112 protein-coding genes (2 of these 112 running past the window's edge) are annotated in these 115,343 nt (G+C 52.8%); 76 read left to right on the forward strand and 36 right to left on the reverse strand.

The window, feature by feature from the left end:
• Positions 1-2,095, reverse strand: partial view of a YhdP family protein gene (locus CHB59_RS02755; RefSeq protein ID WP_089374712.1) — the 5' portion only. The gene continues 1,748 nt to the left of window position 1, outside the view; the window shows 2,095 of its 3,843 coding nt (coding positions 1-2,095); its start codon is at positions 2,093-2,095; its stop codon lies beyond the left edge, outside the window.
• Between the two features lie 213 nt (positions 2,096-2,308).
• On the opposite strand from CHB59_RS02755, the gene CHB59_RS02760 reads away from it, so the two are divergent.
• Positions 2,309-4,210: an ATP-binding cassette domain-containing protein gene (locus CHB59_RS02760; protein WP_089374713.1), complete on the forward strand. Its 1,902-nt coding sequence runs from the start codon at positions 2,309-2,311 to the stop codon at positions 4,208-4,210.
• Between the two features lie 34 nt (positions 4,211-4,244).
• Positions 4,245-4,811: a hypothetical protein gene (locus CHB59_RS02765; RefSeq protein ID WP_089374714.1), complete on the forward strand. Its 567-nt coding sequence runs from the start codon at positions 4,245-4,247 to the stop codon at positions 4,809-4,811.
• Positions 4,812-4,965: 154 nt separating this feature from the next.
• Here the strand turns inward: CHB59_RS02765 and CHB59_RS02770 are convergent, their stop codons facing one another.
• The 3 genes from CHB59_RS02770 to CHB59_RS02780 all read right to left on the reverse strand — a co-directional run bounded on the left by CHB59_RS02770 (position 4,966) and on the right by CHB59_RS02780 (position 7,809).
• Positions 4,966-5,361, reverse strand: a complete 396-nt coding sequence (locus CHB59_RS02770) for a YchJ family protein (RefSeq protein ID WP_089374715.1) — start codon at positions 5,359-5,361, stop codon at positions 4,966-4,968.
• A 6-nt stretch (positions 5,362-5,367) separates the two neighbouring features.
• Positions 5,368-6,942 carry a peptide chain release factor 3 gene (locus CHB59_RS02775; protein WP_089374716.1) on the reverse strand — a complete coding sequence of 525 codons (1,575 nt, stop codon included), beginning with the start codon at positions 6,940-6,942 and terminating at the stop codon, positions 5,368-5,370.
• Positions 6,943-7,113: 171 nt separating this feature from the next.
• Positions 7,114-7,809, reverse strand: a complete 696-nt coding sequence (locus CHB59_RS02780; RefSeq protein WP_089374890.1) for an MBL fold metallo-hydrolase — start codon at positions 7,807-7,809, stop codon at positions 7,114-7,116.
• Between the two features lie 310 nt (positions 7,810-8,119).
• On the opposite strand from CHB59_RS02780, the gene mtlD reads away from it, so the two are divergent.
• Positions 8,120-10,306 carry a bifunctional mannitol-1-phosphate dehydrogenase/phosphatase gene (gene mtlD / locus CHB59_RS02785; protein WP_089374717.1) on the forward strand — a complete coding sequence of 729 codons (2,187 nt, stop codon included), beginning with the start codon at positions 8,120-8,122 and terminating at the stop codon, positions 10,304-10,306.
• A 54-nt stretch (positions 10,307-10,360) separates the two neighbouring features.
• Positions 10,361-10,711 carry a protein tyrosine phosphatase family protein gene (locus CHB59_RS02790; RefSeq protein WP_089374718.1) on the forward strand — a complete coding sequence of 117 codons (351 nt, stop codon included), beginning with the start codon at positions 10,361-10,363 and terminating at the stop codon, positions 10,709-10,711.
• A 75-nt stretch (positions 10,712-10,786) separates the two neighbouring features.
• On the opposite strand, the gene acs is transcribed toward CHB59_RS02790, so the two are convergent.
• Positions 10,787-12,751, reverse strand: coding sequence for an acetate--CoA ligase (gene acs / locus CHB59_RS02795; RefSeq protein WP_089374719.1), 1,965 nt, complete (start codon positions 12,749-12,751; stop codon positions 10,787-10,789).
• A gap of 116 nt (positions 12,752-12,867) precedes the next feature.
• On the opposite strand from acs, the gene glnE reads away from it, so the two are divergent.
• Positions 12,868-15,597: a bifunctional [glutamate--ammonia ligase]-adenylyl-L-tyrosine phosphorylase/[glutamate--ammonia-ligase] adenylyltransferase gene (gene glnE / locus CHB59_RS02800; protein WP_089374891.1), complete on the forward strand. Its 2,730-nt coding sequence runs from the start codon at positions 12,868-12,870 to the stop codon at positions 15,595-15,597.
• Positions 15,598-15,666: 69 nt separating this feature from the next.
• Here glnE and CHB59_RS02805 read toward each other — a convergent pair whose 3' ends face one another.
• Positions 15,667-16,212 carry a DUF3828 domain-containing protein gene (locus CHB59_RS02805; RefSeq protein ID WP_179212050.1) on the reverse strand — a complete coding sequence of 182 codons (546 nt, stop codon included), beginning with the start codon at positions 16,210-16,212 and terminating at the stop codon, positions 15,667-15,669.
• A 124-nt stretch (positions 16,213-16,336) separates the two neighbouring features.
• Complete coding sequence (locus tag CHB59_RS02810; protein WP_089374721.1) at positions 16,337-17,650, reverse strand: PQQ-dependent sugar dehydrogenase; 1,314 nt, start codon at positions 17,648-17,650, stop codon at positions 16,337-16,339.
• A 141-nt stretch (positions 17,651-17,791) separates the two neighbouring features.
• Between CHB59_RS02810 and CHB59_RS02815 the strand changes: the two genes are divergently transcribed.
• Positions 17,792-18,898, forward strand: coding sequence for a 50S ribosomal protein L11 methyltransferase (locus CHB59_RS02815; protein ID WP_089374722.1), 1,107 nt, complete (start codon positions 17,792-17,794; stop codon positions 18,896-18,898).
• Positions 18,899-18,912: 14 nt separating this feature from the next.
• Here the strand turns inward: CHB59_RS02815 and CHB59_RS02820 are convergent, their stop codons facing one another.
• From CHB59_RS02820 to CHB59_RS02830, 3 genes are all read right to left on the reverse strand, one after another.
• Positions 18,913-20,550 carry a Na/Pi cotransporter family protein gene (locus tag CHB59_RS02820; protein ID WP_089374723.1) on the reverse strand — a complete coding sequence of 546 codons (1,638 nt, stop codon included), beginning with the start codon at positions 20,548-20,550 and terminating at the stop codon, positions 18,913-18,915.
• A 170-nt stretch (positions 20,551-20,720) separates the two neighbouring features.
• Entirely contained in the window at positions 20,721-21,530 is an 810-nt protein-coding gene (locus CHB59_RS02825; protein WP_089374724.1) for a hypothetical protein, read from the reverse strand.
• A 62-nt stretch (positions 21,531-21,592) separates the two neighbouring features.
• Positions 21,593-22,102, reverse strand: coding sequence for a tetratricopeptide repeat protein (locus CHB59_RS02830; protein ID WP_218816194.1), 510 nt, complete (start codon positions 22,100-22,102; stop codon positions 21,593-21,595).
• A gap of 346 nt (positions 22,103-22,448) precedes the next feature.
• On the opposite strand from CHB59_RS02830, the gene CHB59_RS02835 reads away from it, so the two are divergent.
• Positions 22,449-24,314, forward strand: coding sequence for a methanol/ethanol family PQQ-dependent dehydrogenase (locus CHB59_RS02835; protein ID WP_089374726.1), 1,866 nt, complete (start codon positions 22,449-22,451; stop codon positions 24,312-24,314).
• A 68-nt stretch (positions 24,315-24,382) separates the two neighbouring features.
• Here CHB59_RS02835 and CHB59_RS02840 read toward each other — a convergent pair whose 3' ends face one another.
• The 7 genes from CHB59_RS02840 to CHB59_RS02870 form a co-directional block, all read right to left on the reverse strand.
• Positions 24,383-24,994 carry a DUF2238 domain-containing protein gene (locus CHB59_RS02840; protein ID WP_089374727.1) on the reverse strand — a complete coding sequence of 204 codons (612 nt, stop codon included), beginning with the start codon at positions 24,992-24,994 and terminating at the stop codon, positions 24,383-24,385.
• A 200-nt stretch (positions 24,995-25,194) separates the two neighbouring features.
• Positions 25,195-25,806 carry a TM2 domain-containing protein gene (locus tag CHB59_RS11775; RefSeq protein ID WP_218816195.1) on the reverse strand — a complete coding sequence of 204 codons (612 nt, stop codon included), beginning with the start codon at positions 25,804-25,806 and terminating at the stop codon, positions 25,195-25,197.
• Positions 25,807-25,811: 5 nt separating this feature from the next.
• A complete protein-coding gene (locus CHB59_RS02850; protein WP_089374728.1) occupies positions 25,812-26,171 on the reverse strand; it encodes a TM2 domain-containing protein in 360 nt (119 codons plus the stop codon).
• A 180-nt stretch (positions 26,172-26,351) separates the two neighbouring features.
• Positions 26,352-27,146 carry a class I SAM-dependent methyltransferase gene (locus CHB59_RS02855; RefSeq protein WP_089374729.1) on the reverse strand — a complete coding sequence of 265 codons (795 nt, stop codon included), beginning with the start codon at positions 27,144-27,146 and terminating at the stop codon, positions 26,352-26,354.
• Between the two features lie 69 nt (positions 27,147-27,215).
• Complete coding sequence (locus tag CHB59_RS02860) at positions 27,216-27,602, reverse strand: hypothetical protein (RefSeq protein WP_089374730.1); 387 nt, start codon at positions 27,600-27,602, stop codon at positions 27,216-27,218.
• A 79-nt stretch (positions 27,603-27,681) separates the two neighbouring features.
• Positions 27,682-28,224 (reverse strand): STM3941 family protein, encoded by a 543-nt coding sequence (locus tag CHB59_RS02865; RefSeq protein WP_089374731.1) that lies wholly within the window; start codon positions 28,222-28,224, stop codon positions 27,682-27,684.
• 248 nt (positions 28,225-28,472) lie between these two features.
• Complete coding sequence (locus CHB59_RS02870; protein ID WP_089374732.1) at positions 28,473-28,700, reverse strand: hypothetical protein; 228 nt, start codon at positions 28,698-28,700, stop codon at positions 28,473-28,475.
• Between the two features lie 172 nt (positions 28,701-28,872).
• On the opposite strand from CHB59_RS02870, the gene CHB59_RS02875 reads away from it, so the two are divergent.
• On the forward strand, positions 28,873-30,594 hold the full coding sequence (locus CHB59_RS02875; protein WP_089374733.1) for a PAS domain S-box protein: 1,722 nt from the start codon (positions 28,873-28,875) through the stop codon (positions 30,592-30,594).
• Entirely contained in the window at positions 30,591-31,232 is a 642-nt protein-coding gene (locus CHB59_RS02880) for a response regulator (RefSeq protein ID WP_179212051.1), read from the forward strand. The genes CHB59_RS02875 and CHB59_RS02880 overlap by 4 nt, the downstream gene beginning before the upstream one ends.
• Here the strand turns inward: CHB59_RS02880 and CHB59_RS02885 are convergent, their stop codons facing one another.
• Positions 31,233-32,090 carry a DMT family transporter gene (locus CHB59_RS02885; RefSeq protein WP_281252005.1) on the reverse strand — a complete coding sequence of 286 codons (858 nt, stop codon included), beginning with the start codon at positions 32,088-32,090 and terminating at the stop codon, positions 31,233-31,235.
• 71 nt (positions 32,091-32,161) lie between these two features.
• The gene (locus tag CHB59_RS02890) at positions 32,162-33,286 is read right to left on the reverse strand and encodes an aromatic ring-hydroxylating oxygenase subunit alpha (protein ID WP_089374736.1); all 1,125 of its coding nucleotides are present in this window, start codon (positions 33,284-33,286) and stop codon (positions 32,162-32,164) included.
• Positions 33,287-33,732: 446 nt separating this feature from the next.
• Between CHB59_RS02890 and CHB59_RS02895 the strand changes: the two genes are divergently transcribed.
• The 24 genes from CHB59_RS02895 (at position 33,733) to CHB59_RS03010 (ending at position 57,180) form a co-directional block, all read left to right on the forward strand.
• Positions 33,733-34,911 carry an aspartate aminotransferase family protein gene (locus tag CHB59_RS02895; protein ID WP_089374737.1) on the forward strand — a complete coding sequence of 393 codons (1,179 nt, stop codon included), beginning with the start codon at positions 33,733-33,735 and terminating at the stop codon, positions 34,909-34,911.
• Positions 34,912-34,930: 19 nt separating this feature from the next.
• On the forward strand, positions 34,931-35,851 hold the full coding sequence (gene argF, locus CHB59_RS02900; protein WP_089374738.1) for an ornithine carbamoyltransferase: 921 nt from the start codon (positions 34,931-34,933) through the stop codon (positions 35,849-35,851).
• Positions 35,852-35,889: 38 nt separating this feature from the next.
• Positions 35,890-37,110 carry an argininosuccinate synthase gene (locus CHB59_RS02905; protein WP_089374739.1) on the forward strand — a complete coding sequence of 407 codons (1,221 nt, stop codon included), beginning with the start codon at positions 35,890-35,892 and terminating at the stop codon, positions 37,108-37,110.
• Positions 37,111-37,129: 19 nt separating this feature from the next.
• A complete protein-coding gene (gene ppnP, locus CHB59_RS02910; RefSeq protein ID WP_089374740.1) occupies positions 37,130-37,441 on the forward strand; it encodes a pyrimidine/purine nucleoside phosphorylase in 312 nt (103 codons plus the stop codon).
• Positions 37,442-37,560: 119 nt separating this feature from the next.
• Positions 37,561-38,055, forward strand: coding sequence for a YajQ family cyclic di-GMP-binding protein (locus CHB59_RS02915; protein WP_089374741.1), 495 nt, complete (start codon positions 37,561-37,563; stop codon positions 38,053-38,055).
• A gap of 60 nt (positions 38,056-38,115) precedes the next feature.
• Positions 38,116-39,522: a 3-isopropylmalate dehydratase large subunit gene (leuC, locus tag CHB59_RS02920; protein ID WP_089374742.1), complete on the forward strand. Its 1,407-nt coding sequence runs from the start codon at positions 38,116-38,118 to the stop codon at positions 39,520-39,522.
• Positions 39,523-39,575: 53 nt separating this feature from the next.
• Positions 39,576-39,662: an entericidin A/B family lipoprotein gene (locus CHB59_RS02925; RefSeq protein WP_425435861.1), complete on the forward strand. Its 87-nt coding sequence runs from the start codon at positions 39,576-39,578 to the stop codon at positions 39,660-39,662.
• A 10-nt stretch (positions 39,663-39,672) separates the two neighbouring features.
• Positions 39,673-40,311 (forward strand): 3-isopropylmalate dehydratase small subunit, encoded by a 639-nt coding sequence (gene leuD / locus CHB59_RS02930; protein ID WP_089374744.1) that lies wholly within the window; start codon positions 39,673-39,675, stop codon positions 40,309-40,311.
• 80 nt (positions 40,312-40,391) lie between these two features.
• Positions 40,392-41,447 carry a 3-isopropylmalate dehydrogenase gene (gene leuB / locus CHB59_RS02935; protein ID WP_089374745.1) on the forward strand — a complete coding sequence of 352 codons (1,056 nt, stop codon included), beginning with the start codon at positions 40,392-40,394 and terminating at the stop codon, positions 41,445-41,447.
• Between the two features lie 56 nt (positions 41,448-41,503).
• Positions 41,504-42,616, forward strand: a complete 1,113-nt coding sequence (gene asd / locus CHB59_RS02940; RefSeq protein ID WP_089374746.1) for an aspartate-semialdehyde dehydrogenase — start codon at positions 41,504-41,506, stop codon at positions 42,614-42,616.
• A 158-nt stretch (positions 42,617-42,774) separates the two neighbouring features.
• Positions 42,775-44,886: a motility hub landmark protein FimV gene (locus tag CHB59_RS02945; RefSeq protein WP_179212052.1), complete on the forward strand. Its 2,112-nt coding sequence runs from the start codon at positions 42,775-42,777 to the stop codon at positions 44,884-44,886.
• 271 nt (positions 44,887-45,157) lie between these two features.
• On the forward strand, positions 45,158-46,414 hold the full coding sequence (locus tag CHB59_RS02950; RefSeq protein ID WP_089374748.1) for an acyl-CoA dehydrogenase family protein: 1,257 nt from the start codon (positions 45,158-45,160) through the stop codon (positions 46,412-46,414).
• Positions 46,415-46,589: 175 nt separating this feature from the next.
• Positions 46,590-47,375: a tRNA pseudouridine(38-40) synthase TruA gene (gene truA / locus CHB59_RS02955; RefSeq protein WP_089374893.1), complete on the forward strand. Its 786-nt coding sequence runs from the start codon at positions 46,590-46,592 to the stop codon at positions 47,373-47,375.
• Positions 47,376-47,459: 84 nt separating this feature from the next.
• Positions 47,460-48,083 carry a phosphoribosylanthranilate isomerase gene (locus CHB59_RS02960; protein ID WP_089374749.1) on the forward strand — a complete coding sequence of 208 codons (624 nt, stop codon included), beginning with the start codon at positions 47,460-47,462 and terminating at the stop codon, positions 48,081-48,083.
• Positions 48,070-49,272, forward strand: a complete 1,203-nt coding sequence (gene trpB, locus CHB59_RS02965) for a tryptophan synthase subunit beta (protein WP_089374750.1) — start codon at positions 48,070-48,072, stop codon at positions 49,270-49,272. Before CHB59_RS02960 ends, trpB begins: the two co-directional genes overlap by 14 nt.
• A gap of 15 nt (positions 49,273-49,287) precedes the next feature.
• Positions 49,288-50,085 (forward strand): tryptophan synthase subunit alpha, encoded by a 798-nt coding sequence (gene trpA, locus CHB59_RS02970; protein ID WP_089374751.1) that lies wholly within the window; start codon positions 49,288-49,290, stop codon positions 50,083-50,085.
• Between the two features lie 99 nt (positions 50,086-50,184).
• Positions 50,185-51,054: an acetyl-CoA carboxylase, carboxyltransferase subunit beta gene (gene accD / locus CHB59_RS02975; protein WP_089374752.1), complete on the forward strand. Its 870-nt coding sequence runs from the start codon at positions 50,185-50,187 to the stop codon at positions 51,052-51,054.
• An 18-nt stretch (positions 51,055-51,072) separates the two neighbouring features.
• The gene (folC, locus tag CHB59_RS02980; protein WP_089374753.1) at positions 51,073-52,374 is read left to right on the forward strand and encodes a bifunctional tetrahydrofolate synthase/dihydrofolate synthase; all 1,302 of its coding nucleotides are present in this window, start codon (positions 51,073-51,075) and stop codon (positions 52,372-52,374) included.
• A 26-nt stretch (positions 52,375-52,400) separates the two neighbouring features.
• On the forward strand, positions 52,401-53,075 hold the full coding sequence (locus CHB59_RS02985) for an SPOR domain-containing protein (protein ID WP_089374754.1): 675 nt from the start codon (positions 52,401-52,403) through the stop codon (positions 53,073-53,075).
• A gap of 1 nt (position 53,076) precedes the next feature.
• Positions 53,077-53,568: a CvpA family protein gene (locus tag CHB59_RS02990; RefSeq protein ID WP_089374755.1), complete on the forward strand. Its 492-nt coding sequence runs from the start codon at positions 53,077-53,079 to the stop codon at positions 53,566-53,568.
• 61 nt (positions 53,569-53,629) lie between these two features.
• Positions 53,630-55,165 (forward strand): amidophosphoribosyltransferase, encoded by a 1,536-nt coding sequence (purF, locus tag CHB59_RS02995; RefSeq protein WP_089374756.1) that lies wholly within the window; start codon positions 53,630-53,632, stop codon positions 55,163-55,165.
• 202 nt (positions 55,166-55,367) lie between these two features.
• On the forward strand, positions 55,368-56,546 hold the full coding sequence (locus CHB59_RS03000) for an O-succinylhomoserine sulfhydrylase (protein WP_089374757.1): 1,179 nt from the start codon (positions 55,368-55,370) through the stop codon (positions 56,544-56,546).
• 67 nt (positions 56,547-56,613) lie between these two features.
• Positions 56,614-56,904, forward strand: a complete 291-nt coding sequence (locus tag CHB59_RS03005) for a sll1863 family stress response protein (RefSeq protein WP_089374758.1) — start codon at positions 56,614-56,616, stop codon at positions 56,902-56,904.
• A gap of 54 nt (positions 56,905-56,958) precedes the next feature.
• Positions 56,959-57,180, forward strand: coding sequence for a hypothetical protein (locus CHB59_RS03010; protein WP_089374759.1), 222 nt, complete (start codon positions 56,959-56,961; stop codon positions 57,178-57,180).
• 66 nt (positions 57,181-57,246) lie between these two features.
• On the opposite strand, the gene CHB59_RS03015 is transcribed toward CHB59_RS03010, so the two are convergent.
• Positions 57,247-57,849: a peroxiredoxin gene (locus tag CHB59_RS03015; protein ID WP_089374760.1), complete on the reverse strand. Its 603-nt coding sequence runs from the start codon at positions 57,847-57,849 to the stop codon at positions 57,247-57,249.
• Between the two features lie 226 nt (positions 57,850-58,075).
• Between CHB59_RS03015 and gyrA the strand changes: the two genes are divergently transcribed.
• From gyrA to pqqE, 10 genes are all read left to right on the forward strand, one after another.
• Complete coding sequence (gene gyrA / locus CHB59_RS03020; protein WP_089374761.1) at positions 58,076-60,646, forward strand: DNA gyrase subunit A; 2,571 nt, start codon at positions 58,076-58,078, stop codon at positions 60,644-60,646.
• A gap of 21 nt (positions 60,647-60,667) precedes the next feature.
• The gene (serC, locus tag CHB59_RS03025) at positions 60,668-61,750 is read left to right on the forward strand and encodes a 3-phosphoserine/phosphohydroxythreonine transaminase (RefSeq protein WP_089374762.1); all 1,083 of its coding nucleotides are present in this window, start codon (positions 60,668-60,670) and stop codon (positions 61,748-61,750) included.
• A gap of 12 nt (positions 61,751-61,762) precedes the next feature.
• A complete protein-coding gene (pheA, locus tag CHB59_RS03030) occupies positions 61,763-62,830 on the forward strand; it encodes a prephenate dehydratase (protein ID WP_089374763.1) in 1,068 nt (355 codons plus the stop codon).
• Positions 62,831-62,943: 113 nt separating this feature from the next.
• Positions 62,944-64,104 (forward strand): GGDEF domain-containing protein, encoded by a 1,161-nt coding sequence (locus CHB59_RS03035; RefSeq protein WP_089374764.1) that lies wholly within the window; start codon positions 62,944-62,946, stop codon positions 64,102-64,104.
• A gap of 30 nt (positions 64,105-64,134) precedes the next feature.
• Positions 64,135-65,250, forward strand: coding sequence for a histidinol-phosphate transaminase (gene hisC, locus CHB59_RS03040; protein ID WP_089374765.1), 1,116 nt, complete (start codon positions 64,135-64,137; stop codon positions 65,248-65,250).
• A 206-nt stretch (positions 65,251-65,456) separates the two neighbouring features.
• Positions 65,457-65,528, forward strand: a complete 72-nt coding sequence (pqqA, locus tag CHB59_RS03045; RefSeq protein WP_081774944.1) for a pyrroloquinoline quinone precursor peptide PqqA — start codon at positions 65,457-65,459, stop codon at positions 65,526-65,528.
• Positions 65,529-65,596: 68 nt separating this feature from the next.
• On the forward strand, positions 65,597-66,514 hold the full coding sequence (pqqB, locus tag CHB59_RS03050) for a pyrroloquinoline quinone biosynthesis protein PqqB (RefSeq protein WP_089374766.1): 918 nt from the start codon (positions 65,597-65,599) through the stop codon (positions 66,512-66,514).
• A gap of 9 nt (positions 66,515-66,523) precedes the next feature.
• A complete protein-coding gene (gene pqqC, locus CHB59_RS03055) occupies positions 66,524-67,276 on the forward strand; it encodes a pyrroloquinoline-quinone synthase PqqC (protein ID WP_089374767.1) in 753 nt (250 codons plus the stop codon).
• Entirely contained in the window at positions 67,248-67,556 is a 309-nt protein-coding gene (gene pqqD, locus CHB59_RS03060) for a pyrroloquinoline quinone biosynthesis peptide chaperone PqqD (protein ID WP_089374768.1), read from the forward strand. Before pqqC ends, pqqD begins: the two co-directional genes overlap by 29 nt.
• A 38-nt stretch (positions 67,557-67,594) precedes the next feature.
• Entirely contained in the window at positions 67,595-68,788 is a 1,194-nt protein-coding gene (pqqE, locus tag CHB59_RS03065) for a pyrroloquinoline quinone biosynthesis protein PqqE (RefSeq protein WP_089374769.1), read from the forward strand.
• Positions 68,789-68,859: 71 nt separating this feature from the next.
• Here pqqE and CHB59_RS03070 read toward each other — a convergent pair whose 3' ends face one another.
• Positions 68,860-69,480, reverse strand: coding sequence for a phosphoadenosine phosphosulfate reductase domain-containing protein (locus CHB59_RS03070; protein WP_089374770.1), 621 nt, complete (start codon positions 69,478-69,480; stop codon positions 68,860-68,862).
• A gap of 168 nt (positions 69,481-69,648) precedes the next feature.
• On the opposite strand from CHB59_RS03070, the gene CHB59_RS03075 reads away from it, so the two are divergent.
• The 3 genes from CHB59_RS03075 (at position 69,649) to fabV (ending at position 73,393) form a co-directional block, all read left to right on the forward strand.
• Positions 69,649-70,845: a class I SAM-dependent methyltransferase gene (locus CHB59_RS03075; RefSeq protein ID WP_089374771.1), complete on the forward strand. Its 1,197-nt coding sequence runs from the start codon at positions 69,649-69,651 to the stop codon at positions 70,843-70,845.
• A 59-nt stretch (positions 70,846-70,904) separates the two neighbouring features.
• Complete coding sequence (locus CHB59_RS03080; RefSeq protein WP_089374772.1) at positions 70,905-72,089, forward strand: multidrug effflux MFS transporter; 1,185 nt, start codon at positions 70,905-70,907, stop codon at positions 72,087-72,089.
• Positions 72,090-72,199: 110 nt separating this feature from the next.
• Positions 72,200-73,393 carry an enoyl-ACP reductase FabV gene (fabV, locus tag CHB59_RS03085; RefSeq protein WP_089374773.1) on the forward strand — a complete coding sequence of 398 codons (1,194 nt, stop codon included), beginning with the start codon at positions 72,200-72,202 and terminating at the stop codon, positions 73,391-73,393.
• 72 nt (positions 73,394-73,465) lie between these two features.
• On the opposite strand, the gene fdxA is transcribed toward fabV, so the two are convergent.
• The 6 genes from fdxA to CHB59_RS03115 form a co-directional block, all read right to left on the reverse strand.
• On the reverse strand, positions 73,466-73,789 hold the full coding sequence (gene fdxA, locus CHB59_RS03090; RefSeq protein WP_089374774.1) for a ferredoxin FdxA: 324 nt from the start codon (positions 73,787-73,789) through the stop codon (positions 73,466-73,468).
• Between the two features lie 115 nt (positions 73,790-73,904).
• Positions 73,905-75,206: a sulfate adenylyltransferase subunit CysN gene (gene cysN / locus CHB59_RS03095; protein ID WP_143738679.1), complete on the reverse strand. Its 1,302-nt coding sequence runs from the start codon at positions 75,204-75,206 to the stop codon at positions 73,905-73,907.
• An 89-nt stretch (positions 75,207-75,295) separates the two neighbouring features.
• A complete protein-coding gene (gene cysD, locus CHB59_RS03100) occupies positions 75,296-76,231 on the reverse strand; it encodes a sulfate adenylyltransferase subunit CysD (protein ID WP_089374775.1) in 936 nt (311 codons plus the stop codon).
• Positions 76,232-76,359: 128 nt separating this feature from the next.
• A complete protein-coding gene (locus CHB59_RS03105; protein WP_089374776.1) occupies positions 76,360-76,986 on the reverse strand; it encodes a DUF934 domain-containing protein in 627 nt (208 codons plus the stop codon).
• Entirely contained in the window at positions 76,979-78,655 is a 1,677-nt protein-coding gene (locus tag CHB59_RS03110) for a nitrite/sulfite reductase (RefSeq protein ID WP_089374777.1), read from the reverse strand. The genes CHB59_RS03105 and CHB59_RS03110 overlap by 8 nt, the downstream gene beginning before the upstream one ends.
• Before the next feature lie 10 nt (positions 78,656-78,665).
• A complete protein-coding gene (locus tag CHB59_RS03115) occupies positions 78,666-79,463 on the reverse strand; it encodes a sulfite exporter TauE/SafE family protein (protein WP_089374778.1) in 798 nt (265 codons plus the stop codon).
• Positions 79,464-79,631: 168 nt separating this feature from the next.
• Between CHB59_RS03115 and CHB59_RS03120 the strand changes: the two genes are divergently transcribed.
• The 4 genes from CHB59_RS03120 (at position 79,632) to CHB59_RS03135 (ending at position 83,121) form a co-directional block, all read left to right on the forward strand.
• Complete coding sequence (locus CHB59_RS03120) at positions 79,632-80,564, forward strand: CysB family HTH-type transcriptional regulator (RefSeq protein WP_089374779.1); 933 nt, start codon at positions 79,632-79,634, stop codon at positions 80,562-80,564.
• A gap of 59 nt (positions 80,565-80,623) precedes the next feature.
• Entirely contained in the window at positions 80,624-82,114 is a 1,491-nt protein-coding gene (locus tag CHB59_RS03125; protein ID WP_089374780.1) for a helicase HerA-like domain-containing protein, read from the forward strand.
• A 27-nt stretch (positions 82,115-82,141) separates the two neighbouring features.
• Positions 82,142-82,702, forward strand: coding sequence for an IMPACT family protein (locus CHB59_RS03130; RefSeq protein ID WP_089374781.1), 561 nt, complete (start codon positions 82,142-82,144; stop codon positions 82,700-82,702).
• Positions 82,703-82,872: 170 nt separating this feature from the next.
• Positions 82,873-83,121 carry a hypothetical protein gene (locus CHB59_RS03135; RefSeq protein ID WP_089374782.1) on the forward strand — a complete coding sequence of 83 codons (249 nt, stop codon included), beginning with the start codon at positions 82,873-82,875 and terminating at the stop codon, positions 83,119-83,121.
• A 226-nt stretch (positions 83,122-83,347) separates the two neighbouring features.
• Here CHB59_RS03135 and CHB59_RS03140 read toward each other — a convergent pair whose 3' ends face one another.
• The 5 genes from CHB59_RS03140 to CHB59_RS03160 form a co-directional block, all read right to left on the reverse strand.
• Positions 83,348-84,007, reverse strand: coding sequence for a YiaD family glycine zipper/OmpA-like lipoprotein (locus CHB59_RS03140; RefSeq protein WP_089374783.1), 660 nt, complete (start codon positions 84,005-84,007; stop codon positions 83,348-83,350).
• A gap of 162 nt (positions 84,008-84,169) precedes the next feature.
• Entirely contained in the window at positions 84,170-84,976 is an 807-nt protein-coding gene (locus tag CHB59_RS03145) for a formylmethanofuran dehydrogenase subunit C (RefSeq protein ID WP_089374784.1), read from the reverse strand.
• Positions 84,973-85,881 (reverse strand): formylmethanofuran--tetrahydromethanopterin N-formyltransferase, encoded by a 909-nt coding sequence (fhcD, locus tag CHB59_RS03150; RefSeq protein WP_089374785.1) that lies wholly within the window; start codon positions 85,879-85,881, stop codon positions 84,973-84,975. The genes CHB59_RS03145 and fhcD overlap by 4 nt, the downstream gene beginning before the upstream one ends.
• On the reverse strand, positions 85,881-87,557 hold the full coding sequence (locus tag CHB59_RS03155; protein ID WP_089374786.1) for a formylmethanofuran dehydrogenase subunit A: 1,677 nt from the start codon (positions 87,555-87,557) through the stop codon (positions 85,881-85,883). The genes fhcD and CHB59_RS03155 overlap by 1 nt, the downstream gene beginning before the upstream one ends.
• 23 nt (positions 87,558-87,580) lie before the next feature.
• Positions 87,581-88,876, reverse strand: a complete 1,296-nt coding sequence (locus CHB59_RS03160; RefSeq protein WP_245835017.1) for a formylmethanofuran dehydrogenase subunit B — start codon at positions 88,874-88,876, stop codon at positions 87,581-87,583.
• 324 nt (positions 88,877-89,200) lie between these two features.
• Here CHB59_RS03160 and CHB59_RS03165 point away from each other — a divergent pair, with 324 nt between their 5' ends.
• The 10 genes from CHB59_RS03165 (at position 89,201) to fae (ending at position 98,424) form a co-directional block, all read left to right on the forward strand.
• On the forward strand, positions 89,201-90,178 hold the full coding sequence (locus CHB59_RS03165) for a beta-ribofuranosylaminobenzene 5'-phosphate synthase family protein (RefSeq protein ID WP_342743063.1): 978 nt from the start codon (positions 89,201-89,203) through the stop codon (positions 90,176-90,178).
• Positions 90,179-90,213: 35 nt separating this feature from the next.
• The gene (locus CHB59_RS03170) at positions 90,214-91,113 is read left to right on the forward strand and encodes an NAD(P)-dependent methylenetetrahydromethanopterin dehydrogenase (protein WP_089374789.1); all 900 of its coding nucleotides are present in this window, start codon (positions 90,214-90,216) and stop codon (positions 91,111-91,113) included.
• A 4-nt stretch (positions 91,114-91,117) separates the two neighbouring features.
• Entirely contained in the window at positions 91,118-92,218 is a 1,101-nt protein-coding gene (locus CHB59_RS03175) for an ATP-grasp domain-containing protein (protein WP_089374790.1), read from the forward strand.
• Positions 92,219-92,273: 55 nt separating this feature from the next.
• Positions 92,274-93,257 carry a methenyltetrahydromethanopterin cyclohydrolase gene (mch, locus tag CHB59_RS03180; protein ID WP_089374791.1) on the forward strand — a complete coding sequence of 328 codons (984 nt, stop codon included), beginning with the start codon at positions 92,274-92,276 and terminating at the stop codon, positions 93,255-93,257.
• Between the two features lie 4 nt (positions 93,258-93,261).
• Positions 93,262-94,185 carry an ATP-grasp domain-containing protein gene (locus tag CHB59_RS03185; RefSeq protein ID WP_089374792.1) on the forward strand — a complete coding sequence of 308 codons (924 nt, stop codon included), beginning with the start codon at positions 93,262-93,264 and terminating at the stop codon, positions 94,183-94,185.
• Positions 94,182-95,012 (forward strand): triphosphoribosyl-dephospho-CoA synthase, encoded by an 831-nt coding sequence (locus tag CHB59_RS03190; protein WP_089374793.1) that lies wholly within the window; start codon positions 94,182-94,184, stop codon positions 95,010-95,012. The genes CHB59_RS03185 and CHB59_RS03190 overlap by 4 nt, the downstream gene beginning before the upstream one ends.
• A 150-nt stretch (positions 95,013-95,162) precedes the next feature.
• A complete protein-coding gene (gene tal / locus CHB59_RS03195) occupies positions 95,163-96,113 on the forward strand; it encodes a transaldolase (RefSeq protein WP_089374794.1) in 951 nt (316 codons plus the stop codon).
• A 137-nt stretch (positions 96,114-96,250) separates the two neighbouring features.
• Positions 96,251-96,880, forward strand: a complete 630-nt coding sequence (gene hxlA / locus CHB59_RS03200) for a 3-hexulose-6-phosphate synthase (RefSeq protein ID WP_089374795.1) — start codon at positions 96,251-96,253, stop codon at positions 96,878-96,880.
• A 112-nt stretch (positions 96,881-96,992) separates the two neighbouring features.
• Positions 96,993-97,538 carry a 6-phospho-3-hexuloisomerase gene (gene hxlB / locus CHB59_RS03205; protein WP_089374796.1) on the forward strand — a complete coding sequence of 182 codons (546 nt, stop codon included), beginning with the start codon at positions 96,993-96,995 and terminating at the stop codon, positions 97,536-97,538.
• Between the two features lie 349 nt (positions 97,539-97,887).
• Positions 97,888-98,424 (forward strand): formaldehyde-activating enzyme, encoded by a 537-nt coding sequence (gene fae, locus CHB59_RS03210; protein WP_089374797.1) that lies wholly within the window; start codon positions 97,888-97,890, stop codon positions 98,422-98,424.
• Positions 98,425-98,547: 123 nt separating this feature from the next.
• On the opposite strand, the gene CHB59_RS03215 is transcribed toward fae, so the two are convergent.
• On the reverse strand, positions 98,548-99,252 hold the full coding sequence (locus CHB59_RS03215) for a HisA/HisF-related TIM barrel protein (protein WP_089374895.1): 705 nt from the start codon (positions 99,250-99,252) through the stop codon (positions 98,548-98,550).
• On the opposite strand from CHB59_RS03215, the gene CHB59_RS03220 reads away from it, so the two are divergent.
• From CHB59_RS03220 to CHB59_RS03240, 5 genes are read left to right on the forward strand one after another with little or no spacing between them, the layout of a single operon-like run.
• Complete coding sequence (locus CHB59_RS03220; RefSeq protein ID WP_089374798.1) at positions 99,242-100,273, forward strand: ATP-grasp domain-containing protein; 1,032 nt, start codon at positions 99,242-99,244, stop codon at positions 100,271-100,273. The two genes, CHB59_RS03215 and CHB59_RS03220, sit on opposite strands and share 11 nt — an antisense overlap.
• Positions 100,266-101,339 (forward strand): hydantoinase/oxoprolinase family protein, encoded by a 1,074-nt coding sequence (locus CHB59_RS03225; protein WP_089374799.1) that lies wholly within the window; start codon positions 100,266-100,268, stop codon positions 101,337-101,339. The genes CHB59_RS03220 and CHB59_RS03225 overlap by 8 nt, the downstream gene beginning before the upstream one ends.
• Positions 101,333-102,718 carry an aminodeoxychorismate synthase component I gene (gene pabB / locus CHB59_RS03230; RefSeq protein ID WP_089374800.1) on the forward strand — a complete coding sequence of 462 codons (1,386 nt, stop codon included), beginning with the start codon at positions 101,333-101,335 and terminating at the stop codon, positions 102,716-102,718. Before CHB59_RS03225 ends, pabB begins: the two co-directional genes overlap by 7 nt.
• Positions 102,705-103,334, forward strand: coding sequence for an amino acid kinase family protein (locus tag CHB59_RS03235; protein WP_089374801.1), 630 nt, complete (start codon positions 102,705-102,707; stop codon positions 103,332-103,334). The genes pabB and CHB59_RS03235 overlap by 14 nt, the downstream gene beginning before the upstream one ends.
• A gap of 13 nt (positions 103,335-103,347) precedes the next feature.
• Positions 103,348-103,728, forward strand: coding sequence for a 4a-hydroxytetrahydrobiopterin dehydratase (locus tag CHB59_RS03240; protein WP_089374802.1), 381 nt, complete (start codon positions 103,348-103,350; stop codon positions 103,726-103,728).
• Positions 103,729-103,825: 97 nt separating this feature from the next.
• On the opposite strand, the gene CHB59_RS11685 is transcribed toward CHB59_RS03240, so the two are convergent.
• From CHB59_RS11685 to CHB59_RS03250, 3 genes are all read right to left on the reverse strand, one after another.
• Positions 103,826-103,966 (reverse strand): hypothetical protein, encoded by a 141-nt coding sequence (locus tag CHB59_RS11685; RefSeq protein WP_179212053.1) that lies wholly within the window; start codon positions 103,964-103,966, stop codon positions 103,826-103,828.
• Positions 103,967-104,071: 105 nt separating this feature from the next.
• Positions 104,072-105,040, reverse strand: a complete 969-nt coding sequence (locus CHB59_RS03245) for a nucleotidyl transferase AbiEii/AbiGii toxin family protein (RefSeq protein WP_218816196.1) — start codon at positions 105,038-105,040, stop codon at positions 104,072-104,074.
• Positions 105,033-105,629, reverse strand: a complete 597-nt coding sequence (locus CHB59_RS03250) for a DUF6088 family protein (RefSeq protein WP_089374803.1) — start codon at positions 105,627-105,629, stop codon at positions 105,033-105,035. The genes CHB59_RS03245 and CHB59_RS03250 overlap by 8 nt, the downstream gene beginning before the upstream one ends.
• A gap of 651 nt (positions 105,630-106,280) precedes the next feature.
• Here CHB59_RS03250 and CHB59_RS03255 point away from each other — a divergent pair.
• The 11 genes in view from CHB59_RS03255 to CHB59_RS03305 are tightly spaced (at most 60 nt apart) and all read left to right on the forward strand, a layout consistent with a single transcriptional unit that may run on beyond the window.
• Entirely contained in the window at positions 106,281-106,463 is a 183-nt protein-coding gene (locus tag CHB59_RS03255; RefSeq protein ID WP_089374804.1) for a Flp family type IVb pilin, read from the forward strand.
• A 19-nt stretch (positions 106,464-106,482) separates the two neighbouring features.
• The gene (locus tag CHB59_RS03260) at positions 106,483-106,992 is read left to right on the forward strand and encodes a prepilin peptidase (protein WP_089374805.1); all 510 of its coding nucleotides are present in this window, start codon (positions 106,483-106,485) and stop codon (positions 106,990-106,992) included.
• Complete coding sequence (locus CHB59_RS03265; RefSeq protein ID WP_089374806.1) at positions 106,977-107,459, forward strand: TadE/TadG family type IV pilus assembly protein; 483 nt, start codon at positions 106,977-106,979, stop codon at positions 107,457-107,459. Before CHB59_RS03260 ends, CHB59_RS03265 begins: the two co-directional genes overlap by 16 nt.
• A 60-nt stretch (positions 107,460-107,519) precedes the next feature.
• Complete coding sequence (gene cpaB / locus CHB59_RS03270) at positions 107,520-108,470, forward strand: Flp pilus assembly protein CpaB (protein ID WP_089374807.1); 951 nt, start codon at positions 107,520-107,522, stop codon at positions 108,468-108,470.
• A 1-nt stretch (position 108,471) separates the two neighbouring features.
• Entirely contained in the window at positions 108,472-109,833 is a 1,362-nt protein-coding gene (locus CHB59_RS03275) for a type II and III secretion system protein family protein (RefSeq protein WP_089374808.1), read from the forward strand.
• Positions 109,833-111,080, forward strand: a complete 1,248-nt coding sequence (locus CHB59_RS03280) for a CpaE/TadZ family protein (RefSeq protein WP_089374809.1) — start codon at positions 109,833-109,835, stop codon at positions 111,078-111,080. The genes CHB59_RS03275 and CHB59_RS03280 overlap by 1 nt, the downstream gene beginning before the upstream one ends.
• An 8-nt stretch (positions 111,081-111,088) precedes the next feature.
• Positions 111,089-112,345 carry a TadA family conjugal transfer-associated ATPase gene (locus tag CHB59_RS03285; protein ID WP_089374810.1) on the forward strand — a complete coding sequence of 419 codons (1,257 nt, stop codon included), beginning with the start codon at positions 111,089-111,091 and terminating at the stop codon, positions 112,343-112,345.
• An 11-nt stretch (positions 112,346-112,356) separates the two neighbouring features.
• Positions 112,357-113,265, forward strand: a complete 909-nt coding sequence (locus CHB59_RS03290) for a type II secretion system F family protein (RefSeq protein ID WP_089374811.1) — start codon at positions 112,357-112,359, stop codon at positions 113,263-113,265.
• Positions 113,266-114,159: a type II secretion system F family protein gene (locus CHB59_RS03295; protein ID WP_089374812.1), complete on the forward strand. Its 894-nt coding sequence runs from the start codon at positions 113,266-113,268 to the stop codon at positions 114,157-114,159.
• A gap of 14 nt (positions 114,160-114,173) precedes the next feature.
• Positions 114,174-115,166, forward strand: coding sequence for a tetratricopeptide repeat protein (locus CHB59_RS03300; protein WP_143738680.1), 993 nt, complete (start codon positions 114,174-114,176; stop codon positions 115,164-115,166).
• Positions 115,163-115,343 carry the 5' portion of a DUF3613 domain-containing protein gene (locus tag CHB59_RS03305; RefSeq protein WP_089374814.1) on the forward strand. 134 nt of this gene lie beyond the right edge of the window, so the window shows 181 of its 315 coding nt (coding positions 1-181); its start codon is at positions 115,163-115,165; its stop codon lies beyond the right edge, outside the window. Before CHB59_RS03300 ends, CHB59_RS03305 begins: the two co-directional genes overlap by 4 nt.

Below are 115,343 nucleotides of genomic sequence, written 5' to 3' on the forward strand. Positions count from 1 at the left end.
CTTTGACCTTTGTGGCGTTGACATCATGCAGCGGGATCTGCAGATCCAGTGACAGCTTGCCATCGCCACTGGTTTTCAGGCCATGGGTGAAGCCGCCTGTTATCTCGGCCAGCGGGCTGGAGTTGAGATATTGGATTCCATTGCTGACAGGCCCCTGGCCTTCACTGACTACAGTCAGTACTGGCTGGTGCGCGGCAAGGTCGGGAATCGTGACCTTGCTTTTCACTACCTGGGTACCCAGCGTGGTGCCCTTGTTGGCGTTGAGCTCCATGCGGTTGCCTTCAAACAGCATGTCCAGCGCGATATTCTCGATATCCGGCCATTCGGAGGCAAACTTGAGTGAGCCATCATGAATTTTGGCCTTGACCTGGAACAGCCCGTTTTTGTTACCTGCAAACGGGAAGTCATGCATATTGCCCTTGATGATGACACTGACATCCTCACTCTTGCCTGCGAGAATTGCATCGTCCAGCCATGCTGTCGTATGCTCACCCAATATGTGCGGGTAGTAGAAGCGGGCATACTTGCCATCCACACGATTGAATTTTGCAATCAGCTCCAGCATCCCGCCTTTTGAGTCCTGGTGCTGGAAGCTGGCGTTGACGGCGCCAGCGAGATGCGCATTGGAAATGTTGAGGTTATTGACCCGGATTTCCGGCTTGCCATCGTTGGTTTTCCATTTGACCTGTCCTGTCAGCTTGGTCACGGGGATCGGCCAGCGCAATATATCCTTGAAATTCAGTTCCGCGTGATGCGTATTCAGGTTGAGAATACCGCTGGTTTCATCGGCATTGACACTGCCGCTCAATTGCTTGAATCCGGGAATTTTCTGGTAGGCACGCATGCCCAGATCGTTGAACTGAGTCTGCACATGATATTTCTCTGGGAAGCCACCACGGCTGGTCCACGATAAGTTGAGTTTCTGCAGGTCGCCTTCGGGGTTGATCTGGTCCAGAGCTTCTCTGGCTTGCTCGGGTAGAGGGATGTGGGAAGCCAGGATATGGGCTGAAGCCAGTGAAATTTCATCCAGCGCCACACTGCCGCTGAGGATGGATTGCGTGCCTGATATCTGTGTACGGACTGCGATATTGCCGCGTTGCATATCCAGGCCTTCTGGCGTGGCGAGTTTCAGGTGCTTGGCGGTAAATTCCTGCCCATCCTTGTGCCGGATCCAGCCCAACCTGCCGGAAAGCGCATCAAGTTTGACTGCGGGCTGGTCCTGCATGATCTGGCTGGTGACATGATAAAGAATGACATCGCTGGTTACTTTTCCTGGTGCGCCATCCGCGAACTCCAGCCACACTCTTGCAGCACCATGTCCGCGGCTGATCTCCATGAACTGCGATGGCAACCATTGCTGCCAGGCAGCAACATCAATGCCGTCCGCATGGGCGTAGAGGGTACCGCGCCACTCCTGCAGCTTGCTGACATCCTTGCCATACAGGTTGCCACGAATATCGATGGGGCCGGAAGCGGCAAGGGAAGGTACGGCCTGCAGGCCAAAGCGATGTTGTCCGATCAGGCCGGTCAGGGCAGGGTTTTCCAGGTGCAGATTGAGATTGTCCAGTATCAGGGGCGGCGCCTGTCTCAGGTTGTCGTGCCAGCTGATAGTGGCATTGCGCACATCAATCGCGGTCTGGCGCAACAACCAGTTGGCAAATTCCGGTCTTGCCGGGCCATTGGTGGCAACGCCGGCGATATACACGATGCCATCTGGTTCACGGCGTATGCTCAATTCCGGATCATGGATGATAAAGGAGCTGAGGCGTGGTTCAAGCAATGGGATGCTGAGCCAGGAAATACTGGCTTCGATATGCTTGAATGACAGGGCGACGCGCTGTTCTTGGTCATAGATGTCAATGTCACGCAGAACCAGCCTGGGGTTCAGACCATCCCAGCTGGCATACAGGTGCTTGATCGTGACGGGTTGCCCCAGCACAGTGCTGACCTTGGCGGCGATACGCTCGCGATAGTCATCGATGCTGGGCAACACCAGGTAGCGCAGGCTGAGTACAATGATGGAGAACGCAATGATGATGAACCACAGGGCGGCAAGAGTGGCGCGATAACACCAGAGCAAGGACTTTTTGACCATATTATTCTGTTGCGTTGTTTAAACTGCATGAAGTCCTGTCAAACAGGCTCCAATGTATTGGAAGGTGTCTCAGACCAGAGTATTTCATTGGTATGGGGCTTGGTCAACGCCTGATGGACGAAAATTGCCACGATTGGCTTACAATAGCGGTGCCTTGCATATTATTTTCCCGCGGAATTTATCTTTTCCTTGAACATCGTTGAGTAGAGTTTCTTGATTCAGTTAAAAAACATTAAGTTATATCGTGGCGTGAAATGCCTGGTTGAAGAGGCAAGTTTCCAGCTCCACCCCGGTCATAAGGTCGGTCTCACAGGCGCCAACGGCGCCGGAAAATCCAGCGTGTTTGCCATGTTGCGTGGTGAATTACACCCGGAATCCGGCGACCTGGACATCCCTCAGCACTGGAGTATTGCCCATGTCGCGCAGGAAACCCCGGCGCTGGCGGACGCCGCGATTGAATTCACCCTGGATGGTGATGCCGAGCTGCGTCAGATCGAGGCAGACTTACGCGCAGCGGAAGCGGCAGGTGAGGGCGAACGCGTCGGCGAACTCTATGCCAGGCTGGGGGAGATAGAAGGCTATTCCGCGCGCGCCAGGGCGGCAGAGCTGTTACATGGCCTGGGCTTCTCCAGCGCTGATCTTGCGCGGCCCGTGTCCGATTTCTCCGGTGGCTGGCGTGTGCGGCTTAACCTGGCGCAGGCATTGATGTGCCGTTCCGACTTGTTGCTGCTCGATGAACCCACCAACCACCTCGATCTCGATGCGGTGATCTGGCTGGAAAACTGGCTCAAGGATTATCGTGGCACCTTGCTGCTGATATCGCACGACCGGGATTTCCTCGACGCCATCGTCAACCATATTGCCCATATCGAGCAGCAGAGGCTGACTTTATATAAGGGCGGTTATTCGGATTTCGAGCGCCAGCGTGCCGAACGCCTGGCGCAGCAGCAGGCGAACTATGAGCGCCAGCAGCGCGAAGTGGCGCACCTGCAGAAATACATCGACCGTTTCCGAGCCCAGGCTACCAAGGCCAGGCAGGCACAAAGCCGTATAAAGACGCTGGAACGCATGGAGCTTATCAACGCTGCGCATGTGGATAGTCCGTTCAGTTTCAGTTTCCGCGAGCCGCTGGCTGCGCCTGACCCATTGCTGGTGCTGGATGAAGCTGATGCTGGATATCAGGACACGATCATTTTGCAACGCATTATGCTGACTCTGCGCCCAGGCGAGCGCGTCGGCCTGCTCGGGCGCAACGGCGCGGGTAAATCCACCCTGATCAAGCTGCTGGCGGATACCATGCAGCCATTGCAGGGCAAGCGGGTGGAAGGCAAGGATCTGCGCCTGGGCTACTTCGCCCAGCACCAGCTTGAGCAATTGCGCGCGGACGAATCGCCGTTGCAGCACATGTTGCGGCTCGACTCTGTCACGCGCGAGCAGGAGCACCGCAACTATCTTGGCGGATTCGATTTTCGTGGCGACATGGCGACCAGTGCTGTTGGCGCATTTTCCGGCGGCGAGAAGTCGCGCCTGGCATTGGCCCTGTTGATCTGGCAGCGCCCGAACCTATTGCTGCTGGACGAGCCCACCAACCACCTCGACCTGGAAATGCGCCATGCCCTGACCATGGCCTTGCAGGATTATCAGGGCGGCATGGTGCTGGTCTCGCACGACCGTTCCCTGTTGCGTGCCACCTGTGACCGTTTCCTGCTGGTGACGGATGGCAAGGTACAAGAGTTCGACGGCGACCTTGAGGATTACCGCAACTGGCTCAACGAGCAGCGCCTGCGTGACAAGGCCGAGGAAGAAAAAAACAAGCCTGAAGCAACGCCCAATGCGCGAGCACAGAGCAAGGCAGAGCGCCATGCCCGCCTGCAGGAACGCAGGCCATTGCTCAAGGAGCTGGAACAACTGGAAAAGAAGATGGCCACCTGGCAGCCGGAGAAAGACCAGCTTGAACAAGCCCTGGCCGCACCCGAGCTATACCAGGAAACAGACAAGACCCGCCTGCAAACCCTGCAGAAACGCCAGGCCGAGCTGGAGCAACAATTGACGACAGCCGAGGAGCGTTGGCTAGCGTTGCACGAGCAGCTCGATGCCTTGCCTGAAATCAACTAAATATCGTCATCAAGCGCATGACTGAAGGAAAACCATGGAAACCAGCTACTCCCAAAGACTCATCCTGACCTACGCCCTCTGCCTCAATGAAGCACGCACTGATGCCAGCGAGCCGCCCAGTACCAACCTCGAGGATTATGACGCACTGGAGGCCGCAACTTATCTGGCCTGCTACATCACCTTCCGCGCCATTAAAGATACTGGTCGCTCTCCTGCGGATGAACGCGTCGAAAATTTCGACATGCTCGCGGTCTATCAGGCCTATGCCATGCTGGCCTATACCTACCTGACCCTGCCGTTGGGCGAGGAAGGCATTGAGCCGGATTATCAAGCTGCCGCCGTCACCATCGCCCGCTCCCTATTTGCAGAACTGGAAAACGAGGAACTGGCCGAAATCATCGAATCCGGTAATCACAAATACCAGCTGATCGGCGATGCCGAAGTCGAGCACTGGATGAACTACCGCCAGGACATCGAAAAAGTGCTCATGGCCTTCGTGATTGCCGCAACGGATGAAGAAGCGCCATTTGATAAGGAAGAACTAGTGCCTATGCTGGGGGCGTTGTTGAGTATGTTGTGTGAAGCGTTTGCGAGTGAGTAAGGGCAGTTCTGCTTTGATGAATGGTGAGATGCTAACTGATTGAAACGGGTGGGTTATTCACCATCCGGAGAATTCTAGGCATGCTGGGCATATGGCAAGCCGGTATATCATTGCCGATTGTCTGTGTCATCCCGGCCTGCATTCAGCTTGGGGTTCAAGCGTCAGTAAAATCGCCATCCACATAAAACCATCTGCCATTTTCCTGTACAAAGCGGCTGGTTTCATGCAGTTTCTCCGCCTTGCCGTTGACCTTGTAGCGGGCAATGAATTCGACGATAGCTTGTTCTGGTGTGACGTTTTCGGTGCGCAGGATACGCAGGCCCAGCCATTTAACAGGTGGCTCTGTGGCCAGTCCCAGTATGCCGGGGCGGGTAGAGGAATGCCAGCTTGTCAGCAGGTAGTCCTTCAGTCCCAGTGCATAAGCCGCGTAGCGTGAGCGCATGAGCGCTTCAGCCGTGGGCGCAGATGTTCCCTGATGCCAGCGCGCGCAACATTGTGCATAGTCAGAGCCGCTCTGGCATGGGCAGGGAGTGGGATGCGTTGCCACCATCTCCGGTCAGAAAATCTCGCGGGTTTCGAGGAACTCGATGTCTGGATAGCGTTCCTGTGCCATTTGCAGATTGACACGGTTGGGAGCGAGATAGACGTATTCCTCGTTGCCATCCAGGGCGACGTTGAAGCCGTACTTGTCGGCAATTGCCTTGAGGTCTGAATCCGACCCGCGCAGCCAGCGTGCAGTGGCGCAATCGTAGCTTTCGAATGCGACATCCACGCCATATTCATGTTCCAGGCGGTGCGCCACAACGTCGAACTGCAACAGGCCGATGCCACCGAGGATCAAGTCATTGGAAAGCAAGGGGCGGAACAGCTGCGAAGCGCCTTCCTCGGCCAGCTGCTTGAGGCCGATCTGCAATTGTTTCATTTTCATCGGGTTCTTGATGCGCGCGCGGCGGAAGTATTCCGGCGCGAACGATGGGATGCCGATGAACTTGAGGTTCTCGCCCTCGGTGAAGGTATCGCCGAGCTTGACCGTGCCGTGATTGGGGATGCCGATGATGTCACCGGAATAGGCTTCGTCCATGGTGGTGCGGTCCTGCGCCATGAAGGTGATGGCGTTGTTCACCGATAAGGTCTTGCCACTGGCGACTTGCTTGATTTTCATGCCGCGTTCAAAGCGACCGGAACAGATGCGCAGGAAGGCGATACGGTCGCGATGCTTGGGGTCCATATTGGCCTGGATCTTGAACACGAAACCGGAGAATTTTTCTTCCATTGGTGAAACGCTTCGAGTGGATGTATTGCGTGCCAATGGCGCGGGAGACAGGTCCAGCACGGCATCCAGCAGTGATTGCACACCGAAGTTGTTGATGGCGGAACCGAAAAACACTGGGGTTTGCTTGCCATCGAGATAAGCCTGTTTATCGAACGTATTGGAAGCGCCGCGTACCAGTTCCACATCCAGGCGTAAGTCATCGGCCTGGGAGCCTATCAGTTCGTCCAGGCGTGGGTTGTTCAGACCTTCGATGATTTCCGCCGTGCCTTTTTCTGCATGTGGGTCAAAAAATGCGATGGTATCGTTATAGAGGTGGTAAACGCCACGGAAGCTCTTGCCCATGCCGATAGGCCAGGTGACAGGCGCGCATTGCATGCCCAGTGTGGATTCAATTTCATCCAACAGTTCAATGGGCGCGCGCGATTCACGATCCAGCTTGTTGATGAAGGTAATGATGGGGGTATCACGCATGCGGCAGACATTGAGCAGCTTGATCGTCTGTGCTTCCACCCCATTGACCGAGTCGATCACCATCACGGCAGAGTCCACTGCGGTCAGGGTGCGGTAGGTATCTTCAGAGAAGTCATCGTGGCCTGGGGTATCCAGCAGGTTGACCATATGCTCACGATAGGGAAACTGCATGACGGAAGAGGTCACGGAGATACCGCGCTGCTTTTCCAGCTCCATCCAGTCGGATGTGGCATGGCGAGCTGCCTTGCGGCCACGGACTTCACCAGCAACCTGGATGGCACCGCCGAACCAGAGCAGCTTTTCGGTCAGGGTGGTTTTACCTGCATCGGGGTGGGAAATAATCGCAAACGTACGGCGGCGCTGGATTTCTGAACTGAAACTGGACATAACGGAATAGGGGATACGGGCAAAAGCGCTATTTTACCTGCTTTGTGTCCCGATTCCGCTGTGATTTATGCGTAATACTACATTTTTTATGGCAAATGGCCTGCCAGGGTATGTTGGCTCCAGCGCATGATCAGGTATCCGGGCGGATTTCCTGTGGCAGGGCCAGGCCATTCAACCATGAGGCAAAGCCTCAATGCCCAGGCTACGGTTGGCAGGTACTGCGGTATCCAGCATGCCGGGTTTGGGCAGGTCCAGCGTTTGCATGATAGTGATGAATGCTGCGCGCGAGATGCCGGCCAGGCGTGGGTTGATGGCTTTTTCCTGCCCGATGCAGCTGACACGATAGCCCTTGTAATCGTGGCCGGGATAAACCAGGGTCTCATCCGGCAGGGTAAACAGCTTCTGCGTGATGCTGTCATAGAGAGTGCCTGCATCCCCGCTTTGAAAGTCTGTGCGGCCACATCCGTTGATCAGTAATGAATCACCGGTAAACACCTTGTCCTCCAGCAGGTAACTGACACTGCCCGCCGTATGTCCGGGTGTTGCCAGTACCTGGATGAAGTAGGGTCCCAGGCTGAGCTGGTCGCCATGTTGCAGCTGCAGGTCTGCGGCCAGCGCATCGCAGCGGCTGCCTATCCCTGTCAGTGTGTTGGTCTTCTCCCGCAACAAGCCGCTGGCCGTGATGTGGTCGGCATGCACATGGGTTTCCAGGGAGTATTTCAATACCAGATTATATTGTTCCAGCAATTGCAGGTAATGCTGCAGACCTGAGTTGACCGGATCGATCAGCAAGGCTTCGTGGCTTTCCGGATCAGCGATGAGATAAGTCAGGGTGCAAGAAGCTTCATCAAATAATTGCCTGAATATCATGAGTGTCCTTTCCCTTTTTTCTTTGTTTCATGACATGGGACTTCAATCAAGTGACCATCTTCGCAGCAGGGATGTTCCCCGGAAGTGTGTGGTCGTGTCCAGGGGATAATGTCGCGCTACAGCTGTCTTTCAGGAAACTCGATGCCATGGTTGAGCAGGAAGATTCCAATTGAGGATGTTGCATCATTTTGAATTTAAAGACCAATTTTACCTGGGTGGCCGGGAAAATATGTTATGGTAAAAAAGTCATCATTCATTTCACTATCGAGGTGAACCCCAAAATTATCCCATTAGCGTTAGGATTTTTATGATTTTCAAGGAAAGACTCATCCATGCCGCCATATTCGATATGGATGGCACCATGTTCGATACCGAACGCCTCAGATTCACCACCATCAAACAAGCCTCTGCTGAATTGTTCGGCGAAAGCATCAGCGATGAAATCCTGATGGGCTCCCTAGGCCTGAGTGCCAAAAAAGCTGAAGAACTGGCCAAGAGCCGTTATGGCAATGATTATCCCTATGCTGCTATCCGCGCCCGTGCTGATGAGCTGGAGCTGGCACATGTGCGCAAGCATGGTGTTCCTGTCAAACCCGGACTGTATGAAGTCCTGGAGCGCCTCAAGCGCAATGGCCTGCTGATGGCCGTGGCCACATCCAGCCGTCGGGTGATTGCTGAAGAGTACCTGATCAATGCGAATGTCATGAAGTATTTTGATATCACGGTATGTGGTGATGAGGTCAAGCAGGGCAAGCCACATCCGGAGATTTTCAGGACAGCCGCAGCTGAACTCAACTGCCTGCCTGAACACTGCCTGATGTTCGAGGATTCTGAGAACGGTCTGCTGTCCGCTTCGCGCGCGGGAGGGCTGCCTATCCTGGTCAGGGATATCAAGGAGCCGCGTCCGGAAATTAAGGCGCTGGCGTACCAGGCGTATGACAGCATGCCGGATTTTCTCGGGGAACTGGTCAAGTTCACTCCGGACCTGCCCAAACCGAAATTAACCGACGCCTTCCCGCAAACCATCAATAACGTGCGTGCCGGCATTCATGGTTTTGGCGCCATGGGAGGTGGGTATCTTGCCCAGATATTCTCGCATTGGGATGGTTATACGCGGCCTTACGAAATCATAGGCGCGAGCAACAATGCCACTTTGCGTAGCCTGGTTAATGCTTTTGGTAAATATGACGTGCATTATGGCAACGTGGCTTTCCACCAGACCATAGACCGCATCCGGCTGATTGATATGGCAGATGAAGCGGCGGTGTGCGATATGTACGTGATCTCGGAGATCATTGGTCTGTGCCTGCCTGAATCAGCGATCAAGCAGCAGGCTGGCATGATCGCCAAGGGTTTGATGGCGCGTTTCCAGAATGGCGCCAGGCCACTGGAGGTGCTGGTCATCTTGAATAAAGTCGGTGGTGCTGCCTTTGTCCGGCGCCAGGTGAAGGAAGCCATGCTGCGCATGCTGGATGCCCAGCAGGTCGAGCAGATCATGGCGATGGCGTGCTTCACTGAAACCGTAGTGAATCGCATGGTGTCAAAAATATCGAAAGAAATTCTGCTGAAACAGGTCAGGATTAATTTCGCTAGCTTTGAAAAGCAGACCCACAACAAATTGCTGGCACCCATGGGTAATGTGGCGCCCCTGCATCAGGAGGCAGCGCTGCTGGCAGAACCCGGGCTCAACAGGATTGTCGGTCAGTTACGTCATGCCTCCCAGTTGAATCGTGCGCTGGATCAGTTGAGTGTCACATTGTTCGAAAGCGGCCCGGACATGGTGCTGTATGCGCGTAAGGGTGGGAAAATCCTTGAGCGACTGCGGCAGATCCAGCCGGTCGATAATATTGCCGAGATTCAGGCCATCAAGAACCGGCTCCTGAATGGCACACATGCCATTATCGCCTGGTACGCCAGTCTGCTTGGTTATCAGACGATTGGGCAGGGTATGGGGGATGAACGGGTGGTGATGCTGGTCAAGCGGCTGATCAACCAAGAAATCAAGCCCGCCATGCTGCAGGAGAATCCTGCGCTTGCCGAGTATATTAATGCATCATTCGTGAACAGTTTCATTGCCCGTTGCAAGGCATCATTTCGGGATCCATGCCGGCGCATAGGGCGCGATCCATTGCGTAAATTGCAGCGCAAGGAACGTATCATGGGAAGCATAGAGCTGGCGGCTCGGCATGGTATTACCACACCCATGCTGGAGTTCGGCGCAGCGCTGGGGATACTGTATGCCTTGCGCATGGTGACGCCAGAGGACAAGGAATGTCAGCGCATCAAGGCCTTGTTTGAAACCAGTGAATCCGTAGCCGATGTGCTGGCCTTTGATGGCGATTATCATGGAAAACCTTATCAGGGATTGAATAGGGAGGCAGATGCCGCCTTGATCGAGCGTATTGCCGAGCATTTGCGCCAGCTGGTCAATCCTGTATCTGCACACTGGCAATGGCCGCTGAACTACAATGATGCAGAGGAGATGGCTTCCTGATATGCCGGAATACATGGGCTGGCATGGTATATTGGCACTCTTGAAGGAGAAAACATGACGATCAGTATCAAGACCATCAGCGATCAGTTCAGCAGCTGTCCGCAATTGACTGTAGAGCAAGTGCCCGAGGCAGCGGCTGCCGGGTTCAGGACTATCATCAATAACCGGCCTGACGGTGAAGGCGGCGCTGAGCAGCCGTCCAGTGAGACGCTGCGCCAGGCGGCCGAAGCCAATGGCCTGCAATATGTGCATATTCCTGTGGTTCCCGGTCAGCTGACCCAGGCACAGGTCGATGAGCTGGCAGCTCTGCTGCCTGGGCTACCGACACCTATCCTGGGATTCTGCAAGGGAGGCATGCGTGCCACCAATATCTACCAGCATGCATTGGCAAAAATCGAGCAGTAATGGCTTGATGCAGAGAAAAGAAAACGGCACCCAGGGGTGCCGTTTTTATGCTTCCGGATATCGGACAGCGGACGACTAGCTGGCGGATTGCTTGAGCTGCTCAAGAATGGCAGGGTTATCCAGTGTGGAAATATCCGAAGTGATTTCCTCGCCTTTGGCCAGCGAGCGCAGCAAGCGCCGCATGATCTTGCCGGAGCGGGTCTTGGGCAGGTTCTCGCCAAAACGGATTTCGTCAGGCTTGGCAATCGGGCCTATCTCCTTGCCCACCCAGTCACGCAACTGGGCTGCAATAGCCTTGGCGGATTCGCCTTCTGGGCGCGCTCCCTTGAGGACGACATAGGCCACGATTGATTCGCCCTTGATGTCATGCGGCCTGCCGACAATGGCGGCTTCCGCCACCAGAGGGTTGGCAACCAGGGCCGATTCGATTTCCATGGTACCCAGGCGGTGACCAGATACATTGAGCACATCATCAATCCGGCCCATGATCCAGAAATAGCCATCTGAATCACGATGCGCAGAATCACCAGCCAGGTAGAGTCCCTTGAGCTCTTCCGGGAAGTAGGATTTCTTGAATCGTTCCGGGTTGTTCCAGATATTGCGGATCATGGACGGCCAGGGTTTCTTCACGACCAGCAGGCCGCCGCCTGTGCCTTCAATGGGGGTGCCGTTTTCCTCGACAATATCCATGATGATGCCAGGCAGTGGACGTGTGCATGAGCCAGGCTTGAGGTCTATGGCGCCGGGCAGGGGGGCAATCATGTGCGCGCCGGTTTCAGTCTGCCACCAGGTATCGGCGATCGGACAACGCTCCTGTCCGACAACCGTGTGGTACCACATCCAGGCTTCCGGGTTGATGGGCTCACCTACGGTGCCCAGCAGGCGCAGGCTGGAAAGATCGTATTGCGTGGGCAAGTCGCCACCGAGCTTGATCAGGGAGCGGATCGCGGTAGGAGCTGTATAGAAAATGCTGACCTTGTGGCGCTCTATCATCTGCCAGAAGCGGCCAGCATCCGGATAGGTCGGGATACCTTCAAATACAACCTGGGTGCTGCCGATCGCCAGCGGGCCGTAGGCCACATAGCTATGCCCGGTAATCCAGCCTACGTCTGCCGTACACCAGAAGATATCGCTATCCTGGTGGTCAAACACCCACTTCATGCTCATGATGGCGCCGAGCAGATAGCCGCCTGTCGAGTGCTGCACGCCTTTTGGGGTGCCGGTGGAGCCGGATGTGTAGAGAATGAAGAGCGGATGTTCCGCATCCACCCAGACTGGCTCACAGGTATCGCTTTCAGCCGCCTCGATTTCATGCCACCAGAGGTCACGGTCTTTATTCCATGTGATATCGATGCCGGTGCGCTGGTAAACAATGACTTTTTCCACTGCTTCGCAGCCACCCTGGTTGAGCGCTTCATCGACAGCGGTCTTGAGCGTGACAGCTTTGCCGCCACGCATGCCAGCGTCAGCGGTAATCACCAGCCTGGCACCTACATCGACGATACGTTCATGCAGGCTCTTGGCGGAGAAGCCGCCGAACACCACAGAATGAATGGCACCAATACGGGCACATGCCTGCATGGCCACAATGGCTTCAATCCCCATGGGCAGGTAGATAATGACGCGGTCGCCCAGGCCGATACCCTGTGTTTTCAGGGCATTGGCAAAACGGCATACGCGTTGGTGCAGCTTCCGGTAGGTGATGTTGGTGACTGTGCGGTCATCCGCTTCAAAAATCAGCGCAATTTTCTCTGCATGGGTTGCCAGGTGTCGATCAAGACAGTTATAGGAAGCATTGAGCCTGCCATCGGCAAACCAGCGGTAGAATGGGGCGTTGGATTCGTCCAGTATTTCGGTGAAAGGAGTCTGCCAGTCGATTTCCTGCCGGGCGAGGTCGGCCCAGAAGCCGGCGTAATCCTGTTCAGCGGCATTGCATAAGGCTTCATAACCCTCAATCCCGGAAACGGTGGCAGCCTGGCGGAATGCATCACGCGGTGCAAAAATGCGTGTTTCCGTCAGCACGGACTCAATGGACGACATAATTACTCCTTCACAACTCTATAATTGAGGTTACGATTCAAGAAAATGGCTGCCAGGATGTGGGCATGCCATTACTTTCAGAAACAAATAATAACATTTCATTTACAAGTTTAACGATGCGCACACTATCACAGATTTTGCAGCCGGATATAGACCTGTCCCGAGAAGAACAATATTTATTGCACGCTGTTCAATGCAGCCCATTCATTGCCAGGCTGGTGAATAGTGATGCGGTATTACTGCCGGAACTGGTGGAGAACCTGTATCAACCATGGACAGCGTCCGAGATGCAGGAGTGGCTGTGCCAGCAGGATGTGACGGATGATGCCAGTCTCAAGCGGGCGTTACGTCAGTTGCGCCAGCGCGCTATGCTGCGCTTGATCGTGCGGGACTTGAATGGGCTAGGTAACCTCGGTGAAGTCATGCAGGTGACGAGTGCGCTGGCAGAAGTAACCCTACAGCATGCCTTGTCATACCTGACGCCCTGGGTAGAAGCGCAATATGGCATCCCCATGGGGGAGGAAAGCAATGAGCGCCAGCAGCTCATTGTGGTCGGCATGGGCAAGCTGGGCGGGTATGAGCTGAATGTTTCGTCTGATATTGACCTGATTTTTGCGTTTGCCGAAGATGGAGAAACCGTCGGCGCGAAATCCGTCAGCAATATGGAGTTCTTCACGCGTCTTGCCAAGCGCCTGATTGCGGCCATTGATGAGATTACCGAGGATGGTTTTGTCTTCCGTGTCGATATGCGCTTGCGGCCCTATGGCTCAGAAGGGCCGCTGGCCTGCAGTTTTGCCATGCTGGAGGAGTATTACCAGAATCAGGGGCGCGAATGGGAGCGTTATGCCTGGATCAAGGGACGAGTGGTGGCTGGGCCTGACCAGGGGCTGAGCCAGCTATTGCGGCCATTCGTGTTCCGCAAGTACCTGGATTTTGGCGCTTTTGCCTCCATGCGTGATCTCAAGCTGCAGATACAGCGGGATGTCAACCGCCGTGATATGCATGACAACATCAAGCTGGGGCGTGGCGGCATCCGCGAGGTTGAATTCATTGCCCAGGTGTTCCAGCTGATCCGTGGCGGGCGTGATGCCAGCCTGCAGATCAGGCCTACGCTTGCAGTGCTGGACTTGCTTGAGGAGAAAGGCCTGTTGACCGGAAAGATTGTGCATGAGCTGAAAGAAGCTTATGTATTCCTGCGCAATCTGGAACATCGTCTGCAATATCTTGAGGATACGCAGACCCAGGACTTGCCGGCCAATGAAGAGAGCCGCAGCCGGATTGCGCTGGGGATGGGTTTTGCGCACTGGGATGTATTCCTGACCGCGCTGGAGCAGCACCGGACCCTGGTGCAGCACCATTTTGAGGAGGTATTCAGCGACCCAGCGGAAGAACGCACACAAGAAGATGTGCAGCAGCAGGAGGTTGCGCTGTGGAAGCGGGCGATTGAAGGGGAAGAGGCAGTCAATGCAATGGCGCAACTGGGCTATGCCGAACCGGCAGAAACCTTGCGCAAGCTGTTGAGCCTGCACGATAGTCCACGCTACAAACAATTGCCGGAAATCAGCCGGCAGCGTTTTGATACCCTGATGCCGCTGGCCATTGCCGGGGCGGCACATGAACCGGAGCCGGACACGGTGGTGACCCGAGTCGCTGACCTGCTGGACAGCATATGCAGGCGCGCGAGTTACCTGGCCCTGTTGGCCGAATACCCGTCGGCGCTTACCCTGGTCATGCGTATCGTCGGGGCCAGTCCCTGGCTTGCGCAATACCTGACCCAGCATCCCATCCTGCTGGATGAATTGCTGGATACCCGTAATCTTTATGCTGCACCTGATTTTTCTGCCATGCATGCTGATATTGGGCGCCGGGTCGCGGCCCAGGCTGGGGATGTTGAAAGGCAAATGGATGAAATGCGGCAGTTCAAGCATGCAGCCGTATTTCGCTTTGCGGCTACGGATGTGGCGGGAGAACTGGCACTGGAAACCCTGTCGGATTATCTCAGCGCATTGGCGGACATGATTCTGGAAGTCACGCTCAAGGCCATTTGGCCCAATCTGCGCCAGCATCATCGTGAGGAACCGCAGTTCGCCATCATCGGTTACGGAAAACTTGGCGGCAAGGAGTTGGGATATGCTTCAGATCTCGATATCATCTTTCTATATGATGACGAAGCGCCGGAGGCGGGAGAGGTGTACGCCAAGTTCGGCCAGCGTATCAATACCTGGCTGAGCAGCATGACATCAGCAGGGATTCTGTATGAAACGGATATGCAGCTGCGGCCTGATGGCGCCAGTGGTTTGCTGGTCAGCTCCGTGCAGGCATTCAGGACGTATCAGCAGGAAAAGGCCTGGGTGTGGGAACACCAGGCATTGACTAGGGCACGTTTCTGTGCCGGGAATCAGGCCATTGGCGCTGCTTTTGAGCGTATCCGCGAAGAAGTGTTGTGCCAATCCAGGGATAAGCAGGCGCTCAAGGCAGAAGTGGCTGCGATGCGGCAGAAAATGCAGCAGGCACATCCCAACCATGGAGAGTTGTTTGACCTCAAGCATGATAGCGGCGGTATCGTCGACGTGGAGTTCATCGTGCAGTATCTGGTTCTGGCGCATGCGCACCAATATCCGCAATTGACGCGCAACCTTGGCAATATTGCGCTATTGGATATCCTAGGGGGGCTTGGCCTGGTAGATGCCACCCTGGCAAACCGGGTGGCGCAGGTTTATCGCGATTACCGACGGCGCCAGCATGCCCTGCGCTTGCAAGGAGATAGCAAAGCGCGTGTTCCCTTGTCCCGGGTCGAGAGCGAGGTATCCGCAGTACGCGCCTTGTGGCAGCAGGTATTTGCCTAACGTATAGCGCGCGTGGATATGTGTCGGAGTGTCAGCCGGTGATATGGGTTTGGTCGAAGCATGACCGGATCAGCAGGCAGGATTCTTGTCGATTACAGACTGCAGGCTTTTCCCCATCTTGTTAGTGGCAAATAGCGCGTGGTATTCGATATCGTAAATCATCCACTCGCCGTTTTCTTTGCGCAGAATGACTTCATCATCCCATTGCTGGATCTTGCCGTCTTTTTCCAGGGTGAAATGCACGGTCGACTGGCGCCCATATTGATTGGTAATGCTGGGATCAATCGTGAAGCTGGTGAAGCCGTCATTATTGGATGTGAACAGATCGCCACTGGACCAGGGTGTGGGTTTTTCGCGGGAGCGGCAGCGATGTTGCTCTCGCAGTGAAATGTAGAAAATACGATGCAGTTTCGGGATGAAATGGTGTGAGATGGCATCAAGTTGCTGCATGTTGGGCAAGCCCACCACTTCGCTGGTCTTTTTCAGTGCAGCATAGTCTTCAAAGAAATGCACTGCAGCCTCCCTGGCTTGATCCTTCTCAGGTTTTGCAGCCTGCGTTGGGGATACTACCAACAGGCTGAGACAGAGGGCGATGGGGAAAAAGGGCTTGGCCATGTGCATGATTCCAGGTTAGATGCGGCAACTGAGGGATGCCGCATTAGAGCATGCTGGAAAAAGCATGGGCAAGCCCTTTACCGGGCTGTTTGCCAGATCGGGAAGAATTCCGTATCTGTGTTCATTAATTTGCTGACGCTGCGGTGACACGCCAGATAGTGTTGCCTACATCATCGGCGACCATCAATGCCCCTTTCTGGTCAACCAGCACGCCGACCGGACGTCCCTGGGCTTTACCCTGTTTGTTGAGAAAGCCTGTCAGCACATCCAGCGGTGCTCCGGATGGCTTGCCGTCCGCAAACGGTACGAACAACACCTTGTAGCCACTGCTCGGGTTGCGATTCCATGAGCCATGCTGCCCGATGAACATGCCATTGGCAAATTGCGCTGGCAGGGTATTGCCCCTGGCTGCCGCAAGACCAAGGGATGCTGTGTGTGGCCCGACAGCATAATCCGGCGCGATTGCCTTGGCGACCAGGTCCGGCTGTTCTGGTTGCACACGGACATCGACATGGTTGCCATAATAACTATAGGGCCAACCGTAAAAACCGCCATCCTGCACTGATGTAATGTAGTCGGGAACCAGGTCGCTGCCGATTTCATCACGCTCGTTGACTGCGGTCCATAATGCGCCGCTGTCAGGCTCCCAGGCCAGCCCATTGGGGTTACGCAGGCCAGAGGCAAAAATGCGGTGTGCGCCGGTCTGGGAGTCCACTTCCCAAATGGCAGCACGGCCTTCTTCTATCTGCATGCCATTTTCGCCAATATTACTGTTGGAGCCGACAGTGACGTATAGTTTGTGCCCATCCTTGCTGGCAATCAGGTTTTTTGTCCAGTGGTGGTTCAGTGGCAGGCCTGGCAAGTCGATGAACTTGATCGGTGCCGCAGTGATGCTGGTGTCGCCCTCGTGATAAGGAAAGGTAACAATGCTGTCGGCGTTGGCAACAAAGAATGTGCTGCCTATGAGTGCCATGCCGAAAGGTGAATGCAAGTCCTTGAGAAACACAGAGCGTTGATCGGCAATGCCGTCACCATCGGTATCCCGCAGCAGGGTGATGCGGTTTGCGCTGGGCGTGCCGGCGCCGGCGCGCTTCATGTACTTCTCTGCAATCCAGCTACGCAAGGTGGATTTGCCCGCCTCTTTTGGTGGACTATTGGTCTCGGCAACGAGAATATCGCCATTAGGCAATTGATATAGCCAGCGCGGGTGATCCAGGTCCCTGGCAAATGCATTGACTTGAGTGCCTGCAGCTGGCTGGGGTGTGGCATCATCGGACCAGCCGATGGCCTTGGCAATATTCACGGTGGGAATCATGCTGCTGCGTGGTTCCGGTAACTCCGGCTTTGGCCCCATGCCAGCAGCGATTGGTAGTTTTGCCACATCACCACAGGCGGTAAGGGTAAGCGAAATCAGGGCTGGTAGCAGGATTTTATACATGGTGATCCTTTATGGTATTCGTGGGAGCAGGTCTGACCATACTCTATAATGACAGGCTTTATTTATCCCGCAGTCTACTGACGCATCATATGCAAGGAAAGTTCTGATTTGAACACAATATCAGCATCACCCCCTGATTCCATGGTTGTCTGGCAAGAAGATGCACAAGAGCATCGTGCCTTGTGGCGCTCAGGTAATCACAGTAAGGCACCGGTACGTGTGCAGGTGGTGGACGATACTATCAGGGCTGATCAGGCCTATCGTCTTGCATGTGAAGGGACTGCCTTGCTGTGGCGTGGCGATTTCCAGAATGCGCGTCAATTGTTACAGGCCATGACGCGCCGCATGGAGCGCAAGCCGGCAAAGACCTCAACACAAGCTGCCGAGGCATTTCACCTGCACAGACAGGCGCAGGCGCAGCGCGCGCGCGTGCTTGGCATGCTGCTGGTAGAGCTGGAAGCAGATTACAGCATTGCCTTGCGGCGTGCGCCTGACGCACGTGAGGCATGCCAGCAGGTGTATGGTGATGCCGGGCAATCCTCTCTGATCTCCTTGCGCGAGTTGCAGGGCCTGATTGGCGCCTGCGAGTGGCGCAAGAAAGGTGTGGAAGTCCCCGCGCTCAATGCGCGCATTCACCCGTACTACGGTGTTTTTTCCCCGGTGCGTGGAGAATACGTAGATCTGGTAGCCCAGGCTCCCTTGCCGGATGACACACTTGCGTTCGACATAGGTACTGGCAGTGGTGTGCTGGCGGCAGTGCTTGCCCGACGTGGGGTGAAGAAAGTGCTGGCAACAGACCAGGATGACAGGGCGCTGGCCTGCGCGCGGGAGAATATGCAGCGGCTTGGCCTGGCACAGCAGGTTGAGTTGCTTGCGTGCAATTTGTTCCCGGAAGGCCGAGCGCCGTTGATCGTGTGTAATCCGCCCTGGATACCTGCCAGGCCCAATGCGGCGATTGAATATGCCATTTATGATCCGGATAGCGCCATGCTCAAGGGCTTTCTGAATGGTGTGGTAGCACATCTGGCACCTGGCGGCGAAGCCTGGCTCATCCTGTCGGATATTGCCGAACATCTTGGCCTGCGCTCACGCCAGCAGCTGTTGGACATGATCGCCAATGCAGGACTCAATGTGCGGGACAGGCTGGATATTAAACCGCGCCATTCCCGGGCGCATGATGCTTCAGACCCCTTGCACCAGGCCAGGTATGCCGAAGTAACTTCGCTGTGGCGGCTGATTGCTGCCTAGTCAGTAGGCAGCAATCATTCAACCTGTGTTTCTGTTTCAGGGTCCGTTTCGTCAACCCTGTCTGGCGCTGTTGCTTTTGCCTGCTTGGCCTGTTTGTCGAAACTGGCCTGTAACTTGATAAATGCCAGTAAAGCCTTGGTCATCTGCTGGTTGAAGCGGCGGGTTTCCGCTAGCCTGAGCAGATCGTCTCCGCCGGATTCCTGCCCTTTGCGTTCATATAGCACATCCTGAACAATCAGTTGTTTTTTCTTCTGGCGGTCATGGACGAATTGGCGGTAAGCGTTGCGCAATGCTACCGGATCAGGCGGTAAGGGTGCATCGCTCAAGGCCTGCCAGTAGGGAATCTCCAGCTCAAAAGCCGTTGGATCCTGGTTAATGTGGCGTGCAAGGCCAGGGAGCTGTTGCAATGCCATGGAAAGGCGCAATTGGTTTTGCGCCAGCTGATTGAGCAATCCGGCCTCTTTTGCCGACATACCTTGTTGCGCCAGCTTGGCGATATAGAGGTGCAGGTTCTGCAGTATCTGCTTGTTGTCTTCCAGCAGTTGTCCATCCAGTTTCCGTTGCTGCGCCATCATGAGCGCCTGGCGTGCAATCAGCTGTCCGGCCCGCATGCCTTCCATGCTCATGGTCTTGAGTGCCAGGCTGGGTATGGCCAGGCTCGATTGATCCAGCACGAATGGTGCCTGGTACGAAGGTGATTTGAACCTGGTTTCCAGCCAGCGTATCAATGGAGGAGTCAATGGGTACATCAGCACCACTCCCAATGCATTGAATGCGGTGTGGAACAGGGCCAGGATAAACTGCGGCTGGGTGTCGTGGAACACAAACAGGGCAATGCCCTGGATTCCCCAGAGCAGGGGTTTGAGCATCAGCATGGCCACGATGGCGGTCAGGACGTTGAATAGCACATGCAGGCTGGCAACCCGTTTGGCAGTTGCTGTGGCAGACAGGGTAGCCAGCAGGGCCGTCGAGGTGGTACCAACGTTGGAGCCGATAACGACTGCCGCCCCGATTTCCAGCGGTACTGAGCCCGTGGAAACGGCGGTCACGACCAGGGCGACGACTGCCAGGGAGGACTGCATGACGACAGTAAGCGCAATGCCTGCCAGTAAGGAAAGTAGCATGCCCGATACGCCCAGGCTGGTGAGGTAGGCAAAATCCACATTGATGAATACGGCATCAAAACTGGTTTTCAGGTAGCTGAGCCCGAGAAACAGCAGGGCAACCCCAGTCAAGGCCTCCCCAATGCCTTTGCTGCGAGATTGCTTGCTGAGCATCTTGAGTATCACGGCCATTCCCAGAATCGGTAGTGCCAGGCCGTCCATCTTGAAGCTGCCACCCACCACGGCTACCAGCCACGCACTTAATGAGCTGCCGAGGTTGCTGCCATAAATCACGAAGGCGGCGGATGATAGCGACAGAATATTGGCATTGGCGAAGCCGACAATAGTCACAGTGATGGCCGCGGATGATTGCACCGCCAGCGTGCTGATGCTGCCAATGAAAATACCTTGCAGCGGCGTGCCGGCCCAGCGTTGTAGCAATTGCATAAAACTGGGGCCAGCTGCGGTTTTCAGGCCGCGTGTCATCCAGTCTATACCAAGCAGCATGAGACCGACGGCACCCAGCCCCATGAAAAGATTTGACCACATTGAAAAGTGATTGTGCTGATGAAAATTCTAGTTTAGCTGAAAGTTAAGTTGCAAGCAGACAGGATTTCTGGAGCCTTATCAAGTTCTGTCCGGAAATGTATGTCAAAAAAAAGAGAGTATCCCTTGATACTCTCTTTTTTACAGCTACCTAATAAGCAGGTAGTTTAAGGCTACTTGCCGACTTTTAGTTGGCCGCCAGTACCCAGGCCGCCTTTAACTTCTTGCGCCTTGTAGTTACGTAGGGAAATTACCATGTTGTTGTAGGAGTCCATGAATGCAGCGACAGTTGCTTTACCCTCTGGAGTACGAGAGAAGCCACTTAGTCCGCCGGCAGCACCACCACCAAATGCGCCTAAGGCGGCACCAAAATTGGTTGCTGTGGCATTACCTTCAGAAATGCCGATCTGTACGGAAGAGCGGATGTCAAGCAAGGTCAATGTCACGACTGAAACTTTGGATTCCATCGCGCCGGCCAGTACACCAACAGTGCTACCCACCAGGCTGCCGAGTGCACCAGCAATCTTGCCGGTAGAGTCGTTGTCTATGATGATAGCGGGTTCCAGGTAGTAATCAGCAGCAACGCGTTGGCCTTTTTGTTGCTTGGAGCCTGCGCGGTATTCACCGGAGTTGCGTTGTTTATCGGTGATGGCGGAAAGGCGGCTGTCAGTACGACTGTTACCGATGGCTGTAATCACGAAGCAATTTGATTGCTGGACTGCCAGGCGCAATAAAGGCTCAATGCTGGTTACCTTGGTTGCAGCGCCAAAAGAGGCGAACCATTCTTTATCTCGACCATCATCTACAGCAATAGTACCAAGAGGAGCATCGCAATGTTCCAGTTTTGAGTTTGCATTTACACTGGTGCCACCTGCTGCTGCACCTGATGCAGCAGTAGAGGATGAACCAGTAGTGAGCATCCCTCCCAGTGGACCACCATCACTGACACAGCCAGCCAATGACAGGGGTAATAAGACATACATTGCCTTGCTCAAGTTTTTCAGAAGCATATTATTTTCTCTTAAATAACAGGTTGATTAAATGATTAGTAGAAATACCAGGAGGAATCGCGCCAGTAGCTGCGGTAGTGATAACCGCTGTGCCAGTATCCGTACCAAGATGGACGGTATAAGCTGAGCCATTTTCTGTATTCAATTTCATTCTTTTTGGCTTCTTGAGCTTGTTTTAATAGCTGTTGTGCCTCCGAGTTGCCTTTGGCAGCAGCCATGCTTAGCCAGGACTCGGCTTCAGCCGGGTCAGAGCCCATTTCCTCAAGACCCATGAGATAGAATCGACCAACAGCAAGTTGTGCATCAATATCACCATGTTCTGCTGCATGGCGCATCCAAGTCAGTGCTTGATATGAGTTGCGAGTGATGCCATCGCCACGAAAATAACGTAGTCCGAGGTCAAAAGCTGCCCGCGGATCTTGTTCAGCGACTTTGGTAAGTTGTTGAATTTTTAACTCTTCAGTGGCGCTGATAGGGGATTCTGGAGTGAAAGTCTGGGTGTTCCGTGGACGATCGGAGCAACCTTGCTCATCGCAGATACGCACAGTTTGCGATTGGGAAGGATTTGTACTGCACCCCGATAGACTACACAAAAAGATTAGCCCGAGAGATAATGAGAGCTTATGCATATTATTGATTTTAATTTAAATTATTAAAAAGATACTTTTTTTGACAATTGTTAATATTCTAATTTTGCCAAGGATTCTAACCAACTTTGATAAAGAAGACTACATAAAATCCGGTAGTGGGCTGCTATGTTGAGTAATTCTTATTTAAATTTGTGAATATATCCTATAGTCATACCGCGCTATGTCATTGCAGATAAGCCATTACTGTAAATACACCCATATCTTATGTCAGCGCCAGCTATGCTGATGCGTTGAATCAGAAATGCAAACACGATATTCCTTTACTCTACTTTCTTTGTTTTTTGTTTCCACTTATGCGCTATCAGCAGAAGATTCACTACAGCGCCTGACACAGGATGACCGGCAGTGGGTCAGTCCGCGCAAGGATTACTATAATCAGGGCTATAGTCGTCTCAGTCAGGTCAATCGACGCAATGTCTCACAGCTCAAGCTCGCATGGAGTTTTTCCACCGGGATACAGCGTGGGCATGAGGGCGCGCCGCTGGTGATCGGTAATGTGATGTATGTGCATACGGCGTTCCCCAATAATGTTTATGCGCTGGACCTGGATCATGACCAGAAAATCCTCTGGGCGTATTTTCCCAAGCAGTCCAGCGATATCGAGGCGATTCTCTGTTGCGACAATATCAGCCGGGGACTGGCGTACGGGGATGGCAAGATATTGTTGCAGCAGAACAATGGTCTGCTGGTTGCCCTGGATAGCCACGATGGTCATAAGGTGTGGGAAGTACAGGTCAATGATCCTGAACAGGGTGCGACCAATACCAATGCGCCTTATGTTTTTCGTGACAAAGTGCTGACTGGCTGTAGTGGAGGCGAGTTTGGCGTGCGCTGCTTTCTTGCAGCCTATGCCTTGAAGGATGGAGAATTGCAGTGGAAAGCCTATAGCACAGGCCCTGATAGTGATGTACTGATAGGCGCTGGATTCAATGCCGATAATCCGCAATACAGTGCGTTGTCGGTATATGAAGATGTTGCGGGCGGCAACAAGGAAGGCGGCTCGTTTCGTGCCTTGCCCAAGGAAAAACTGAAATTTCCCGAAACTGACCTGGGAATAAAAACCTGGCTCAAGCCCCAGGCTGCTGCCAATGGCTGGGAGCATGGAGGCGGGCCAGTATGGGGCTGGTTTTCCTTTGATCCCAGGCTTAACCTGGTGTACTACGGCACGGGTAATCCATCGGTCTGGAATCCTGATATCCGGCCAGGCGACAACAAATGGGCGATGACGCTTTTTGCCCGTGATCTTGATACCGGCATGGCGCGTTGGGGTTATCAGCTGACACCACACGATGAGTGGGATTATGACAGCGTCAATGAGCTGATCCTATGGGATCATGAGCAACAGAAACTGGCGACTCACTTTGACCGCAATGGGTTTGCCTATACTCTGGAACGCGAGACCGGAAAACTGCTGGTCGCGGAAAAAATGCATCCTTTCGTCAATTGGGCCACAGGTATTGACCTGCAAACCGGGGTGCCGCTCAAGGATGCCCGTTACTCTACGCATGAAGACCATGAAACCGAGGCGATCTGTCCTTCTGCCATTGGTGCCAAGAATATGCAGCCTGCGGCGTACTCGCCACAAAGTGGCTGGTTCTATGTGCCGTTGAACCATCTCTGCATGACATATGAGGCCGTGGAAGCCAAATATGTTGCCGGCCAGCCGTGGGCAGGTGCAAGCCTGACCATGCAGCCTGGACCGGATGGCAACATGGGGGCGTTTATGGCCTGGGACGGGCTCAAGGGAAAGCAGGTCTGGTATAAGCAGGAGAAATTTGCAGTCTGGAGCGGGGCACTGGCCACTGCTGGGCACCTGGTGTTTTACGGCACCCTGGATCGTTGGTTCAAGGCACTGGATGCGCGGGACGGCAAGGAGCTATGGCGTTTCCAGGTGGGTTCGGGCATTGTGGGTAATCCCATGACCTACCAGCACCGGGGCAGACAATATATCGCAGTGTTTTCAGGCGTGGGAGGCTGGGCCGGGGTTGCACTCAACCAGGGGCTCACTGAGGACAGTGATGGAGCCGGTACAGCAGGCGCGTTCCGCGAGTTGAATGATTACAATGCAGCTCCGGGTAGCGGCGCACTGAACGTATTTGCGTTGTAAGTTCGTTTTTCTTCTGGGTTACTACGGAAAAAATGCCACAACTTACGTTTCCCTGGCACTAGCCCGGCCTATCGTCCCAGCCGCACCAGCGCGCGGTCGTGCAGGCGCGACAGCAGCCACAATGCAGAGATGCCACCCAGAAGCGCAAATGCCATGTCAGATTGTGTATCCCATTCGTAGCCTTGCGTGCCGAGGAATTCATCGGCACCTTGTCCCATGATCAGCGCCGCTGCCCATTCGATCAATTCATAGGTAGCGCTGATGGCAAGCACGACACTTAACACCAGGAACGCCAGCATCTTTCTTCCCTTGACATAAGCGCCGCGCAGCAGGATTTCCCGTACAGCGATCGCAGGCACGAAGCCTTGCATAAAATGCCCGATCTTGTCATAAGGATTGCGTTCCAGTCCCAGCCACTGTGCCATCTCGAAACCAAGCGGGACGCGCGCATAGCTATAGGCACCGCCCATGATCAATACCAGCGCATGCAGGAAGATCAGGCCGTAGAGCAGTGTGGTCAATGGATAATGGCGGTAAGTCGCCCACAACGCAGGCAGCACAATGAGCACGGGCAGCACTTCCATCAGCCAGGTCAGTCTGTCGTAGGGCTGAATGCCGGAGATTACCAGGGCCGCAAGCAGGAACAGGGTGCCACACTGCAACCAGCGTAGGCGTGGCATAGAGGTTAACCTTTGTCAGGCCGGTTGAACAGGGAAAACACAATCCCGACCGTGATGCCGATCAATGCTCCCAGGCCAAGGTTATCCAGGCTTAACCCGGCCACAGTACCAACAATAGTGGCCATCGACAGGTTGAATATTTCTTTGTATTTATTTGGCATGATGCAATTATATGTGAGAAAGCACGGCAGTATGCGGTATCAGGCTGTGGATTCAGCGGCACTTCCTTGGACAGTGTACTTGCCGGCGAATGTTTCATCGCTCATCAGCAGGTAACGCATGCCCTCAACCACGGACACGATGGTGGGGATGAATGTCCAGAAGAACAATACATACACCCAGCCATTACGCGCGAGATAGAACTTGTGGATGCCCAGCCAGCCGAACAGGATGGCCAGTATGGCAGTAGCGGTTCTTTTCCTGAAATGGGGAACTACAAACAAGGTCGTGATGAAATAGCCCGCCAGGATGAACAGCCAGCCCCTGGCCATGTGTCCTGCCAGAAAAAGCATGATGGCGAATATCAGGGATACGATTGCCAGGTAGAAAGCAGCAAGGGCGGCAAATGGCCGTCGTCCAAGGCTGGTGAATACGGGAGCCTTGATTTCCACTTCCGGCATGGTTACGCCGCTGATGCGGGTGACTAGAGCTACAGTCAGTGCCGCCACCATGAAATAGAGGGTGGACAATGCCAGAAAAGCAGGCAGGTATTGTGCATACGTTTGAGAAATAAACATGAAGCCGCCGATAAGCAAGCCAGATGCGATAACTGAAACGATGGCATCACTCATGGAGTTGGTGATTTTCATCATGCTGCTCACGCGCCGCCATATTTACGGTTGAATTCCTCATCGCTCATGACCAGGTAGAGGATGAACTCGATAAAGGCGATGATGGCCGGGATGAAAGTCCAGAAGAACAACAGGTACACAATGCCCCAGCCAATGCGACCCAGATAGAATTTATGAATGCCGAAACCACCGAGGAAGAATGCAAGCAGCGCAGCAACCAGCTTGCTTTTGCCATTGGGTGCTACAGAAGACAGCGAGCCGGGAGCCGGTAATTGCCTGACGCCACACTTGGGGCAGATTTCCGCTTTTTCATTGATGATCTCACCACAGTCCTTGCAGAATTTCTCGTCGATATTCTTCTGCTTGGTCGCAGATGCTTCATTCATTTTTCTTCCCCCTCAATTCAGTTTTTTATGCCATGGAAAACCTGCCGGTACGTTTACTGCGAGGTATCAGCCCAGAGGTATGACGACTAGGCTAATGATATTCCTATTATTTTGCCTTACTTGACTGTGCTGGAAAGCATGATGCGATTCTGCCTGGTATGACTGCTAGGTTCAATAGGTTCAGCGTGGTGCCGGGACATGGCCTTTGACTGCATTGGCGCAAGCGTTGCATATAATGCGTCCTGAGGTATCGGTCGGCAAGCATGCGCGCATGCGTGTCTTGAGAGTGGCAATGTCGCTGGGGCTCATGGCGGCGAGCTTCTGTCCAACACTGGGAGCGCCTAGCGCGATTGTCCAATATTCATCGAAACTGGCAAAAATGCGTTGGACGGTAATTTTTCGAGTGTCGATGTCATGCAGCCCGGCTGCAGTCCACAAATCCCGCATCACCTCTATGCTGGAGGCGTCAGGGCTGGGTGGGGCAGGAATGGATACGCCCAGCTCGCGCATTTCGGTATGCAGCGCATGATAAGGAAATCCACCATGCTCCATGTCCCAGGCATAGGCCGCCACCATGCCATCCGGACTGACAGTGCGTACCATCTCCATCACCCCTTTGAGCGGGTCTGGCACAAAGAAAATCACTAATGGCATGACTGCCACATCGAACAGATTACCAGGGTAGGGCAACGCCATGGCATCTCCACAACTGAGCTGGGCGGCGTGCAGGGCAGGACGTGCCTGGGCGTAGGCAAGCTGTGCTTCCGATGGATCTATCCCATGCACTGAAAGAGGCGAGCACTGTTCGATGAGCATTTCAGTGAAAGCCCCATTGCCACATCCCACATCCAGCCAGCGCATGCCTGGTGCCGGGGCAAGCCAGTCGAGAAACACCTGGCCTGCAAGTTGGCTCCATTTACCCATGTATTGTTCATAAGTGGCGCCATTATTGAAGCGAATCTGCGGATGGTTCATCTTGATGACTCAGGGAATCTGTACGATGCGTAGCACATCAATGTCTGATACGAGAGGGGGCGGGCCTGTTCATTCATGGTCACGCAGTTTCAGTACCCTCTGAACCCCGGTTTTGTCGATTTCTGTCAATGTGGATGGTGTGTAAAGGTAATCGAGACGGAATTTGCCTTGCTGGCTAGACTGGAGCTCATCAATATACAAGGAAAGGCAATAGTTTTCAGAAACTGTTTCCTGCAATTGACACCATCCCCAATGTGCCTTGGAAGTGGCCAGCACTAGCTCGGCACCGTCTGGCTTTACCGTGCGGGAAGAATAAGCCGCATTGCCATCCTCATAGAGTACCACCATGGTCTGCTCTTTTTCATTGCTGATTTGAAATTGCTTGGGCCAGTGGTCGGGGGCCGCTGACAACGCATGCGCAAATGTGAGTGATACGAATGCCAGTATCCATTTCATGGCTAACTCCTTGAGTTTAGGTGCTTATTTCCTTGTTAGGCAATGTATTTTGATTGATTGCACAGGAATACCTTGTCAATCATGCCTGATGATAGCGGGCAAAATACTCACTGCTGATTCTCTGCAACTCATCAAAATTGATGCTGAGCGAACTGGCAGTAATGGCAACTGGGCTGCCGCACATCCTGAAATTGGTTCTTTTCAACGAGCGTTTCATTGCGCTGCCAGTTTCAATATACTCATCCGGGTTCTTGACCTGAACAATCAGGATTCTCTGCTTGTGTGACTCGTAAATACCAAACCCAGTGATATCACGCCATGGCACCAGGCCAGCGGCAAGACTACTACTATTATCCGTAATGCCAGCCGCATTGAAAATAAGAGCGGGCTTCTTGTTGAACAACCTACGCATGGCTGCCACACCACAAAAACCAAAAAACACAATCATCACCCATCCTGCCCCCTGCATCAGCCACGCATGATTGAAACGATGATGGGTTTCAGTGAGCAACGTATCAAGAAACACCATCCACAACCCGCCTCCGACAAATGCAAGAGAAGCCAGGATAAGCAGGAATATTTTGGTTTTACTGAAAGTAATGACGGTTTCTTCTGGGAGCATGAGATTCCTTTTGCCGGATACAGTGACCTGCACATAGCGCTGATCGGACTAAGGATTAAATATGACACACCACATTTTGGCAAGCAGCGGTGCTGAGGGTGGAGCATCAAAGCGGGCAGTGTTTAGCTTTACCTCGCAATTAAAATGGCTGTCTGGATATCTTCGCGAGTAGCACGTTTTTTCAGGGAATATTGGCTTGCCATGGCGTCAATAGGTGTCTGTAATTTATCCATATTGGCACAAGCGAATTACTTTGTTTCATGGGTAGGTTCAGAAACAATGGAGGTTTTAAGTTTTTCCATTGCAGCGGCTGGCAAGCGAACAATAAAAAATACCAAATAATCACCATGAAAATCAGGATATGTGGCTGTTTTGTAAATTAATTTATCCTTGGATTTCAATGGGGAGTATACAAAGTGTTGCAGTTCTGCCGCATAAGCGCCGAGGTAGACTATGGTGAGTGTCAGGATTGCCAAGTATGCAATTCTGCATACTTTTCTCTATAGTTTTGCTGCCTATTTGCTTGAGAGCGGTTACGATACCGTTGCTGTGTGAGCGTGATGGGGCCACAGTGATGTTTCGACAATGATGATTACCGATCTACTGAAAGGATGCGCTCTGGGTGAGCAGTCCGCTGGATAATTTACTATGAGTTTACGTGTCAGGTTCAATCTGCTGATTACTACTTTGCTGCTGCTGTTGATGCTGGCAGTGGGGTATGTGGTGATCAAGGGCATGCGTATTTCCACGGAGGAGAGTGTGGAGGCGGCTACCCGAGTGACGGTGCAGTTGCTGGACACGGTGATCATCAATTCGCGGCAGAATCCGGAGTGGGGCTATACGCATGATGTGATGCATACTTTCCTCAAGTCGCTCGGGCATGTGCGCAGCAGTGAGATTTTTCTTTATAACGCGCAGGGTGAGCTGATGTATCAATCGCCGCCATCCACTTACCGTGCAGGCGATTCGCCGCCACCTTTATGGTTTGCCCGCATGGTCGAGCCGGAGCCGGAGGTGGTGTCGCGCCGTATCCGGTTCGGGATGCTGGTTGTGTCTTCCGATGCTGCGGGAGCGATACGTGAGTCCTGGGCTTCATTCAAGAATCTACTCTGGATTGAGTTTGTATTTTTTGTGCTGCTGAATGCCTTGATTTACTGGATGCTGGGGCGCTGGCTCAAGCCTGCGGATGATATTCTGAAGGCAATTTCTGCGGTGGAGCAGGGTAATCTGGATGTTCGCCTGCCGAAGTTCAATGTTCCGGAATTTTCACGTATTGCGCAGAATTTCAACCTGATGGGGGAGTCGCTGCGTGACCGTACGGAGGAGAATCGTCGGCTGGCATTGATCGTGCAGCAGGCCGCGGATGCCATCATGATCCATGATCCCAGTGGAAATATTTCCTTCTGGAACCCGGCAGCGCAGCGTATGTTTGGTTATGCGCCGGCAGATATCATTGGTCATTCCGCGAGTCTGTTGCTGCCGCCTGATCATGGGCATGAGCTTGAGTATAGCCAGGCTGCATTGGCGGCTGAAGGGAATATTGAGCATTATGATACGCAGCGGGTGGCGCGCGATGGCAAGTTGCTGGATGTGTCGCTTTCTGTAGCACCGTTGATGGACCCGAAAACCGGTGAGATTATCGGTGAGATTTGTAGTATGCGGGATATTACCGAGCGTAAGCTGGCTGAGGAAACTGCCCGCAAATTGGAGGAAAACCGCCAGTTGACGCACTTGATCCAGCGTCATATCGAGGATGAGCGTCGCAGCCTGGCCCGCGAGCTGCATGATGAGCTGGGGCAATATGTGACGGCAATCAAGACGTTTGCGGTTGCCATTGCCAATAAAACCAGGAGTGAAATGCCAGCGATCGAGAGCAGCGCACAAACCATAGTCTCGGCAGCCAATCATATCTATGACGGCATGCATAACATCATCCGTCATTTACGTCCCGGATCGCTGGATAACCTGGGCTTATCGGAAGCCTTGCGTGATTCCGTGGCTGACTGGCAGGCGCAGAATCCTCAGGTGAAGTTCAATCTTGAGTTGCATGGCAGGCTGGACCCGCTGGGGGAAAGTATCAATATCAATCTTTATCGTATTGTCCAGGAGTCGGTGACCAATGCCTTGCGTCATGCGCAGGCTGATCGCATTGATATCAGCCTGTCCCGGCATGAAAATGGTACGCTCACACTTTTGGTCAAGGATAACGGGGTGGGCATGAATATGTGCAATGTGGATCAGAGCCGCCATTTCGGCTTATTGGGGATGCGGGAGCGCACCCAGGCCTTGTATGGCAGTTTCAGTGTTGATTCCCTGCCGGGCGAAGGGTCAACCATTCTGGTAACGGTGCCAGAGAGAGTGGCGCAATGAGTACAACAATCCGGGTCATGCTGGTGGATGATCATGCTGTGGTACGCATGGGTTTCAAACTGCTGCTGGAGTCTGACCAGGCCATCCAGGTGATTGCCGAGGCCGAGAGCGGCGAGCAGGGCATCAAGTTATACCAGGAGCACAAACCGGATGTCGTGGTGATGGATATCACCATGCCAGGCATCGGGGGACTGGAGGCGATTGACCGTATACGAGCCAAGGATGAGCATGCCCGCATTCTGGTGCTGTCTGCACATGAGGATTCCGTGCACCCCAAACGCGTGTTGAACGCGGGTGCCATGGGTTACCTGACCAAGCGCAGTGCTGCCGAAGAGCTGATCAAGGCTATTCATACAGTGGCAGCTGGCAAGATGTACCTGGAAGCCAATGTGGCGCAGCAGATGGCGATACAACAAATTTCCGGTCAGCAGAATCCGGTGGATATACTGTCTGACCGTGAGTTTGAGGTCTTCATGGCACTTGCTAAGGGCAAAACCACTAATGAAATTGCCGACACCTTATCTTTGTCGCCGCGGACAGTCGGTACGCATCTCTATAACATCAAGCAGAAACTCAATGCCAGCAATTCAGCGGAAATTGTCTTGATTGCCATGCGTTCTGGCTTGATTGATCCTTGATCATGTTTTCTTAGGTCTGGAGCGGACGCTGATGATGCCGCTGAGGATGATGAGGGCTACTGCCAGCCAGCGGTCAGGTGACAGCATTTCTCCCCAGATCAGGATGCCGAACAAACTAGCCAGCAGTACTGTGGTATAGGCCAGGCTACCGACGACCAGTGGATTACCAGTGCGATAGGCACGGGTCATGGCAAGTTGGGCGATGGTGGATGCAGCCCCTATGCCAAGCAGCAAAGGAATGTCCTGCCAATTCAGGGCGGTGGAATGGTAGAACAGCATCCAGAGTCCACTGCCAACGGTGCAGACCAGGGTAAAGTAAAACACAGTGCGCCAATCTGGCTCTCCCGCGCGCCCAAGTTGGGTCACATGTACGTAAACAACACCTGCCATCGCTCCGGAAAGCAGGCCGATGGTGCCAGCAATCAATTCTTCTATATGCAGGCTGGGTTTCAGTAGCAGGGCGACGCCAATAAAGCCGATGATGACGGCAAGAATGAGTGATTTTCGCGGTTTTTCATGCAGCATGAACGGAATGGCCATGGCAAGGAATAGTGGCGAGGTGTAATTAAGCGTGATGGCAGTAGCCAGTGGTAACTCACTGATGGAAAAGAAAAAGCAGAGCAGTGAGATGAAGCCTAGAATGGCGCGCTTCATGTGCGTGCGGATCAAGGGGGTTTTCAGCGTGACCTTGTAATACCGTGTCATGATGGTGATGAACACCAGGCCGAACAGTGAGCGGTAAAACACCAGTTCAGCGCTGCCGAATTTTTCGGCGCCCAGCTTGACCAGTACGCCCATGATGGCAAAGAAAAAGGCAGCAACCAGCATCCACAGGCTGCCGAGTCTGGGTAGATTCAAGATGATTCTTTCTGACTGCGTGAGCAGTCCAGGGTGATCAGGCAGGCGGCCAACAGGGCGGCCTGCTATGTTTATTTGTCCAGGTGCGGGTCAAGTTGCCTGCGCAACCAGGCGTGAAAATGTTGCATTCCGGTTTCCATTGGGTGCTGGTAGGGGCCGCGCTCATCCAGCCCTTGCGCCGCCAGTGCGACACGGCCATCGTGCATGCGCTGGCAGATTTCCATGTCTTCTACTGCTGTTTCCGTATACGCAGCCTGTTGCGCAGCAACAAACTCCTCTTCGAACAGAGCAATGTCTTCAGGATAGTAAAATTCCACGACATTGGTGCAAGAGGAGGGACCTCTTGGAATGATGTGGGAAACTACCAGGGTGTTTGGGTACCATTCAATCATGAGGAATGGGTAGTAGACCATCCAGATAGCGCCATGCCTGGGAGGCTGCTTGTTGTAGCGCAGCACTTCGCTCTGCCAATGATCATAGATGCGTGAGCCGGATTTCTCCAGCGCCTTGTGCACGCCGACAGTTTGCACGCTGTACCAATCGCCAAATTCCCAGTTCAGGTCATCACAATCCACGAAGTTGCCCAGGCCAGGATGGAACGGGCCGACATGGTAATCCTCCAGGTAGACTTCAATAAAAGTCTTCCAGTTGAAGTTGTACTCATCCACTATGACACGGTTGAGCTTGTAGCCCGTGAAGTCAAAACTCTGTTTGCACCCCAGTTTGTTGAGGTCTTGCGCAATGTCGCGCTTGCCGTCGAATAGCAAGCCCTGCCAGTTTTTCAGGCTGACCTTGTTCAGGTGAAGGCAGGGGTTTTCCTTAAAATGAGGAGCGCCCAGCAGTGTGCCTTGCGTATCGTAAGTCCAGCGATGCAGGGGGCAGATGATATTTTTTGTCTTACCACTGCCCTTGAGCATCAAGGCCTGTCTGTGGCGGCAGACATTGCTGATCAGTTCAATGCCGTTTTCATTGCGGATCAATGCCTTGGCGTTGTTCATCCATTCCAGAGCGTGATAGCTACCAATCTCGGGCACCATGAGTTCATGCCCAAGGTACTGTGGCGCATGGGCGAGCAAGTGTTGTTGTTCCAGTGCGTAAATAGCCGGGTCCACATACCAGGAGACCGGCAACTGGGTACTGAATTGCGGATCGTGGCCCTGGGTGGGCAGTGTGGTAACGGATGCAAGTGATACCATAGTGAATGGACAGTTCTATAAAACAAAACACTAAAATTCAAGCCAACATTGGATTTTGCCCTAAAGTCATTTTTTTTAAAACCTGTTGTGATAGCTTGAGGAGTAATCCGGCAGATTTACTACCTATAAAATGAATTGGATTCTTGCTTAAAATCAGGAATTGCGCTACTCTCGAGGCCTTGATGTGCAAGGGTTTTTCGTGACTTGAAATTGTCACGGGCTTGTCAAGATATGCCAAGCGAGAGCCCGGAATGAAAAGGGATGACTTCAGTGAAGACCGTGATGCGACAAGTAACAACCGGATTAGCCGTGACAGCAGTAGTTCGACTGCTGAAAAAGCGTGCGCGCGTTCGTTGAAATCGCCGGAATGTACTGTTGACGGCGGCTGGTGCCGCCGTTTTTGTTTCCAAGCTTTAAAACTGACCTAACTTTGAGGCACTTACTCAATGTCCGAACATTTAATGAATACCTATGCCCGCCAGCCGGTTACCTTTGCCAAGGGAGAGGGTGCATGGCTCTGGGATACCGAAGGTAAGCGCTACCTTGATGCACTTGCCGGTATTGCCGTCAACGGGCTGGGGCATGCACATCCTGCTCTGGTGGCTGCCATCAGTGAGCAGGCTGGGCGCCTGATCCATGTTTCCAATGCCTACGGGATTGCTGAGCAAGCCCGCCTGGCAGACAAGTTGTGCGAAATTTCCGGAATGGACAAGGTGTTTGTCTGTAATTCCGGCTGTGAAGCCAACGAAGCTGCCATCAAACTGGCACGCCTGTATGGGCATAACAAGGGAGTGGAAAACCCCGCTATTATTGTCATGGAGCGCGCGTTTCATGGTCGTACCCTGGCGACGCTTTCTGCAACAGGGAATCGCAAGGCCCAAGCCGGTTTTGAACCGCTGGTCAGCGGGTTTATCCGTGTTCCATTTGATGACTTGGATGCTGTGCGGCAGGTGGCGGCCAGCAATCCTAACGTGGTCGCTATCCTGCTTGAGCCTATCCAGGGCGAGGGTGGTATTAATATGCCTCAGGATAGCAAGGCTTATTTCCAGGGCCTGCGCGATATCTGTGACGAACACGGCTGGTTGTTGATGCTGGATGAAGTGCAAAGCGGTATTGCGCGTACCGGTACCTGGTTTGCTTTCCAGCACACTGATGTCATGCCGGATGTCATGAGTCTGGCCAAGGGCCTGGGTTCAGGTGTGCCTATTGGCGCCTGCCTGGCACGTGGTGCTGCGGCTGAGGTATTTACCTACGGCAAGCACGGCTCGACGTTTGGCGGCAATCCACTGGCATCCGCAGCCGGGCTGGCGACACTCAATATCATCGAGCAGGAAGGTTTGCTTGCACATTCTGAAAAGCTGGGTAACTGGCTACGCGATGCTTTTGCCGAGCAGTTAAAGGATGTGACAGGGGTCGTGACAGTGCGCAATGCCGGTTTGATGCTGGGCATAGAGCTTGATCGCCCTTGCGGCGAACTGGTCGGGCAGGCGCTGCAGGCAGGTTTGCTGATCAATGTCACGGCAGACAAGGTGGTGCGTTTGTTACCGCCACTGATCATGAGCGAGCAGGAAGCGGAACAGCTGGTTGCTATCCTGACACCGTTAATCAAGAGGTTCCTGGCGTAACCCGCCCGGATAAAATGCTATGGCAATTAAACATTTCTTGCAGTTGAATGATCTTACCGGAGACGAACTGGCGCATATTTTCGAGCGCACCCGCTGGATCAAGGAGCAATTCAAGGCATATCAACAGTACTGGCCATTGAGTGACCGCACATTGGTCATGATTTTTGAGAAGGCCAGCACGCGCACCCGTCTTTCTTTTGAGGCCGGCATGCAGCAACTGGGTGGCTCTGCGATCTATCTGAATACGCGGGATTCGCAACTTGGGCGAGGTGAACCAGTGGAGGATGCTGCCCAGGTGATTTCCCGCATGAGCGATATTGTCATGATCCGTACCTTCGAGCAGGAGATCATCGAGCGTTTTGCGGCAAATTCACGCGTGCCGGTGATCAATGGCTTGACCAATGAATATCACCCTTGCCAGATTCTTGCTGATATTTATACGTTTATTGAGCATCGTGGCTCCATCAAGGGTAAAACCGTGGCCTGGATCGGTGATTCCAATAATGTGTGCAACACCTGGCTACAGGCAGCTGAAGTATTTGATTTCAATGTGCATGTCTCCACTCCGCCGGGGTACGAGGTCGAACCTGAGCGCGCAAACCTGTACGGCACCGATCATTACGAGGAGTTCGAGGACCCTATGGAGGCCGCACGTGGTGCGGATCTCGTGACGACGGATGTATGGACATCCATGGGCTTTGAAGCTGAAAACGAAGAGCGTCGCCGCGACTTCCAGGATTGGCAGGTGGATGCGGACATGATGCGGATTGCGGGCAAAGACTCCCTGTTCATGCATTGCCTGCCCGCACATCGTGGTGAAGAAGTATCGGCCGAGGTGATCGATGGCCCGCAATCCGTCGTATGGGATGAAGCCGAGAACAGGTTGCATACGCAGAAGGCGTTGATGGAATATTTGTTGTTGGGCAAGGTGCAGGCTTAACCTGTCAAACTGGATTTAATCGAGAAAGAAATAGTGACATGAGTGATGTGAAGAAAGTCGTACTGGCTTATTCCGGCGGACTGGATACTTCCGTGATCCTGAAATGGCTGCAGGACGTATACCAATGCGAAGTGGTGACGTTTACTGCGGATATCGGGCAGGGTGAGGAGCTGGAGCCTGCGCGTGAAAAGGCCAAGAAGTTTGGCGTCAAGGAAATCTATATCGACGATCTGCGCGAAGAGTTTGTGCGTGATTTCGTCTTCCCGATGTTCCGCGCCAATACAGTATATGAAGGTGAATACCTGCTTGGCACCTCGATTGCCCGTCCGTTGATTGCCAAGCGCTTGATCGAGATTGCCAATGAAACCAATGCGGATGCGATTTCGCATGGCGCCACAGGTAAGGGTAATGACCAGGTGCGTTTTGAACTGGGGGCTTATGCACTCAATTCGAATATCAAGATCATTGCGCCATGGCGTGAGTGGGACCTGCTGAGCCGGGAAAAACTGCTGGCCTACGCCGAGAAGAACGGTATTCCTGTCGAGATGAAGCACAAGCAGGGTGGAAGTCCGTACAGTATGGATGCCAACCTGTTGCATATTTCCTACGAAGGCCGTCACCTGGAAAACCCGGCGGCAGAAGCCGAAGAAGACATGTGGCGCTGGACAGTATCTCCTGAGCGTGCACCGGACGAAGCGGAATACCTGGAGATTGAATATCGCCATGGAGACCCCATTTCATTAAATGGGAAGACATTGAAGCCACATGAAATTCTTGCTGAATTGAACCGGCTGGGTGGCAAACATGGCATCGGTCGTCTTGATCTGGTGGAAAACCGCTATGTCGGCATGAAGTCCCGCGGTTGTTATGAAACACCGGGTGGCACGATCCTGCTCAAGGCACACCGTGCGATTGAATCCATCACCCTGGACCGTGAAGTGGCGCATTTGAAAGATGACTTGATGCCGCGTTATGCCAGTATGATTTACAACGGCTACTGGTGGAGTCCGGAGCGCGTGACCTTGCAGACGTTGATTGACCAGACTCAACAGACCGTCAATGGCTGGGTCAGGCTCAAACTGTACAAGGGTAATGTGATCGTGACAGGCCGTGATTCCAAGACTGATTCATTGTTTGACCCGACCATTGCAACGTTTGAGGATGATGCGGGTGCGTATGATCATCGGGATGCAGGTGGTTTCATCAAGCTGAACGCCTTGCGGATGCGGATTGCAGCCAATTTGCGTAACAAGAAATAAAACACGGAGGAAGAACATCATGGCACAGTTTGATAATGTAAGCGTCAAGAAAAAGGCAAACGTATATTTTGATGGCAAGTGTGTGAGCCATACCGTGATGTTCCAGAATGGCACACGGGCCACTGTCGGCGTGATTTTTCCCGGTATCTTGACTTTCAATACCGGTTCTCCTGAGTTGATGGAAATCAATAGCGGGGTCTGTAAGGTGCGCCTGAGTGGCGAGACCGAATGGAAAACTTATGCTGCAGGTGAAAAGTTCACTGTGCCTGGCAACTCCAGCTTCGATATTGAGGTGGTGGAAACCCTGGATTACGTTTGTCACTTTGAATAATGACCGCTGCGCTTAGTGTCACGTCATCTGGATGGCATGGCATTAAGCAAGTGGTACTGGCCTACCAGGATAGCTCCGTTTGGCAGGACAGGAACTGGTTTTGATGAGGATGGATAAAAATGCCTTCATTTGATATTTCTTCTGAAGTGGACATGGTGTCTTTGAAAAATGCCATTGATGTGGCGGGCCGTACCATAGGCAACCGCTATGATTTCAAGGGTACCAGCGCGGGTGTGGAGCTGAACGAGAAGGATCAGCTGATCACCCTGAGTGGAGATTCTGATTTCCAGCTGGACCAGATCAAGGCCATTCTGCTGCCAGCCATGGAGAAGAAAGAGGCTGACAGTTCCAAGCGGCTGGATCACCAGGATGTGCAGAAGGTGTCTGGCAACAAGGTCAAGCAGGTCCTGAAAATCAAGGCAGGCATTGATGCGGAACTAGCCAAGAAGATCGTCAAGCTGCTCAAGGATAGCGGCCTCAAGGTGCAGGCCAGCATCCAGGGTGACGAGGTGCGTGTGACCGGCGCCAAGCGTGATGTGCTGCAGGATGCCATCGCCCAGGTCAGGAAATCGATTACGGATTTTCCGTTGCAGTTTGGTAATTTTCGCGATTAAACCGTCACTGGTGTATTTAATGCCAGGATAGTTAAGCAATATTTGTTTCAGAAAGATCGTATGTCAGCAAAAACGCTTTACGACAAATTATTCGATTCTCACGTGGTGCGCGAAGAAAATGGCACTGCGCTGATTTATATCGATCGTCACCTGGTACATGAGGTGACCAGTCCACAAGCATTCGAAGGCTTGAAAATCGCTGGCCGCAAATTGTGGCGCATCAGCTCTGTGCTGGCTGTGCCTGATCATAACGTACCAACGACCGACCGTAGTCAGGGGATTGCCGATCCGATATCACGTCTGCAGGTGGAAACACTGGACCAGAATTGCAGCGATTTTGGCGTGACAGAGTTCAAGATGGGTGATGATCGCCAGGGTATTGTGCATGTCATGGGGCCTGAGCAGGGTGCAACTCTGCCTGGCATGACCGTGGTCTGTGGTGATTCCCATACCAGCACTCACGGCGCATTTGGTGCATTGGCGCATGGCATTGGCACTTCCGAAGTCGAGCATGTCATGGCGACTCAATGTCTGGTGCAGAAAAAATCCAAGGCCATGCAAGTGCGGGTGGAAGGCAAACTCGGACTTGGCGTGACGGCCAAGGATATTGCACTGGCCATTATCGGCCGGATCGGTACGGCTGGTGGTACCGGGTATGCCATCGAATTTGCTGGCTCCGCAATCCGTGGTTTGAGCATGGAAGGGCGCATGACGCTCTGCAACATGGCGATTGAGGCTGGTGCGCGGGCTGGCATGGTGGCTGTCGACGATACGACTATCGATTATGTCAAGGGCCGTCCTTATGCTCCCCGGGCTGATCAGTGGGAAGCCGCCATTGCTTACTGGCGTACCCTGCATAGTGATGAAGGGGCACATTTTGATGCCGTGGTTGAACTCAAGGCCGAGGAAATCGAGCCTCAGGTCACCTGGGGTACCTCACCGGAAATGGTGACTGCCGTCAATGGTCGGGTACCTGACCCTGCGCAGGAGAATGATCCTACCAAGCGTGGAGGCATAGAGCGTGCCCTGCAGTACATGGGCTTAACAGCCAATACTCCAATTGATCAGATCAATATCGACAAGGTATTCATTGGTTCTTGCACCAATTCCCGGATTGAAGACCTGCGGGCAGCTGCTGCTGTGGCCAAGGGCAAGCATGTGGCCCCGAATGTGAAGCTGGCCATGGTGGTGCCAGGCTCCGGCCTGGTCAAGGCACAGGCGGAGCAGGAAGGCCTGGACAAGATATTCAAGGAAGCTGGTTTCGAATGGCGCGAGCCCGGATGTTCAATGTGCCTGGCAATGAATGCTGACAGGTTGGAGCCAGGTGAGCGTTGTGCTTCCACCTCCAATCGTAATTTTGAAGGCCGTCAGGGGCCAGGCGGGCGTACTCACCTGGTCAGTCCGGAAATGGCAGCAGCAGCAGCGGTAACAGGACATTTTGTTGATGTGCGTCAACTGTTGAATTAAAGGAACAGGATATGACGCGAATCACGATGTTGTTATTGTTTGCGCTGAGTGCAATGACGCTCGCTGCCTGCAACACCATTCATGGTGTAGGCAAGGATATAGAGCAGGCTGGCGAGGCCATTCAGAAATCAACCCAATAATGGAATAGTCATGGAAGCATTTACCCAATTGAACGGTTTGGCAGTGCCATTGGATAGAGCCAATGTCGATACTGATGCCATTATCCCCAAGCAGTTCCTGAAATCCATCAAGCGTGCGGGTTTTGGCCCCAATGCCTTTGATGAGTGGCGTTATCTCGATCATGGCGAGCCTGGCATGGACAATAGCCAGCGTCCGCTGAACCCGGATTTCCCTCTCAATCAGCCGCGCTATCAAGGGGCCAGCGTGCTGTTGGCGCGTGAGAATTTCGGTTGTGGCTCCAGCCGTGAGCATGCGCCGTGGGCGTTGCTGGATTATGGCTTTCGCGCCATTATTGCGCCAAGTTTTGCAGATATTTTCTTCAATAACTGTTTCAAGAATGGCATTCTGCCCATCATTCTGTCCGCAGAAAATGTGGATACGCTGTTTCGTGAAGTGGAAGCGACCGAAGGTTACAAACTGTTGGTCGACCTGACTTCACAGACGATTACGACGCCACAAGGTGCTGTCTATGCCTTTGAGGTGGATGCTTTCCGCAAGCACTGTTTGCTGAACGGCCTGGATGATATCGGGCTGACCTTGCAGCATGTCAACGAGATTAAGGCATTTGAGGCCAACCGCAAGGCCAGCCAGCCCTGGTTGTTCAATTAAGTAATATCGGGGCCGCTGCGCTTGAGCAGTTTCAGGGTAGTGGCCTGCATCAATATTTAGATAATGATTTGGGAATGTGTATGAAGATTGCAGTTTTGCCGGGTGATGGTATTGGTCCTGAAATTGTGGCGCAAGCCGTCAAGGTGCTGAAAGCGCTTGATCTTGATCTTGAGTTGAACGAAGCGCCAATTGGTGGTGCTGGCTATGAAGCCGCTGGCGATCCTCTGCCTGCTGAAACCCTCAAGCTTGCCAAGGAAGCTGATGCCGTATTGCTGGGTGCAGTGGGGGACTGGAAATATGACAGTCTGCCGCGTGACCAGCGTCCGGAGCGCGGTCTGTTGCGTATCCGCAAAGAACTGAACCTGTTTGCCAACCTGCGTCCGGCACTGCTGTATCCCGAGCTTGCCTCGGCATCCACTCTGAAACCGGAAGTTGTTGCCGGGCTGGATATCATGATTGTGCGCGAGTTGACCGGGGATATCTATTTCGGTCAGCCGCGTGGTATTTCCACGCTGGAAAATGGTGAGCGTGAAGGCATCAATACCATGCGCTACAACGAATCTGAAATCCGTCGTATTGCGCATGTGGCATTCAGCATTGCCATGAAGCGTAACAAGAAAGTCTGTTCCGTGGACAAGGCCAACGTGCTGGAAACCACTGAACTCTGGCGCCAGGTCATGATCGAAGTTGCCAAGGAGTATCCTGAAGTCGAGCTTAGCCATATGTATGTGGACAATGCAGCCATGCAGCTGATTCGCGCGCCCAAGCAGTTTGACGTCATGGTGACCGGTAATATTTTTGGTGACATTCTCTCGGACGAGGCTTCCATGCTGACTGGCTCCATCGGTATGTTGCCCTCGGCTTCGCTGGACCAGAACAACAAGGGTATGTATGAGCCCAGCCATGGTTCCGCTCCTGATATCGCCGGCAAGGATATTGCCAACCCATTGGCAACTATTCTCTCCGCTGCCATGCTACTGCGTTACACCTTCAATGATGAGGCCAATGCCAGCCGTGTGGAAAACGCCGTGAAAAAGGCCTTGGAACAAGGCTATCGCACTGCCGATATCTGGACCGAAGGCACGAACAAGGTCAAGTGCAGTGAAATGGGTGATGCGGTTGTAGCAGCGCTATAATCAAGGTTTCAGGTAAATCATAGGCTCGTAGAGAGCTGTCTAATCAGGAAGATATGATGTTAAACGTGGGTTTTGTCGGCTGGCGTGGCATGGTGGGTTCCGTGCTCATGCAGCGCATGATTGCAGAGGATGATTTCAATGATATCGAGCCGATATTCTTTACCACTTCGCAAGCTGGCGGTACTGGGCCTGCAATTGGTCGTGATACTCCTCCGCTCAAGGATGCCAGGAATCTTGCTGAACTCATGGCCATGGATATCATCGTTTCCTGCCAGGGCGGGGATTACACCAGCGACATATTCCCCAAGTTGCGTGCTGAAGGTTGGGAAGGTCATTGGATTGATGCAGCTTCCACATTGCGTATGGAACAAGATGCCGTCATTGTGCTCGATCCGGTGAATCTGGGCGTGATCAGGAAAGCATTGTCTGCTGGTGGTCGTAACTGGATAGGCGGTAACTGTACCGTGTCCTTGATGTTAATGGCCTTGAATGGCCTGTTCAAGGCTGATCTGGTTGAGTGGGCGACTTCCATGACTTATCAGGCAGCATCCGGCGCCGGCGCACAGAATATGCGCGAGCTCATCAAGCAGATGGGTGTGGTGCATGCTGGCGTGGCTACAGAGTTGCAGGATCCGGCATCAGCAATCCTGGATATTGACCGCAAAGTGGCAGACACTTTGCGCAGCGCGGAATATCCTGTTGATAATTTTGGCGTGCCGCTGGCAGGCAGCCTGATTCCATGGATAGACAAGGATCTGGGCAACGGCCAGAGCAAGGAAGAGTGGAAAGGGCGGGCGGAAACCAACAAGATACTGGGGCGTGAGTCTAACCCAGTACCTATTGATGGTTTGTGTGTGCGCATCGGTGCCATGCGCTGTCACTCCCAGGCGTTGACCATTAAGCTCAAGAAAAATGTCCCCCTGGATGAAATCAACAGTATGCTGGCAGAAGCCAATGAGTGGTCTATAGTGGTGCCGAACGAGCGTGCTGCTACCATCCGCGATCTGAGCCCTGCAGCTGTGACTGGTACTTTACAGACTCCGGTAGGCCGTTTGCGCAAAATGAGCATGGGTGATGATTATCTTTCTGCGTTCACTGTCGGTGATCAGTTATTGTGGGGGGCGGCAGAACCCTTGCGTCGGATGCTGCGTATTCTGATAGAGGAATAGTGCGGGCAGGAGGCAGGTGCTAGACGCCCCTGCACCCCTGCTAAATTGACCGCTTCTCTAGTCCTGTCCTAGATGGTGCAGGGGAGGGATCAACTTGTAACCATATCTGATTGATGTTAATTTAAAGAATGCAATTAAAGGCGATCAAGGGTGGAGTAGTGCATAAATCCAGACTCAAGGAAGTCACGCTGGCAGTTCTGCTGGCATTGGTGCCAGTAGCTTCGGATGCCACAGGTTTGGGGCGATTGACAGTATTGTCCGGCCTGGGAGAAAAATTCTCTGCAGAGGTCGAGCTGTTGTCTACGACGCCGGGTGAGCTGAGCTCACTGCAGGCAGGTATTGCTTCGCAAGAGACCTATCAGACACAGGGGATGGCGAGGTCTGCATCCCTGGACGCAATCAGGCTCAACAGTGCCCAACGTCAAGATGGGACACCCATTCTCACACTCAGTTCTACGCAGGCCGTCAACGATTCATTCCTGAATTTGCTGATCCAGATGAATGGTGCATCGGGCAAGATACTGCGTGAGTATACGGTGCTGCTCGATCCTCCAGGATCGAAGGAGCAGCTGCATGTGTATACAGGAGTGCAGTTGCCGCTCAACGCCGCTACCATGGTTGCACCATCTGCAGGTGATGGTAATGGCGCAATGCCGCGCCAGTTGTCCAGCGCCCGCGCACCTTCCGCATCAGCTCAAGATGGTGAGGGAGCAACATATACGACATCGCCGGGCGATACGCTCACAGCGATTGCCCGTCAGCACCTGATCCAGGGTATCAGCCTTGACCAGATGCTGGTCAGCCTGTATCACGCCAATGAGCAGGCTTTTATCAACAAAAACATGAATCTCCTGAAGGTTGGTGAGATTCTGCGTGTACCAGGTGCGAATGAAGCGCAGCAAGTGACTGCAAGCGAAGCCTCACAGGAGATTCGTGTGCAGACTGCGGACTGGAATGCCTATCGTGGGCAACTGGCTGAGCTGGTAGCAGACTCTGTGCCTTCCACTGAGGGAGGGGTGCAGCAATCAGCATCAGGGCACATTTCCTCAGCAGCTACTGATCAGTCGGAGCAGCCTGAGAGCGGGCCCAGGGATATCGTCAAGCTTTCGGGCAACAATGCTGAAAATGACTCCGCACAGGCACAGCTGAATGCGATGCAGGAAGAGCTGACTGCCAAGGACAAAAGCCTGAACGAGGCAACTGAGCGCACTGCCATGCTGGAAAAGCAGATTGCCGATATGCAGCAGTTGCTGGCAATCAAGAATGAGGCATTGGCAAACTTGCAGAATGCTGAAAAAGCTACTGTATCACCTGAACTTGGCGTTAAGGACGAAACCCAGCCAGAGAATATTGATGTGCAGGACACGGAGGAACCAGCTGCAGTGGATAATGCAGTAGCGCAACCCTTGTCCCAGCAGCTGCAGCAGAAAGTGCAACAGCTTGCTGCCAAATCCTCTGAGTTGGTGCATGAAGTTGTTGGAAGGAAATCACTGCTGTGGGCATTGATTGCTGCATTGGTTATTTTCCTGCTGGGTGGTTGGTGGTATGCGCGTGGCCAACGCAAACGCGAGGTAGACAGTTTTGAACGCAGCATCTGGACGGCACGAGAGGACCAGGTCACCCCATTGCCTGATGAACGTGTAGGCACTGTTTCCAAGACACATGCCTCGACAGACAGTGTGGCGCCTGCGGACAAGACATCTGACGTGCTGTCGGCTGCGGCGGGCGTGACGGCGGCAGGTGCAGTCATGGCTGGGGATAATGTCGAGTTTTCCGACAATACGGATGCCCGTGATGAAAAAGAGCTGGATCTTCCGGAACCCCCATCTGCCAGCAGCCTGCAGATTGATATCGCTGAACTTGGCGCAGCAACAGTGGATTCCGAAGCTGCAGAGCTTGCGGGTTCCGGCCATTTAGATTTGCGCAATATCGATCTGGGGGAAGTGCGTCCGCTATCTGCCATAGATGAAACAGCAGATATGACCCTACCTGAATATGACCTTGATATTGAACATGAAAAACCTGCTGCCCCTGATATCAATCTGTCTGGTATCAGCCTGAATGTGGCTGGCGGACAGGAATCTGCGGCAGCAGCAGATAGTAATCTCGTGAGAGAGTCTGCAGCGGTGGATACTAAACTGGATCTTGTCACTGCTTATATGGATATGGGCGATAACGACGGTGCGCGTGAATTACTGGAGCAGGTGATCAATGAAGGTGGCACGCGCCAGAAACAGAAGGCGCAGGCAATACTGGATAAATTGAGCTGATCACTGCATGACAAGGAAGCCGGGCAATGCCCGGCTTTTTTATGGGTTTGTGTTGGTAAGCGTTGATCGTGAAGATCAGCGCTTTTTTTATTTCATGCTCTTGCACTTGCTCTGGCCAGCATTGCCTCCAGATCAGCAGAAGATCAGCAGTTGTGGTGTGATTCTGCAGTTTCTTGAATAGGGTGTAGTTATTAAGTGTTTGAATTTTATGTATAAATAATTGGCATGATTTTGGCATATAGGCTGGGATAGTAATGAAAAGGATATCAAGATGACTCGTTTACATGACCTGCCACATGCGGCCTACAGTGTTGACTACCAGACTCTGGCCAATAAATATCGTCCGGTTTTTGACAAAATTGCAGAAGGAGCATTGAGCCGGGAAAAAAACCGGATTCTGCCTTTTGAGCAAATCCAGTGGTTGAAGGAAGCAGGTTTTAGTGCTGTGCGTATTCCGGTTGAACATGGCGGGGATGGTGCATCAATTCCGCAACTTTTCCAGTTGCTGATTGAACTGTCCAGGGCAGACTCCAATATTACCCAAGCCCTGCGAGGACATTTCGCTTTTGTAGAGGACAGGTTGAATGCACAACGTGATGCTGACCAGGGTCATTGGTTTCAGCGATTTGTTGCCGGTGAGATTGTTGGCAATGCCTGGACGGAAATCGGCCAGGTCAAGATTGGTGACGTGATTACCAAGCTCAGCCAGCAGGATGGTCAATGGCGGGTGAATGGCAAGAAGTATTACACTACGGGCAGTATTTTTGCTGATTGGTTTGATTTGTTTGCCCAGGTCGAGGAAACCGGTGAATTGGTGATCGCTGCTACGCGTACCCGGCAGACGGGCGTGGATATTGCCGATGACTGGGATGGTTTCGGCCAACGTACTACAGGCAGTGGCACGGCGACGCTGGTCAATGCGCAAGTCGAGGCGGAAAATATCATTCCATTTGATACACGTTTCAAATACCAGACTGCATTTTATCAACTGGTGTTACTGGCCGTATTGACCGGCACTGCGCAGGCTGCCGTTTCCGAGTTTAGTCAGCAGGTGCGTCAGCGTACCCGGGTTTTCAGCCATGGCAATGGCGACCGTGTTGACCAGGATGTGCAGGTATTGCAGGTGATAGGTAAGGCTTCGGCACAGGCCTATGCAGCCGAGGCGGTCACTTTGCAGGCAGCTCATGCTGCACAGCAGGCCTACCAGTTACATTTTGACCGCGATGAGGATGCAGAGAAGCAGGCTAACATCCTGGCTGAAATTGAATCGGCACAAGGGCAGGTCGTGGTGGCAGACCTGGTATTGCAATTGACCAGCAACTTGTTCAATGCCCTAAGCGCATCTGCCACCAGTGAAGAAAAGCGCCTGGATCGTTTCTGGCGTAATGCCCGCACTGCAGCATCACATAATCCACTGATCTATAAAGAAAAGAGTATTGGTGATTGGGAGGTGAATGGCAAAGAGCCAATTTATGTTTGGCAAATTGGCGGCGGCAGCAAGGAAGCAGGCGGAAAAACATCGCCATGACAATGTTGGGTCTGTATTAGGCAGTGGTATTTTGCACGAGCTCGGGAACCAGAAAGTGATCTGTCTCCCGGGCTTGATTCATTCTGTGCCCGGGTTTTCTGTACAGAGGCAGCATGTTGGCAGGCAAGCAGGGGTAAAATAGCGCAATTCATAATAATTGCGCGTGGCTGACGACATGAGAGTGGCATTGGGCCTTGAGTATGATGGTGCCGGATTCTGTGGCTGGCAGAGCCAGCCCAACGGATTGGCGGTGCAGGATACCCTGGAAAGGGCATTGGCAGACATGGCAGGGCATCCTGTGCGGGTTGCGGCAGCAGGCCGCACAGATACTGGTGTGCATGCCTTATGCCAGGTTGTGCATTTTGACACGACAACAGCTCGGCCACAGAGTGCATGGGTACGTGGCGTGAATACAAAGCTGCCTAGCACTGTGCGGGTGTTGTGGGCGCAGGAGGTGGATGAGCGTTTTCATGCCCGATTTGATGCATTTCAGCGCAGCTATCAATACTGGCTTGTCAATCAGCCGGTGGCTTCTGCCGTGATGGCCGGCAAGGTAGGCTGGTTCCATCAGCCACTTGACCTGGACAGCATGCAGGAGGCGATTGATTATCTACGCGGGCAGCATGATTTCAGCGCATTCCGTGCTGCCGAGTGCCAGGCAAGAACACCGGTCAAGACCATGCATCGTGCCACAGTGCGTGCCATCGGCAGCAGTTTTGTCTTTGAATTCTGTGCCAATGCCTTTCTTCACCACCAGGTGCGTAATATGGTGGGGGCATTGGTGTATATCGGTAAAGGGAAATATCCTCCACAGTTCATGCCGGAGCTGTTGGCGCAGCGCGACCGCACGCTTTCACCTCCTACTTTTGCGCCGGATGGCCTGTATCTTGCCGGAGTTAGCTATGATGCCCACTGGGGGCTGCCGGATACAGAACGTGCATTGCAATTTGGTATTGGCTGACGTGTATTCCGCTTCAGGATTTTTATGACAGGGGGCCGGCTTTGAGGTACCCTAGCGCCTTTCAATCATGGACTGATAAAAAGCGTGAGAACGCGTGTCAAAATCTGTGGTATCACCCGCGAAGAGGATGCTCAAGCAGCAGTGCGATATGGCTCTGATGCTATCGGACTGGTATTTTATCCATCCAGCCCGCGTTATGTTGCAGCAGCTCCGGCAGCCAGGATTGCGGCGGCATTGCCGCCATTCGTGAGTAGTGTCGGCTTGTTTGTTGATGCGACTCCTGGCGAAGTCGAGGCGATATTGGCACAGGTCCATCTGGATATATTGCAGTTTCATGGAAGCGAAACTGCCGAAGAGTGCAGGCGCTATGGTATGCCATATATGAAGGCAGTACGCGTCCGGCACGACACAAATTTGCTACAATACGCAGCTCAGTATCATGATGCCCGGGCATTATTGCTGGATGCCTATCTGCCGGGGATGGCAGGGGGCACCGGCATCGTGTTTGACTGGGGACTGATCCCGGAGCAATTTCCCCTGCCCATCGTGCTGGCGGGAGGATTGAACCCCGATAATGTGGCCGATGCCATCCGCCAGGTGCATCCATATGCAGTGGATGTCAGTGGAGGTGTCGAGCAGGCCAAAGGAATCAAGGATGCGGCCAAGGTGGCCGCATTCATGCAAGGAGTACAGAATGCAGCTTTATGATATGCCGGACGCGCAAGGCCATTTTGGCCCTTATGGCGGCATTTTTGTTGCCGAAACGTTGATTGAAGCACTGGAAGAGTTGCGCGTCATGTATGAGCGCTATCGGCATGATCCAGAATTTCTGGCTGAGTTTGCCTATGACCTCAAGCATTTTGTTGGCCGTCCAAGCCCGATTTATTATGCTGAGCGATTAACGCAGAAAGTTGGCGGCGCAAAGATTTATCTCAAGCGCGAAGACCTCAACCATACGGGCGCGCACAAGGTCAATAACACGATCGGCCAGGCCCTGCTTGCCAAGCGCATGGGCAAGCCGCGCGTGATTGCCGAAACCGGCGCAGGACAACATGGCGTGGCAACTGCAACCATTGCTGCCCGCCTGGGGCTGGAATGTGTGGTCTACATGGGGGCTGAGGACGTCAAGCGCCAGGCTCCCAATGTATTCCGCATGAAGTTGCTGGGTGCTACCGTCATTCCGGTTGAAAGCGGCTCCAAGACCTTGAAGGATGCGCTCAATGAAGCCATGCGCGACTGGGTCACGAATATTTCCAATACTTTCTACATCATTGGTACTGTCGCTGGACCGCACCCTTATCCAATGATGGTGCGTGATTTTCAGGCGGTCATCGGGATTGAGGCCAAGGAACAGATGCAGGAAATGACCGGGCGCCAGCCGGATGCCGTCATCGCCTGTGTTGGTGGTGGATCCAATGCCATGGGGATTTTCCATCCATATATTGATGTTGACGGTGTGCGCCTCATCGGCGTTGAAGCTGCCGGGCACGGGATCGAGACCGGCAGGCATGCTGCGCCATTGACTGCCAACAGCCCAGCAGGGGTCTTGCATGGCAATCGTACCTATCTCATGCAGGATGAAAATGGCCAGATCATTGAAACACATTCTGTGTCTGCAGGCCTGGATTATCCAGGCGTTGGTCCTGAGCATGCGTGGCTCAAGGATATCAAGCGTGCTGAGTATGTCGCGGTGACGGATGATGAGGCAATGGAAGCTTTCCATACCTTGTGTCGTACCGAAGGCATTATCCCGGCACTGGAATCCAGCCATGCAGTGGCATATGCCATGAAGCTGGCAGCGACCATGTCACCGGACCAGGTGCTGCTGGTCAACCTGTCCGGGCGCGGCGACAAGGATATCAACACTGTAGCCAGCCTGGCTGGCATTACCCTGTAACTCTGGTTTCTACACATGTCACGTATTCAAGCAACTTTCGCGGCGCTGAAGTCGCAAGGCAAGAAGGCTCTGATTCCCTACATTACCGCTGGGGATCCTCATCCAAAACACACCGTGGCGCTGATGCATGCGATGGTACAGTCTGGTGCCAACATCATTGAGCTTGGCGTGCCGTTTTCAGATCCCATGGCGGATGGGCCCGTGATTCAGCGGGCAACGGAGCGTGCGCTGGTGCACAAGGTCGGTTTGCGGGATGTGCTGGACATGGTGCGTGAGTTCCGCCGTACTGATGCCAATACGCCAGTGGTGCTCATGGGATATGCCAACCCGGTAGAAGCCATGGGGCAGGCCAATTTCGCCAGGCAGGCACATGAAGCCGGCGTGGATGGGGTACTGACTGTGGATTATCCGCCGGAAGAGTGCCAGGAGTTTGTGGAGTTGCTGCAGGCTGAGCAGCTGGCCCCGATTTTCCTGCTATCGCCAACATCGGATAAAAACCGGGTCGAGAAGATTGTGCGCCAGGCAGCCGGATTCGTGTATTACGTATCGCTCAAGGGTGTCACTGGATCGCAGAATCTGGATATTGCCGAGGTTGGTGCCAAGGTGCAGGCCATCCGTGGACAAACAGACCTGCCGATTGGTGTCGGTTTCGGGGTGCGCGATGCGGCGACTGCGAAAGCCGTGGCCAATGTGGCGGATGCGGTAGTGATCGGCAGCCGCATGATCCAGGAAATTGAACATTCCAGCGCAGACAATCTGCTGGATAATGTGGCGCAATTGACCACATCGTTGCGTGCGGCAATTGATGCATAATATGTAAGTATTGATGAAGGTCGCTGACCTTCATTTTTCATGAAATGATGTATGTCCAGCCTGTAGCTGGCAGCTTCGTTTTCTAAAAAAGGATGAACCATGAGCTGGTTGCAAAAACTTCTGCCTCCAAAGATTAATCGCCCATCAGGCAATAGCCGCAAGACAGTTCCCGAAGGACTGTGGAGCAAATGTCCTTCGTGCGAGGCTGTGTTGTACCGTACTGACCTGGAAAGCAATGCGGAAGTCTGTCCGAAGTGTTCCTACCATAACCGTATTTCAGCGCGTGCACGCCTGGACTTCCTGCTGGATGCAGAAGGGCGTTCTGAACTTGGGGCAGAGGTTCAACCGGTTGATCCCTTGAAGTTCAAGGATAGCAAGCGTTATGTGGATCGCCTGAAGAGTACACAGTCCGACATGGAAGAAACGGATTCTCTGATCGTGATGCAGGGTAGCATCAAGACCATAGGCGTGGTGGCTGCGGCATTTGAGTTCAAGTTCATGGGCGGTTCGATGGGTTCTGTTGTGGGTGAGCGTTTTGCACGTGGTGTGCAGGCTGCCATTGATAACCGTACTCCTTTCATTTGTGTATCGGCCAGCGGTGGTGCGCGTATGCAGGAAGGCTTGTTTTCCTTGATGCAGATGGCCAAAACCAGTGCAGCCTTGACTCAGCTCAGCAAGGCCGGTTTGCCTTATATCTCGGTACTGACAGACCCGACCATGGGAGGAGTTTCTGCCAGTTTTGCCATGCTGGGTGACGTGATTGTGGCTGAACCACAGGCATTGATAGGTTTTGCCGGACCTCGCGTGATTGAGCAGACGGTGCGTGAAACCCTGCCGGAAGGCTTCCAGCGTTCCGAGTTCCTGTTGGAACATGGCGCAATTGACATGATTGTGGATAGACGTGAAATGCGCGACAAGCTTGCCACGCTGATGACAAGCTTCATGCGCCTACCTGCCAGTGCCGCATAAACAATTGTTCAATACTCTGTGACATCATCTCTTCCAGTAACTCGTGATCTTGCGGGTTGGCTTGCCTATATAGAGGCATTGCATCCAGCTGCCATTGAAATGGGGCTGGATCGCGTTGAGTCTGTACGGCAGCGCCTGCACCTCAATCCCTCATTTCCTGTCATTATTGTGGCTGGCACCAACGGCAAGGGTTCCACATGTGCCGTGCTGGAAAGTATTTATCAGTCTGCGGACTATAAAACCGGGTGCTATACCTCACCACATTTTGTCCGCTATAACGAGCGTGTGCGCATAGCGGGTACTGAAGTCGAGGATGCCATGCTGGTCCGCGCGTTTGAAGCCGTGGAACAAGCGCGAGGCGATATTGTCTTGACCTATTTTGAGTTTGGCACACTCGCGGCAGTCTGGCAGATGATAGAAGCTGGAGTGGACGTCGGCATACTGGAGGTGGGGTTGGGCGGCCGTCTGGATGCTGTCAATGTATTTACGCCCGTATGCAGTATTGTGACAAGTATAGACCTTGATCACATGGATTTTCTGGGCAATGACAGGGAATGCATCGGGCGGGAGAAAGCAGGCGTATTCCGTACCGGGGTGCCCGCGATTTGCGGTGATGATCATCCTCCTGCATCCCTGCAACAGCATGCTGTTGAAATCGGGGCGGATTTCCGGCGTATCGGGCATGAGTTCGGCTTCAGCGAGCAGCCCGGCGGATGGCGTTATGAATCCGCCAGCGTGACATATGACCTGCCTTTGCCAGCGCTGGCTGGTGATTTCCAACTGAATAATGCTGCTGGCGTGATTAACGCGGTGGATGCTTTACGCCATATATTGCCCGTCACACTGGAGCATATGCAGCAAGGCTTGCAGCAAGTCACGCTCAATGGACGTTTCCAGCATTGTGGGCAGCACCCGCAAATTATTCTGGATGTGGCGCACAACCCGCATGCAGCGCTTGCACTTGCCTCCAACCTGGAAAGTCACCCGGTTCCGGGGCGCACGCTGGCAGTGTTCTCCATGCTGGCTGACAAGGATATTGCAGGTGTCTTGCAAGCCACTACCTCATATATTGATGCATGGTATGTTGCCAGCGTGGAACATGTGCGAGGTGCCAGTGTGGCGCAATTGCTGGAATTTCTTGCATCACAATTGATATCCAACCCGGTTTATACACATGAAAGTGTCAGGGATGCATACCATCATGCCTGTATCGATGCGGGCGAAAATGATAGAATTATCGTCTTTGGTTCATTCTTTACCGTCGCCGATATTATGCGTGAGCTTGCATTCCCTCGGCCGGAAAAGCATGTACAACACTGATTCAAACAAGAATAGTAGGATTTTTGATGGCATCCGACCAATCGAATGATCAGGAACTTCAGTTCAAGAAACGTGCGCGCAGGCGCCTTGTGGGTGCGGTCGCACTGGTATTGTTGATGGTGACCATCCTGCCTATGGTGCTGGATGATCGCAGCAGTAAAACACTTCCGCAGGACATCGCAATTCATATCCCAAGCCAGGATGGTCCTGAGTTTTCATCGAAAATCGAGCCATCCACTGAGCCCTCCGAAGAGATTGTTTCCGAGCCGGTGCTGAATATCTCCGAACCGCAGGACGATGATCAGGATGATGAGGCGCCAGCACCGCGGCAGGAAGCCGCAAAGCCTGTCGTACCTCAGCCAGTCAAGAAGGAAACGCCTAAGCCAGAGGTCAAGCCGGTGGCGCCCAAGATGGAAGCTGCCAAGCCAGCACCCGTCAAGGAAAAGCCAGCAGCGCAACCTGTTGCAGCTGGGAGCTTTATTGTGCAAGTCGGCGTTTTTTCTGACCAAATTGCCGTCAAGGGATTGCAGGATAAATTATCGGACCAGGGGTTAAAGTCCTATACTGAAAATGTGGCCACGGCCAACGGTAACAAGACACGGCTGCGTGTCGGGCCGTTCGGCAGCCGCGATGCCGCAGATAAAGCACTGGGCAAGGTCAAGGCAGCAGGCCTTCCCGGAATGGTCATGAGCAATAAATAACATGACAGGTTTTGATTATGCAGTGCTGGTTATTATAGGTATTTCGGTACTGCTCAGCATGATGCGCGGATTTGTGCGCGAAGTGCTGGCACTGGTAAGCTGGGTAGTCGCGTTTATTGTTGCCAAGCTTTATACCTTGGAAGTCGCTGCCATGTTGCCGGATTCCATCCCCAATGAGGAACTCAAGTTCCTGGCAGCCTTTTTAATTTTGTTTTTGTCCTCATTATTGGTATGTAGCCTCCTGGCCATTGCCATTGCGCAGATATTCAAAAGCGTAGGCTTGGGAAGCCTGGATCGTGCGTTAGGCGGTTTGTTCGGCTTTGCCCGGGGGATGCTGGTGGTGTTGACGCTAGTCCTGCTGGGCGGTCTGACGACTTTCCCCCAGGATCCGCGCTGGCAGAATGCAATGTTCAGCGCCCCATTGGAAGCCGTCGTGGCTAACATCCTGCCCTGGTTTCCGCAGGACATTGCAAAACATATTAAATACGACTAGATTGAAGCTGATGGCTTGTTTCTGGTTGATTTCGAATCATTGTTCTTAAGGCATATAGTTTATGTGTGGAATTATCGGTGTAGTCGGTAAAAACCCTGTCAACCAGCTACTTTATGATGGCCTGCTGGTCTTGCAGCATCGAGGCCAGGATGCTGCGGGGATCGTTACCTGTGATGGCAATACCTTTTTCATGCATAAGAATAATGGCCTGGTGCAGGACGTTTTCCAGACCCGGCATATGCGTAGCTTGATCGGCAATGCGGGCATTGCGCACGTGCGTTATCCAACTGCAGGTTCTTCATCTGCTGCTGAAGCCCAGCCTTTTTATGTCAATTCGCCTTTCGGCATTGTATTGGGGCATAACGGCAACCTGACCAACTCCGCGCAACTCAAGCAGGAAATGTTCCGCCAGGATTTACGCCATATCAATACCAATTCAGATTCAGAAGTCCTGCTGAACGTGTTGGCACATGAAATCGAAACCTCATCCCACAGTGCGGTATTGACTGCTGACATGGTGTTTGAGGCCGTGGCTGCAGTACACAAGCGCTGCCGTGGTGCTTATGCCGTAGTGGCCATGATTGCGAATTTTGGCTTGCTGGCTTTCCGTGATCCGAATGGCATTCGCCCCTTGGTGATAGGGAAGAATGAGACCGAGCAGGGCACTGAATATATCGTGGCCTCTGAAAGCGTGGCGCTGGATGTCCTGGGCTTTACGCTGGTACGGGATGTTGAGCCGGGAGAGGCAGTTTTTATTGACATGGAAGGCAACTTTTTCTCCAGGCAATGTGCTGAAGCTCCCAAGCTCGCACCGTGCATTTTTGAGTATGTTTACCTGGCGCGCCCTGACTCCGTAATCGACAATGTATCGGTATACCAGACACGCCTGCATATGGGGGAAAGTCTGGCTGACAAGATTGCACGCGAATGGAAGGATCTCAAGATCGATGTGGTAATTCCGATTCCTGACACCAGCCGTCCCAGCGCATTGGAACTGGCCAATAAACTGAAACTGACTTATCGGGAAGGTTTCATCAAGAATCGCTATATCGGTCGTACTTTCATTATGCCTGGGCAGGCATTGCGCAAAAAATCCGTGCGCCAGAAGCTCAACCCCATCGGCATGGAATTTCAGGGCAAGAATGTACTGCTGGTGGATGACTCGATCGTGCGCGGCACTACTTCCAAACAAATTGTCCAGATGGCGCGTGATGCAGGTGCAAGCAAAGTGTTCTTTGCTTCGGCTGCGCCTCCTGTGCGCTTCCCGAATGTGTATGGGATTGATATGCCCTCACGTGACGAGTTGCTTGCAACAGGACGTACGGACCAGGAAATCTGTGCTGAAATCGGGGCTGATGCACTGATTTACCAGGACCTGGACGCCTTGATTACCTCTGTGCAGAAAAGTAATCCCGGAATAGAAGTCTTTGATTGTTCTTGTTTTGATGGTAATTACATTACCGGGGATATTGATGAGGAGTACCTGAACCGCACAGAATCTGCCCGTGGAGATGGTGCGCAACAAGCACGGCCGGCCAATTCCATTACGCAGCTGGATCTGAACCTGGTTGCATCACGGGAAGAGGAGCTGGTGTAACTTGACGTTGATATCCAGACAGGATTAGTATTGATTCATGCGCCGATTTGAGGAGATGTAGCACTCAGCTTGCGGGCGCAATATAAATGCTGCTAAAGCGAGTTATTACAAGCCCGTTTTAGCCATGAAGTGCTACAACGGGCTTTTTTATGCCCGGGTGATTGATTATTGAACCCGATGATGGGTGGAAAGGTGGAAAAGTATGAGTCAGCATGAGTGGCATGCCGAAACCCTGAGTGTACGTGCAGGTAGTGAGCAAACGGAGTTCGGCGAGAATTCCGAGGCCATGTTCCTGACTTCCAGTTTCGTGTTTGAAAGTGCAGCACACGCTGCCGCACGTTTTGGAGGCAAAGAGCCGGGTAACATCTACTCCCGTTTTACCAACCCTACGGTCACCATGTTCCAGAACAAACTGGCTGCTCTTGAAGGGGCTGAATTCTGCGTGGCGACATCATCCGGCATGTCTGCCATTCTGGCATGCGTCATGGGCTTGTGTTCCGCAGGGGACCATGTAGTAGCCTCGCGCAGCCTTTTTGGCACCTCGGTACAACTGTTCAGCAACATCCTTAAACGCTGGGGGCTGGAAACGACATTTGTTTCCTTGTCTGATGCGGATGCCTGGAAATCAGCAGTGCAGCCGAATACCAAACTGTTTTTTGTGGAAACCCCTTCCAATCCATTGACTGAAGTGGCTGATATTGCCTCATTGGCAGAGATTGCCCATCAGGCAGGCGCGTTGCTGGTTGTGGACAATTGTTTCTGCACGCCTGCTATACAAAAACCCCTGGCGCTCGGTGCCGATGTGGTGGTGCATTCCGCTACCAAGTACATTGATGGGCAGGGGCGTTGCCTGGGCGGAGCAGTGCTGGGACGCAAGGATGTGCTGGAGCCGGTATACGGATTCCTGCGCACGGCAGGCCCGACCATGAGCGCTTTCAATGCATGGGTGTTCCTGAAGGGGCTGGAAACTCTGCATGTTCGCATGGAAGCACATGCGCGAAATGCATTGGCGTTGGCGCAGTGGTTGGAGCAGCAGCCCAGAGTTGAGCGTGTATATTACCCCGGTTTGCCCTCACATCCGCAACATGAACTTGCCTCGCGGCAGCAGAAAAGTGGTGGGGCAATCGTATCTTTCGATGTCAAGGGAGGACAGCCCGCAGCCTGGCATTTGATTGATTCAACCCGGATGATTTCCATTACGGCTAATCTTGGTGATGCCAAGAGTACGATTACGCATCCGGCCACCACTACGCATGGACGTGTCAGTGCAGAAGCCCGCGCTGCAGCTGGCGTAGGGGATGGACTGGTGCGCGTGGCGGTTGGCTTGGAGCACATCGAGGACCTGAAGGCAGATCTGGCATGGCTGGCTACTACAGATTGAGGTGGAACGGTATTCTTGCGGTATAGTACTCAATACAGAGATTTTTAACTGATCAAGGAGTGAAAGTATGAGTCTGAAAGATGAATATGTAGAAAAGCTCAAGGCACAACTGGATGAGTGGAGTGCTGATATTGATGTACTGGATGCCAAAGTGCGCAAGACTGATGCCGAGCTGCGCATCAAATATGATGAGCAGGTGTCTGCGCTGAAGCTCAAGCGCGAGGAAGCCAAGGTGAAGCTGGCTGAAGTTCAGTCCTCTGCCGGGGAGGCCTGGAAGGAACTCAGGAAAGGTAGTGATGAGGCCTGGGAGTCTATCAAGAGTGCAATTGCCGAGGCACGCAAGAAATTTAATGAGTAGTGTAATCGACTACAATACGCAATTTTCTGAATAACAGGCGAGGAGGGCACATTAATGAAAACATCGATTGTCGTTGGGGTGCTACTGGTTATCCTGGGGGCTGCAGCCCTGGTTTACAAGGGATTTAGCTTCACGCAGGAAGAAACTGTAGTACAGCTTGGCTCATTGAAAGCGACTGCTGAAGTTGAAAAGGATGTCGTGATTCCAGATGTGCTGGGAATTGCTGCGATTGTGGCCGGTATAGCCTTGGTGGCGCTCGGGGCCCGTAAAAAATAAGCGGGTGTAGTGATGAAATAAAAAACGGGACATAAGTCCCGTTTTTTTATGCTGTATCAACCTGGATTAGAGGTTGGATGCATTTTCAGCCAGGTATTTTGCAACTCCTTCTGGAGAAGCGTTCATGCCTGCTTTGCCTTTTTTCCAGCCGGCTGGGCAAACTTCACCATGCTCTTCAACAAATTGCAGAGCATCAACTACGCGCAACATTTCATCAATATCACGACCCAGTGGCAGGTCATTGACAACCTGGTGTACCACAACGCCATCCTTGTTGATCAGGAAAGAGCCGCGGTAAGCCACACCACCATCAGACTCAACATCGTAAGCCTTGGCGATGTCGTGGCGGATGTCCGCTACCAGCGGGTAGCCTACTTTGCCAATGCCGCCATTGTCGACTGGTGTGTTTTTCCATGCCAGGTGAGTGAAATGAGAGTCGATGGAAACACCAATCACTTCCACACCGCGTGACTTGAAATCTTCCAGACGATGATCAAAGGCGATCAGTTCGGAAGGGCAGACAAATGTGAAGTCCAGTGGATAAAAGAAGATAACGGCAGGTTTGCCTTTGATGTGTTGGGAAAGGTTGAAGTCTTCCTTGATGGAATTATCACCCAGTACTGCTGCTGCAGTGAAGTCTGGAGCTGGTTTGCCAACTAAAACGGCCATGTGCTTTCTCCTTATGTGCTGATTGGTCTTGTAAAACGCGATAGCCTAAATCAAGTCGGGGCAAATTTCTAATGAATTTTGCAATTGGCACGGCAATAGTAACGGTGGTCATGCCAGTAACAACACTGCAATTCATTGAGGCTCAAGGATTAAATCCCGACATGCTTTGGTAAGCGTATCGTGCTAGAATCAGAGACTTTAAGCCACTTTAAGCCGATAGCCAATAATGGATCAGTTCGCAAAAGAAACCCTCCCTATCAGCCTCGAAGACGAAATGCGTCGCTCTTACCTTGATTATGCGATGAGCGTGATCGTGGGGCGTGCTTTGCCGGATGTGCGTGATGGCCTTAAACCTGTGCATCGCCGTGTACTTTTCGCGATGCATGAGCTTAATAACGACTGGAACAGACCTTACAAAAAGTCTGCACGTATTGTGGGTGATGTGATCGGTAAGTATCACCCGCATGGTGACACTGCGGTATACGATACCATCGTGCGGATGGCGCAGAGTTTTTCATTGCGTTATATGCTGGTAGATGGCCAGGGTAATTTTGGCTCGGTGGATGGTGATAACGCTGCTGCGATGCGGTATACCGAAATTCGCATGGCACGTATTGCCCATGAATTGCTGGCTGATATCGACAAGGAAACAGTTGATTTTGGCCCTAACTATGACGGTTCTGAACATGAGCCGCTCATCATGCCGGCACGTATTCCCAATCTGCTGATCAATGGTAGCTCAGGGATTGCGGTAGGTATGGCAACCAATATTCCGCCCCACAATCTCAATGAAGTCATCGCCGGTTGTCTTGCCTTGCTCAAGAATCCGAAAATCACGATTGATGAATTGATTGAGATCATTCCCGCACCTGATTTCCCAACGGCAGGCATCATCTATGGCACTGTGGGAGTCAAAGAGGGTTATCGTACCGGCCGTGGTCGCGTTGTAATGCGCGGACGTACTCATTTTGAAGATCTGGAAAAGGGTAATCGTCAATCGATCATCATTGATGAGTTGCCATACCAGGTGAACAAGAAGTCCCTGATCGAGAAAATTGCCGAGCTGGTTAACGAGAAAAAGATTGAAGGCATTTCCGACCTACGGGACGAGTCCGACAAGTCCGGCATGCGTGTTGTCATTGAGCTCAAGCGTGGCGAAGTGCCGGAAGTGGTACTGAACAATCTCTACAAGCAGACACAACTGCAAGACACATTCGGCATGAATATGGTGGCCTTGCTGGATGGCCAGCCACGACTGTTGAATCTCAAACAGATGCTGGAGGCTTTCCTGCGTCATCGCCGTGAGGTGGTGACGCGTCGTACTGTGTTTGAATTACGCAAGGCACGTGAGCGTGGTCATGTCCTGGAAGGTCTGGCAGTTGCTCTGGCCAACGTGGATGAGATGATTGCCTTGATCAAGGCTGCTCCCACACCGCCGGAGGCCAAGCGCGAGCTGATGGTACGCACCTGGAACTCGCCAGTTGTTGAAGAAATGCTCAAGCGTGCGGCAATGGAAGCTTCGCGCCCTGAAGGATTGTCGGTTGATTTTGGTCTGACGCCAGATGGGTACCGTCTTTCCGATGTGCAGGCACAGGAAATCCTGCAGATGCGCCTGCAACGCTTGACTGGTCTTGAGCAGGATAAAATTGTCAATGAATACAAGGAGATCATGGATGTTATTGCTGATCTTCTTGATATCCTGGCTCGAGCAGAGCGTGTCACGCAAATCATTGTGGAAGAGTTGGTAGCTATTCTGAATCAGTTTGGTGATGAGCGTCGCAGCGAAATTGTGCACAATGCTCAGGATCTTTCCCTGGAAGACCTGATTACACCTCAGGATGTGGTGGTAACCTTGTCTCATACCGGCTATGTCAAGTCACAGCCACTGGAGGAGTATCGCGCGCAACGCCGTGGTGGCCGTGGCAAGCAGGCAACTGCTACCAAGGAAGATGATTTTATCGACAAGATGTTTGTGGCGAATACCCATGATTACATCCTCTGTTTCTCCAGTCGTGGCCGCGTATACTGGCTCAAGGTTTATGAAGTACCACAAGGCAGTCGCGTCAGCCGTGGCAAGCCGATCGTCAACCTGTTCCCGTTGGAGGAGGGCGAGAAGATCAATGCCATCCTGCCAGTCAAGGAGTTTGACGAAAATCACTATGTCTTCATGGCGACCTCCAAGGGTACCGTCAAGAAGACCGCATTGACCGAGTTCTCCAATCCGCGCCGTTCTGGCATCATCGCCCTGAATCTGGACGATGGCGATTACCTGATTGGTGCTGAAGTTACCAACGGCGTGAATGACATTGTCCTGGTATCTAACGGTGGTAAAGCTGTCTGGTTCGACGAGGAAGATGTACGTGCCATGGGACGTGCTGCACGAGGTGTGCGTGGGATGAAACTGCAGGCCAAGCAGCAGGTAATTTCTCTCCTGATTGCCGAGGACGACAAGCAGACCGTGCTGGTGGCTACAGAAAATGGTTACGGCAAGCGTACTGTGCTGGCTGACTTCCGCCATTCCGGCCGTGGTACCCAGGGTGTGAAGGCGATCGCGACCAGCGAACGTAACGGTGTGGTTGTGGCTGCCCGTCTGGTCAATGATGATGACGAGATCATGCTGATTACCACTGGCGGCGTGCTGATCCGCACACGTGTGAAGGAAATTCGTGAACTTGGACGGGCGACTCAAGGTGTCACACTGATCAATCTGGGTGAGGGTGAAAAACTTTCCGGCCTGGAAAAAGTGGTGGAAACCGATGACGAGAACGACAGCAGCGATAACGAGACGGTGGTTTAAACGAAATTCCGAACTGAGTATATGACGCAAATCTATAATTTCTCTGCAGGCCCTGCAGTCCTGCCCAAGGAAGTATTGCAACAGGCGGCGAGCGAGATGCTTGACTGGCACGCTTCAGGCATGTCAGTGATGGAAATGAGCCATCGTGGCAAGGAATTCATCAGTATTGCCAGTGAGGCAGAGGCTGATTTACGTGAACTCATGCATATTCCTGCTAATTACAAGGTATTGTTTTTACAGGGCGGGGCACATGCACAGTTTTCCATGATCCCGATGAACCTCTTGCGTGGCAAGGATACGGCGGATTACCTGGATACGGGTATCTGGGCCAAGAAGGCCATTGAAGAGGCGGCCAGGTATTGCAGGGTCAACGTGGTAGCATCCGGCGCAGAGCAGCAATACCGGCAGGTGCCTCAGCAGTCACAATGGAAATTGAACCCGGATGCAGCTTATGTGCATTACACTTCCAATGAGACGATTGGCGGGCTGGAAATGTTCTGGACGCCGCAAGTCGGGAGTGTGCCTCTGGTTGTGGATATGTCCTCTCATATCCTTTCCCGTCCGGTGGATGTGACGCAATATGGCCTGATTTATGCTGGCGCACAGAAAAATATCGGTCCGGCAGGACTGACCATTGTCATCGTGCGTGAAGACCTGATCGGACAGACCATCTCTGGCACGCCGACCATGTTTGATTACAAAGTTCATGCTGACAATGATTCAATGTACAACACCCCACCGACATACGGCATTTACATGGCAGGACTGGTATTCAAGTGGCTCAAGGCCCGGGGTGGCCTGGCTGCGATCGAGAAGGTCAATATTGAGAAATCGGCATTGCTGTACGATTATATCGACAGCACGGATTTCTATAATTCGCCGATTGCCCTGGAAAACCGTTCGCGCATGAATATTCCGTTCACTATCAAGGATAGCGCACTGGATACAGAGTTCCTCAAGCAGGCGCAGGCACAAGGCTTGTTGCAGCTCAAGGGACATCGTCTGCTGGGTGGCATGCGGGCTTCCATCTACAATGCTATGCCATTGGCCGGTGTACAGGCACTGGTTGCCTTCATGCAGGATTTTGAGCGTGTCCACGGATAAGCAGGGAACGGCATGAGCGATATATTGAAACAGTGTCGGGATCAGATTGATGCGATTGATGAGCAGCTCCTGAGCTTGGTCAATGCACGTGCAGCGCTGGCACGCGAGATTGGTGAACTCAAGGGCGAGGGGCCGATATACCGGCCTGAGCGTGAAGCACAGGTGTTGCGCCGCTTACTGGAACAAAATAAGGGTCCTTTGTCTGAAGAGGCTGTGACTGCTATTTTTCGCAGTGTCATGTCCAATTGCCGGGCACTGGAGCGCGAGCTTTCTGTTGCTTATCTCGGCCCCCAAGGTACGTTCAGCGAAGAGGCTGCCAACAAGCAGTTTGGTGGCCTGAGTGCCCCCAAACCCTGTATTTCCATTGATGAAGTATTCCGCATGGTGGAATCCGGCAATGCAGATTACGCAGTTGTGCCGGTGGAGAACTCCACTGAGGGGGCAGTAGGGCGTACGCTGGACTTGCTGACGACCACCAGCCTGCATATCTGTGGTGAAATCACCTTGCCAATCCATCACTGCCTGTTACGGCAGAAGGATGCAACAGGTGAAATCAGGCGTATTTACTCTCATGCCCAATCCCTGGGGCAATGTCATGAGTGGCTGAACCTTAACCTTGGTGGAATTGAGCGCGTCAGCACCGGTAGCAATGCCCAGGCTGCAGAGCTCGCGGCACGTGATCCGTTTGCAGTGGCCATTGCGGGCAAGCGGGCTGCTGAAATCTTTGATCTATCCATTCTGGCTGAGAATATTGAGGATGATCCCAGGAATGTGACACGTTTCCTGGTGCTTGCCCAGCATGATGTAGCACCTTCTGGCCAGGATAAAACCTCTTTGCTGCTTGCCACCAAAAATGTGCCAGGCGCCGTGTTCAACCTGCTGGCGCCGCTGGCCGAGCATGGTGTGGATATGACAGAGTTTGGCTCACGTCCTTCCAAACTTGGCATCTGGGAGTATGTATTCTTTGTGGATATCAAGGGGCATCACCAGGATCCGCATGTGGCCAAGGCATTGCATGAACTGGAACAGCGGGCATCCTTGCTCAAGATATTAGGTTCTTATCCTGTTGCTGTAATATGACGTGAGTAGGGCGGAAGCGCAAGCCATGATGACAGCTGTAGCATGGATATCTGTTCAACTTTACACAAATTGCGTGAATACCGAATTGTCAGGGCTGTACTACAGAGGGATTTATGTCAATTAGCCAGGACTTGTTGTGGTCTGCTTCCCTGCGGAAATGGACACTGGGCTTCGAGAGTGTTCGGCTGGAGGATCTTTACCAGACGCATATGATGCCGGAGGTGCGTAAGCGCTCCCGGTTGGCCCTGCTGGTAGGTGTCATGATCTACCTGGTGTATGGATTACTCGACACCGTGTTTGTGACGCCTGATGCTGTCGCGCAGGTCTGGTTTATGCGTACTTCCGTGATGCTCGCATTTCTTGCGGTATTCGGCTTGTCTTTTTATCCACTGTTTGCCAGACATCATCAGTTATTCATCGCGGTAGCGGCATTATTCAGCGGCCTGGGTTTGTTGACACAGGTGGGCTATATGCCGGAAGAGGCGATCAGTTTCTACTATACAGGCCTGGTCATCATGATTTTCTGGACCTATACCTTTTCCGGCCTGAGGTTTTTCAACTCCATGCTGGTCGGGATCATCCTGTTGCTTGCGTTCAACGCCATGTTCCTGTTGTTGCATCCACTGCCCGCAGCGCAACTCTGGATCTATGACGTATTTATTTTGACGGCCAATCTGGTGGGTGCATTTGCATGCTATGTCGCGGAAAAACAAAGCCGCGATTTGTTCCTGCGTGAGACAGATCTGGATAACGAGCGTCACCGGCAGCAGGAGCGTGCCCTGCATGACAGGCTGACTGGACTGCCCAATCGGGAGCTGCTGCTTGATCGGATTGAACAGGCCATATCATTTTCTGCGCGTAACAACCAGCTTTGTGCAGGCTTGTTCATTGATCTGGACAATTTCAAGCCGATTAATGATACCCATGGTCACTTGATCGGCGATCTTGTGCTCAAGGAAGTTGCTGCTCGTTTGCGTCTGAGCGTGCGCGAGACAGATACGCTGGCACGGTTGGGCGGAGATGAGTTCTTTGTACTGGCACGCAATATAGATAGCCATGACGCAGCCAAAGTGTTGGTCAACAAATTGCGCCTGCAGCTGCTGGCCCCGGTCATGATAGAGGGTTTGCCCCCGATCAGGGACTTGTCAGCCAGCATCGGCGTCTGCGTTTTCCCCTATAGTGATGTGAGTGCTGAAGATGTGATCCGTCGCGCTGACCATGATATGTATGACGTCAAGCGGGAAAGCAAGGGCAAACATAATATCTATGCCTGAGATGGTCAGGCACATTGTTAACTAAAGGAAATGACCGTGACTAGACTGTGCGATTTGGCGCCGTCCAATATCCATGCAATTGCCCCGTATCAGCCGGGAAAACCCATTACCGAGCTGGCTCGGGAAATGGGGCTGAAGCCTGAAGCCATTGTCAAGCTGGCATCCAATGAAAACCCCCTGGGCGTGAGCCCCAAGGCTTATGAAGCCATGCAGGATGCGCTGGAGGATATTGCGCGCTACCCAGATGGCAATGGGTTTGCATTGCGGGATTGTGTCTGCCGGAAATTTGGCTTGCAGCCAGCTCAGGTCGTATTCGGCAATGGCTCCAATGATGTTCTTGAACTCGCAGCAAGAGCATTTCTTGCTCCAGGGCTGGAAGCCGTCTATTCGCAGCATGCATTTGCTGTATACGCCTTGGTGACGCAGGCCACAGGTGCGGTCGGCATCAGTGTGCCAGCGCGGGATTTTGGTCATGACCTGGACGCCATGCTGGCAGCAATCACGGATAAAACGCGGATTGTATTCATTGCCAACCCCAACAATCCAACTGGCACATTGCTGGAAAAGCAGGTATTGCACGCATTCTTGCAGGGTGTGCCGAAGACTGTCCTGGTGGTGCTGGATGAGGCGTATGACGAATACCTGTCTTCAGAGTTGAAATCCGAGGCGCTGTCCTGGCTGGAAGAGTTTGATAACCTGCTGGTTTCCAGAACGTTGTCCAAGGCCTATGGCCTGGCTGGCTTGCGCGTTGGCTTTGGCGTGGGTTCTGCGCCAGTGATAGACCTGATGAACCGGGTACGCCAGCCATTCAACGTCAATAGCGTGGCACAGGCAGCCGCGGTGGCGGCATTGGAGGACGATGAATTCGTGGAGCGTAGCCGTGCATTGAACCAGGCCGGCATGGCACAGATTACACAGGGGCTGGATCAATTGGGGCTGGGTTATATCCCATCCTACGGTAACTTCGTGAGTTTTCATGTTCCCATGGCTGGGGATGTGTATCAGCAGCTGTTGAAAAACGGCGTGATCGTGCGGCCTGTCGCTGCTTATGAAATGCCGGATTATCTGCGGGTCAGTATCGGCTTGTATGCGGAAAATGCACGCTTTCTGGAAGTGCTTGAGTTGATATTGAAGGCACGCTCCTGATAACCCTTGGACCAGGCCTGGGTATGGGGTCTGATTCATTTCCAGGCTTGTGCTGATTGGCTCCCAGCCAAGGACTCATGATAATCATGAGATGACTTTCGGTGTTTTTGCACTGTTTAGACAGCTAGCCTGCGTTGCACAATACTCCCACGTTGTTGCCAGATGGCGGCAGCGGTATAAATCAACTTTAATTTTAGGAGAGTATTATGTGGACAAAGCCAGAAGTAACTGAAATGCGTTTTGGTTTCGAAGTGACCATGTACGTTTGCAATCGCTAAGCGATAGTCACAGCCGGGTGTATGCCCGGCTCTTCCAGCAGTAGAGTTGAGTTTGAGTAAGGGCTGATATGCATATTCATGTTTTAGGATCGGCAGCTGGTGGCGGTTTTCCGCAATGGAACTGCAACTGCCCGAATTGCGATGGCCTGCGTAAAGGTAAGATCAAGGCAAAAAAACGTACACAATCATCCATCTGCGTCAGTGCAGACGGTATCAACTGGGTATTGTTCAATACTTCCCCCGATATCCTGCAACAAATTCAGGACTTCGCTCCGCTACAGCCCGGCCGCGCCATTCGTGATAGTGGCATTGCGGGTATTGTGCTGATCGATGCACAGATAGACCATACAACCGGCTTGCTCATGTTGCGTGAAGGACAGGTGAAGCGCGAGATTTACTGTACGGACATGGTGTATCAGGACCTGACGACAGGTAATCCGCTGCTCAATATCCTGGGACACTACTGTGGCGTGAACCGCCATGACGTTCCAATTGATGGCATGCAAAGTTTCAGCGTTGAGGGTGCGCCTGGCCTGCGTTTCACTGCGGTGGCACTGAAGAGCGCCGCGCCGCCATATTCCCCTCACCGCAATGATCCTCATCCCGGCGACACCATAGGTGTGCTGATCGAGGATACCAATAATGGCAAGAAGGCATTTTATGCGCCTGGCCTGGGCGAAATCGAGCCGCACCTGCCAGCATTGATGCAGCAGGCAGATTGCATCATGGTGGATGGTACCTTCTGGACCAATACCGAAATGATCGATATGGGCTTGATGACCAAGAAAGCGCGCGACATCGGTCATAACCCGCAATCAGGCCCGGGTGGCATGATGGAGGTGTTGGACGCATACCCTGATGCGCGCCGTGTACTGATTCATATCAATAACACCAACCCCATCCTGCGTGAAGATTCTGCCGAGCGCGCGGAACTGGAGCGTCATGGCATTGAAGTGGCCTATGACGGCATGGACATCATTCTCTAGGAGACGTTAATGAACGCGCCAATGACAGACCGCACCCCATGGAGCCGTGAGGAATTCGAGCAACAACTACGCGCCAAGGGCAGGGGTTATCATATCTATCATCCATTCCATGTGATGATGTATGAGGGCAAGCTCACGCGCGAGCAATTGCAGTGCTGGGTTGCCAACCGCTTTTATTATCAGATCAGTATTCCGCAAAAAGATGCCGCCATCATGTCCAACTGCCCGGACAAGGAAGTGCGCAAAGAGTGGATACAACGCATTATTGACCACGATGGTGACGAGAATAATGTGGGCGGCATTGAAGCCTGGATACAGTTGGGTCAGGCCGTGGGCCTGAGTCGCGAGGATGTGACTTCACTCAAGTTCGTCGCTCCAGGTGTGCGTTTTGCCGTGGATGCCTATGTCAATTTTGCCAAGCAGCGCCCATGGCAGGAATCGGTCTGCTCGTCGCTGACCGAATTATTTGCGCCACATATCCATCAGCAGCGCATCAGTTCCTGGCCCGAGATGTACCCCTGGATCAAGGAAGAGGGATTGATCTATTTCAAGAAACGCCTGGGTGAAGCCAGACGTGATGTCGAGCAAGGCCTCGCAGTGACGCTGGATTATTTCAGCCAGACCCGCGAATTGCAGGAAAAAGCCCTGGATATCCTGCAATTCAAGCTAGATGTATTATGGGTCATTGCCGATGCCATTATGCTCGCCTCAACCAATATCAAGGTAGAACAACATGTCGACTATCTCAGACAACCAAGATAACGCCAGCATCAGTACCAGCGATGTGTATGCCGTTGCGCGCCACTACCGCTTCCAGTGGGAAGAAGCGCAACAATGTTATGTGCTGCTGTTTCCTGAAGGCATGATCAAGCTTAACGGCGGGGCAGGTGAAGTCATCAGGCGCGTGGATGGCCAGCGTAGCGTGACAGATATTGTGGCCGATGTGCAGTCCGCGTTTCCTGATGTGAAGGATATTCAGGCCGATGTGATTGCCATGCTGGAACTGGCTGTGGAAAAAGCCTGGCTGGAGAAGCGCAGCTAGCGGTTCGGGCAGGCGCATAGCGTGAAGGAGTCAATGATATGAATACATCAGTTCAACAGAATAATGGCGTTGCCGCATCCAAGACCAATACCCAGCCTTTATGGCTGCTGGCTGAGGTGACCTATCGTTGCCCCTTGCATTGTGCTTTCTGCTATAACCCGACAGACTATGACAAGCATACCAAGAACGAGCTGAGTACCGAGCAATGGATACAGGCGCTGCGTGACGCACGCAAGTTGGGTGCCTTGCAGCTTGGGATTTCCGGTGGCGAACCCTTGCTGCGCGATGATATCGAGGAAATTGTTGCCGAGGCTGGTCGTCTGGGTTATTACAGCAACCTGATCACTTCCGGTGTCGGCCTGACAGAAAAACGCATCAGTGCATTCAAGGCAGGCGGCCTGGATCATATCCAGCTGTCCATGCATGACATCACTGAGGAAATCAACAACTTCATCACTAATACCAGTACCTTCAAGCTCAAGCAAAAAGTCGCGGCCATGATCAAGGATCACGGCTACCCCATGGTGCTCAACGTGGTGATCCATCGCTACAACATCAAGCACGTCAAGGAAATCCTGGAAATGGCGGAAGCCCTGGGGGCCGATTTCGTCGAGCTGGCCAATACCCAGTATTACGGCTGGTCCCTGGTCAACCGCAACCAGTTGATGCCGACCAAGGAACAGATTGACGAGGCGGAAGCCGTGACCAATGAGTTCCGTAAAAAAGTCGGCAATAAAATGAAGATCTATTTTGTCGTACCCGATTATTTTTCGGACAGGCCCAAGAAATGCATGAATGGCTGGGGTGAAGTGTTCATGATCGTGACCGCCAATGGGGATGTTTTGCCCTGCCATTCAGCCCGTGTCTTGCCTAATATAAGCTTTCCCAACGTCAAGGAAAATGGCTTGAAGTGGGTGTGGGAAGAGTCGCCTGCATTCAATAAGTATCGCGGCGATGACTGGATGAAGGAGCCTTGCCGCAGTTGTTCTGAAAAGGAAAAGGACCTGGGCGGCTGCCGTTGCCAGGCTTTCCTGCTATCCGGCGATGCGGAAGCCGCTGACCCGGTCTGCACCAAGTCACCTCATCGCCATTTGATCGATGAAGCCATTGCCAATGCGCAGAAGCCATACCTGCAGGCGCAACCCATCCTTTTCCGTAATGATAAGAACTCACGCAAACTGATTGAAGGTGAAAACCGCGAGCGGGTTGAAGAGTTCCACGCATTACCTTGAGTGAAGCACTGGACATAAAAAAGGGAGCATCTGCTCCCTTTTTTATGTGGCTCACATGACTGTAATCATCATTAATGCGCCAGGTGCAGTCCGCATTCGCGGTTTTCTTCGCCCTTGGTAGGATCGATGTAATCAAAGTTGTTGGGCAGGTTATGCTCGGTAATGTACTGGTAAAGCTCCTTGGAGCTCCAATGCAACAATGGGGCAACTTTGATCAGGCCATCCGGGTTGATGCTGACCGGGTCCATCTGGGCGCGAACGGCAGTATCGGTGGCACGCAGGGCGGTGAACCAGACTTCAGGTGCAGTTTCACGCAGTGCACGGGCAAATGGCTCCAGTTTCACTTCTTCCGTGAATGCAGCATGGCGTGGGTCATCCAGTGCTGGTACAACGCCATCTACCGCTTCGCGATGGGCGCGTGAGCGTTTGGGCAGGTAAATGCTCAGGTTGAGGTTCAGTTGCCTGGTGATTTCGTCCGCGCAGCGATAAGTGGCTTCGGTATTGTAGCCATTATCCATCCAGATCACTGGTGTGCCAGGCTGGACTCTGCTGACCATGTGCAGGATGACAGCTTCAAAAGGACGGAAGTTGGTGGTGACAATGGCTTTCTTGTTCAGGCTCAATGCCCATTCCACCAGTTTTTCCGCGTTGCGGCCGAGTTCCGCGTTGATTTTGTCCAGGTCCAGTTGCATGTTGTACTCCAGTATGTAAGCCGTGCGAGATCGGCGTAAGGTAAGTTGCTTATTGTAACAAAGCACTGCTCTTGATTACATTGGCAGTCATATGAAAATGCATGGTTGCGCCAATGAGCAACATGCAATAGCCTGTGAAAAAATCAAACACCAGTCAGGGGGCCAAGGATGTTTACAGCATTACTGCAGAACCAGATCCAGAAAAGTTTGACAGGATTGCCAGTGTCAGTGACGTGGCGTGGCGAGCGGATTGCAGGTAATGCGGATGCCAGGGTGACGATTCATGCCAGGGATGCCAAGGTTCTCGGTATCCTGGCCAAGCCTACACTGGGCGGACTGGCGCGTGCTTATGTGGAAAATTGGGTGGATTTGCAAGGGTCAGCACAGGACATCCTTTCCCTGGGACAGGCCTATTGCGGAGTTGATGCCAGCCAGGATGCGGAAACCCGCAAGGATTGGCGTTGGTGGCGGCACACGCGTGCCGATGACAGGCGCAACATCAATTATCACTATGATGTCTCCAATGATTTTTACGGCTTATGGCTGGATAGCCGGCGGGTTTATTCCTGTGCCTATTTTGCACAAGGCGACGAAAGCCTGGATCAGGCACAGGAAAAAAAGCTGGACCATATCTGCCGCAAGCTCATGTTGCGCCCCGGGGAACGCTTGCTTGATATCGGCTGTGGCTGGGGCGGGCTGGTGCTGCATGCAGTCGAGCGTTATGGAGTCAAGGCCGTTGGCATTACCTTGTCCAACGATCAACATGCCTATGTGCAGAACTTGATACAAGAGCGGGGTCTGCAGGACCGGTTGGAAGTCCGGCTCATGGATTACCGCGACCTGCCATCCAATGAGACATTCGACAAGATTGCCAGTGTGGGCATGTTCGAGCATGTGGGGCGCAAGAATCTGAGGCTGTATTTCGACAAGATTTACCACTTGCTGAATACGGGAGGCCTGGTGATGAATCATGGCATTACTTCTGTCGCCGTGAAAAGCAGTGGGTTGGGCAGCGATATTGCTGAATTCGTCGATAACTATGTGTTCCCTGGCGGTGAGCTGACCCATATTTCCAATGTACTGGCTGAATTGTCCCAGTCCGGGCTGGAGCCGCTGGATGCGGAAAACCTGCGGCCGCATTACGGCAAGACTTTGTGGCAATGGGTGCAGCGGCTGGAAGCCAGGCAGGAGCAAGCGCTGGAGATGATAGGTGAGCGCAAGTACCGTATCTGGCGCATCTATATGGCCGGTTCCGCATTTGCCTTTGACCATAACTGGCTGGCGTTATTCCAGATCGTAGCTGGCAAGCCGGATTCACAGGGGCACCTGGATTATCCCTATAACCGTAGCCATATCTATCGCTAGCCTATATTCTTGACACTTTTGCCGGGGCCATCCCCGGTTTGAGTGTGAGCTGATCTGATATGCGCAACCCCCTTTTTTTGGTATATGTACTGGCAGGCCTGACGGCGCTGGCACCGTTTGCCATTGATACCTATCTGCCAGCTTTTCCTGCGCTGGAGCATGACTTTGCTGCATCGACCATTGAAGTCCAGCACAGTCTGACTTTCTATCTTTTGCCTTATGCGTTGATGACCTTGTTTCATGGTGCCATCAGCGATGCCATTGGGCGCATTGCCACCATACGCTGGGGACTGGGAATATTCACCTTGGCCTCGATTGGTTGCATGCTGGCGCCGAATGTCGAAACCCTGTGGGTCATGAGAATCGTACAAGGCTTGTCTGCCGGTGCGGGTAATGTCGTTGCCAGGGCCATGGTGCGTGATCTCTATCAGGGCGTGGAAGCCCAGCGGGTCATGGCGACTATCCAGATGTTGTTTGCGATTGCTCCGGCCGTGGCTCCTGTGATTGGTGGCTGGCTGCTGGGTATCCACTGGCAGGCAATTTTCGGTTTTCTTGCCTTGTATTCGGCCATCATGTTATGGGCGGCATCTCGATTTCTGCCGGAGACTGTGCCGCAAGAAAAGCGTAGTCCATTGTCCTTCCGTAATGTATACCGGAATTACCGCACTATTTTCACTCACCGGGAATACAGTGTGCTGGTATTGGCGACAGGTGCCAATTTTTCCGCATTTTTCCTCTACGTGCTTGCCAGCCCGGTATTTTTGATCGAGCACCTGGGGTTGAGCTCCCAGCAGTTTGCCTGGATGTTTATTCCTACTGTATGCGGCACGATACTTGGCTCATGGCTTGCAAAGAGGGCCGCAGGACGTTACGGCACCAGGCAGATACTGTGGTGTGCTTATGCATGGATGGCACTCATGGCTGTGTGTAATCTGCTTGTCAGTGCCTTGCCTTTCATGCATCCCGCACTGAATATACTGCCTATAGCCTTGTTCAATATAGGCATGGCGCTTGCAATGCCAGTGTTGTCAGTCAGTGCGTTGGATTGCCATCCGCGGATTCGAGGGACTGCTGCTTCCGGGCAGGCATTCATGCAAATGTTGCTTTCCACCATATCTGCCGGGCTGGTGGCACCATTGGTCTGGCATCATCCGGCTGGGTTGGCATTGACCATGCTGGGATTCTTGTTGCTGGGCTGGCTGGCGGTCAGGCGTAGCCAATTACTGCTGCATCGGCAGGAATAGAGGATTATCTGCGCAATAAGGATCATCGCGCCTTATAATAACCCTTTTAGTCTGCCGATTGGCACTCAACCAGGCAGCCCTTGGCTGCTCCAGATTTTCGAGAGGTATTCATGGTTATCAAACCCCGCGTACGCGGCTTCATTTGCGTGACAGCGCATCCTGTTGGCTGTGAGGCCAATGTCCAGCAGCAGATTGATTATGTGAAGGCACAAGGGCCGTTTGATGGCCCTAAGCGTGTACTGGTCATCGGTTCATCAACAGGGTATGGCCTGGCTGCTCGTATCAGTGCGACATTTGCCAGTGGTGCGGCAACCGTCGGTGTATTCCTGGAGCGCGCAGGAGAGGGCAACAAGCCGGGGACTGCTGGCTGGTATAACTCGGCAGCCTTCCATAAACTGGCCGAAGCGGAAGGCCTGTATGCAGCCAGTATCAATGGCGATGCATTCTCGGATGCGGTGAAGCAACAAACCATAGACACCATCAAGCGTGACCTCGGGCAAGTAGACCTTGTTGTGTATAGCCTGGCGGCACCGCGCCGTACACATCCGAAAACCGGGCATGTCTATAACTCTACGCTCAAACCCATAGGCAAGACTTTGCATCAGCGTGGCCTGGATACCGATAAGGAAGTCATCAAGGAAAATGTCATCGAGCCTGCGACAGACGAGGAAATTGCCAATACCGTTGCCGTGATGGGCGGGGAAGACTGGCAGATGTGGATTGAGGCACTGGATCAGGCTGGCGTGCTGGCAGATGGTGCCAAGACCACGGCCTTTACTTATCTCGGTGAGAAAATCACCCACGATATCTACTGGAACGGCACCATCGGCGCTGCCAAGAAAGACCTGGATCAGCGCGTGTTGCAGATCAGGGAGCAACTGGCAGCCAGGGGCGGCTATGCCCGCGTTGCCGTACTCAAGGCACTGGTGACACAGGCCAGCTCCGCCATCCCGATGATGCCGCTCTATCTTTCCTTACTGTTCAAGGTGATGAAGCAGGCCGGTACGCACGAGGGTTGTATCGAACAAGTGGATGGCTTGTATCGCGATAGTCTGTATAACAATCAGCCCATCGTGGATGAAGAGGGGCGCCTGCGTGCGGATTACAAGGAACTGGCACCTGAAATTCAGAATGAAGTGGCTGCCTTGTGGGATACGGTCACAGATGACAACTTGTACGAACTGACGGACTTTACCGGCTATAAATCAGATTTCCTGCGCCTGTTCGGTTTTGGTGTGGAAGGTGTGGATTACGAAGCTGATGTAAATCCGGAAGTGCAGATCAGGAACCTGACACAGGTGTGATGTTGCTGGAGAAGTCATAGAAATAAAAAAGGCCTGCAAAGGCCTTTTTTATTGGGCTGGAAGGAAAATGACTTACTCAACCAGCAGGTCACGCTTGCCTGTAGTACCGTTGTTGGCATCTGCATCCGGCATCGGCGCCTTACGAGCGGTAATGGTAGGCCAGATTTCAGCGAGACGCGCATTGAGTGCGATGAATTCCTGCTGATCATCAGGCACATCATCTTCAGAGAAGATGGCCTCAGCCGGGCATTCCGCCACGCACAATGTGCAGTCTATGCATTCATCCGGGTTGATCGCCAGGAAGTTGGGGCCTTCCACGAAGCAGTCAACAGGGCAGACATCCACGCAGTCGGTATATTTACACTGGATACAATTTTCAGTTACAACGTATGCCATTTTATTCCTCTAAGGATCGTTGCTATTCACACCAAGATAGCAACGCATTATAAGTGATATTAAATACTATATTTATTGATTTTATAGATAAGACTATTTTGTTTCACCGATAAAATCAGGCTTGCACCATACCGGCGCCCACTGTGTTGTTGGTCGTTTCATCAATGATGATGAAGGAGCCAGTAGCGCGATTCAGTTCATAAGGATCAATCATGAGCGGCTGTGCCAGCTTGAAGGTAATGCTGGCGATATCGTTCATGTTCAGGCCACCACCTTCTGCAGGCAATTGAGTCGTGGTATTGACATCAATCTTGTAGGCAATGTTGCCTACTTTAGCTTTGGATTCCCGGGCGGTATGGCGAATGATATAGGTGCGTGCGCTGGAAAGCGGGGTTTCCGACAGCCAGCACACCATGGCGTTCAGCTGCTTGACTGGCTCAGGCACGGAGTCGCTCTTGACGATCATGTCACCGCGTGAAATATCAATTTCATCTTCAAGCAGGAGAGTGATGGATTGTTCGGTAATGGCGTGTTCCAGCACGGTATTACCCAATTGAATGGCCTTGACGCGGGAAGTAATGCCGGAGGGCAATACCGTGACAGCATCACCTGTGGCAATTTCACCAGATTCCACACGGCCCATGAAACCACGGAAATCGTGCAGTTCATGGTCATCAGAAGCGTGTGGACGGCACACGAACTGCACAGGAAAGCGGAATGATTCGTTACGTTCGGAATGCGCTGGCGGTACTGACTCCAGCAGTTCCAGGATGGTAGGGCCTTCATACCATGGCATGACATCACCACGATCCACAATCATGTCGCCATTCAAGGCAGACATGGGTACAAAGCTGATATCTCTGCCGTTGCGCTGCAAGCCGATTTGTTCGGCGAATTCCAGATAGCTGGTGCGGATGCGTTCAAACTCAGCCTGGGAATAGTCCACCAGGTCCATCTTGTTGATGGCAACCACGATATGAGGAATACCCACCAGTTGTGCAAGATAGGAATGACGGCGTGTTTGTGTCAGCACGCCCTTGCGAGCATCAATCAGGATGATCGCAAGATGCGCTGTGGAGGCAGCGGTGACCATGTTACGTGTGTACTGTTCATGGCCAGGTGCATCGGCAATAATGTATTTACGTGTGCCAGTGCTGAAATAGCGATAGGCAACATCAATGGTAATACCTTGCTCGCGCTCTGCCTGTAGGCCGTCGGTCAACAGCGAGAGATCCACGGATTCCATACCACGCTTTTGCGAGGTGCGTTCAATCTGGGTCAGGGTATCTGTCAGGATAGTCTTGGTATCGTACAACAGGCGGCCTATCAATGTGCTCTTGCCGTCATCCACGCTACCGCAGGTCATGAAGCGCAACAGGCTGTCGTTATGCGCTAATGAATTTTCTTGTCTGGACATCTTGATTACTCTTTAAACTTTATTCAGCTAATGGCTGGTGGTCGGTCCAGGTATTCCGGGATGTCTGGACCGTCGTATCAGGCTTATTATTAGAAATAGCCTTCCTTTTTGCGTTGCTCCATGGAGGCATCCGAGGTCTGATCATCCAGGCGGGTTGCTCCACGTTCTGTAATGGTGGTCGTGGCAGTTTCCAGCACGATCTTATTGACAGAGTCTGCATCGCTAGGCACGGGCGCTGTGCAGGTGATATCACCTACTGTACGGAAACGTACCTGCATATTGATGATGTCTTCACCGGCCTTGGGCTGGTTGATGATTTCGCCACTGACGAGAGGGATATTGACCGGTACGATAGCATCGTTGCGCATGACAATATCGCGGTTATGGGCGAAGTAGATACTGGGCAGGCCAAGCTGTTCACGCTCGATATATTGCCAGACATCCATTTCTGTCCAGTTTGAGATCGGGAATGCGCGTATGTTCTCACCCTTGTGGCTACGGGCATTGTAGAGATTCCACAGTTCAGGCCGCTGGTTTTTCGGGTCCCATTGACCGAACTCATCGCGGAAACTCATGATGCGTTCCTTGGCGCGGGCTTTTTCCTCATCACGACGTGCGCCGCCGATGCAGCAATCAAAGCCAAACTCTTCAATCGCTTCCAGCAAGGTGACTGATTGGTGCTTGTTACGGGGCTCATCCGGGGATTTCAGCACTACGCTGCCACGCTTGATGGAGTCTTCTACGGAACGCACGATCAGGCGCTCGCCAAGTTCTGCGGCACGCTGGTCACGGAAGTTGATGACTTCCTGGTAATTGTGGCCGGTATCGATATGCATCAGAGGAAAAGGGAAGCGGCCAGGACGGAATGCTTTTTCAGCCAGGCGCAGTATGCACAGGGAATCCTTACCGCCGGAAAACAGTAATACAGGGTTGGAGCATTGTCCTGCTACTTCGCGTAGGATGTGGATCGCTTCGGCTTCCAGCCAGTCAAGGTGGGAAAGGGTTTGTTGATTCAACGTTGTCATATCAATTTTGTGCTGAAAACTGCTGCTGGTTGTCAGCTCACATCTCCAGATGATTTTCCTAAACTAAACTTGCAAATCTTAAAGCGGATCTGGCCTTGTCGTAGCCAGATGCTCGTTTCTGTATCACTTTATTGAGATACGGGTTGTCGGTTCACCCGACGCCAGACGGGCAATTGCTCATCCACGGCACCCTGATAAGGCTGGCTGAAATCCTTCAGGCTGGCCAGGGCATCCTCAGCGGAGCGGTCTGCACGAATGAGATAGCTATTGAAACCGCAACGCTTGAGGAAGAACAGTTGGTCGCGCAGGACATCGCCAAACGCCCTCAGGTCGTTCCTGTAGTGGTGACGCATGCGTAGCAGGTTACCAATGGAGAATATACGTCCATCGGCAAAGCGCTCGACATGCACTGCAATCAAGGGCAGGCTGTTGAGGTCATCCACTGAGCTGACCAGGTCCTCAAGTAGTTCATGGGTGTCCAGCCATACACCGATCTCACCTGCTGCATGACGGGGTGCGAGTTCTTCCTTCCGAGCCTGCCAGACAGCGAGAGGCACCAGGATTTTGCCTGTTGCCGGGATCACAGTCTGGGCGACTTGTTCAGCACTATGGGTGGATTCACCCGTCAGCTTGAACAGCACGACCTTGCCAGCCTGTTTCTTGACGACTTCCTCGCCGGCAGGCATGGTAACCAGTGACCACTCATCGGTCACAATTTCGTTGTTCAGGATCAGGTTGGACTTGTTGTTAGGCATGGGCAACCTCTTTCTTCTTGTCTCCGTAGACATGAGTCTTGAACGGAGCGACTCCAATACGGCGTACGGTATCAATAAAGCGTTCTTCTTCTGTACGTTCACGGATATAGACATCAATCAGTTTCTGTACAACCCCTGGCATTTCTTCGGCTGCAAATGAAGGGCCGAGCACACTACCCAGGCTGGCATCATTGCCTTGCTTACCGCCCAGCGTGACCTGGTACCATTCGGAACCATCCTTGTCCACACCCAGGATGCCGATATGGCCGACATGATGGTGACCGCAGGCATTCATGCAGCCGGAGATGTTCAGCTCAAGCTCGCCGATGTCATAGAGGTAGTCCAGGTTATCGAACTGCATCTGGATTGCTTCCGCGATCGGGATACTCTTGGCATTGGCCAGAGAGCAGAAGTCACCGCCAGGGCAGCAGATAATATCGGTCAGTAAGCCGATATTGGTGGTGGCTAGGCCTGCTGCGCGAGCTTTTTCCCACAATGGGAACAGGTCAGAGAGCTTGACGTCAGCCAGGATCAGGTTCTGTTCATGAGAAGGGCGTATTTCACCGAAACTGTATTCATCGGCCCAGTCTGCCACCAGGTGCATCTGTTCTGATGTGATATCCCCAGGTGCGCGGCCATGCGGTTTGAGCGACAGGGTTACGGCACGATAGCCCGGCTGCTTGTGGGCATGCGTATTGCGTCTGACCCAGGTCGCAAAAGCCGGATTGCTGGCAATGGCGCTGTCAAAGCGCGCATCATGCTCGGGCAGTGTTTCATAAGGCATCTGCGTGAAATACTGGCTGACGCGGGCTAGCTCTGCTTCAGTAATGGTGTTCGGATTATCCTTGATAAACTGCCATTCTTCCTCAACCTGGCGGCGGAACTCTTCAATCCCCAGTGCTTTGACCAGGATCTTGATACGTGCCTTGAAGGCGTTGTCACGCCGGCCATGCAAGTTGTAGACACGAATGATTGCTTCACAATAGGTCAAGATGTGCTGCCATTCCAGATGCTCGCGCACAACGGAACCCAGGATAGGGGTGCGGCCCAGACCACCGCCAACCCAGACACGGATGGCCACTTTGTCATCCTGGTCACGGTAGAACTCCAGGCCGATATCATGGGCCTGGACCAGGGCGCGGTCCTGCTTGGTGCCGGAAACGGCGATCTTGAATTTACGTGGCAATAAGGCAAACTCAGGGTGGAATGTACTCCACTGACGGATGATTTCTGCAATGGCACGCGGATCAACTACCTCATCCGGGGCAACCCCGGCAAACTGGTCTGTTGTCGTGTTGCGGATGCAGTTGCCGGATGTCTGGATGGCATGCATTTGCACAGTCGCAAGTTCTGCCAGAATATCAGGCACATCTTCCAGCTTGGGCCAGTTCAATTGCATATTGGTGCGGGTACTGACATGACCATAACCGCGGTCGTAATGCTTGGAAATATCACCCAGCTTGCGTAATTGTCTGGATGACAGCATGCCATATGGCACAGCGATACGCAGCATGGGAGCGTGGCGCTGGATATAGAGGCCGTTTTGTAGGCGCAGAGGGCGAAACTCCTCGTCGGTTAGTTCACCAGCGAGGAAGCGGCGTGTCTGATCGCGATATTGCTTGACGCGCTCATCCACAATAGCCTGGTCAATTTCGTCGTATTTGTACATGTATTTACTTTTATGCTAAAACAAATTTTAAACCGATCAGCAGTAGCAGGGTTGCCAGAATCGGACGTAATATTTTTTCTGGAATTCTGGCACTCAGGTGACTGCCGATCCAGATGCCTGGAAGTGAACCAATCAGCAAGCTGCCCAGCAAACCAAAATCCACATGACCCAATGACCAATGTCCGATACCAGCAATCGCTGTCAGGGGAATGGCATGGGCTAAGTCTGTACCAACTACCTTTAATGTGCTCATTTTCGGGTAGAGCAGCAGTATGGCGATGGTTCCCAGCGCTCCAGCACCTACCGATGAGAGCGTTACCAGAGCTCCCAGTATGGCACCTGTGGCGATTGTCAGGGCAATTTGTGTAGTGCCTTGAAAACGGCCTGTGCTGATACTGCTGGATTCTACTTCACGTTCATGTTTTCGCAACAACAGACTGCGTACAAGCAGGGCGCAGGCTGTCAAAATCAACGCAATACCAAGTGCAAACGTAATCAGCCCGGTAATTTCCTTACCGACTGACATCAAGTGCTTGATGATATAAATAGTAACGGCTGATACTGGCAGACTGCCAGTTGCCATCAGTCCTACTACTTTCCAGTCAACTGATTTATGCTTGCCATGGTGTACCCATACACCACCTGTTTTTGTCAGGGCGGCAAACAGTAAATCTGTTCCGACTGCAACAATTGGCTTGAAGCCAAACAGAAACACCAAGAGGGGCGTCATCAATGAACCGCCACCAACTCCAGTAATGCCTACGAGAAAACCCACGGCAAAGCCGGAGAGTATGTAACCTATGTCCATGAAGTGATTATTGTTTTTTTAAGAGCAAACATTATAAAAGAGCAAGTTGAACTAAAAAAACCAGCCAGAAAAGCCTTTTATTATAACAGCTTAATTAATTAATTTTAATAGTATGTTATTCTAATCACATGTGATTTTGTTATAAGGCATTGAAGGTCAAGGACCATCATGAAAATACATCAATTGCGCTATGTTCGCGAGGTAGCGCGGCAGGGGTTGAGCGTTTCACTGGCTGCTGAAGCGCTACATACTTCACAACCAGGTGTGAGTAAACAGATTCAGTTGTTGGAAGAAGAGCTGAATCTGCAGATATTCAAGCGTAATGGCAAGCGGTTGATTGGCATGACAGAGCCGGGCCAGATTATCCTCGAGTTGGCTGAGCGAGTCATGCTTGAAGTGGATAATATCAAGCGCGTGGGTGAGGAGTTTACCCAGGAAGACACAGGCACCCTTACTATTGCCACTACTCATACTCAGGCCCGCTATCGTTTGCCGGCAGCCGTCAAGGAGTTCATGCAGCGCTATCCCGGCGTCAAACTGACGATCCACCAGGGTAATCCAGTGCAAGTAGCAGAACAGGTGCAGAGCGGGGAAGCAGATATCGGCATTGCCACTGAGTCCATCAGCAGTTTTGAGGAGTTGCTCTGCCTGCCTTGTTATCAATGGAACCGGTGCATTGTGACGCCGCAGGATCATCCCCTGGTAGATGGCAAGCCATTGACGCTGGAAAGAATCACCAAGTATCCGCTCATTACCTATGACTTTGCTTTCACAGGTGGCTCGTTAGTAAGCAAGGTATTTGAAAATGCCGGATTGACACCGAATGTCGTGCTGACTGCCATCGATGCCGACGTAATCAAGACTTATGTCGGACTGGGGCTTGGTGTGGGCTTGCTGGCCAATATGGCTTACGATACCAAACGCGATAGCTACTTGGCCATGCGCGATGTGAGTGACTTGTTCCCGGCAAGTACAACCTATATCGGATTGAGGCGGGATGCCTATCTGCGTGGCTATGCCTACGCATTTATCGAGCTGTTGGCTCCGCATTATCCCCGTAAAGCAGTCGACGCCGAATTGAAGACAAAAAGCGAACTTTAAACCGGGTATTGATCACACTGCTGCTGTGATACATGAGCCTGGATTGTGCGAGAAATAACATGACACCAATACCATTAGCCAAAAGTACTGAATTTCTTTATCTGCTGCCACGCATGGCCAACCGCCATGGCTTGATTGCGGGTGCCACCGGCACCGGCAAGACAGTGACATTGCAAAGTATTGCCGAGAGCTTTTCACGCATCGGTGTGCCGGTATTCATGGCGGATGTGAAAGGTGATCTTGGCGGGATCAGTCAGCCCGGGGGCGGCAATGCCAAAATAGATGCAAGGGTAGAGCAGCTCGGGATGAAGGATTTCAGTTTTGCCGGGTGCCCGGTGACATTCTGGGATGTATTTGGCAAACAGGGTCACCCAGTGCGCACTACCATTGCTGAAATGGGGCCATTGCTGCTGTCGCGCATGCTCAACCTCAACGAGGTGCAATCAGGCGTATTGACGGCAGTGTTCAAGATTGCCGATGACAAAGGCTGGTTGCTGCTGGACATGAAAGACCTGCGGGCCATGATACAGCATGCGTCCGAGAATGCTGCAGAATACAGCGCGCAATATGGCAATATCTCCAGCGCCAGTGTCGGCGCCATTCAGCGTGCCTTGCTGCAACTGGAGCACGAAGGTGCTGACCAGCTGTTCGGTGAACCGGCACTCAATCTTGATGACATCATGCAAACAGATGCTCAAGGGCGGGGCATGGTGAACATACTGGCAGCAGACATGTTGTATAACTCGCCACGTGTATACGCCACTTTATTATTGTGGCTGCTTTCCGAATTATTTGAGAAATTGCCGGAAGTTGGTGATCTGGAAAAACCCAAGCTGGCTTTCTTCTTTGATGAAGCTCACCTGCTCTTCAATGATGCGCCCAAATCCCTGATGGATAAAATTGAACAGGTGGTGCGCCTGATCCGTTCCAAGGGTGTGGGTGTTTATTTTGTCAGTCAGAATCCGCTTGATATCCCGGATGTCGTGCTCGGGCAGTTAGGTAATCGCGTGCAACATGCATTACGCGCCTTCACCCCCCGTGACCAGAAAGCCGTCAAGGCAGCAGCTGAAACCTTCCGGGCCAATCCTGGTGTGAAAGTAAGCGAAGTCATTACCGAAATGGGTGTGGGTGAAGCCCTGGTCTCCTTCCTGGACGAGCAGGGACGACCAGTTCCGGTTGAGCGGGCGTTTGTCTGCCCGCCAGGCAGCCGTATCGGCCCGGTCACACCGGCGGAACGTGATCAGATCATCAAGAGTTCTGTTGTTTATGGGCATTATGAAAACAGTGTAGATCGCGAATCTGCTTACGAAATCCTCAAGGGTAGGGCAGCTGAAGCGCCAGCCGAGGCAGAACAAGAGAGCGGCTTCGACTGGGGTGGGCTGTTTGGCGGTAGTAATGCGGATAAGAAGGCCAGCAAACCCGCAGGCCGTCAACCGCAATCCATGTTCGAGGCTGCAGCCAAAAGTGCAGCCCGCGTTATTGGCTCCGAACTGGGACGCCAGATCGTGCGTGGTGTCCTGGGCTCCATCATTGGCGGCAAGCGCAAGTAAGTCATTTTTAGGGCAGGTAGCAGAAGTTTGCAGATCATTACCCAGCCGGGTCAGGCTGAACAGACCATTAACAAGTCCCGTTTTGTTGCAAGTGCGGATTACTGCGCGGATGAGCGCGCAGTTGCCCTTGCCTTGCGTCGGTTGGCAGGCGCGCACCAAAGCGCCCATCACTTGGCCTACGCTTTTCGCATCAAGACACCACAAGGCATTGTCCAGCGCTTCAGCGATGCCGGCGAACCTTCCGGCACCGCAGGCAAGCCTGTGCTGCAATTTCTCGAGGGACGCGACCTCATTAATGTCTGCGTCGGCGTCATTCGCTACTATGGGGGCATCAACTTAGGCACCGGCGGCCTTGCGCGCGCCTATGGCGGTACGGCGAAAATGGCGCTGGACGCCGCCCAGATCGGCCCCTTTGTCGAAATGCAGAAAATCCGCATTGACCTTGACTACAAACAACTCGATATCTTCACGCGGGAAATTGCCAGAATGAATGGTGAAATCCTGGACAAGACATTTGGGGAGTTTGTTACCGTCATAGCCGCGGTGCCTGCAAGCGAAGTTCCAAATTTGCAGCAGAAATATGGGTAAGCGTATTTTTTATGGGGATCAATCGAAACGGACTCCTATGATTACAGGTATTGCAAAGAGAGTTGTGGACAGCTAGCGCGAGCTAGAACGCCTCACTTTGGGCGAACGCTAAACATGAACCTTTGATTATGCTGCTGAAAAATCGATATTGAATTTGATGGGGATGGATAATGGACGACAGTTGGGCTGACTTTTTCCCATACTTTGCTGGAGCTTTGAAGCTTATTGTATTAGGTATTGGAGCCTATTTTGCTATTAAATGGCACTTTGATGAAGAGAGGAGGGTGAGGGAGGCAGAAGGCGTGGTATTTGATAAACCAGGCTTCATGAAAAAGTTGGCAATGAGGCTAGCCCTCTCAGTTCTTCTGATTCTTCTAGCCCTTTTAGTGATTTATGTTACTAACTGGCTTTTCGACTGACGGGACGAGTTATTTCCGCTCTTTCTGAACGAGTGCGAGTTCAGATTCAATACGGAACCCCAAAGCAACAATTCAATATACTGCAGGAATGGGCCGGTATTGAGAGGTTATTTACTGCAGCCTCTAAAATAAAAGTAAGAATAGATCGAAAAAATAACCCCACGTATCCAGTATCTAGATACGTGGGGATTTCATTTATTACCTACGAAAAGCAGGTGCGATAGCTTTATTGCGCTGGTGCCGGTTCCGCAACAAAAATCTCTACACGGCGGTTTTGGGCTTTGTTTGCTGCCGTATCGTTTGCTACCAGGGGTTCATGTGAGCCACGGCCATCCACTGTGAAGCGGTTTGCTGCCACGCCACGGGCAGTCAGGTAATCACGGGTGTTGGCTGCACGCTTGAGTGACAATGGGTCGTTGATGGCATCGCTGCCGGTATTATCGGTGTGGCCGATAATGGTGACCAGGGTGGCAGGATTGTTCTTCAAGGTAGTGACAAAGTTGTCCAATACAGTACGGAAGTTAGGCTGGATATCCGCTTTGCCGGAGGCGAAAGAAATATCGCTGGGGATATTCAGCTTGAGCTGGTTGTCTTCAGTCTGGGTCACGTCTACGCCAGTGCCTTGTGTGGCTTCTTCCATCTGGCGTTTCTGCTCTTCCATACGCTTAGACCAGACATTACCAGCGATGGCGCCAGCACCTGCACCCACGGCGGCGCCGATAGCGGCACCCTTGCCCTTGCCGGCGATGGCACCGACGACAGCACCAGCACCAGCGCCGATGGCGGCACCCTTGGCAGTACCTTTTTGTGTTTCAGACATATTGGCGCAGCCGCCCAGAGCCAGCGTTGCAACCAGCGCGCTTATGGTAAGTGTTTTTGTTTTCATGATTTTCCTTTATGGACGGGGGGGTAATCCAAAAAATGGATTGGCATCAGTATAAATTGTTGCCAATCCAATGAAAATTCTATATTTACATCCTGTTTCAGGCAATAAAAAACCCGAGCATTTGTGAAGATGCTCGGGCTTGTGATGCGGCAAGTCTGGAGGTTATTTAAAAACCAGGATTTCACCTTTGCCATCGTTGGCAATATCGCCAGCATAGCGTTGTACCCGGTTCTGGTTGATTTGGGCAAACTTGCTTGGTAGGTCGCGGAAGGATTTGAACATCAGGCTGAGGAAGGGCAGGGTATGCGTGCCGCAATCCTGTACAGTGGCGTGCAGCCTGGGTTCCTGCATCAGCAGTAATGTGCCTCGACGCATGCCATACCCCACATACTCACCGACGCTGCCAAGCACGCCGATGGTGCCTGCCAGCATGCGCGAAGCGAGATAAGCACCGGCATTGCCTTCAATGAGGATGATGCCGCGGCGCATCTGGTCACCGGCACGTTCGCCGACGTTGCCGCTGATGAGTACCATGCCGCCTTTCATGCCCTTGCGGTCGCCAGGCAGTGCTGCGGCGAGGAAATCACCTACATTGCCCTTGATTTCAATCAGGCCATTGGCCATGCCGCTTGCTGCAAATGCATCTGCATTGCCGTTGAGCACGATGTGGCCGCCACGCATCTGCAGGCCGAGATAGGAGCCCGCACCACCATTGATGGTGATCTTGCCGGTTTTCATATGGCTACCGATGAAGTCCAGTTTGCCGCTGGCGTTGTTGAACACGATGTCAGCAGCATCGCTGCCTGCAATATCGAACACGCTGTCAACGCGTAGTTTCTCGCGGCCACTGACCAGCAGGATGGCAGCAATGTCAGCCACGCTCTTGCCTGCCAGGTTGTCGGGTGTCAGTGCAGACAGGTCAACGCGTTGCTGCAAGGGGGCTTTCAGAGTGAAGGTCAACGCGCTCATGCCATGATCTCCCTTAATTTGAAGTGATAGGGGCCGAGTTTGCCGCCATAGTTACCGGCGGAAATGCGCTTGATGCCGTTTTTGGCGCCAAGTTCGCAGACAGCTGTGATGCCGGCACGCATTGCGATGCGGATGTCCGGGTCAGTCAGGCCGTCGATCACGATTTCCATGACGGATTCGATTTCCGGTGAAAGCTCGGTTTTAGTGATGCCTTTCAGCGTAGGGCAAAATGCGTCGTTGGTGGAAGCGATCAATGATTTGTACTTGGAGCCGACTTTGGAGCCGGAACGCACTACGCCGCCGGGGAACGGCATGATGACATTGGGAACCTTGCTCATGGCGTCGATGGCAGCTTCGCATGCGGCCAGTGCCTGTGGCTGAGATTCTGCCAGGATCAGGAAGTTTCCCCCACCCACGGAGCGGATCATGCCAGTGCTTTCCTCGGTGAGGAATTCGCCATCCATGACGGGAACACGCCAGTAGCGCTTGCCGTTGAACAACTTGGAGGTCTGGAATCCATCTCCAAAGAAGCGCAGGTTTTTGCCCAGGTTGATCTTGGTGATTTCCTCATAGCCGTCGTTGATACCGGAAAACGCGGCAGCTGTGGGGCAGGTGAGTACACATTGTCCCATGCGGGTTTCCAGTTGCTTCATGAGCACTGCGCTGCCCATGGCGAACATGAGGATGGATACGCCGGGGCGGCCATCCGGGGTTTCTTCCGGGGTCAGTTCACGCTCGATGCCGGCTTCCACACCACAGGCAATCACCGAAGTGGCAAAGCCGGTCATGGCGCGTGCTGCGTTATAGGCCCAGCGCAGGTTCTGCGCGGTGATGATGACACGGGTACCGCGCATGCCGAAGGCTTCGGCAAAGGTGTCATCTATGGTTACGCCGTTGATAATCATTATGCTGTTTTCTCCCTGCGACCCTTGCACTCCTGAACAATGACCTTGCCACGGCCGTCATCTTCCAGCTCGTTGGCATTGACCTTGTAATTTTCCATGTTCATGGTGTGGTAGCGGTCGAAATATTGCTTGAGATCCTTTTCAATACTGCGGTCAAAGTCGGGCTTGACCGTATGCGTGCTGCCCCAGGTGACCTTGACCACTTCACCATTCCTGACCACTAGTTCGCCATCCTTGAACACATAGTCCGGTTTGGAGAACATGGCTTCGCGGTCTGGATTGTCGGTGTAGACCGTGATGTCGGCAGCACCACCAACGCCAAGATGACCACGATCATGCAGGCCGACCAGCTTGGCGGCTCCGGCACGGGTCATGATAGCGATTTCATACAGGCTGTATTCACGCTCGATCGAGTTCAGTGTGCTCATAGCCTGGGCATCCAGGTTAAGCTTGGTGAACATGTCGCTGCGGAAGCTCTTGTCCATCAGCAGGCGGATCAGGTGCGGATAGCTGGTGAATGGTGCGCCGTTCGGGTGGTCGGTGGTGAGGAAAATGCGCCATGGGTCTTCCGTCAGCAGGAAGATTTCCAGCCCGATTGCCCATTGCAATGCATTGACGAAATTCTGATCCTTGTACTTGAACGGCACCACACCGCAGCCAGAGTCGCACTCGATGTCCATGAGCACAGCCTTGTTGGGCGAAGCGTGGCCGGAATTTGCGAACTGGCGCATGGTGTCGCCGGAAGCAGTCACGGTCTGCCCGAACAATATCTGACCAACGTCGGCAGAAACATTTTTGTGCTTGTTCAATGCCTCGGCAACGGCTGCTGCGCCGGAGGAGAACTTGCGGTCGCCTTCAGTGCCATAGCTGTGAAACTGGATATGGGTCAGGTGGACAGGGTAGCCTTCTACAGCGCCCATGGTCTTGAGCGTAGTCTCGACGTTGCCGGGCACGCCCAAGTTGTTGCCATGTACATGCAGCGGGTGGGCAATGCCCAGTTCGTAAACAGCACGCGTCAGGGATTGCAGGACTTCGCGCGGGGTGACCTGATAGTGCACGTTCTGTTCATCCAGGTTTAATGCACGCTGGTTGAACTTGAAAGCGTTGATGCCGCCGGGGTTCACGACCTTGATGCCGATAGCCTGGCTGGCATGCAGTATCCACGCCACGTAGTCATTGATGGCGTTCTGGTCCTTCTTCGCGGCGAGCATACGCAGGAAATAATCATCACTGCCTATCATGGCGTAACCACCCTTGTCCAGGATGGGGATGTCGCACATTTCCAGGTGAGATTGGCGTGCGTTCACTGGAGATAATGCAGGCTCAAAACCGGCGGTATATCCCATTTCAGCATAGCGATAACCGGTATTCAGCGTGGAAGGTGCGGCATGACCACAGCCTGCGCGGCAGGCATCGGTATGTGTGGTAGCAGAGCTGCGATGGTCTTCCGGCAGCATCAGGCGGGCAATATTGACCTTGCCGCCACCGATATGGGTATGCATGTCAATTGCACCGGCCATGACGACTTTGCCACGCAGGTCATATTCCTGGTCGATGGATTCATGATCGTTGGGGCGATCAACGATACGGCCATCACGGACAAAAATATCCATGACCTTGCCGTCAATCTGGTGGGCGGGGTCATAGACCCGGCCACCCGTAAGTTTAATCAGCATGTTTCTTGTTCCTTGATCTTGGCTTAGGCGGTCTTGAGCGCAGATTCAATGCCGGAAAGCACATCGCTCAGGGTAGGCAGCTTAGTCTCGCGCAACTTGCGCAATGGCAAAGTCACTGAGCTGTCACTGCGGAATTGCGCGCCATTGGCTTCCAGCCCGGGGATGGCAATCGGAATGAATACATCCGGGGCTTGCTCGAATTGCATGGATGGGTGCCCGATCACGATAGTTGGAACCTGGTGCTTGGGAGGGAGGCGCTCGGGATTGAAGCTGTTGATCCAGACCAGCGCATCGACTTCACCTTCTGCCAGCAGGCGGTTGGTGTCGTAGTGGTAAGGGTCGTAATCAGGATAGCCGCGACGATAGGAATTGCGGAATGGATAACCGCTGATCCAGGTGCTGACATTGTAGGCTGTCACATCACCGTCATTGCCGCTCAGGGGCAGGCCGGCGCTGCGGGTGGTCTTGTTCAGCTCCTGCACCACACCCACGATGTTCTGGATGGAAAGTTCTGCATGCGGGAAATCCAGTGCGCTGCCTGTCCATGCAATCACGCTGTATTCAGCTGCCTTGAGGCGTTCTGCCAGCTTTTCCAGGGATGTGCGGGAAATGCCAGCGACATCGTCAGCCTTGAGCGGCTTGCCTGCTACCAGGGCACGCAATGCGGCCAGTACTTCCGGCACGCGATCCAGGTCACAGGGCAGGACATCAGGCTGTTTTCCGTTGGGCGAAACACCGGCGCTTGTATCCAGGTTGCGGCCGCCCAGATATACAATCTCGCGTTCTGCCGTGTTCTCTGTGAACATGGCTTCCTGGTTCCAGATCACGCGCTCGAAAAAACGCGGGAAATAACTGACGATATCGGTACCGATCACCAGCAGCAGGTCTACCCGGTTTTTCACTTCACTTAATGTAGTGACGAACCAACCGGAGTTCTGCATCACCAGGATATTCTTCATTGAACTCTTGGAGTTCATGTGGTCGATGGTGGCGCCAGTGGATTCAGCGAGATTCATGACAGCACGCATGCCATAAACATCTGTTGCGAGGCCGCCGAGCAATGGATGTCTGGCGGCACGGAATATCTCCGTGGCTTTTGCAATGGCGGCATCCAGGGTCGATGCTTGTCCCTGGATTGCGGGAGTGGCATTGCTGCGAGGCTGCTCGAAGAAAGCCTTGCTTTTGGGGCAGGGCGGAGATGTCAGGGCAAGATTACCATCTGCATCGCGGTCAAGTTTGAGATCATCGCTCAACAGGCCATCTGCAGGATGAGCAACGGCTTCCAGCGAGGCTGCTGGAAAGTGGGGTGATTGGGTCATGTTCTCCATCCGAAAACTGGTTAGTTCCTTAAGGTTCATGCCTCGATCAGGCATGATATAAACCGGTGACACCGATTGATATGGTGCAAGCTTGTAGGCTGCAGGGGCATTATACTCCTTGATCCGGCATGAATACAGCGAGCAGAGGGCGAATTCGATGCATGATTATGTGTATAACACTGCATATTGACCCTGTTGGCGCAGGGTATGCATGACTATGCATGAAATTCTGGAGCTGGACTTTTTAAACTATAGTCGGCTGGGCTACAATAGCGGCTTGTAGGCATCACAAGTGCCGGTTTTCGCAAGCTGAAGGAAATTATCATCAACAAGCAGGGCGTCAGTGTCGTTACCACGGCACGGTTACATATGGGGTTCTTTGATCTCAATGGGGATCTGGGACGCCGTTTCGGCAGCATCGGGGTTTCTCTCAATCATCCTGCTACTGAATTGCATGCCTGGCATGCCTCCACTTTTACCGCAGAAGGCCCAGGAGCCGCCCGAGCAGTGCGCCTGGCACAGAAGCTTGCAGCGTCGCTTCAGCTGGAAGGCGGCATGCACATGCAGCTGATCAATATAATTCCCGAACATGCCGGCCTGGGTTCAGGCACACAGATGGCGCTTGCTGTCGGCCTGGCGTTGAACCGTCTGCATGATCTGGGACTGTTCATTCGCGATGTTGCCATGCTGACAGAGCGTGGTGCGCGCTCTGGAATCGGTTTGGGCACGTTTGCCACTGGTGGCGTCATCATTGATGGTGGACGAGGAGAGCATACCGTGGTGCCTCCCGTAATCGCCCGTGCAGAATTTCCTGCTGGCTGGCGCATTATTCTGATTTTTGATCATACCCAGACGGGTGTGCATGGCGACGCGGAAATTGCCGCGTTCCGTAATCTTCCCCAATTTCCGTCAGATGCTGCGGCCATCCTGTGTCGTCATGTGTTGATGCAGGCTTTGCCTGCACTGGCGGAACAGGATCTGGACGCGTTTGGTGCGGCGATCAGGGAATTGCAGATACGAACCGGTGACCATTTTGCACCGGCTCAGGGCGGGCGTTATGCCAGCCCGAGAGTAACGGAAGTATTGTCCTGGCTGGAGTCGGCCGGAGTGGCGTGTTTCGGCCAGAGTTCCTGGGGGCCGACCGGGTTCGCTGTGTTGCGCGACGAGGATGAAGCCACATCAATACTCTCCCGCTTGAAAGAGGCATTTGCACATCATGAATCGCTTGAATTCATGCTTTGTGAAGGTCGCAATGAAGGGGGTATCGTCAGCGATATCCCGGAAATTGCGACAGTAGTTTAAGAATAATCAACTGAAATTCAATCATAGGTGGAATCATGGAAAAAGTATCGATATTGCATTTGATCACGGCAGCCAAGAATGCCAGCCCGTTCGATGTCAATATGGCATATGACGCTGGCTTCGACAAAATTATGCCGTATACCAATGTAGAGCTGAAGGAAGTCACTGGCCTGGTGCAGGATGCGATTTTCTCCCGCAGTCCCAGCGGCGTGAAACGTGAGAGTGCTTTTATCGGTGGCCGTGATATCGACGTGGCAATGGATATGCTGGAAACAGCGCGTAAATCCATGGTGCCGCCATTTGAAATTTCCGTATTTGCCGATCCTTCAGGTGCCTTTACAACAGCCGCAGCGATGATGGCCAAGGTTGAACAACACCTGAGCAAGAACTTTGGTGGTGACCTCAGTGGTCGTAAGGTCAGCGTATTTGGCGCGACCGGCCCCGTGGGTGGCTGTACAGCCGTGATTGCGGCAAAGTACGGTGCCGAGGTTGAATTGGTGGCGCACCGTGCTGTGGCTGACGTGGAAGAAAAGGCAGCGGCCTACAACAAGCGCTACGGCATTAACATTGGCTTCACTGATGGTAGCACTGACGCGTTGAAGCAGCAGATTCTGCAGCGTACCGATATTGCCTTGTGTGCAGCTGCCGCAGGTGTGCAGGTAATCAGCCTGGCACAGATGGCGGGTTCTGCAACGCTGAAAGTAGTCGCGGACGTCAATGCTGTGCCGCCAACAGGCGCTGAAGGCGTGGATGTATTTGCGGATGGCGTAGCCATTCCCGGAACCAATGCTTTTGGTATCGGCGCGCTGGCAATCGGTAACGTCAAGTATGCAACCCAGCACAACCTGCTCAAGCAAATGCTTGAAGCCACTGAAAAGAAGGTATACCTGGATTTCCTGTCTGCATTCGAAACAGCACGTAACAGCCTGAAGTAATCACGTGGCTGGCAAGCTCGTTATTGCTGCCGTTTGTGCCCGGCCGTATGTGGCCATGGCGAAGGCGGCGGGGTATGACGTGCTTGCCCTGGATATATTTGCCGATAGCGATACAGAACAATTGGCAACGCAGGTGTTTCGCTTGCCTTATGCTGATGGTGGTTTCGATCCGGCAGGTTTTGAAGCCGCATTGGCTACCATCGCAGCGCGGCATGAGGTGCTGGGTTTTGTCTACGGTAGCGGTTTTGAGGCAAATCCGCAGTTGCTTGAAACGGCGGCTCACTATTTCCCCGTAGTTGGTAATAGTGCCAGCGTGGTAAAGCAGGCCAAGGCAGTACCGGATTTTTTCCGGACACTGGATGCGCTGGGTATTCCGCATCCTCCTGTTTCCATGGAAGTGCCGGCGTTGTTGGCTGGCTGGCTGCATAAGCAGGCAGGTGGATCGGGCGGTACACATATCCGTCGTCTGGAGGCAGGTGGCAGGAAAAATGCAGGAAGCTATTATCAACAGGAGCTGGCCGGCATACCGGTTTCATTGTTGTTCGCGGCACATGCCGGGGATGCCCACGTGATTGGCTATAACCGGCAAAGTGTGGCGGCCCATGGTGATCTGCCGTTCCGTTATGGTGGTCTGGTGACCAATGTGGCATTGCCTGATACTTGCAGGAAAATATTGTACGTTGCTGCGCAGCATCTGACACGAGTGTTGAAACTGAGAGGGCTTAACAGTATTGACGCCATGCTGACACCAACGGGCGATACTTATATATTGGAGTTGAATCCGCGATTGACAGCGAGTGCGGGTTTGTACCACTCGATTCCCGGTTTGATGCAGCTGCATCTGGGCGAGGGGGCTTCGGCATTGGATATAGGTCGACAGGCCAGTGCGCAGGCTGTGGTATATGCCGAATATGATGCTATCGTGCCTGAAGGACTGGAGTGGCCGGAATGGGCTGCGGATATTCCGGTAGCCGGCAGTCATATTGCAGCAGGTGATCCGCTGTGTACCGTATATGCGCAGGCGGATGGTGCGGAAGCTGCATGGCAGCTGGCACATCAAAGATTGCAGGTGATGACGGCAATGCAGCCGTTATCAGGAAGGTAATAACACGGCGTGATGCCGTTCAACATAATCTGAATTATTGAATGGGAAATGAAAAATGAGCGAAAGCAAGCTTGATGTCAGTCTGTGGCCTAGCGTTAATCAACTGACCAATCCTTTGGTCAAGCACCTGATCGATAATGCCAAGGTGCTGCGTCTGCTGGTGGAAAAACTGCCAAGTGGTGCTACCGTCATTGATGCTGGCATCAAGGCAGAAGGTGGTCTTGAGGCAGGTCGCCTGATTGCCGAAATCTGCATGGGCGGCTTGGGGCATGTCAACCTGCATTCCTCCAGTACATTCCCGCATTGGTCATGGACATTGTCTGTGCATTCCAACAACCCGGTATTGTCCTGCCTGGGTAGCCAGTATGCAGGCTGGAGTCTTGCGCATGAGAAATTCTTCTCCCTGGGGTCCGGCCCTGGCCGCGCACTGGCTGGCCGTGAAGAGCTGTATAAGGAACTGGGTTACAAGGATAGCGCGGATGCAGCTGTGTTGGTGCTTGAAAGTGAAAAAGCACCTCCGCAGGAAGTCGTAGAAAAAGTGGCGCGTGATACTGGCGTAAAGGCTGAAAATCTTACCTTCATCCTGACTCCGACCCGCAGTCTGGCGGGCACTGTGCAGATCGTGTCACGTGTGCTGGAAGTGGCCCTGCATAAAATCCATACCTTGCATTTCCCGCTGGAGCATGTCGTGGACGGCATGGCGAGCGCGCCAGTACCGCCACCTGCACCGGATTTCCTGATCGGCATGGGTCGCACCAACGATGCGATCCTGTTTGGCGGTCATGCCCACCTATTCGTCAAGGGTAGTGATGAAGCAGCTGCCAAGCTGGCGCAGGAACTGCCTAGCAGCGCATCGCGTGATTATGGCCGTCCTTTTGCTGAGGTGTTCAAGGCCGTGAATATGGACTTCTACAAGATTGATCCCATGTTGTTCAGCCCTGCTGCTGTAACGGTCACCGCTGTCGAATCCGGCAAGAGCTTCACTGGCGGCAAGCTGGATGCTGCCTTGCTGGATCAATCCTTTGGCTATAGCGCATAAATAAGTGAACCAGCGTATTCCGGTTTTTACCGACGATCCGGGCTGGCATGGCAAACGCCTCAAGGAGGCGTTTGCTGCACGTGGTTGCGAGGCTGTATTTGTTTCACTCAAGGAGTGTGCATTGCGTCTCGCTAGCGGCGAGCAGCCAGCTGTCCTGATTCCCGGGTTTGAACATGAACTGCCTGCGGGTGTGTTTGTTCGAGGAGTCCCGGGTGGCACATTGCAGCGTGTGATTGCCCGGCTCGATATCCTGCATGCACTCAAGATGCTGGGTGTGGTGGTCTACAACGATGGTAATGCGGTAGAGCGTACCGTTGACAAGGCCATGACCAGTTTCCTGCTGCATCTGAACCGGGTACCGACACCGCAGACCTGGGTATGTGAGTCCCGCTACCAGGCGCAGGAAATCTATCTCAGGGAAACCATGGCCGGACGCCAACTGGTAATCAAGCCTCTGTTCGGATCGCAAGGGCAGGGAGTGCGTAAACTGACCAGCAGTACCGTTTTTCCTGTCCCGATGGAAGAGCATGTGGATGGCTTGTATTACCTGCAGACATATATAGATAGCGGCGAAGGCGCCTGGCATGACCACCGGGTGTTTGTGATCCGTGGGCAGGCCGTGGCTGCCATGATCCGCCATGGCAGCCATTGGGTGAACAATGTGGCGCAGGGTGGTCGCTGCGAAGCCATTGCTGCTGAAGGCGAACTGGCACAGCTGGCCGAGGCTGCGGCACGTGCGGTGAATGTTGATTACTGTGGCGTAGACATCATCCGCGACCGGGATGGCAGGCTGTATGTGCTGGAAGTCAACAGCATTCCCGCATGGAAGGGCCTGCAGGGAGCAACCGGCCTGAATATAGGTCAATGCCTGGTCGATGACTTCCTATCCTGCATGCATAGTCAACCTGTATTGACGGTCGCTTCATGAACACACTACAAATTTCCGAAGCATTCCGTGCTGCCTGCATAGCGGAACTGACCAGCCTCAAGCCCGGCAACGTTCACATCTTTGCTGATGGACATGGCATGGTGGTACAACAGTTCATCCATAGCGCCGAGGCTGTGGCTGCAGTCATTGCAGAGCCCGGGCTGTCAGTCGGGCAGCGCATCCTCAATGCCGTGGAAGCCACCTGGAAAGTGGTGGACTGCAATACCAATCTTGGTATCGTGCTGTTGTCCGCTCCCCTGATCAACGCAGTCCTGCTGCCGGAGGCGGGCGCGCTGCAGCAACGTGTGCAACAAGTGCTGGAACAGCTGGATGTCCAGGATGCCGGACTGGCATTCAAGGCCATTGCGCGCGCAGCCCCCGGCGGCTTGGGGAAATCCGATACGCATGATGTGCACGACGTACCGCAAGTCACTTTATTGCAAGCCATGCAGGCGGCGCAGGATCGCGATCGCATTGCCTGGCAATATACCCACGGCTTTGAGGACATCTTTGGTATCGGAATAAAGACCTATGCCGAGGCCATGGAGCGCTGGCATAACCCGGCCTGGGCAACCACGGTGCTCTACCTGACATTCCTGCAGCATTTCCCCGACAGCCATATCCAGCGCAAATACGGCCTGGAACAGGCTGAGGCCGTCAGTCGCCAGGCTGGTGAACACCTGGAAGCATTGCTGTCGCATGAAAACCCAAAACTGTATCAGCGCACCTTGCTGAGTTTTGACGCAGAGCTGAAAGTGCAAAAGCTGAATCCGGGAACCAGTGCCGACCTGACAGTCGCCACCTTGTTGGCTTGCGCATTACAGTAGTTGAATGTCTATAGTTATCCATTAATTTCAGTTATACTTTAGCGATTCACTCGGACTGCAGCTCAGGCCTAATTCATTGGTTGACCAGTCCGGAGTCGGGCAAACAGGTTCTCAAGTTTATATTTCTGTATTTTCTCAAGGAGGAGCAATATGGCTAATTTATTCGATCAATTGAAAGAATTCACCACTATCGTGGCTGACACAGGTGACGTGGAAGCAATCAAGAGCGTAAAACCTTACGATGCGACAACCAACCCATCCCTGCTGTTGAAGGCTAGTACTATCCCTCAATATGCTCCGCTGATCGACGAAGCAATTGCTTATGCCAAGTCCCAAAGCAGCGACAAGGCTCAACAAATCGAAGACGCAGCTGACAAGCTGGCTGTGCTGATCGGTCAGGAAATTCTCAAACACATCCCAGGCAAGATCTCCACAGAAGTGGATGCTCGCCTGTCTTTTGACACCGAAGCAATGGTGCAAAAGGGCCGCAAGCTGATCAAGCTGTATCAGGATGCTGGTATTTCCAAGGATCGCGTACTGATCAAGCTGGCTTCCACATGGGAAGGCATCAAGGCTGGTGAAGCGCTGGAAAAAGAAGGCATCAACTGCAACCTGACCCTGTTGTTCAGTTTTGCTCAGGCTCGCGCTTGTGCTGAGGCTGGCGTATTCCTGATCTCCCCATTCGTTGGCCGTATCCTTGACTGGTACAAGGCTAAGACTGGTGAGACCTACACCGCTGAAACTGACCCAGGTGTAGTCTCCGTACGTAAGATTTACGCTTACTACAAAGAGCACGGTTACAAGACTGTCGTCATGGGCGCTTCCTTCCGTAACACTGGTGAAATCACTGCGCTGGCTGGTTGTGACCGCCTGACAGTTTCTCCTAACCTGCTGGAAGAACTGAAAGCTACCGAAGGCACTCTGCCACGCGTACTGGTTGACAATGGTGCAACCAAGGAACGTCCAGCTCTGCTGACAGAAAAGGAATTCCGTTTCGAGCAGAACGAAGATGCGATGGCGACTGAAAAACTGGCGGAAGGTATCCGTGGTTTTGTGGTTGACCAGAACAAGCTGGAAAAGGCACTGGCTGAAAAGCTGTAATAGAGCTTCAAAAACGGATGTCTTGCCAGTTTCGGCGTTGACATCCGGAGCGCTTGGCGATTAAGATTGCCACTCGCTTTTTGAATAAAAGTTGTTTTTAAGTAGTACCAATTTGTAACCTTTTTGGAGGAAGTATCGTGGCATTGACACAAATGGCATTAGATTCACTGGATTTTGACGCAACCGTAGCGCTGGCTGAAAAGGTAGCTCCACACGTTGACATTCTCGAAATCGGTACACCATGTATCAAGCACAACGGTATCAAGTTGCTGGAAACTCTGCGCGCAAAGTTCCCTAACAACAAGATCCTGGTTGACCTGAAGACCATGGACGCTGGCTTCTACGAAGCTGAGCCATTCTACAAGGCAGGTGCTGACATTGCTACCGTTCTGGGCGTAGCTGATCTGGGTACTATCAAAGGCGTAATCGACGCTGCTAACAAGTACGGCAAGAAGGCTCAAGTTGATTTGATCAACGTTGCTGACAAGGCTGCTCGTACTAAGGAAGTTGCTAAGCTGGGCGCGCACATCATTGGTGTGCACACTGGTCTGGATCAACAAGCTGCTGGTCAAACTCCATTTGCTGACCTGGCAACTGTTACCGGCCTGAACCTGGGTCTGGAAGTTTCTGTTGCTGGTGGCGTTAAGCCAGCTACTGTAGGTCAAGTTAAGGATGCTGGTGCTACCATCATCGTTGCTGGCGCTGCTATCTACGGTGCTGCTGACCCAGCTGCTGCTGCTGCTGAAATCACTGGCCTGGCTAAGTAATTTCTCGCTTAAGCTAAGCTGAAAAATCCACCATACATAGCTCCTGGAGCTAGGTTGGTGGATTTTTTTATTACACCCATTGAATCCATCATCGTTTAATAAGGTGAGCGTTATGAACCAATATCAAGAACTCCTGGTCAGCAAACTGACCAACGTAATCAACAACACAGCAGAAGGCTATGATGACAAGATTCTGAGCCTGGTTGATGCTGCTGGCCGCACTTTTATCGGCGGCGCAGGTCGTTCACTGCTGGTTTCCCGTTTCTTTGCAATGCGCCTGGTGCATGCTGGCTATCAAGTGAGCATGGTAGGTGAAGTTGTTACTCCAAGCATTCAAGCTGGTGATCTTTTCATTGTAATCTCCGGTTCCGGTAGCACAGAAACCCTGATGCCACTGGTCAAGAAGGCCAAGAGCCAAGGTGCCAAGATCATCGTGATTTCCATGAAGGCCCAGTCCCCAATGGCTGAATTGGCTGACCTGGTTGTGCCAGTAGGCAGCAACGATGCTAACGCATTCGACAAGACACATGGCTTGCCTATGGGCACCATCTTCGAACTGTCCACACTCTGGTTCCTGGAAGCGACAATCGCCAAACTGGTAGACCAGAAGGGTCTGACAGAAGAGGGCATGCGTGCTATCCACGCAAACCTGGAATAATCACACGGTGTAAGCCCCTGTGCAGCCCGGCGTATCAACAGGTACGCCGGGTTTTTTATTGCCTGTTGATCTGAGGATTGAACTTCTGCTCAAACCCATGCACTAACCAGCCGTTATACATGATATTCAGGTTCAGGATTTCATGGAGTGCCAACATTGATGGCGAGCTTTCTCAATTTTTGTAAGGAAGCAAATTATTAATGGGGAAATTCACAAAATCGTCATAATATTATGTATAATATTTGCAGATTTTTAGGCTTGACGTTAAACAGACGTGAGGCAGTTTGATGGCATAGCTAACCAAGCAATGTCGACGTGTTTCTACGGAAACTTTATATTGGAGAATGAAATGGCAGTTATTGATCGCGTTTTAGTAGGTGAAGCACTTGTTGTTGACAACCGTCCTGATGGCAGTGGCCTGGATCTGCTGAACGTTGCTCACATCGATCTGATTATCGGACCACGTGGTAGCGCTGCAGAAGACGCTTTCTGCCGTACCCTGACCGATCAAAAAGAAGGCGTAAACGGCCTGTTGGCAATTGTTGCTCCTAACCTGATGGTTAAGCCAGCGACTGTAATGTTCAACAAGGTAACCATCAAGAACGGCAAGCAAGCTGTTCAAATGTTCGGCCCTGCACAACGTGGTGTTGCGTTGGCAGTGATGGACTGCGTTGCTGATGGCACAATTCCTCAAGAAGAAGCTGATGACGTGTTCATCTCCGTAGGCGTATTCATCGACAGCCGTGCTGACATCGATGAGCGTATCCAGGAATGGAACTATCAAGCGACTAAGCAAGCAATCAAGAACGCAGTTGCTCGCGAGCCAAAGGTAGCTGACGTACTGAAGGCTTACAAGGAATCCGCTCACCCATTCCAAGCTAAGTAATCCTTAGTACAGGAAAGCTGGTGTCCACATCAGGACATCGGCTGGAGCAAAAGAACGCCCTGATTAATATCGGGGCGTTTTTGTTTTATCTGGCCTCTGTATTCCTGATATTTTTCCTAGGGGTTACGCCAGTGCCATGTCGTACAACATGGTGCTTGTGATCGTGCCATCGTGCAGGGCGCTGGCAATCAGGGCGCCGCTGATGCCCTTGTCCTTTAATGTCTGCAAATCTGCCAGGTGGCGCGTGCCGCCAGCAGCGTAGAACTGATGTGTTGGGGATTGCTGTCTGAAATGATCCAGCCGTGCAAAATCAGGCCCGGCCTGGCTGCCCACATGTGGCAGGCTCATGACAATGACATGCTCAGGCCACAGGCTGCTGTCTTCCAGCAGCGCTTGCGGGCCTTGATAACCTTGTAGGGTAAAGTCCAGGGAGAGGATGGCCTGGCCGTTGCAGGCATGAAGCAGCTCCTGCCAGGTGGCGATGTCGGGAAGCGTTTCTGAACCGATCACCGGGCGCATGCGCGGCAGCAGCCACGGTTGCAGCTCATGCATCGAGCGGATACCTGCATCAATCCAGATTTCCAGCACTGGGTATTGCTCAAGCAACGCCTGCACCTGCTCAAGATGATGCCCACGTTGCTGGATGGCATCCAGGTCGGCGATATAAAGCGTCGGGAATGGGTATAATCCAAGCAATGCATCCAACACAGGCTCAACCTGACTGCCTTGGCACAGGTGGGATGTGATTGGCATGTAATGCGCGCGGTCACCTTTGCGCGCATGCACAACCAGCCCTTCCTTGAGATCAATCACTGGTATGACACGCACATTGTTTCCTTCTTCAACATCACAATCCAAGCCGGTTCGTGTTCTGGTATACGAATATATTACTGGAGGGGGATTATACCGCGAGGAGATTCCTGCCGCCTTGGCGCAGGAGGCGGTATTGATGCGGGATGCCATGCTGTCCGCCATGCTTGCCTTGCCGGACGTACAAGTGCTTTCCCTGCACGATTCGCGTTTGTCTGCCCCTGATCAGGCAACAGGCTGCCATGTATTGCAAGAATCCGAGCATCCCCTGCAAGCCTTGCAGGCATTGATCGCAGAAGCGGACCTGGTCTGGCTGGTGGCGCCGGAAACAGGTGGTGTGTTGCAACAACTGAGTGCAATGGTGCTTGATGCAGGCAGGCAGCTGCTTTCCAGTGCTCCGGATGCTGTTGCGTTGGCAACCAGCAAATGGCAGACCTACCTGCATTTGAAACAGCATGGTCTGCCCATGGTAGAAACGGCGCAATGGCCAACATACCTGGCAGCAGGGCAGGGCTGGGTCATCAAACCGGACGATGGTGTAAGTTGTGACGGAACAAGACTGGTGACAGATCAGCAAGCGCTGCAACGCTGGCTGGCCCAGGATCATGCCGGTGAAATCATCCAGCCGTACATGGCAGGCACTGCCGCAAGCTTGTCCATGTTATGCCGCCATGGGCAGGCATGGCTGTTGAGCGTCAACCAGCAATTGATCCATATTGCAGACGGACATATCCACTACCGCGGCAGTGTGGTCAATGCAGATCAGGCACATTGGTCTGCGTGTGCCCAAATCGCCAGCCAGGTGGCGGCTGCGGTGCCGGGCCTGTTCGGCTATGTAGGCGTGGATTTGCTGCTGGGTGAAAATGGTCAGCTACACGTGCTGGAAGTCAATCCGCGCCTGACGACTTCTTTTGCCGGGCTGGAGGCGGCAATCGCCTATAACCCGGCACGGTTGCTGCTGGACTTGTTCTATAATGAAAACTTCATGCTGCCCCTGGAATTGCAGCGCAATAAAATCGAAATCAAGCTGAATGACTGAAACAAATTCACCCCGGCATTATCTCGGTTGGGATATCGGCGGAGCCAATCTCAAAGCCGCCCTGGTTCGTGCTGATGGCGTGGCCCTCAAGGTGGTGCAGGTGCCGTGTCCGCTCTGGCAAGGGCTGGATCAACTCGATGCCGCGCTGGATGCCGCAATGGGCCAGTTTGACGTGGTAGTGGACCGGCAACAGGTCACCATGACCGGAGAACTGGCGGATATCTTCCCTGACAGGGCAACAGGGGTTGAGGAGATTGCCTCGCGCCTGCACGCGCGTCTGCCGGGAGATGTAAAGTTTTTTGCAGGCAGGCAAGGTTTTGTCAGCCTGGAGCAGGTAAGCGGGCATAGCCACGCAATTGCCTCTGCCAACTGGCTTGCCAGTGCGGCCTTCGTTGCGCGTAAATTGCAGCAGGGCTTGTTCATTGATATCGGCAGCACCACGGCGGACTTCGTCCTGCTGCGTGATGGACAATTGCTCAACCTGGGGCAGACCGATGCTGAGCGCATGCAACACCAAGAACTGGTTTACAGCGGTGTTGTACGCACCTCCTTGATGGCCTTGGCTTCCAGCATCCCGTTTGCTGGGCAATGGCAGAGTGTGGCGGCTGAACATTTTGCGACAACCGCCGATGTGTATCGTCTGACCGGCGAACTGGAACCGGCAGAAGACATGGCGGCCACGGCGGATGGCGCAGGCCGTTCCCTTGAAGAAACCTGCCGCCGCCTGGCGCGTATGGTTGGTTGCGATGCAGCAGATGCAGACCAATCTGCCTGGCAATACCTGGCACAGGCATTCCGCCAGCAGCAATTGAACCTGTTGCGCCATGCAGTCCAGCGCCACTTGTCACGCAACCTCATCTGCCCGGGTGCGCCATTCATTGGCGCAGGGGCAGGGGCTTTCCTGGTGCGTGAATTGGCACAGCAACTGGGTCATGAGTTTATTGCTGCAAGCTCATTGATACAGGCTGATTCAGATACAACCCGGCATTGGGCAGGCGTGTGCCTGCCAGCCTATGCAGTGGCCCATCTGGCCACGTCATCCACAAACGCAGAACCATCATGCTAAGACGAGCACTACCATATCACGCTGATAGTTCAGCCCTGTTTGCCAGAATTGCACATCAACCCTGGGCCATCTATCTGGATAGCGGGCGTCCCGGCAATGAGTATGGCCATTACGATATCCTGGTCGCTGATCCGGTCATGACCCTGACCACCCGCGACGGCGTGACCGAGCTGCAGCGGCAGGGAGAAACCACGCTGCACCACGATGATCCCTTCCTCTTGTTGAAACAGGTGTTGAAAGCTTATCCACGCCTGGCATCCGACCTGCCTTTCACAGGGGGCGCAATAGGTTATTTCGGCTATGACCTGGGCCGTACCCTGGAAAAACTGCCTGAACAGGCACAGGATGCCGAACAGATACCGCAGATGATGGTGGGCATCTACGACTGGGCTGTCGTCGTCGATCATCGCCGGCAGCAAACCTGGCTCATCTGCTGCGCCATCACCGAAGAGCGCAAGGCCGGCTGGAACAAGTTATGCGCCTTGTTTGATCAACCATTTGATGAACCGACACAAGCTGCCTTCCAGGTGACGTCTCTCGTCAGCTCCAATTTTGACGAAAACACCTATGCTCGTGCGTTTGAGAAAATCCAGCGCTACATTCACGAAGGCGATTGTTACCAGGTCAACCTGGCCCAGCGTTTCCAGGCCGAGGCAGCAGGCGATGCCTGGGCGGCATACCGCGTATTGCGCAGCATCGGCTCCGCGCCGTTCATGGCGTTCATGAACCTGCCGCAGGTGCAGATATTGTCCGGTTCGCCAGAACGCTTCCTGCAAGTGAAGGGATTACATGTTGAAACCCGGCCCATCAAGGGCACGCGTCCGCGCTCCAGCGATCCGCAGGAAGATGCCAGGCAGGCGCAGGAACTGCTGTCCAGCCTCAAGGACAGGGCAGAAAACCTCATGATCGTGGATCTGCTGCGTAACGATATTGGCAAAAGCTGCGCCATTGGCTCAGTGCGTGCAGATCGCCTATTCGCGCTGGAAAGCTATACCAATGTGCACCACCTCGTCAGCGTCATCACCGGCAAGCTGGATGACCACAACGAAGCTGTCGATCTGCTGCGTGGCGCGTTTCCCGGTGGCTCCATCACCGGTGCGCCCAAACTGCGCGCCATGGAAATTATCGAGGAACTGGAACCGAACCGCCGTGGCGTCTATTGCGGGTCAATCGGCTATATCGGTTTTGATGGCAACATGGACACCAATATTGCCATTCGCACAGCAGTATATTCGCATGGCAGAATCCGTTTCTGGGCAGGAGGTGGTATCGTAGCGGATTCAGAAGTGGATAAGGAATACCGGGAAACCTGGGACAAGGCATCCACCATGCTGCAACTCGTCGAACATTTTCGGAGCGATCAAGATGTGGGTAATTAAGCTGGGGGGGAGCCTGCTTGGCTCACCAGAACTGAACCTGTGGTTGGACCTTGTGGCACGCCATGGTGACGGCAAAGTACTGATAGTGCCTGGCGGTGGCGTATTTGCAGACACCGTGCGCGATGCGCAAATCAACACCGGCATAGATGACGCCACTGCGCATCGCATGGCCGTCATGGCAATGGATCAATATGGCGTACTGATGACCGGACTGGATACGCGCCTGGTGACAGCCAGCAGCGAACTGGAAATCGCCGAACGCGGCTGGCAGCATCGCGGCATCGTCTGGCTGCCAAGCCACATGGTGTGCGCCGATGACACCATCGCCATGAACTGGAGCATCACCTCCGATAGCCTGGCAGCTTACCTTGCCGCCAAAATGAATGCCGAACACCTGATTCTCGTCAAATCCTCACGTCCTGATGCAGATCAGCAAGTATCATTGGAAAAGCTGACCAAGGAAGGATTCGTCGACAGCGCATTCGGTGATCATATCGCCGGCAGGCCATTTCACACCTGGGTGGTCGGGCGGCAGGACTGTACCGCATTCAACGAAGGATTCAACGAAGAAGAGCTGGGCCGCGTAGGCCTGCCAGTACGTTGTGCTTGGAACTAAGAGGAGAAAGACCATGAGTGAAATAACTGAACGTGTATATACAGAAGCAGAAATCAATACCAGGCTGGCAGCAGAACTGCCGCATTGGTATTACGAAGATGGCTGGATTCGCCGCAAATACAAAACCAGCGGCTGGAAAGCTACCCTCATGGTCGTCAACACAGTAGGACACCTTGCCGAAGCCGCCTGGCATCACCCGGATTTAACTGTCTCCTATGCCTTCGTCATCGTTAAGCTCTGCACCCACACCGCAAAAGGCATTACCGATAAAGACTGGGAGCTGGCGCGCAAAATTGAATCCGTCATCCAGTGGCAACCTGCCCAGGAAGGCGGCGCACTCGAAGGCACCCCCAACGACGATGCCCGCTTCAAATACCTGAAATACGACAACTGACCCTCCCAGGTGCCGTCCGGCTCGGCACCTGCCTCAACGCTAACTCAATGCCGGACTTGATCCGGCATTTGTTTATTCATCATCCTAAGATTTCGTTTCACTGGGTCGTCAATGTCGATGCTGAGTGCTTCGGCAAAAATTGCACAAAAGTGCGATCCGAAAAGTTAAGGACGTAGCCGTCACCCATATCGAATATGTCATCGAGGCGCATGATGTCAATGGAGCGGATGTTGGCCATGCGTGTTATCCTTTGATTTGACTGTCTGACTGTTGGTTATGGTCGGTTCCATCAACAAGGTAATGATTTGCCATTGACTCGACTTCGGCGCACGCTTTTAAAAGCTCATCGAACGGCACTGAATGACCAATCATGATTTCGTCGGCCAGCATGGCGCTGTAGTCTTGCTCTAGAGCAACCTTGGCTTTGGCCTGTCGGGACGATTTTTAAATTACCTGTCGCTGCGGCTGCATAGTCGATGACTTGGCCTCCAGCGTCCTTTTCGATAAAGAAATATGACTTATGACTGGCCACTGCTATGGCTACGTCGCGGTCGGCAATGACCGAGGAAAAATCAGGACTGCGGGCAATTGCGGCCAGATCATGCCAGTGCCGCGCGTAGCGTTCGCCACGAATTCGTCCTTGTGCGCAGAAAACATGCGCTGCCGTAGCCTTTTCCCAGAATGTTCGACTGACGTTCATTACTCGCGGTAAGGCAGTTGGGAACATTATGTCTGGGATGTACTCGGTGATATCGCAGGCAACCTCATGTATATGATGGGGTTCCCCAGTGGCCCGGCCACCAAATTCCAGTGTGACGACTGGCGCAACGTAACCTGTGCCTTGCATCAATGCAGGATATCGCAGCAGTAGTTTGTCATTATCTTGGCCACCAAGCTCAATCTGTGCTTTGAGATGGTCTCGCTTCAATGCTTGCTGCAGAACAGGCAGCACTTCACTGTTGATCCAATCAGGTAGCCGGCTTCGGACAGCCCTGGTCCATTTGTTGGCTTGGCTACGGCTGGTTGGTAACTCTCCATCATCTCCAAGCAAATCTGGAATCAGCTTGCGAATATCGTACGTGAGGTCGATATCTTCCGAAAAACGGTCAATGATTTTGTAGACCTTGGAAAGCGATGTGCCCCCCTTGAAGGTGAGGTCATCCGTTAACCGCGAGCCGAAAAGGGCGTGTAGAGCCCAAACCAGCCAGATGTCTTTTTCCAGAAGATGAGCAGGGCGGCCTGATTGGGCGCGGGCATATTCCAGAGCTTCTCGTTGATCTGCTTTGCTGAGGTCGAAAAAGGATTCAGCCACGCATGGCTTCCTTGCCAATGGCTTGAGCTATCCAGCTTGGCAGACTGGCCCGTGAGGATGTCAGGGTTTGCCACTCGGAGCTGGAGAGAGTGCGGCGCAGTGATCTTAAGGACTTGTCCGCGTGAGTTGGACCCATCCAGGCCAGAGCACGCACTGCTGCACCTGCTGGCCCTGAGCCGAGCGCCATCATCCAGCGTGGAGCATGCTTGATGAGCACGGTTGAATGACCAATTGTCAGTTCGCGCGTCTTTCCAGATGTGAGGTAAACCTCACGGATGGGTACTTGTTGAGTTAATCCCAGGACATTAGCTGAGCTGGCACCATGCGGCACGACAACCTCGCCATTTTGTTCAGCCAGTGCCTGAATCACTTTCTTGGGAGAGGGCGCGCGCGCGCCAAAGCGGCTGGACACCGGGGCGACGTAAGCGCCTCGTGCGACACGTAGCAGTTTTCCTTCCTTGCTCAATCGGGAGAACGCCTGGTCAATAGCGGCGCGACTACCGAGGTGCAGGAATTCCTTGGGCGACAGGACACCTCCTTCAGGGAGGGAATGTGCTTGCTTCAGTATAGCTTGGGGTAGTGTATTCATAGTGTGCCTCTTTAGTAAGAAACTATATATTAGTTTCTGACATTTTAGAAGTGACTCTGGAACATGACGACATTCCAGATTAGGGCCAGTGGAATGGGAGGTTGGAGATGGGATGGTAGGTAGTGAGTGCAAGGGTAGGGTGATATGGATGGCAGAAGGATGTGGGTGAGGAGTGACAGGGAAAGAGTGCGGAGTGACAGAGGGAGGGTTTGGAGTGAAGGGTGAAGGTGTTGGAGGGAAACATGGGAGTGTAAAAAAAGGAGAGTTTCCTGAGGGGTGTTGGAGAGGGGGTTTTGTGTTGGGATGAGGGGATATGGAATTGACAGTCCCATGTTGAGGCAGCAAAGGGGGGGGTACTGCAATTTCTGCAGGTTTACCTGAATACAAACAGATTTTTGGCGGTTTCGAGTTTAGGTAGATGATTTATGCCAGTTATCAGGCAGGAGTAAGAGCGGTATTGATGAGTCATAAAAGCGTCAAAAAAATAGTTGAACTTTTTTGTTATAAGGCAATTGACATAATTTCTGGAATTGATATTCTGATCCCACAACGCATTGCAACCAATGTGTGTTGACTCTGAGTGGAGCCGCAAAGGTGAAACTTAGGGGGGGAATTGGTAAGTAGTGTTTAAATCAATTAGGAGAGTCAATTATGAAAAACGCAATCATGAATTTTATCCGCGACGAAGAAGGCGCAACTGCAATTGAATATGGTTTGATTGCAGCTCTAGTGTCTGTCGTTATTCTTGGAGCTTTGCAGCTAATAGGGACTAACCTAACACAAGTGTTTACTGATGTAGCTAATGCACTGACTGGTGCTGGTGGTGGTGCATAACTATTTGTAATTAAACTTCATGCAAGAAATTGTACTCATAGCATGGGGGCTTGTTGTTGCTGGTCAAGATTTTTCAAAAAGAAAAATTTCCAATTATTTAACATTAGGTGTTGTGATAGTTGGAGTGCTATGGCTACTGTTGCGTGGAGTTTCATTTAACGGTCAGTCTGTGATGTCGGTGATATTGGGGCTGGCCGTTGCTTCACTTTTAACTATTCCCGGTTATGTAACGAAAACACTGGGAGCTGGTGACGTTAAACTTCTTTGGGCAATTGCTGCTTTATGCGGTTTGGAATTGATGCTTGGCAGTTTTATTGTGGCATCTGTTTCCGTAGGAGTGATTTTTCTGTGTTCAACAGGGCTTAATATGTTTCTTCAGTACTATGGGCGTGAGTGGCGGCCATTTTATTGGAATGGACAGAAGCGTTATATCCCGTTTGGCACGGCATTAGGTTTCGGGATGATTATTTTTGTCTTGAAGCCGGATTTTCTGGGGATAAGGGGATCGCTGGCATGGTTATGGCAGTGAAGGGGAAAAAACAACAAGGTGCGGCTGCCATTGAGTTTGCTCTGGTATTTGTACTTTTTCTGGTTGTTCTCTACGCAATTATAAGTTACGCAATCATTTTTCTCTTGTGGGCTGGTTTGAACTTTGCAGCTTCTGAAGGTGCGCGTTCTGCAATTGCAGTTGATCCATTGGCTTTTTCAAATGATGCAGCATATGTAGCGGCGCTGGAAGCACGTGCGCACGCGCGAGTAGACGAAGCATTGGTGTGGATGCCGCCACTGATCAGGACAAAAATCCAAGGAGCTTATGGCAGTCAAGTGTCATCGGTAGTAGAGGACGCTACACGGGGAAAAGTCATTAACGTACGCTTGATATATCCCAATTATGTGAGTGATCCAGTGGTGCCTATTTTAAATTTTCCAGGTTATGGCCCGTTGTTGCCTACGGGGTTTGAGATGAGAGGTTGGGCAAGTGTAAGTCTGGGATAAATGCTGAAACGAAGCTGGTTTCAGGGTGAGGCTGAATTTAACAGTGGAGTACAATAAAAAATGAGTGGAAGTGTGTTAAGGGTTATTGCAATCCTTTTGTTTATCGGGGCAGTTTTAATGGGGTGGTATGGTTTGCGAGCCGGTTCCCCGGCGCCAGCGCCTGTCGTTGCAGAGCCGCCACCTGTCGTCAAATATAATCAAGTTATTGCCAGCCAGGATATCGCGGCTGGTCACGTCATTCTTTCTGAAGATCTTGCGATCGAGGAAGCAGAAACTCGCAATCCCCTGGCTTATACCTCAACTGCCGATGTAATCGGTAAAGTGGTTGAAGTTGATGTGGTCAAAGGTAGCGTAATTCAACCGAATTATTTCCCACAACGCGGTGAAGCTGCTCTGCTACTCAAGAGTGGTGAGCGCGGTGTGGCGGTCAAAGTGGACGAAGTCATTGGCGTCGGCGGTTTTGCCAAGCCCGGTGACCATGTTGATGTGTTGGTGTACCTGAATGGAAATGGTAGCTCTGATAGTGAAAGTTCCGCCCAGACCATTGTCAAGGATGTGCGCGTATTGAGTTACGGACAGACCTTGCAGGATGCTGCTAAGCCTGCTGAACAGACTGATGCTGCCGAATCAAAGTTGGCCCTGCCTACCTCCTCTGATGCCAAGAAGAAAGAGGAAGAAGAAAAGAAAAAAGCATTGGAAGGGCGCTCTGCCGTGTTGGCAGTGAAAGAAGAAGATGTCTCGCGCCTGATGTTGGCTGCCAGCGGTGGCTCCCTGCGTTTGTCCCTGCGTGGGGTGATGCCAGAACCAGAGCCTGAAAAAGCAGCTGATGGCAAAGTCGTTAAAGAAAAAGTCAGCGACTTCATTGCATTGCCTGAAATTGCGAATGTAAAAACCAAGACTGTGGCAGTGAAGACTGTAGCAGGTAAAAAAGTCGTGCAGTCTGCTCCAGTGACCAGTGTGGTAATCCACGCTGGTGAGAAAACCGAAACTGTCAGCTTCAAGGGACAATAAAATGGCAGCGTTAAAGATCAGGGATTTGTTAGCCAGGCATTATGGCGCCTGTGCAATCGGGGCGAGTTTGTTTGCATTGACGGTGTTTAATGTACAAGCTGAAGATTTGAATCTGAATATTGGTGAACAGAAGCTGCATGTGCATGGCGCCAATCTGAAGCGGGTGGCGATTGCTGACCCGTCAGTGTTGTCCGTCACCATGACCAATGCCAAGACCATGATGATTACTCCCAAAGCTGCGGGTGCGACCACTATCAGCCTGTGGGATGCCAAGTCTGCAGAGCCGCAAATATTGCATATCACCGTGTCTCCGGATGTTGTGCTGGCTAAATCCGGTCTGGCGACTGTCAAGGCTTATGGAGTCAATGCAGAAGCCGCAGGCGCGAATGTGGCGCTGGATGGATCGGTGGGCTCACTGGAAGAGCACACTGCAGCACTGGAATCCATGGACAAGGAACGCAAGACGCCAGTGGATGTATCCATGGGTGATTTTGACAGCCATGTACAGATTGATATCAAGATTGTGGAAGTCAGCCGCCAGAATGCCATGCGTTTTGGTTTCCTGCTCGGGCGTAGTGGTGGCAACCACAATGGTTTTGGTGTGGTTTCCGGTCCGGGTACGATCAGTGGCTACGACGATGGTGCGATTACCAGTGGTTCCGGGTTCCTGCCGGTGGCAAGCGCCTTCAATGCGGTATTCGGTAATAATGGTTCCGGCCTGCTTGGTAGTTTGAGCATCCTGGAGAGCAATGGTTTTGCTTATACCCTGGCAGAACCTTCTTTATCTGCATTATCTGGCCAGACAGCAACTTTTCTCGCCGGTGGTGAATTTCCTGTACCAGTCCGGGCAGGACAAACAGGGGATGGAGCGATCAGTATCCGTTACAAGGAGTACGGTGTGCGTCTGATGCTGACGCCGACTATTCTGAGCAATGAGCGGATTTACCTGAAAGTGGCGCCGGAAGTCAGTGAACTGGATTTTGCCAATGCAGTGAGTTCCGGCGGCGTAACAGTACCCAGCCTGAAAGTACGCAGAACAGAAACCAGCGTGCAGGCCGGCAATGGTGAAAGTTTTGTCATCAGCGGCATGATCAGCCGTAACACGATCAACAATGTGGAAAAGGTGCCGGGTCTGGGCAATATCCCGATCCTGGGCGCGTTTTTCAGTTCCAAGCGTTTTGAGCGTGAAGACAAAGAGCTGCTCATGGTGGTGACGCCACGCCTGGTAAGGCCGATTTCCCGCGATGCTACCTTGCCAGAGCTGCCGGGCAAGGCAATGAAAGACTATAAGCCATCGTTCAGCGAATTTTTCAGTGCTACCAGTGGAATTCCAAAAGCAACTTCAACAGGGATGTCACGATAATGGCTGATACACGTAATTTTATTGTTGTTACCAATGGGGAAGAGTGCGTGCGCTGGTTGCGCACCGCTGCCGATCATAACTGCAAGTTCATTTTTGTTGAGGATTACAATCTTGGCAAAATCCTGCAACTGGTAGATGCAGTCAGCATCAATGGTGTCCTGCTGCACCTGCGTTCCCAGGATGTTTCTTCCTCAGTGACACTGGCTCCGAGCCTGGCACAGGAAGTGTCATTTGTGGAGGAGTTGGCGAGCGCCAAACCAGGCCTGCCGCTGCTGGCGCTGGCAGAAAGCAGTAGTGAGCAGTTCCTGCTAACTATCCTGCGCGCGGGCATACGTGATTTCATCCGTATCGGCAGCCAGACCAATGAGTTGCTGGCAGTGCTGGGACGCTATAGCAGTGTTGGGTATGTCAAGAATGACGCCAACCCCAACAGCCGGGATGAACCCAGCCAGATCACTGCAGTGATCAATGCGCGCCAGGGCAATGATTCCGTCATGTTGTCCCTGCATCTGGCACAAGCCATACAGGAACGTCAGCGCACCCTGTTGATCGACCTGGGAATGCCGCACGCGGATAGCCTGCTGTTGATGAACCTGACGGCAAAATATAACTTCATTGATGTCATGCGCAATATTTCGCGCCTGGATACGACATTGATCGATACTGGTTTCGTCAAGCACAAGTCCGGCCTGACCGTGCTTTCCATGCCGGAAGCCACTGACGATGATGTGCAGATATCACCGGCAGAGATTTACACGGTGTTGCGCACCTTGCGTAAGTATTTCCCGCAGATTGTCATCAATGTCGGCGGCGTGAATCGTGTCGATTTCCTGCAACTGATTTTGTCTGCAGTGGATAGAACCCTGATCGTGGGTGAGCAGACGGTGCCGAGCTGCAAGCGCAATTTTGAAATGCTCAAGGCATTGCGTGACCAGAAAGTGGCTTTGCCTAACCCGGGTATTGTGCTTGACCATTACCTGAGCAAGGTAGCGCCTGACTCAGACAGTATTGCCAAGTCCTTTGACTTGCCTGTTGTGTGCACATTGCCACCTGCAGGCCTGGTGCGCCTGGATTCCATGAATACCGGTGAAAGCATACTGGTGCAGAATTCACGTCATTTATATGCCGTGCGCGTGCGTGAGCTGGCCAGAATTGTGCTGGGAGAATGGGGTTCTGAGCAGACTGAGCAGGGTTTCTCCACCAAGGTGCAGCGTTTCTTCGCTGAGCTGAATTTCATCAAGTCCTGAGTTGAAGCATGATGAGAATCTCTGAATACCGTTATGACCTCAAGACAGCGGAAGAATCGCAGGACACCAAGCTGTTGCTGCATGAATTCCTGATCGCGGAAATCGAGCGCGATGCGGTGAACCTGTTTGAAATGTCGCAGCAGCAGATGTTTACCTACGTCAACAGCAAGATTTATAAATATGTTGCCGAGAAGCAGCTGGTTGTCAGCGCTTTTGACCTGGAACGCCTGACGGAAGACATGGTGGATGAGCTGGCGGGTTTTGGCCCACTGGAAGCCATGATCCGCGATGATTCCATCAATGACATTTTGGTGAATGGAGCACGCGACATTTTCATTGAGCGCAAGGGCAAGCTGGAAAAAACCCAGATGCGCTTTATTGATGACGAGCATGTACTGCGGGTGATTCGCCGTATCCTGGCGCCTTTGGGCCGTCGTGTGGATGAAGCCAGTCCGACAGTGGATGCGCGCTTGCCGGATGGCAGCCGTTTGAATGTGGTGATTCCGCCGCTGGCGTTGAACGGTCCCTGCATGTCCATTCGTAAGTTCCGTAAATCCCCGATCCTGGGGTCAGACTTGCTGGCGTATGGCACGTTGGACAGCAAGATGCTGTCTTTCCTGACCAATGCTTCCAAAAACCGCGTCAATACCATGATCAGCGGCAGTACTGGCGCAGGCAAGACCACCATGCTTAACTTCATGAGTCGTTCGATTCCTGCTGGTGAACGTATTGTCACGATTGAGGATGCGGCAGAACTGCGCCTGGAGCATGAGCATGTGGTGCGCCTGGAAACTCGTCCGCAGAACCTGGATGGCATGGGTGAAGTAAATGCGCATGACCTGGTGGTGAATGCCTTGCGGATGCGGCCTGACCGTATCATTCTTGGTGAGGTGCGTAGCCGTGAAGTGATGGATATGTTGCAAGCCATGAACACCGGTCACGAAGGTTGTATGAGCACCATTCACGCCAATAGCGCTTCTGATGCTTTGCTGCGTATGGAAACACTGGCTGGCCTGGCAGGTTTCCAGGGTGCGGAAGCCACTTTGCGCAAAATGATTGCAGCGGCACTGGAATTGATTGTGCAGGTGACACGTTTGCCTAACGGTAAGCGCCGGATTACATCGATTACGGAAATCATCGGCATCCGTGATGACCGTTTTGTGACCAATGAGTTATTCAGTTACAACCCGGACCTGGATGTATTTGTCATGTCACCGACCTTGCCAACCAATATCAAGTTGCGCGAAGCAATGAATGCGGACTGAAGGCACACATCATGAATAACTGGGTTTTGCTTTCAGTTGGCCTGCTGTTCCTGATTCCTGCCTTGATGCTGTGGGGAACGGCCCGGCAGAAGATAGAGGAAGAAGAGGCGTTGAAACACTATGAACGTGCCATGCCGATTTCCTCTGCAAAAGTAAAAGATGAGACAGAGCATGAGCGTGAGTTAAGCACATTCAGCTCCAGGCTGTTGAGTTTGTGGGGAGATAATCTCTCATACAAGCAGGCAGTAGTCATGATTGCTTTGGTGATACTGACGTTTGTTCTGGGAAAAGTTTTCCTTGATCTTGGCCGTGCAGTGTTGCTTACCGGTATTGTGGCGGTGCTTTTATTCATTGTGCTGCCTTTTATCAAGTTGCAACGCCAGAAAGCCGCCATGGTGGCGCAGATGCCAGCTTTTATTGATCAATTGATACGCGCGCTATCTGTGGGGAAAAGTATGGAAGGGGCCATGCGCTCCGTGACAGTCGAGGTGGAAGCACCGTTACGCAATGTATTGGATAAAGTGCTGCGCAGTACAGACCTGGGTGCAAGTTTCAACAAGGCGGTGCGTCAAGCAGCCGAAAGTTCCGGTGTCAAGGAAATGAGCTTGCTGGCTTTAGCCGTCAATATTAGCAGTACTTATGGCAGCTCTCCTCAAGGGTTGCTGAAAAGCATTATCCACATGATACGTCGTCAGGAGCAGGCGAGGCGGGAGTTGGCAATCATGACGGGTGAAACCAAGGTGACAGCCTGGGTATTGGGTTTGGTTCCAATTGGTATTGTGGGCTACATGATGATGATTAACCCTTCCTATTTCCTTGTCATGGTGGATGACCCAACTGGCTGGATAGTTTTTCAGGTGGGTATAGGTATGCAATTGCTGGGTGGCTTTATCTTCTGGCGTATGTTGAAGAGCGTATAAATGAATACCTGGATTATTTTTAGTATTGTTGTGTTGCTGTTTGGCGCTGTGGTGCTGATGTATGTGGAGGTGGATCATTTCAAGCGTAATGAGATCAATGCGCGTTTTGACACGGTGCTTGGGCGACCAGCCAAGCGCCTGACATTTGATTCATCCAAACAAGGTGTATTGCAGCAACTGGCATCCCTGCCTTTCACCAAGGATGAAGAAATTGTCCTGCTGTTCAGCCAGGCCGGGTTGTATGGTACAAAACGGGTGATTTTCAATGCAGTGCTGCAAGCAGGCCCCGTTTTTCTTGCTGCATTGGCATTTGCCGCTACTTTGCTGCTTGAACAAAGCATGTTGTATGCGGCCATGGTGGCGTTTATTGCATTTGCTGTGATGTACGTTGGCACGCGGCGCGTATTACGCATGATGGCTGCCAGCCGGGTTGCCAAAATACGCAAGGAAATTACGACATTCCTGCATTTGCTGGTGATGTTGTTTGATTCCGGTCTCTCGCTGGAGCAGGCGTTGCGTACCATGGTGGAGCAGACTAAAAGTATTTTGCCGGCATTGAGCCTGGATTTGCAGCGTGCATTGAATCGTATCAGCGTAGGCGAGGATAGAGGTGAAGCCTTGACCGAGATGACCAGGGCATTAGGCGTACGTGAACTGACAGATGCGATTGCGATGTTGCGTCAGGTATCCAATGACGGGGGTAATGTCAGGAAATCCATCATGGAATATGCCACCTTGCTGGAAGAGCGGCAATTGGCTGAACTGCGCGAGTATGTCAGTAAACTTTCAGGCAAGATGAGTATTGTCATGATGCTCTTGTTATTTCCTGCACTAATGTTATTTATTGCCGGACCTGGGTTTATCAGCCTCATGAATATGTTTTCAACGCTCTGATGATGATTGTCTCAATGCGTAATTTTCTGCTTTTATCTGCCGCATTGCTGTTATTGCCAGCAGCACTTGCTTATGGCGCAGACAAGTCAGCCAGGCCAGCTTGTCCGGAGTTGTCGAAGGAAGATAAAACGCAGCTGGAAATGATAGGCAAGGTATTGGCAGATGGAAAAGCCTATGCTGCCTTGGCTTTTCTGGATGCATCCAGGCTGGATGTCGTACAGGCCAAGTTATACCGCGCCAATGCATTACGCCAGACCGGGCAATATGGGCTGGCAGAAACGGAATATCAGCAACTGACGTCAAGCTGCCTGAGTGGGTTTGCTTACCAGGGTTTGGGTTTACTGGCAGAAATTCAGGAGCAACATGAGGCTGCTACTGCCTACCTGAAAACGGCGACTGGATTATTGCCAGTGGATAGTCGGGTGCGCAGTGATTATGGCTATGCCTTGATGATGTATGGCGATACCCAGCTGGCGCTGAACCAGTTTCTGACTGCGATTGAGCTGGATGGCAATAACTATCTGGCAAAGCATAACCTGGTCATGCTCATGTACAAGACTGGGCAGCTGGCAAGGGCAGAGGAGCTGGCAAGGGAATTCAAGTTTTCTGACGCGCAATTGCGTGAGATCAGGGCGGCGACAGGAGTTGAATCTGCCCCGAATGAGTATTACAGCAGCCCGGCAGAGCCACATACGCTTGTCGAGCAGCCTGTGGGTGAGGAAGTAGTGCTGAATGCAGCACCGGCGCAAGAGATTATTGAAAATGAACTGACGCCTGAGGACGAAAGCACTGTCCAGGAGCAGACAGCACAGCATGAAGATACAACCGAGCACGATGTTGAGCTTGAAGCAGGACAGGATGCTGAGCCAGCGCAGGCAACAGCAAGCGAAGTAAAAAAAACGACACCGCAGGTGATCAGCGGGTGTTACGGAACCAGCAATATTTGTACGGGTATTTTGAGTCCCAGTCTTGATCTGGGTGTTGAATCGGGGGAACAAACGCAATGAAAAAAAATTTGATGATAGGCGCATTTGTCATTGGACTGTTGGGCAGTTCTTTTGCATTTGCCAATGATTTATTCAATGGGCAATTGGCTGAGCAGGAGCAGGCTATTGCTCCCGTTCCGCGCGGTGAAGATACATCTTTCCGCAGCACTCAGGAATGGCTAAGCCTGCAACGCGAAG

Source organism: Methylobacillus rhizosphaerae (assembly GCF_900187985.1).
Taxonomy (GTDB): Bacteria; Pseudomonadota; Gammaproteobacteria; order Burkholderiales; family Methylophilaceae; genus Methylobacillus; species Methylobacillus rhizosphaerae.

Excerpts from the sequence above, each read along its gene's own strand:
- CHB59_RS02765 (WP_089374714.1), top strand. The coding sequence starts at position 4,245 with ATGGAAACCAGCTACTCCCAAAGACTCATCCTGACCTACGCCCTCTGC.
- CHB59_RS02770 (WP_089374715.1), bottom strand. The coding sequence starts at position 5,361 with ATGGTGGCAACGCATCCCACTCCCTGCCCATGCCAGAGCGGCTCTGAC.
- CHB59_RS02775 (WP_089374716.1), bottom strand. The coding sequence starts at position 6,942 with ATGTCCAGTTTCAGTTCAGAAATCCAGCGCCGCCGTACGTTTGCGATT.
- mtlD (WP_089374717.1), top strand. The coding sequence starts at position 8,120 with ATGATTTTCAAGGAAAGACTCATCCATGCCGCCATATTCGATATGGAT.
- CHB59_RS02790 (WP_089374718.1), top strand. The coding sequence starts at position 10,361 with ATGACGATCAGTATCAAGACCATCAGCGATCAGTTCAGCAGCTGTCCG.
- acs (WP_089374719.1), bottom strand. The coding sequence starts at position 12,751 with ATGTCGTCCATTGAGTCCGTGCTGACGGAAACACGCATTTTTGCACCG.
- glnE (WP_089374891.1), top strand. The coding sequence starts at position 12,868 with ATGCGCACACTATCACAGATTTTGCAGCCGGATATAGACCTGTCCCGA.
- CHB59_RS02805 (WP_179212050.1), bottom strand. The coding sequence starts at position 16,212 with ATGGCCAAGCCCTTTTTCCCCATCGCCCTCTGTCTCAGCCTGTTGGTA.
- CHB59_RS02810 (WP_089374721.1), bottom strand. The coding sequence starts at position 17,650 with ATGTATAAAATCCTGCTACCAGCCCTGATTTCGCTTACCCTTACCGCC.
- CHB59_RS02815 (WP_089374722.1), top strand. The coding sequence starts at position 17,792 with ATGGTTGTCTGGCAAGAAGATGCACAAGAGCATCGTGCCTTGTGGCGC.
- CHB59_RS02820 (WP_089374723.1), bottom strand. The coding sequence starts at position 20,550 with ATGTGGTCAAATCTTTTCATGGGGCTGGGTGCCGTCGGTCTCATGCTG.
- CHB59_RS02825 (WP_089374724.1), bottom strand. The coding sequence starts at position 21,530 with ATGTATGTCTTATTACCCCTGTCATTGGCTGGCTGTGTCAGTGATGGT.
- CHB59_RS02835 (WP_089374726.1), top strand. The coding sequence starts at position 22,449 with ATGCAAACACGATATTCCTTTACTCTACTTTCTTTGTTTTTTGTTTCC.
- CHB59_RS02840 (WP_089374727.1), bottom strand. The coding sequence starts at position 24,994 with ATGCCACGCCTACGCTGGTTGCAGTGTGGCACCCTGTTCCTGCTTGCG.
- CHB59_RS11775 (WP_218816195.1), bottom strand. The coding sequence starts at position 25,806 with ATGATGAAAATCACCAACTCCATGAGTGATGCCATCGTTTCAGTTATC.
- CHB59_RS02850 (WP_089374728.1), bottom strand. The coding sequence starts at position 26,171 with ATGAATGAAGCATCTGCGACCAAGCAGAAGAATATCGACGAGAAATTC.
- CHB59_RS02855 (WP_089374729.1), bottom strand. The coding sequence starts at position 27,146 with ATGAACCATCCGCAGATTCGCTTCAATAATGGCGCCACTTATGAACAA.
- CHB59_RS02860 (WP_089374730.1), bottom strand. The coding sequence starts at position 27,602 with ATGAAATGGATACTGGCATTCGTATCACTCACATTTGCGCATGCGTTG.
- CHB59_RS02865 (WP_089374731.1), bottom strand. The coding sequence starts at position 28,224 with ATGCTCCCAGAAGAAACCGTCATTACTTTCAGTAAAACCAAAATATTC.
- CHB59_RS02875 (WP_089374733.1), top strand. The coding sequence starts at position 28,873 with ATGAGTTTACGTGTCAGGTTCAATCTGCTGATTACTACTTTGCTGCTG.
- CHB59_RS02880 (WP_179212051.1), top strand. The coding sequence starts at position 30,591 with ATGAGTACAACAATCCGGGTCATGCTGGTGGATGATCATGCTGTGGTA.
- CHB59_RS02890 (WP_089374736.1), bottom strand. The coding sequence starts at position 33,286 with ATGGTATCACTTGCATCCGTTACCACACTGCCCACCCAGGGCCACGAT.
- CHB59_RS02895 (WP_089374737.1), top strand. The coding sequence starts at position 33,733 with ATGTCCGAACATTTAATGAATACCTATGCCCGCCAGCCGGTTACCTTT.
- argF (WP_089374738.1), top strand. The coding sequence starts at position 34,931 with ATGGCAATTAAACATTTCTTGCAGTTGAATGATCTTACCGGAGACGAA.
- CHB59_RS02905 (WP_089374739.1), top strand. The coding sequence starts at position 35,890 with ATGAGTGATGTGAAGAAAGTCGTACTGGCTTATTCCGGCGGACTGGAT.
- ppnP (WP_089374740.1), top strand. The coding sequence starts at position 37,130 with ATGGCACAGTTTGATAATGTAAGCGTCAAGAAAAAGGCAAACGTATAT.
- CHB59_RS02915 (WP_089374741.1), top strand. The coding sequence starts at position 37,561 with ATGCCTTCATTTGATATTTCTTCTGAAGTGGACATGGTGTCTTTGAAA.
- leuC (WP_089374742.1), top strand. The coding sequence starts at position 38,116 with ATGTCAGCAAAAACGCTTTACGACAAATTATTCGATTCTCACGTGGTG.
- CHB59_RS02925 (WP_425435861.1), top strand. The coding sequence starts at position 39,576 with ATGACGCTCGCTGCCTGCAACACCATTCATGGTGTAGGCAAGGATATA.
- leuD (WP_089374744.1), top strand. The coding sequence starts at position 39,673 with ATGGAAGCATTTACCCAATTGAACGGTTTGGCAGTGCCATTGGATAGA.
- leuB (WP_089374745.1), top strand. The coding sequence starts at position 40,392 with ATGAAGATTGCAGTTTTGCCGGGTGATGGTATTGGTCCTGAAATTGTG.
- asd (WP_089374746.1), top strand. The coding sequence starts at position 41,504 with ATGTTAAACGTGGGTTTTGTCGGCTGGCGTGGCATGGTGGGTTCCGTG.
- CHB59_RS02950 (WP_089374748.1), top strand. The coding sequence starts at position 45,158 with ATGACTCGTTTACATGACCTGCCACATGCGGCCTACAGTGTTGACTAC.
- truA (WP_089374893.1), top strand. The coding sequence starts at position 46,590 with ATGAGAGTGGCATTGGGCCTTGAGTATGATGGTGCCGGATTCTGTGGC.
- trpB (WP_089374750.1), top strand. The coding sequence starts at position 48,070 with ATGCAGCTTTATGATATGCCGGACGCGCAAGGCCATTTTGGCCCTTAT.
- trpA (WP_089374751.1), top strand. The coding sequence starts at position 49,288 with ATGTCACGTATTCAAGCAACTTTCGCGGCGCTGAAGTCGCAAGGCAAG.
- accD (WP_089374752.1), top strand. The coding sequence starts at position 50,185 with ATGAGCTGGTTGCAAAAACTTCTGCCTCCAAAGATTAATCGCCCATCA.
- CHB59_RS02985 (WP_089374754.1), top strand. The coding sequence starts at position 52,401 with ATGGCATCCGACCAATCGAATGATCAGGAACTTCAGTTCAAGAAACGT.
- CHB59_RS02990 (WP_089374755.1), top strand. The coding sequence starts at position 53,077 with ATGACAGGTTTTGATTATGCAGTGCTGGTTATTATAGGTATTTCGGTA.
- purF (WP_089374756.1), top strand. The coding sequence starts at position 53,630 with ATGTGTGGAATTATCGGTGTAGTCGGTAAAAACCCTGTCAACCAGCTA.
- CHB59_RS03000 (WP_089374757.1), top strand. The coding sequence starts at position 55,368 with ATGAGTCAGCATGAGTGGCATGCCGAAACCCTGAGTGTACGTGCAGGT.
- CHB59_RS03005 (WP_089374758.1), top strand. The coding sequence starts at position 56,614 with ATGAGTCTGAAAGATGAATATGTAGAAAAGCTCAAGGCACAACTGGAT.
- CHB59_RS03010 (WP_089374759.1), top strand. The coding sequence starts at position 56,959 with ATGAAAACATCGATTGTCGTTGGGGTGCTACTGGTTATCCTGGGGGCT.
- CHB59_RS03015 (WP_089374760.1), bottom strand. The coding sequence starts at position 57,849 with ATGGCCGTTTTAGTTGGCAAACCAGCTCCAGACTTCACTGCAGCAGCA.
- gyrA (WP_089374761.1), top strand. The coding sequence starts at position 58,076 with ATGGATCAGTTCGCAAAAGAAACCCTCCCTATCAGCCTCGAAGACGAA.
- serC (WP_089374762.1), top strand. The coding sequence starts at position 60,668 with ATGACGCAAATCTATAATTTCTCTGCAGGCCCTGCAGTCCTGCCCAAG.
- pheA (WP_089374763.1), top strand. The coding sequence starts at position 61,763 with ATGAGCGATATATTGAAACAGTGTCGGGATCAGATTGATGCGATTGAT.
- CHB59_RS03035 (WP_089374764.1), top strand. The coding sequence starts at position 62,944 with ATGTCAATTAGCCAGGACTTGTTGTGGTCTGCTTCCCTGCGGAAATGG.
- hisC (WP_089374765.1), top strand. The coding sequence starts at position 64,135 with ATGACCGTGACTAGACTGTGCGATTTGGCGCCGTCCAATATCCATGCA.
- pqqB (WP_089374766.1), top strand. The coding sequence starts at position 65,597 with ATGCATATTCATGTTTTAGGATCGGCAGCTGGTGGCGGTTTTCCGCAA.
- pqqC (WP_089374767.1), top strand. The coding sequence starts at position 66,524 with ATGAACGCGCCAATGACAGACCGCACCCCATGGAGCCGTGAGGAATTC.
- pqqD (WP_089374768.1), top strand. The coding sequence starts at position 67,248 with ATGTCGACTATCTCAGACAACCAAGATAACGCCAGCATCAGTACCAGC.
- pqqE (WP_089374769.1), top strand. The coding sequence starts at position 67,595 with ATGAATACATCAGTTCAACAGAATAATGGCGTTGCCGCATCCAAGACC.
- CHB59_RS03070 (WP_089374770.1), bottom strand. The coding sequence starts at position 69,480 with ATGCAACTGGACCTGGACAAAATCAACGCGGAACTCGGCCGCAACGCG.
- CHB59_RS03075 (WP_089374771.1), top strand. The coding sequence starts at position 69,649 with ATGTTTACAGCATTACTGCAGAACCAGATCCAGAAAAGTTTGACAGGA.
- CHB59_RS03080 (WP_089374772.1), top strand. The coding sequence starts at position 70,905 with ATGCGCAACCCCCTTTTTTTGGTATATGTACTGGCAGGCCTGACGGCG.
- fabV (WP_089374773.1), top strand. The coding sequence starts at position 72,200 with ATGGTTATCAAACCCCGCGTACGCGGCTTCATTTGCGTGACAGCGCAT.
- fdxA (WP_089374774.1), bottom strand. The coding sequence starts at position 73,789 with ATGGCATACGTTGTAACTGAAAATTGTATCCAGTGTAAATATACCGAC.
- cysN (WP_143738679.1), bottom strand. The coding sequence starts at position 75,206 with ATGTCCAGACAAGAAAATTCATTAGCGCATAACGACAGCCTGTTGCGC.
- cysD (WP_089374775.1), bottom strand. The coding sequence starts at position 76,231 with ATGACAACGTTGAATCAACAAACCCTTTCCCACCTTGACTGGCTGGAA.
- CHB59_RS03105 (WP_089374776.1), bottom strand. The coding sequence starts at position 76,986 with ATGCCTAACAACAAGTCCAACCTGATCCTGAACAACGAAATTGTGACC.
- CHB59_RS03110 (WP_089374777.1), bottom strand. The coding sequence starts at position 78,655 with ATGTACAAATACGACGAAATTGACCAGGCTATTGTGGATGAGCGCGTC.
- CHB59_RS03115 (WP_089374778.1), bottom strand. The coding sequence starts at position 79,463 with ATGGACATAGGTTACATACTCTCCGGCTTTGCCGTGGGTTTTCTCGTA.
- CHB59_RS03120 (WP_089374779.1), top strand. The coding sequence starts at position 79,632 with ATGAAAATACATCAATTGCGCTATGTTCGCGAGGTAGCGCGGCAGGGG.
- CHB59_RS03125 (WP_089374780.1), top strand. The coding sequence starts at position 80,624 with ATGACACCAATACCATTAGCCAAAAGTACTGAATTTCTTTATCTGCTG.
- CHB59_RS03135 (WP_089374782.1), top strand. The coding sequence starts at position 82,873 with ATGGACGACAGTTGGGCTGACTTTTTCCCATACTTTGCTGGAGCTTTG.
- CHB59_RS03140 (WP_089374783.1), bottom strand. The coding sequence starts at position 84,007 with ATGAAAACAAAAACACTTACCATAAGCGCGCTGGTTGCAACGCTGGCT.
- CHB59_RS03145 (WP_089374784.1), bottom strand. The coding sequence starts at position 84,976 with ATGAGCGCGTTGACCTTCACTCTGAAAGCCCCCTTGCAGCAACGCGTT.
- fhcD (WP_089374785.1), bottom strand. The coding sequence starts at position 85,881 with ATGATTATCAACGGCGTAACCATAGATGACACCTTTGCCGAAGCCTTC.
- CHB59_RS03155 (WP_089374786.1), bottom strand. The coding sequence starts at position 87,557 with ATGCTGATTAAACTTACGGGTGGCCGGGTCTATGACCCCGCCCACCAG.
- CHB59_RS03160 (WP_245835017.1), bottom strand. The coding sequence starts at position 88,876 with ATGACCCAATCACCCCACTTTCCAGCAGCCTCGCTGGAAGCCGTTGCT.
- CHB59_RS03170 (WP_089374789.1), top strand. The coding sequence starts at position 90,214 with ATGGAAAAAGTATCGATATTGCATTTGATCACGGCAGCCAAGAATGCC.
- mch (WP_089374791.1), top strand. The coding sequence starts at position 92,274 with ATGAGCGAAAGCAAGCTTGATGTCAGTCTGTGGCCTAGCGTTAATCAA.
- CHB59_RS03190 (WP_089374793.1), top strand. The coding sequence starts at position 94,182 with ATGAACACACTACAAATTTCCGAAGCATTCCGTGCTGCCTGCATAGCG.
- tal (WP_089374794.1), top strand. The coding sequence starts at position 95,163 with ATGGCTAATTTATTCGATCAATTGAAAGAATTCACCACTATCGTGGCT.
- hxlB (WP_089374796.1), top strand. The coding sequence starts at position 96,993 with ATGAACCAATATCAAGAACTCCTGGTCAGCAAACTGACCAACGTAATC.
- fae (WP_089374797.1), top strand. The coding sequence starts at position 97,888 with ATGGCAGTTATTGATCGCGTTTTAGTAGGTGAAGCACTTGTTGTTGAC.
- CHB59_RS03220 (WP_089374798.1), top strand. The coding sequence starts at position 99,242 with ATGACACGCACATTGTTTCCTTCTTCAACATCACAATCCAAGCCGGTT.
- CHB59_RS03225 (WP_089374799.1), top strand. The coding sequence starts at position 100,266 with ATGACTGAAACAAATTCACCCCGGCATTATCTCGGTTGGGATATCGGC.
- pabB (WP_089374800.1), top strand. The coding sequence starts at position 101,333 with ATGCTAAGACGAGCACTACCATATCACGCTGATAGTTCAGCCCTGTTT.
- CHB59_RS03235 (WP_089374801.1), top strand. The coding sequence starts at position 102,705 with ATGTGGGTAATTAAGCTGGGGGGGAGCCTGCTTGGCTCACCAGAACTG.
- CHB59_RS03240 (WP_089374802.1), top strand. The coding sequence starts at position 103,348 with ATGAGTGAAATAACTGAACGTGTATATACAGAAGCAGAAATCAATACC.
- CHB59_RS11685 (WP_179212053.1), bottom strand. The coding sequence starts at position 103,966 with ATGGCCAACATCCGCTCCATTGACATCATGCGCCTCGATGACATATTC.
- CHB59_RS03250 (WP_089374803.1), bottom strand. The coding sequence starts at position 105,629 with ATGAATACACTACCCCAAGCTATACTGAAGCAAGCACATTCCCTCCCT.
- CHB59_RS03255 (WP_089374804.1), top strand. The coding sequence starts at position 106,281 with ATGAAAAACGCAATCATGAATTTTATCCGCGACGAAGAAGGCGCAACT.
- CHB59_RS03260 (WP_089374805.1), top strand. The coding sequence starts at position 106,483 with ATGCAAGAAATTGTACTCATAGCATGGGGGCTTGTTGTTGCTGGTCAA.
- CHB59_RS03265 (WP_089374806.1), top strand. The coding sequence starts at position 106,977 with ATGGTTATGGCAGTGAAGGGGAAAAAACAACAAGGTGCGGCTGCCATT.
- cpaB (WP_089374807.1), top strand. The coding sequence starts at position 107,520 with ATGAGTGGAAGTGTGTTAAGGGTTATTGCAATCCTTTTGTTTATCGGG.
- CHB59_RS03275 (WP_089374808.1), top strand. The coding sequence starts at position 108,472 with ATGGCAGCGTTAAAGATCAGGGATTTGTTAGCCAGGCATTATGGCGCC.
- CHB59_RS03280 (WP_089374809.1), top strand. The coding sequence starts at position 109,833 with ATGGCTGATACACGTAATTTTATTGTTGTTACCAATGGGGAAGAGTGC.
- CHB59_RS03285 (WP_089374810.1), top strand. The coding sequence starts at position 111,089 with ATGATGAGAATCTCTGAATACCGTTATGACCTCAAGACAGCGGAAGAA.
- CHB59_RS03290 (WP_089374811.1), top strand. The coding sequence starts at position 112,357 with ATGAATAACTGGGTTTTGCTTTCAGTTGGCCTGCTGTTCCTGATTCCT.
- CHB59_RS03295 (WP_089374812.1), top strand. The coding sequence starts at position 113,266 with ATGAATACCTGGATTATTTTTAGTATTGTTGTGTTGCTGTTTGGCGCT.
- CHB59_RS03300 (WP_143738680.1), top strand. The coding sequence starts at position 114,174 with ATGCGTAATTTTCTGCTTTTATCTGCCGCATTGCTGTTATTGCCAGCA.